General features: G+C 68.1%; 89 protein-coding genes, 2 tRNA genes and 2 pseudogenes. 39 read left to right on the top strand and 54 right to left on the bottom strand.

Annotated elements, in window-relative coordinates; all coding sequences use genetic code 11:
• Positions 1-104 precede the first annotated feature (104 nt).
• From murC to ftsW, 3 genes are read right to left on the bottom strand one after another with little or no spacing between them, the layout of a single operon-like run.
• Positions 105-1,514 carry a UDP-N-acetylmuramate--L-alanine ligase gene (gene murC / locus J3P31_RS05290; RefSeq protein WP_210527367.1) on the bottom strand — a complete coding sequence of 470 codons (1,410 nt, stop codon included), beginning with the start codon at positions 1,512-1,514 and terminating at the stop codon, positions 105-107.
• A gap of 17 nt (positions 1,515-1,531) precedes the next feature.
• Positions 1,532-2,635 carry a UDP-N-acetylglucosamine--N-acetylmuramyl-(pentapeptide) pyrophosphoryl-undecaprenol N-acetylglucosamine transferase gene (locus J3P31_RS05285; protein ID WP_368373022.1) on the bottom strand — a complete coding sequence of 368 codons (1,104 nt, stop codon included), beginning with the start codon at positions 2,633-2,635 and terminating at the stop codon, positions 1,532-1,534.
• Entirely contained in the window at positions 2,632-3,795 is a 1,164-nt protein-coding gene (ftsW, locus tag J3P31_RS05280; protein WP_210527366.1) for a putative lipid II flippase FtsW, read from the bottom strand. Before ftsW ends, J3P31_RS05285 begins: the two co-directional genes overlap by 4 nt.
• Positions 3,796-3,934: 139 nt before the next feature.
• Here ftsW and J3P31_RS05275 point away from each other — a divergent pair, with 139 nt between their 5' ends.
• Both J3P31_RS05275 and J3P31_RS05270 read left to right on the top strand, forming a co-directional pair.
• Entirely contained in the window at positions 3,935-5,167 is a 1,233-nt protein-coding gene (locus J3P31_RS05275) for a BaiN/RdsA family NAD(P)/FAD-dependent oxidoreductase (protein ID WP_246849313.1), read from the top strand.
• A gap of 145 nt (positions 5,168-5,312) precedes the next feature.
• On the top strand, positions 5,313-6,458 hold the full coding sequence (locus tag J3P31_RS05270) for an NADH:flavin oxidoreductase/NADH oxidase (protein WP_368373021.1): 1,146 nt from the start codon (positions 5,313-5,315) through the stop codon (positions 6,456-6,458).
• Between the two features lie 6 nt (positions 6,459-6,464).
• Here the strand turns inward: J3P31_RS05270 and J3P31_RS05265 are convergent, their stop codons facing one another.
• From J3P31_RS05265 to J3P31_RS05210, 12 genes are all read right to left on the bottom strand, one after another.
• Positions 6,465-7,691: an Hsp70 family protein gene (locus J3P31_RS05265; RefSeq protein WP_210527364.1), complete on the bottom strand. Its 1,227-nt coding sequence runs from the start codon at positions 7,689-7,691 to the stop codon at positions 6,465-6,467.
• Positions 7,692-7,786: 95 nt separating this feature from the next.
• Positions 7,787-9,187, bottom strand: a complete 1,401-nt coding sequence (gene murD / locus J3P31_RS05260; RefSeq protein WP_210527363.1) for a UDP-N-acetylmuramoyl-L-alanine--D-glutamate ligase — start codon at positions 9,185-9,187, stop codon at positions 7,787-7,789.
• 75 nt (positions 9,188-9,262) lie between these two features.
• Positions 9,263-9,715, bottom strand: coding sequence for a GNAT family N-acetyltransferase (locus J3P31_RS05255; RefSeq protein ID WP_210527362.1), 453 nt, complete (start codon positions 9,713-9,715; stop codon positions 9,263-9,265).
• Between the two features lie 31 nt (positions 9,716-9,746).
• On the bottom strand, positions 9,747-10,331 hold the full coding sequence (locus J3P31_RS05250; protein WP_210527361.1) for a DedA family protein: 585 nt from the start codon (positions 10,329-10,331) through the stop codon (positions 9,747-9,749).
• Positions 10,332-10,334: 3 nt separating this feature from the next.
• Positions 10,335-11,417: a phospho-N-acetylmuramoyl-pentapeptide-transferase gene (mraY, locus tag J3P31_RS05245; RefSeq protein ID WP_210527360.1), complete on the bottom strand. Its 1,083-nt coding sequence runs from the start codon at positions 11,415-11,417 to the stop codon at positions 10,335-10,337.
• Positions 11,418-11,420: 3 nt separating this feature from the next.
• Positions 11,421-12,848 (bottom strand): UDP-N-acetylmuramoyl-tripeptide--D-alanyl-D-alanine ligase, encoded by a 1,428-nt coding sequence (locus J3P31_RS05240; RefSeq protein ID WP_210527359.1) that lies wholly within the window; start codon positions 12,846-12,848, stop codon positions 11,421-11,423.
• Positions 12,845-14,329, bottom strand: coding sequence for a UDP-N-acetylmuramoyl-L-alanyl-D-glutamate--2,6-diaminopimelate ligase (locus J3P31_RS05235; RefSeq protein ID WP_210527358.1), 1,485 nt, complete (start codon positions 14,327-14,329; stop codon positions 12,845-12,847). The genes J3P31_RS05240 and J3P31_RS05235 overlap by 4 nt, the downstream gene beginning before the upstream one ends.
• A gap of 14 nt (positions 14,330-14,343) precedes the next feature.
• A complete protein-coding gene (locus J3P31_RS05230; RefSeq protein WP_438270285.1) occupies positions 14,344-16,137 on the bottom strand; it encodes a peptidoglycan D,D-transpeptidase FtsI family protein in 1,794 nt (597 codons plus the stop codon).
• Entirely contained in the window at positions 16,134-16,493 is a 360-nt protein-coding gene (gene ftsL / locus J3P31_RS05225) for a cell division protein FtsL (protein WP_210527357.1), read from the bottom strand. The genes J3P31_RS05230 and ftsL overlap by 4 nt, the downstream gene beginning before the upstream one ends.
• Before the next feature lie 13 nt (positions 16,494-16,506).
• Entirely contained in the window at positions 16,507-17,511 is a 1,005-nt protein-coding gene (rsmH, locus tag J3P31_RS05220; RefSeq protein WP_210527356.1) for a 16S rRNA (cytosine(1402)-N(4))-methyltransferase RsmH, read from the bottom strand.
• Positions 17,511-18,023: a division/cell wall cluster transcriptional repressor MraZ gene (locus J3P31_RS05215; RefSeq protein WP_368373020.1), complete on the bottom strand. Its 513-nt coding sequence runs from the start codon at positions 18,021-18,023 to the stop codon at positions 17,511-17,513. The genes rsmH and J3P31_RS05215 overlap by 1 nt, the downstream gene beginning before the upstream one ends.
• A gap of 710 nt (positions 18,024-18,733) precedes the next feature.
• Positions 18,734-19,822, bottom strand: coding sequence for an Mrp/NBP35 family ATP-binding protein (locus J3P31_RS05210; protein WP_210527355.1), 1,089 nt, complete (start codon positions 19,820-19,822; stop codon positions 18,734-18,736).
• 355 nt (positions 19,823-20,177) lie between these two features.
• Between J3P31_RS05210 and J3P31_RS05205 the strand changes: the two genes are divergently transcribed.
• The 3 genes from J3P31_RS05205 (at position 20,178) to J3P31_RS05195 (ending at position 22,713) form a co-directional block, all read left to right on the top strand.
• On the top strand, positions 20,178-20,405 hold the full coding sequence (locus tag J3P31_RS05205; RefSeq protein WP_368373019.1) for a DUF1127 domain-containing protein: 228 nt from the start codon (positions 20,178-20,180) through the stop codon (positions 20,403-20,405).
• A 508-nt stretch (positions 20,406-20,913) separates the two neighbouring features.
• Positions 20,914-22,068: a benzoate/H(+) symporter BenE family transporter gene (locus tag J3P31_RS05200; RefSeq protein WP_210527354.1), complete on the top strand. Its 1,155-nt coding sequence runs from the start codon at positions 20,914-20,916 to the stop codon at positions 22,066-22,068.
• Between the two features lie 42 nt (positions 22,069-22,110).
• Entirely contained in the window at positions 22,111-22,713 is a 603-nt protein-coding gene (locus J3P31_RS05195; RefSeq protein ID WP_210527353.1) for a LysE family translocator, read from the top strand.
• Between the two features lie 121 nt (positions 22,714-22,834).
• On the opposite strand, the gene J3P31_RS05190 is transcribed toward J3P31_RS05195, so the two are convergent.
• Positions 22,835-25,219 (bottom strand): ATP-dependent helicase, encoded by a 2,385-nt coding sequence (locus J3P31_RS05190; RefSeq protein ID WP_210527352.1) that lies wholly within the window; start codon positions 25,217-25,219, stop codon positions 22,835-22,837.
• Positions 25,220-25,474: 255 nt separating this feature from the next.
• Here J3P31_RS05190 and J3P31_RS05185 point away from each other — a divergent pair, with 255 nt between their 5' ends.
• The 5 genes from J3P31_RS05185 (at position 25,475) to J3P31_RS05165 (ending at position 31,743) form a co-directional block, all read left to right on the top strand.
• Positions 25,475-26,581 (top strand): glycosyltransferase family 2 protein, encoded by a 1,107-nt coding sequence (locus J3P31_RS05185; RefSeq protein ID WP_210527351.1) that lies wholly within the window; start codon positions 25,475-25,477, stop codon positions 26,579-26,581.
• 104 nt (positions 26,582-26,685) lie between these two features.
• Positions 26,686-30,129 (top strand): pyruvate carboxylase, encoded by a 3,444-nt coding sequence (locus J3P31_RS05180; RefSeq protein WP_210527350.1) that lies wholly within the window; start codon positions 26,686-26,688, stop codon positions 30,127-30,129.
• Between the two features lie 494 nt (positions 30,130-30,623).
• Positions 30,624-31,376 (top strand): TerC family protein, encoded by a 753-nt coding sequence (locus tag J3P31_RS05175; RefSeq protein ID WP_210527349.1) that lies wholly within the window; start codon positions 30,624-30,626, stop codon positions 31,374-31,376.
• Positions 31,377-31,450: 74 nt separating this feature from the next.
• Positions 31,451-31,525, top strand: a tRNA-Gly gene (locus J3P31_RS05170).
• A 143-nt stretch (positions 31,526-31,668) separates the two neighbouring features.
• Positions 31,669-31,743, top strand: a tRNA-Gly gene (locus tag J3P31_RS05165).
• A 51-nt stretch (positions 31,744-31,794) separates the two neighbouring features.
• On the opposite strand, the gene J3P31_RS05160 is transcribed toward J3P31_RS05165, so the two are convergent.
• Positions 31,795-32,691, bottom strand: a complete 897-nt coding sequence (locus J3P31_RS05160; protein WP_210527348.1) for an SMP-30/gluconolactonase/LRE family protein — start codon at positions 32,689-32,691, stop codon at positions 31,795-31,797.
• 57 nt (positions 32,692-32,748) lie between these two features.
• Positions 32,749-33,690 carry a manganese catalase family protein gene (locus tag J3P31_RS05155; protein ID WP_210527347.1) on the bottom strand — a complete coding sequence of 314 codons (942 nt, stop codon included), beginning with the start codon at positions 33,688-33,690 and terminating at the stop codon, positions 32,749-32,751.
• A gap of 173 nt (positions 33,691-33,863) precedes the next feature.
• On the opposite strand from J3P31_RS05155, the gene J3P31_RS05150 reads away from it, so the two are divergent.
• The 5 genes from J3P31_RS05150 (at position 33,864) to J3P31_RS05130 (ending at position 37,700) form a co-directional block, all read left to right on the top strand.
• Positions 33,864-34,367: a YciE/YciF ferroxidase family protein gene (locus J3P31_RS05150; RefSeq protein WP_438270284.1), complete on the top strand. Its 504-nt coding sequence runs from the start codon at positions 33,864-33,866 to the stop codon at positions 34,365-34,367.
• A gap of 66 nt (positions 34,368-34,433) precedes the next feature.
• Positions 34,434-35,312, top strand: a complete 879-nt coding sequence (locus tag J3P31_RS05145) for a LysR family transcriptional regulator (protein ID WP_210527345.1) — start codon at positions 34,434-34,436, stop codon at positions 35,310-35,312.
• A gap of 120 nt (positions 35,313-35,432) precedes the next feature.
• Complete coding sequence (locus J3P31_RS05140) at positions 35,433-35,864, top strand: DoxX family protein (RefSeq protein ID WP_210527344.1); 432 nt, start codon at positions 35,433-35,435, stop codon at positions 35,862-35,864.
• 30 nt (positions 35,865-35,894) lie between these two features.
• Complete coding sequence (locus J3P31_RS05135; protein ID WP_210527343.1) at positions 35,895-36,710, top strand: VOC family protein; 816 nt, start codon at positions 35,895-35,897, stop codon at positions 36,708-36,710.
• On the top strand, positions 36,711-37,700 hold the full coding sequence (locus tag J3P31_RS05130; protein WP_210527342.1) for a glutathione S-transferase family protein: 990 nt from the start codon (positions 36,711-36,713) through the stop codon (positions 37,698-37,700).
• Here J3P31_RS05130 and J3P31_RS21590 read toward each other — a convergent pair.
• From J3P31_RS21590 to J3P31_RS05085, 10 genes are all read right to left on the bottom strand, one after another.
• Positions 37,687-37,812, bottom strand: a complete 126-nt coding sequence (locus J3P31_RS21590; RefSeq protein ID WP_256439129.1) for a hypothetical protein — start codon at positions 37,810-37,812, stop codon at positions 37,687-37,689. The two genes, J3P31_RS05130 and J3P31_RS21590, sit on opposite strands and share 14 nt — an antisense overlap.
• Positions 37,809-38,066, bottom strand: a complete 258-nt coding sequence (locus tag J3P31_RS05125; protein ID WP_210527341.1) for a spike base protein, RCAP_Rcc01079 family — start codon at positions 38,064-38,066, stop codon at positions 37,809-37,811. The genes J3P31_RS21590 and J3P31_RS05125 overlap by 4 nt, the downstream gene beginning before the upstream one ends.
• A gap of 102 nt (positions 38,067-38,168) precedes the next feature.
• Positions 38,169-39,242, bottom strand: a complete 1,074-nt coding sequence (locus J3P31_RS05120) for an aldose epimerase family protein (protein WP_210527340.1) — start codon at positions 39,240-39,242, stop codon at positions 38,169-38,171.
• 96 nt (positions 39,243-39,338) lie between these two features.
• Positions 39,339-39,635 (bottom strand): antibiotic biosynthesis monooxygenase family protein, encoded by a 297-nt coding sequence (locus tag J3P31_RS05115; RefSeq protein ID WP_210527339.1) that lies wholly within the window; start codon positions 39,633-39,635, stop codon positions 39,339-39,341.
• Between the two features lie 78 nt (positions 39,636-39,713).
• On the bottom strand, positions 39,714-40,502 hold the full coding sequence (locus J3P31_RS05110; RefSeq protein ID WP_210527338.1) for a crotonase/enoyl-CoA hydratase family protein: 789 nt from the start codon (positions 40,500-40,502) through the stop codon (positions 39,714-39,716).
• Positions 40,503-40,507: 5 nt separating this feature from the next.
• The gene (locus J3P31_RS05105; RefSeq protein WP_210527337.1) at positions 40,508-41,362 is read right to left on the bottom strand and encodes a hydroxymethylglutaryl-CoA lyase; all 855 of its coding nucleotides are present in this window, start codon (positions 41,360-41,362) and stop codon (positions 40,508-40,510) included.
• Positions 41,355-43,292, bottom strand: coding sequence for an acetyl-CoA carboxylase biotin carboxylase subunit (locus J3P31_RS05100; RefSeq protein ID WP_210527336.1), 1,938 nt, complete (start codon positions 43,290-43,292; stop codon positions 41,355-41,357). The genes J3P31_RS05105 and J3P31_RS05100 overlap by 8 nt, the downstream gene beginning before the upstream one ends.
• A gap of 8 nt (positions 43,293-43,300) precedes the next feature.
• Positions 43,301-44,896 carry a carboxyl transferase domain-containing protein gene (locus J3P31_RS05095; protein ID WP_210527335.1) on the bottom strand — a complete coding sequence of 532 codons (1,596 nt, stop codon included), beginning with the start codon at positions 44,894-44,896 and terminating at the stop codon, positions 43,301-43,303.
• The gene (locus tag J3P31_RS05090) at positions 44,897-46,054 is read right to left on the bottom strand and encodes an acyl-CoA dehydrogenase family protein (RefSeq protein WP_210527334.1); all 1,158 of its coding nucleotides are present in this window, start codon (positions 46,052-46,054) and stop codon (positions 44,897-44,899) included.
• 4 nt (positions 46,055-46,058) lie between these two features.
• The gene (locus J3P31_RS05085) at positions 46,059-49,577 is read right to left on the bottom strand and encodes an indolepyruvate ferredoxin oxidoreductase family protein (RefSeq protein ID WP_246849315.1); all 3,519 of its coding nucleotides are present in this window, start codon (positions 49,575-49,577) and stop codon (positions 46,059-46,061) included.
• Between the two features lie 151 nt (positions 49,578-49,728).
• Here J3P31_RS05085 and J3P31_RS05080 point away from each other — a divergent pair, with 151 nt between their 5' ends.
• The 4 genes from J3P31_RS05080 (at position 49,729) to J3P31_RS05065 (ending at position 53,084) form a co-directional block, all read left to right on the top strand.
• Entirely contained in the window at positions 49,729-50,772 is a 1,044-nt protein-coding gene (locus J3P31_RS05080) for a LacI family DNA-binding transcriptional regulator (protein WP_368373018.1), read from the top strand.
• A 71-nt stretch (positions 50,773-50,843) separates the two neighbouring features.
• Entirely contained in the window at positions 50,844-51,635 is a 792-nt protein-coding gene (locus J3P31_RS05075; protein ID WP_210527333.1) for a 3-methyl-2-oxobutanoate hydroxymethyltransferase, read from the top strand.
• Positions 51,636-51,646: 11 nt separating this feature from the next.
• Entirely contained in the window at positions 51,647-52,672 is a 1,026-nt protein-coding gene (locus J3P31_RS05070) for a sterol desaturase family protein (RefSeq protein WP_210527332.1), read from the top strand.
• Between the two features lie 97 nt (positions 52,673-52,769).
• A complete protein-coding gene (locus J3P31_RS05065) occupies positions 52,770-53,084 on the top strand; it encodes a MocE family 2Fe-2S type ferredoxin (protein ID WP_210527331.1) in 315 nt (104 codons plus the stop codon).
• A 70-nt stretch (positions 53,085-53,154) separates the two neighbouring features.
• On the opposite strand, the gene J3P31_RS05060 is transcribed toward J3P31_RS05065, so the two are convergent.
• The 5 genes from J3P31_RS05060 to J3P31_RS05040 all read right to left on the bottom strand — a co-directional run bounded on the left by J3P31_RS05060 (position 53,155) and on the right by J3P31_RS05040 (position 66,143).
• Positions 53,155-56,541 carry a PAS domain-containing protein gene (locus J3P31_RS05060; protein WP_210527330.1) on the bottom strand — a complete coding sequence of 1,129 codons (3,387 nt, stop codon included), beginning with the start codon at positions 56,539-56,541 and terminating at the stop codon, positions 53,155-53,157.
• Between the two features lie 151 nt (positions 56,542-56,692).
• Positions 56,693-59,731, bottom strand: a complete 3,039-nt coding sequence (locus J3P31_RS05055) for a PAS domain S-box protein (protein WP_210527329.1) — start codon at positions 59,729-59,731, stop codon at positions 56,693-56,695.
• A 572-nt stretch (positions 59,732-60,303) separates the two neighbouring features.
• Positions 60,304-61,332 (bottom strand): hypothetical protein, encoded by a 1,029-nt coding sequence (locus J3P31_RS05050; RefSeq protein WP_210527328.1) that lies wholly within the window; start codon positions 61,330-61,332, stop codon positions 60,304-60,306.
• Between the two features lie 973 nt (positions 61,333-62,305).
• On the bottom strand, positions 62,306-62,707 hold the full coding sequence (locus J3P31_RS05045) for a hypothetical protein (RefSeq protein ID WP_246849317.1): 402 nt from the start codon (positions 62,705-62,707) through the stop codon (positions 62,306-62,308).
• Between the two features lie 97 nt (positions 62,708-62,804).
• Positions 62,805-66,143, bottom strand: a complete 3,339-nt coding sequence (locus J3P31_RS05040) for a M10 family metallopeptidase C-terminal domain-containing protein (protein ID WP_246849318.1) — start codon at positions 66,141-66,143, stop codon at positions 62,805-62,807.
• A 770-nt stretch (positions 66,144-66,913) separates the two neighbouring features.
• Here J3P31_RS05040 and J3P31_RS05035 point away from each other — a divergent pair.
• Positions 66,914-68,995 carry a TonB-dependent receptor domain-containing protein gene (locus J3P31_RS05035; RefSeq protein WP_210527327.1) on the top strand — a complete coding sequence of 694 codons (2,082 nt, stop codon included), beginning with the start codon at positions 66,914-66,916 and terminating at the stop codon, positions 68,993-68,995.
• A 41-nt stretch (positions 68,996-69,036) separates the two neighbouring features.
• Here the strand turns inward: J3P31_RS05035 and J3P31_RS05030 are convergent, their stop codons facing one another.
• Positions 69,037-70,035: an aldo/keto reductase gene (locus J3P31_RS05030; protein WP_210527326.1), complete on the bottom strand. Its 999-nt coding sequence runs from the start codon at positions 70,033-70,035 to the stop codon at positions 69,037-69,039.
• Between the two features lie 109 nt (positions 70,036-70,144).
• Here J3P31_RS05030 and J3P31_RS05025 point away from each other — a divergent pair, with 109 nt between their 5' ends.
• Positions 70,145-71,050: a LysR family transcriptional regulator gene (locus J3P31_RS05025; RefSeq protein ID WP_210527325.1), complete on the top strand. Its 906-nt coding sequence runs from the start codon at positions 70,145-70,147 to the stop codon at positions 71,048-71,050.
• A 966-nt stretch (positions 71,051-72,016) separates the two neighbouring features.
• Positions 72,017-73,072 (top strand): choice-of-anchor A family protein, encoded by a 1,056-nt coding sequence (locus J3P31_RS05020; RefSeq protein ID WP_210527324.1) that lies wholly within the window; start codon positions 72,017-72,019, stop codon positions 73,070-73,072.
• A 348-nt stretch (positions 73,073-73,420) separates the two neighbouring features.
• Here the strand turns inward: J3P31_RS05020 and J3P31_RS05015 are convergent, their stop codons facing one another.
• The 3 genes from J3P31_RS05015 to J3P31_RS05005 are packed head-to-tail and all read right to left on the bottom strand — an operon-like array spanning position 73,421 to position 76,180.
• The gene (locus tag J3P31_RS05015) at positions 73,421-74,560 is read right to left on the bottom strand and encodes a mandelate racemase/muconate lactonizing enzyme family protein (protein ID WP_210527323.1); all 1,140 of its coding nucleotides are present in this window, start codon (positions 74,558-74,560) and stop codon (positions 73,421-73,423) included.
• Complete coding sequence (locus J3P31_RS05010) at positions 74,557-75,477, bottom strand: dihydrodipicolinate synthase family protein (RefSeq protein WP_210527322.1); 921 nt, start codon at positions 75,475-75,477, stop codon at positions 74,557-74,559. The genes J3P31_RS05015 and J3P31_RS05010 overlap by 4 nt, the downstream gene beginning before the upstream one ends.
• 10 nt (positions 75,478-75,487) lie before the next feature.
• Positions 75,488-76,180 (bottom strand): GntR family transcriptional regulator, encoded by a 693-nt coding sequence (locus J3P31_RS05005; RefSeq protein ID WP_210527321.1) that lies wholly within the window; start codon positions 76,178-76,180, stop codon positions 75,488-75,490.
• Positions 76,181-76,283: 103 nt separating this feature from the next.
• Here J3P31_RS05005 and J3P31_RS05000 point away from each other — a divergent pair, with 103 nt between their 5' ends.
• From J3P31_RS05000 to J3P31_RS04980, 5 genes are read left to right on the top strand one after another with little or no spacing between them, the layout of a single operon-like run.
• Positions 76,284-77,879, top strand: coding sequence for an ABC transporter substrate-binding protein (locus tag J3P31_RS05000; protein ID WP_210527320.1), 1,596 nt, complete (start codon positions 76,284-76,286; stop codon positions 77,877-77,879).
• A 6-nt stretch (positions 77,880-77,885) separates the two neighbouring features.
• Positions 77,886-78,941 carry an ABC transporter permease gene (locus tag J3P31_RS04995; protein ID WP_210527319.1) on the top strand — a complete coding sequence of 352 codons (1,056 nt, stop codon included), beginning with the start codon at positions 77,886-77,888 and terminating at the stop codon, positions 78,939-78,941.
• Positions 78,938-79,861 carry a nickel transporter permease gene (gene nikC / locus J3P31_RS04990; protein WP_210527318.1) on the top strand — a complete coding sequence of 308 codons (924 nt, stop codon included), beginning with the start codon at positions 78,938-78,940 and terminating at the stop codon, positions 79,859-79,861. The genes J3P31_RS04995 and nikC overlap by 4 nt, the downstream gene beginning before the upstream one ends.
• A 10-nt stretch (positions 79,862-79,871) precedes the next feature.
• Complete coding sequence (locus tag J3P31_RS04985) at positions 79,872-80,720, top strand: ABC transporter ATP-binding protein (protein WP_210527317.1); 849 nt, start codon at positions 79,872-79,874, stop codon at positions 80,718-80,720.
• Positions 80,717-81,463 (top strand): ABC transporter ATP-binding protein, encoded by a 747-nt coding sequence (locus tag J3P31_RS04980; RefSeq protein ID WP_210527316.1) that lies wholly within the window; start codon positions 80,717-80,719, stop codon positions 81,461-81,463. The genes J3P31_RS04985 and J3P31_RS04980 overlap by 4 nt, the downstream gene beginning before the upstream one ends.
• Positions 81,464-82,476: 1,013 nt before the next feature.
• Here the strand turns inward: J3P31_RS04980 and opgC (J3P31_RS21585) are convergent.
• The 5 genes from opgC (J3P31_RS21585) to J3P31_RS04955 form a co-directional block, all read right to left on the bottom strand.
• A complete protein-coding gene (opgC, locus tag J3P31_RS21585) occupies positions 82,477-83,004 on the bottom strand; it encodes an OpgC domain-containing protein (protein WP_368373029.1) in 528 nt (175 codons plus the stop codon).
• A 46-nt stretch (positions 83,005-83,050) separates the two neighbouring features.
• Complete coding sequence (opgC, locus tag J3P31_RS21580; protein ID WP_210527315.1) at positions 83,051-83,662, bottom strand: OpgC domain-containing protein; 612 nt, start codon at positions 83,660-83,662, stop codon at positions 83,051-83,053.
• Positions 83,663-83,946: 284 nt separating this feature from the next.
• The gene (locus J3P31_RS04965) at positions 83,947-85,179 is read right to left on the bottom strand and encodes a hypothetical protein (protein WP_210527314.1); all 1,233 of its coding nucleotides are present in this window, start codon (positions 85,177-85,179) and stop codon (positions 83,947-83,949) included.
• 75 nt (positions 85,180-85,254) lie between these two features.
• On the bottom strand, positions 85,255-85,626 hold the full coding sequence (locus J3P31_RS04960) for a DMT family transporter (protein WP_210527313.1): 372 nt from the start codon (positions 85,624-85,626) through the stop codon (positions 85,255-85,257).
• Positions 85,623-87,122: a UbiA family prenyltransferase gene (locus tag J3P31_RS04955; protein ID WP_210527312.1), complete on the bottom strand. Its 1,500-nt coding sequence runs from the start codon at positions 87,120-87,122 to the stop codon at positions 85,623-85,625. The genes J3P31_RS04960 and J3P31_RS04955 overlap by 4 nt, the downstream gene beginning before the upstream one ends.
• A 126-nt stretch (positions 87,123-87,248) precedes the next feature.
• Between J3P31_RS04955 and J3P31_RS04950 the strand changes: the two genes are divergently transcribed.
• The 4 genes from J3P31_RS04950 to J3P31_RS04935 all read left to right on the top strand — a co-directional run bounded on the left by J3P31_RS04950 (position 87,249) and on the right by J3P31_RS04935 (position 93,681).
• Entirely contained in the window at positions 87,249-88,613 is a 1,365-nt protein-coding gene (locus J3P31_RS04950; RefSeq protein WP_210527311.1) for an IS5 family transposase, read from the top strand.
• A gap of 1,480 nt (positions 88,614-90,093) precedes the next feature.
• Complete coding sequence (locus tag J3P31_RS04945; RefSeq protein ID WP_210527310.1) at positions 90,094-91,119, top strand: ABC transporter permease; 1,026 nt, start codon at positions 90,094-90,096, stop codon at positions 91,117-91,119.
• A gap of 31 nt (positions 91,120-91,150) precedes the next feature.
• Positions 91,151-92,128: a sugar ABC transporter substrate-binding protein gene (locus J3P31_RS04940; RefSeq protein WP_210527309.1), complete on the top strand. Its 978-nt coding sequence runs from the start codon at positions 91,151-91,153 to the stop codon at positions 92,126-92,128.
• A gap of 53 nt (positions 92,129-92,181) precedes the next feature.
• Positions 92,182-93,681: a sugar ABC transporter ATP-binding protein gene (locus tag J3P31_RS04935; protein WP_210527308.1), complete on the top strand. Its 1,500-nt coding sequence runs from the start codon at positions 92,182-92,184 to the stop codon at positions 93,679-93,681.
• 345 nt (positions 93,682-94,026) lie between these two features.
• On the opposite strand, the gene J3P31_RS04930 is transcribed toward J3P31_RS04935, so the two are convergent.
• From J3P31_RS04930 to J3P31_RS04915, 4 genes are all read right to left on the bottom strand, one after another.
• Positions 94,027-95,001, bottom strand: a complete 975-nt coding sequence (locus J3P31_RS04930) for an SGNH/GDSL hydrolase family protein (protein WP_210527307.1) — start codon at positions 94,999-95,001, stop codon at positions 94,027-94,029.
• Between the two features lie 229 nt (positions 95,002-95,230).
• Positions 95,231-95,830, bottom strand: coding sequence for a helix-turn-helix transcriptional regulator (locus tag J3P31_RS04925; protein ID WP_210527306.1), 600 nt, complete (start codon positions 95,828-95,830; stop codon positions 95,231-95,233).
• 1,073 nt (positions 95,831-96,903) lie between these two features.
• The gene (locus J3P31_RS04920) at positions 96,904-97,500 is read right to left on the bottom strand and encodes a DUF1190 domain-containing protein (RefSeq protein ID WP_210527305.1); all 597 of its coding nucleotides are present in this window, start codon (positions 97,498-97,500) and stop codon (positions 96,904-96,906) included.
• A gap of 10 nt (positions 97,501-97,510) precedes the next feature.
• Positions 97,511-98,704, bottom strand: coding sequence for a glutathionylspermidine synthase family protein (locus J3P31_RS04915; protein ID WP_210527304.1), 1,194 nt, complete (start codon positions 98,702-98,704; stop codon positions 97,511-97,513).
• 1,027 nt (positions 98,705-99,731) lie between these two features.
• Here J3P31_RS04915 and J3P31_RS04910 point away from each other — a divergent pair.
• From J3P31_RS04910 to J3P31_RS04900, 3 genes are all read left to right on the top strand, one after another.
• Positions 99,732-100,757: a hypothetical protein gene (locus J3P31_RS04910; RefSeq protein WP_210527303.1), complete on the top strand. Its 1,026-nt coding sequence runs from the start codon at positions 99,732-99,734 to the stop codon at positions 100,755-100,757.
• Entirely contained in the window at positions 100,754-101,446 is a 693-nt protein-coding gene (locus J3P31_RS04905; protein ID WP_210527302.1) for an endonuclease/exonuclease/phosphatase family protein, read from the top strand. Before J3P31_RS04910 ends, J3P31_RS04905 begins: the two co-directional genes overlap by 4 nt.
• 562 nt (positions 101,447-102,008) lie before the next feature.
• Positions 102,009-102,188 (top strand): hypothetical protein, encoded by a 180-nt coding sequence (locus J3P31_RS04900; protein ID WP_210527301.1) that lies wholly within the window; start codon positions 102,009-102,011, stop codon positions 102,186-102,188.
• A gap of 30 nt (positions 102,189-102,218) precedes the next feature.
• Here the strand turns inward: J3P31_RS04900 and J3P31_RS04895 are convergent, their stop codons facing one another.
• Entirely contained in the window at positions 102,219-103,658 is a 1,440-nt protein-coding gene (locus J3P31_RS04895; protein ID WP_210527300.1) for an exopolysaccharide biosynthesis polyprenyl glycosylphosphotransferase, read from the bottom strand.
• 210 nt (positions 103,659-103,868) lie between these two features.
• On the opposite strand from J3P31_RS04895, the gene J3P31_RS04890 reads away from it, so the two are divergent.
• The 3 genes from J3P31_RS04890 to J3P31_RS21750 all read left to right on the top strand — a co-directional run bounded on the left by J3P31_RS04890 (position 103,869) and on the right by J3P31_RS21750 (position 106,413).
• Positions 103,869-104,096, top strand: a complete 228-nt coding sequence (locus tag J3P31_RS04890) for a CsbD family protein (RefSeq protein ID WP_210527299.1) — start codon at positions 103,869-103,871, stop codon at positions 104,094-104,096.
• A gap of 400 nt (positions 104,097-104,496) precedes the next feature.
• On the top strand, positions 104,497-105,903 hold the full coding sequence (locus J3P31_RS04885) for a calcium-binding protein (protein WP_210527298.1): 1,407 nt from the start codon (positions 104,497-104,499) through the stop codon (positions 105,901-105,903).
• Positions 105,904-106,179: 276 nt separating this feature from the next.
• Positions 106,180-106,413, top strand: a complete 234-nt coding sequence (locus J3P31_RS21750; protein WP_210527297.1) for a DUF1153 domain-containing protein — start codon at positions 106,180-106,182, stop codon at positions 106,411-106,413.
• 81 nt (positions 106,414-106,494) lie between these two features.
• Here J3P31_RS21750 and J3P31_RS21915 read toward each other — a convergent pair.
• The 4 genes and pseudogenes from J3P31_RS21915 to J3P31_RS21310 all read right to left on the bottom strand — a co-directional run.
• Positions 106,495-106,731, bottom strand: a pseudogene (locus tag J3P31_RS21915) (IS6 family transposase); the annotation flags it as partial.
• Between the two features lie 67 nt (positions 106,732-106,798).
• Entirely contained in the window at positions 106,799-107,590 is a 792-nt protein-coding gene (istB, locus tag J3P31_RS04875) for an IS21-like element helper ATPase IstB (protein ID WP_210527296.1), read from the bottom strand.
• The gene (gene istA / locus J3P31_RS04870) at positions 107,590-108,867 is read right to left on the bottom strand and encodes an IS21 family transposase (RefSeq protein WP_438270282.1); all 1,278 of its coding nucleotides are present in this window, start codon (positions 108,865-108,867) and stop codon (positions 107,590-107,592) included. The genes istB and istA overlap by 1 nt, the downstream gene beginning before the upstream one ends.
• A gap of 80 nt (positions 108,868-108,947) precedes the next feature.
• Positions 108,948-109,406, bottom strand: a pseudogene (locus tag J3P31_RS21310) (IS6 family transposase); the annotation flags it as partial.
• A gap of 300 nt (positions 109,407-109,706) precedes the next feature.
• Between J3P31_RS21310 and J3P31_RS04855 the strand changes: the two are divergent.
• Positions 109,707-110,807, top strand: coding sequence for an ABC transporter ATP-binding protein (locus J3P31_RS04855; protein ID WP_210527293.1), 1,101 nt, complete (start codon positions 109,707-109,709; stop codon positions 110,805-110,807).
• Positions 110,808-110,843: 36 nt separating this feature from the next.
• Here J3P31_RS04855 and J3P31_RS04850 read toward each other — a convergent pair whose 3' ends face one another.
• The 3 genes from J3P31_RS04850 to J3P31_RS04840 form a co-directional block, all read right to left on the bottom strand.
• Positions 110,844-111,713: a carbohydrate ABC transporter permease gene (locus J3P31_RS04850; RefSeq protein ID WP_210527292.1), complete on the bottom strand. Its 870-nt coding sequence runs from the start codon at positions 111,711-111,713 to the stop codon at positions 110,844-110,846.
• Positions 111,710-112,594 carry a carbohydrate ABC transporter permease gene (locus J3P31_RS04845; protein WP_210527291.1) on the bottom strand — a complete coding sequence of 295 codons (885 nt, stop codon included), beginning with the start codon at positions 112,592-112,594 and terminating at the stop codon, positions 111,710-111,712. The genes J3P31_RS04850 and J3P31_RS04845 overlap by 4 nt, the downstream gene beginning before the upstream one ends.
• A gap of 63 nt (positions 112,595-112,657) precedes the next feature.
• A complete protein-coding gene (locus J3P31_RS04840) occupies positions 112,658-113,929 on the bottom strand; it encodes an extracellular solute-binding protein (RefSeq protein ID WP_210527290.1) in 1,272 nt (423 codons plus the stop codon).
• Between the two features lie 246 nt (positions 113,930-114,175).
• Between J3P31_RS04840 and J3P31_RS04835 the strand changes: the two genes are divergently transcribed.
• A complete protein-coding gene (locus tag J3P31_RS04835; protein ID WP_210527289.1) occupies positions 114,176-115,102 on the top strand; it encodes an ArsR/SmtB family transcription factor in 927 nt (308 codons plus the stop codon).
• The last annotated feature ends 241 nt before the right edge of the window (positions 115,103-115,343 follow it).

The raw sequence follows: 115,343 nt of genomic DNA, 5'->3' as shown, positions 1-115,343 counted from the left end.
TGGCTGCAGGCCGCAGGCACGGATCATCGGCTGTGGGATTCCCGAAGCGTCGCATCGCCCTGGACGGCTCGCACCCACCGACATCATGCCACCTCCCTTGCGTTTCAGGCCGAGGCACTCTCGCGCAGGCGCGCGGGAAGGCCATGCGCCCAGGCGCTGATATTGCCGGCCCCCAGGCACACCACGATGTCGCCGGGACGTGCCTGTTCCCGCACCAGCCGCGCGAGATCCTCCTCGCCGGTGACGGCGCGGGCGTGGCGGTGGCCGTGGCGGATCAGGCCCGACACGAGGTCATCGCGCGACACGCCGGGGATGGGCTGTTCGCCCGCCGCATAGACCTCGGCGATGCCCACGACGTCGGCCTCGTTGAAGCAGGTGCAGAACTCCTCGAAGAGGTGATGGAGCCGTGAATAGCGGTGCGGCTGGTGCACGGCGATGACCCGCCCCTTGGAGGCCTGCCGCGCGGCCTTGAGAACGGCGGCGATCTCCACGGGGTGGTGGCCGTAGTCGTCGATGATGGTGACGCCATCGACCTCGTCCACCTTGGTGAAGCGCCGGTTCACGCCGCCGAAGCCCGCGAGGGCCGTGCGGATCTCGTCCTTGCTCATGCCGAGGTGGCGGGCGACGGCGATGGCGGCCAGCGCGTTCGACACGTTGTGGTCGCCCGGCATCGGCAGGGTCATGCCGTCGATGCGGTCGTCCTCGCTTTGCAGGATGACGTCGAAATGCGCGACGCCGTTCTCGTAGGTCGGGCGGGTGGCGCGCACGTCGGCCTGCGCGTTGAAGCCGAAGGTGCGCACGCGGCGGTCGGTGACGCGGCCCACCAGCGCCTGCACCTCGGGGTGGTCGGTGCAGCAGACCGCGAGGCCGTAGAAGGGGATGTTCGACACGAAGTCGTAGAAGCCCTTCCGCAGCGCCTCGATGGTGCCCCAGTGCTCCATGTGCTCGGGGTCGATGTTGGTCACGATGGCGATGGTGGCGGGCAGGCGGTTGAAGGTGCCGTCGCTTTCGTCGGCCTCGACCACCATCCACTCCCCCTGCCCGATGCGGGCGTTGGAGTTGTAGCGGTGGATGATGCCGCCGTTCACGACCGTCGGATCGAAGTTCCCGGCATCGAGCAGCGTGGCCACCATGGTCGTCGTGGTCGTCTTGCCGTGCGTCCCGGCGATGGCGACGTTGGACCTGAGCCGCATGAGTTCGGCCAGCATCTCGGCGCGGCGCACCACGGGCAGGCCCTTGCGGCGCGCCTCGTCGAGTTCCGGGTTGCCCGGCTTGATGGCGGAGGAGATGACGACGACCTCGGCGCCCTCCAGGTTCTCGGCCCGCTGGCCGATCTGGATCGTCGCGCCAAGCTTGGCGAGACGGCCGGTGATGTCGCTGTCCCGCGAATCCGAGCCCTGGACGGTGTAGCCCATGGTCAGCAGCACCTCGGCGATGCCGGACATGCCGATCCCGCCGATGCCGACGAAGTGGATCGGACCCACGTCCTGGGGCAGCTTGGTCGGCCGCTGCATGGAAAATCCTCCGTCCATCATTTGCGGCCCCCCTTGTTGCCGTCCACGAGTCCCTCGACAAGCTCTGCAAGGCGTTCCGCCGCGTCAGGCTTCGCATAGGCCAGCGCGGCGCGGGACATGGCGAGCGCGCGGCCGGGGTTGGTCAGAATCGCGAGGATGCGCTGCGACAGCGCCTCCGGCGTCAGCCGGACCTCGGGAACCGTTTCGGCGGCCCCCACGGCCTCGAGACCGCGGGCGTTGGCGGTCTGGTGGTCCTCGGTCGCGGCGGCATAGGGGATCAGAATGGCAGGACGGCCGATCACCGACAGGTCCGCGATGGTCGAGGCCCCTGCCCGGGCGACCACGAGCTGGGCCAGCGACATCCGCACCGGCACGTCGTCGAAGAAGGGGCGGATGTCGGCCTCGATGGCCTCGTCGCGGTAGAACCTGGCCACCCGCTCCAGGTCCTCGTCGCGGGCCTGCTGGCTCACCCTGAGCCGGGCGCGAAGTTCCATGGGAAGGGCGGCGATCGCCGGCGGCACGACATCCGACAGGATGCGCGCGCCCTGGCTGCCGCCGATGACGAGGATCTCCATAGGGTAGTCGCCCGGGGCGATGTAGCTGGCGCCGGCCTTGTCCAGCACGGCCCGACGGACCGGGTTGCCGACATGGATCCCCTGAACCCCCTTCGGCAGCGCCGCGGGCCATGTGCCGCAGGCCACGAGGTTCACCCGCGGCGCGAACAGGCGGTTCACCCGCCCCAGCACGCCGTTCTGCTCATGGATCATGCGCGGGATCCGCAGGGCCGTCGCTGCCGCCAGCGCCGGGATCGAAGGATAGCCGCCAAAGCCCACCACGGCGGCGGGCCGCGCTGCCGCCATCCGCAGCACCGAGCCTGCGATGCCGCCGCCGACCCTCAGGGGCACGAGCGCCTTCGCCGCCGCGCCGCCCCGCGCGGTCGTCGCGCTCGAGACGACCTCGCGCGCGACCTCGGGCGGGAAGCCCTTGGCGTAGCGGGCGCCGCGCGCGTCCGTGGACAGCGTGACCCGCCATCCGCGCGACAGCATCGTCTCGGCCAAGGCCTGGGCGGGGAACATGTGCCCCCCCGTTCCACCCGCCGCGATGACGAGATGACGGCTCACCGACGGCTCCTCAGGATGTCGCCCATGGTGCCCTGGGGCCGCGACCGCGTCATGGCCAGGAGCATCCCGACCGCGATCCCGCCCGCGATGAGCGAGGAGCCCCCGTAGCTCACGAAAGGCAGCGTCATGCCCTTGGCGGGCAGCAGGCGCACGGCCACGCCCATGTTGATCATCGCCTGCACCCCGAAGGAGCACGCGAGCCCCGTTCCGGCGAGGCGGATGAACATGTCCCGTTCGCGCGTCAGCCGCACGAGCGAGCCCACGACGATGAAGGTGTAAAGCGTGATGATCGCGAGCACGAGGATCAGCCCGTACTCCTCGGCGGCGACGGCGATGATGAAGTCGGTGTGCGCGTCGGGGAGCGACCATTTCACCTCGCCCTCGCCCACGCCCACGCCGAAGAAGCCGCCTTCACGGATCGCGTTCGTCGCATAGCCCAGCTGGGTTCTCGGATCGACCTCGGGGCTGAGGAAGCCGTTGATCCGGCGGGCGAAGTGCTCCGAATGCTCATAGGCCACGGTGCCGGAGAAGGTCACGAGCCCCGCCAGCACGAGGAGCAGCGTCATCGGCGCGCCGGCGACGAAATACATGACCCCCCAGGAGAAGAGGATGAGCGCCGCCTGCCCGAAGTCGGGCTGCAGCGCGAGCATGGTCACGATCAGCACCATCAGCCCGAAGGACCAGAGCCGTCCGGGCGGCCCGTCGCGGTCCTGCGCGGCGGCCATGAACCAGGCCGCCAGAACCACGAAGCCGGGCTTGAGGAACTCGGACGGCTGAAAGCTGATGAAGCCCAGCGAATACCAGCGGATCGCGCCCTTGCCGAAGTCCGTTCCGGCAAAGGGCAGCGCGGCGAGGGCGACGAAGCTCAGCGCGAAGCCGATGACGGCGATCCGCCGCACCTGCACCGGGGACAGCATCGACACGAGCAGCATGACGACCATCGCCATGCCGCCGAACATCGCCTGACGCTCGACATAGTGGAAGGGCGGCAGCCCGTTCCGCGCGGCCAGCGGCGGCGAGGCGGCAAGGCCCAGCAGCAGCCCGATCCCGAACAGGGCCAGGATGCAGGACATCGTCCATTTATCGATCGTCCGCCACCAACGCGGGAGGAGCGGGTCCCCGGATCGTACCGGGACCAGCCCATGGACCATTTCCGTCATGGATCACCGCCAACTGCCTCGTGTGGCCCGGTTCGCCCAGGTCTAGGGGTCAGGATAGCCGAGACGCCGCTTTGACGCTAGGCGGAAAACGGCGCGGGGGCGTTTCGCCCTGAAACATGGTCCCTCGCCACGCGCCGCGATGCCGCATCCGCTTGCGCCGGACAAAGGGCTCGCGCATCTCCCTGGCATGGAGATCGAGACGCTCATCCTTGGGGCCGGCGCCGCCGGGCTGTTCTGCGCCGCCCAAACGGGCCAGGGCGCGGTCGTGCTGGACCATGCCGCGCGTCCGGCCGAAAAGGTCCGCATCTCCGGCGGCGGGCGCTGCAACTTCACGAACCTGGGCACCCGGCCCGAGGCCTTCCTGTCGAGGAACCCGCACTTTGCCAAGTCGGCGCTGGCCTCCTACACGGCGCAGGACTTCCTGGCCCTTGTCGAGGCGCACCGGATCCCGTGGCACGAGAAGACGCTCGGGCAGCTCTTCTGCGACCGGAGCTCGAAGGACATCGTGAACCTGCTTCTGGCCGAGGCGGAGCGCGCCGACGCCCGGGTCCGGCTGGACACCAGCCTGGGCGAGATCGGCCATGACGGCGACCGCTTCACCGTCGAATCCGACCATGGGGGCCGGCGCGAGACCTGGCGCGCCCGAAACCTGGTGGTCGCGACCGGCGGCAAGTCCATCCCCAAGATGGGCGCGACCGGGATCGCGTACCGCGTCGCGGAACACTTCGGCCTCGCCGTGACCGAAACCCGCCCGGCGCTCGTCCCGTTCACCTTCGGCGAGGGGCGCTTTGCCGAGCTGGCCGGAGTGTCGGTGCCCGTACGCGCCCGCGCTAAGGGCCCGGCCTTCGAGGAAGCCATGCTCTTCACCCACCGGGGGTTGTCCGGTCCCGCGATGCTGCAGGCCTCGAGCACATGGCGCGAGGGCGAGGAGGTCACCATCGGCCTGATGCCCGGGACGGACTGGGCCGCCGCTCTCCGGCAGGGGCGCAGGGCCTCGCCGCGGCAGGCGCTCAGGACCTTCCTGGCCCAGCACCTTCCGGCCCGCCTGACCGACCACCTCGCCAACGAGATGGAGTTGCACGGCAACCTGGCCGGCCTGTCGGAGGCCCGGATCGAGTCGCTGGCGCGCGCGCTGGCCGACTGGCGGCTGAAGCCGACCGGCACCGAGGGCTATCGGACGGCCGAAGTCACCTTGGGCGGGGTGGACACGGCGGACCTGAATTCGCGGACCATGGAAGCCACGTCCGTCCCCGGCCTGTTCTTCGTCGGCGAATGCGTGGACGTCACCGGCTGGCTCGGGGGCTACAACTTCCAATGGGCCTGGGCGTCTGCAGCGGCGGCCGGGCGCGCCATCCGGTCCCGCAGGGCCTGACCCATGCCGGACTGCGGCTGTCTTGGCCGCCATGTCCCGAACGCATGGCTCATCGCCTGAAGAGGCCTTGACCTCCCCGCACGGTTGCATACCTCCCCAAGCCCGATCGTCCCGGACCATCCGGGACCAGCAAGGAATCTGCTCCGTGAGCCTTCTCTTCTCTCCTGCGTCGTTCCGCAGCCTGACGCTCAAGAACCGGCTCGTCGTCGCGCCGATGTGCCAGTATTCGGCCAAGGGCGGCATCGCGAACGACTACCATTTCGCCCACCTCGCCCGTTTCGCGCTTGGCGGCTTCGGTGCGGTCATCGTCGAGGCCACCGCCGTCACCCCCGAGGGGCGGATTTCCTACGGCGACCTTGGCCTTTGGAGCGACGAGCAGGTCGCCCCGCTCGCCCGGATCGCGGCCGTCCTGAGGTCGCAGGGCACCGCGTCGGGGATCCAGCTGGCCCATGCGGGGCGCAAGGGGTCCTCGCCCATCTGGTGGCGCGGTCATTTCAACGAGAGCGACGAGGAGAAGCGCGAAGTGGGCTTCGAGGACTGGCAGGTCGTCGGGCCGAGCGCGATCCCGCAGGTCCCCAACTCCCCCGAATACAAGGTGCCGCACGCCCTGACGGTCGCAGAGATGGACGCGATCCGCGACGCCTTCGTCGCCGCCGCACGGCGGTCGCAGGCGGCCGGGTTCGATTTCGTCGAGGTCCACTCGGCCCACGGCTACCTGCTGCATCAGTTCCTGTCGCCGGTCGCCAACAAGCGCGAGGATGAGTTCGGCGGCTCGCGCGAGAACCGGATGCGGTTCCCCCTGTCGGTGGCCCGCGCCGTGCGCGAGGCCTGGCCCGCGGACAAGCCGATGTTCGTCCGCATCTCGGCCCAGGACGGGATCGATGGCGGCTGGACGGTCGAGGACAGCGTCGTCTACGCCCAGGCGCTCAGGGATCTCGGCGCCGACCTCATCGACGTGTCCTCTGGGGGCTTTGCGGGCGGCCGCATTCCGGTCGGGCCCGGCTACCAGGTGCCCCTCGCCCGGCGCGTGAAGCACGAAGCCGGCATCCCCACCATGGCCGTGGGCCTGATCACCCGGGCCCGGGAGGCCGAGGAGGTGATCGAGGACGGCGATGCCGATCTCGTGGCGCTGGGCCGCATGGCTCTGGATGACCCGAACTGGCCGGTCCACGCCCGGCACGAGCTCGACCGGACCGAACAGGCCTATGCCGCTTGGCCCAAGCAGTCGGGCTTCGTCGTTCGTCACAAGGATCAGGCCCTGCGCGAACGCGGTTACGCCGACGCGGAGTGACCAGGCCTAGTGCCGCTCGCCTGCGGCGATGGCGAGCCCCTCGGCGACGGCGGTGAAGGCCGCCGTCTCGACCGGACGGGCTTGGGGGAACAGGGCGGCCATGGCCCGGCGCACCGGGCCGAGGAGGCTCGATCCGCCGACATGCACGACATGGGTGATCGCCTCGGGACCGAGGCCGGCCCGCTCCACCGCGCGCCGCGCCCCCTGGGCCACGGCCTCGGCAAGAGGGCCAAGGTCCATCTCGAGCCGATCCGCGGACAGGGGGGCGGCCAGACGCGGCTCGATCACGCCCAGGTCGATGCGTCCCGACCCGCTGTTCGCCTCAATCTTCCCGGCCTCCACGGCAAAGGCCACGTCGAAGCCCAGGCCCGACTCCAGCACCGAATGAAGCCGCTTCAGCCGCTCGGGCCGTTCGGCCAGCTTGCGCATGCGCGCCGCCTCCCGGGCCATCTCGGGCGTCTGGAGAAAGCCGATCCGTTCCCAGGTGGCGAGGTCGTGGTAGGGCGCGACCGGCACCTCGTGGAGGGCCGTCCCGATCTCGGCCTTGATGCGGCTTCCCAGGCCCAGGAGCGGCATGGCATGGGCCAGGCTCAGCGCCTTGTCCGCGTCCGTGCCGCCCACGCGGACGCCTTCATTGGCCAGCACGGCCAAGCGGCCGCCTTCGGCGCGAAACACGGTGAAGTCCGAGGTGCCGCCGCCGATATCCACGACGATGCCCAGTCCGTCCCTCACGCCGCAGGCCCGCGCGGCGGCCTCGGGCTCGGTGAGCCAGGCGACCTCCTCAAAGCCGGCAAGGCGGTAGGCCTCCTCCAGGTCCACCGCGGCCTGCGCGTCGCGTTCGACTTCGGCATGGAAGATGACGGGTCGCCCGGCGACCACATGGGTCAGCGGCTCGCCCACCTCGGCCTCGGCCCGGCTCCGCAGGCGGGCCAGGACCTCGGCCACCAGCTCGACCAGAGTCATGCGGCGGTTCAGGAGTTGGCGCTGCTCGCGCATGAGCGGCGTTCCCAGGACGCGCTTGATGGCGCGCAGGAACCGCCCATCGCGCCCCGCCACGAGCGCCTCGACCGCCTCGGTCCCGAACAGCATGCGCTTGGTCCCGAAATCCAGGAAGATCGCCGTGGGGACCGAGCTGCGCCCCGGCTCCAGCTCGATCAGGTGGGGGCGGCCCTCATCCAGGACCGCGGCCGAAGTGTTCGACGTGCCGAAGTCCACGCCCAGCCAGCGCGCCATGGTCCTGCCCTCCGCTTGGAAAGACGGCGCGCGTAACCTGCCCGGGGGGGCGGGGTCAAGCCGGGCTTGTCCGTCCGGGGCGGCCCGACCTCGGGTCAGGCCAGCCGGGCCCGCACCTGGGCCACGAAGTCGTCGCCGCGCTTTTCGAAGTTGTCGTACTGGTCGAAGCTGGCCGCGGCGGGGGCCAGCAGCACCGTTTCGCCGGGTTGCGCTTCGTCCATCGCCCGCGCCACGGCACGATCCATGGTCGTGCAGATCTCGCTCTCGATTCCCGGCAGCTGGCGCGCAAAAGCCGCCGCCTCGCGCCCGATGACATAGGCTTTCAGCACGGAGCCCAGGTAGGGCACCAGCGGCCCGAGCCCCCCCTCCTTCTCCAGGCCGCCGCAGATCCAGCGGATCTTCTGGAAGGCCTGCAGCGCCTTGGCCGCCGAATCCACATTCGTTGCCTTGGAGTCGTTGACGAAGGCCACGCCGTTCGCCTCGGCGATGCGTTGGCTGCGGTGCGGCAGGCCCGGATAGGACCGCATCGCGGCCTCGATGGCGCGGGGGCCCAGGCCCAGGGACCGTGCCACCGCCCAGGCGGCGCAGGCGTTCTGGTGGTTGTGCGCGCCGGGCAGGCCCTTGATCTCCCGCAGGTCCACGGAGGCCACCTGCCGCCCCTTGCGCCATTCGGCTAGGAACCCCTTGCGGGCAAAGACCGCCCAGGCGGCGCCCTCGAGCCTGGTGCCCGACGACACCTGGATCACCCGGTCGTCCCCTGCCCCCTCGGACAGTTGGTTTGCGAGGTAGCGTCCCTCGTTCTCGTCGACCCCGATCACGGCGCGGTCGGGACCGCCTTCCGCGAACAGCCGCCGCTTGGCCGCGAAGTAGCCTCCGAGGCCCGCGTGCCGGTCGAGGTGGTCAGGGCTGAGGTTCGTGAAAACCGCGATGTCGGGCGTCAGCGCGCGGGCGAGGTCGGTCTGGTAGCTCGACAGTTCCAGCACCACCACCTCGCCGTCACGGGCGGGCTCGATGTCGAGGACGCCGCGCCCGATGTTTCCGGCGAGCTGCGCGGGCCGGCCGGACTCGGCCAGGATGTGGTGAATCAGCGCCGAGGTCGTGCTCTTGCCGTTGGAGCCGGTGACCGTCACCACCTTGGGCCGGGTGTCGAAGTTGTCCCATTCGGGGGTCGCAAAGGATCGGAAGAACAGGCCGATGTCGTTGTCGACGGGCACGCCGGCCGCCCAGGCCGCGGCGATGGCGGGATGCGGCTGCGGATAAAGGTGCGGGATGCCTGGCGAGGTGATCAGCATCGACACCCCCTCCCACGACCTGGAGCGGGTCAGGTCGCGGACCTCGAAGCCGTCGGCTTCGGCCTGAGCGCGCGCGGGGGCGCCGTCGTCCCAGACCACCACCGTCGCCCCGCCCTGCTCCAGCGCCCGCGCCGTCGCGCGTCCGGATCGCCCGAGCCCCAGCACCGCCACCTTGGTTCCCGCGACGTTCTGAACCGCGATCATGTTGTCCTGCCCCTTGCCGTTCCCGCGCCTTATCCCCGGGCCGGGGCCGGCCCGCAAGCCGACTGCAGTGTCAGGTCAGGGCCTGAGGTCGTAGGTCACCCAGCGCGTCGCCTGGGCGGTCCGGTCGTAAAGCCTGCGCGCCCGATCATTGTCCTGGGCCGTGATCCAGCGGATGACCGACCAACCCCGCGCGCGCCCCTCGCCGGCAATGGCCTGGATCAGGGCCTCGGCCGCTCCCGAGCCTCGCGCCTCCGGGGCCACGAAGAGGTCATCGAGATACCCACCCGTCGTTGCCGACAGCGGACGGGCGAAGGCCCGGAAATGCGCCAGTCCGACAAGGCCGTCGTTCCCCTCGGCCACGAACGCTTCGGTCTCATGGGACGGATCGTGGATCCAGGACCAGACCCGGTCCCGCATCTCGGGCGTTTGCGCCACGCCGTAGAACTCGGCGTAGCCCTGGTAGAGGCGATCCCAGGCCGGGCGGTCGGCCTCCCCGGGCCGGCGGATGCGGATGGTGGTCTGGTTCATGTCGGCTGATCCCTCGCCCGGTCGTTCCGCGTCAGGACGGGCGCGCGGCCCGTCGCCGGGCGCGGCGGTGCAGGAGCCAAAGCAGGATGCTGAGCACGCCCACGCCGACCGCCACCAGACCCAGGTGGTCGAGGAGATGGAGGCTGCCGACCGCACGCTCGATCGTGGCGCCCACGCCGTAGCCCATGCCGGTCAGGAGCGTGGCCCAGACGATCGTCGCCGGGAGGTCGAGCGCAAGGAACCGCCAGGGGGATACCCCGGCGGCCCCGATGGCGGTTGGTCCGGCGATGCGGATGCCCCAGACGAATCGGACGCCGATGATGGCCAGGTTCGGCCGCCGCCGCAGCCAGTCGCCCAGCCGGGCCAGCACCGGCCTGTCGAGATGGTGCCGCACCATCCCGGTCGCGCCGATCCGGCGTCCCACATGGAACCAGAACTGGTCCGAAAGGAACGCCCCGAGGGCGGCCGCGAAGACCGCTTCGCCAAAGCCGAACGTGCCCCGGTGCGCGAGCGCTCCGCCCACCATGGCCGCGGCATCGCCTTCGATGAAGCAGGACGCCGTGACGAGCGGCAGGCCCCAGGCCGTGAGCAGCGCTTCGAGGCCGTGCAGGGCCACCGTTCAGCGCACCTTGAGCGTGGCGAGCCCGATCATCGCCAGGATGAGCGAGATGATCCAGAACCGGATCACGATCTGCGGCTCGGCCCAGCCCATCTTCTCGAAATGGTGGTGGATGGGCGCCATCAGGAAGACCCGCTTGCCGGTGCGCTTGTAGACGAAGACCTGGATGATGACCGACAGCGCCTCGACCACGAAAAGTCCCCCCACGATGGCGAGGACGATCTCGTGCTTGGTGGCGACGGCGATCGCGCCCAGCGCACCGCCCAGGGCAAGGCTTCCGGTGTCGCCCATGAAGACGGCCGCCGGGGGCGCGTTGTACCACAGGAAGCCCAGGCCCCCGCCGATCAGGCCGGCGCAGAAGATCGCGATCTCGCCCGATCCGGGAACGAAGTGGACGCCCAGGTATTCGGAAAAGTCGGTCCGGCCGACGGCGTAGGCGATGGTCCCGAAGGTCGCGGCCGCGATCATCACCGGCATGATGGCCAGGCCGTCGAGCCCGTCCGTCAGGTTCACCGCATTGGCCGCGCCCACGATCACCAGCATGGCGAAGGGCACGAAGAACAGGCCCAGGTGGACCAACGCGTTCTTGAAGAAGGGCAAGGCGAGCTCGTTCGACAGCCCGGCGGGGTGATAGGCGGCGGCCCAGATCCCCGCGATCGCCGCCACGAGAAAGCCGATGGCCAGCCGCACGCGCCCCGACACGCCGTCCGAGGTCTGCTTGGTCACCTTGGCGTAATCGTCGGCAAAGCCCAGAAGGGCGAAGCTCAGCGTGACGAAAAGGACCATCCAGATGAACGGATTGTCCCACCGCGCCCAGAGCAGGGTCGAGGTGAGGAGCGCCCCCACGATCAGGAGGCCCCCCATCGTCGGAGTGCCCGCCTTGACGAAATGCCCCTGCGGCCCGTCCACCCGGATGGGCTGCCCCTTGCCCTGCTTGACGCGCAGCCAGCCGATCAGCCTGGGCCCGAAGGCGAATCCGAAGACCAGCGCCGTCAGGAACGCCCCGCCGGCGCGGAACGTGATGTAGCGGAAGAGGTTGAACGCATCGCCCCCGTCCGACAACGCTGCCAGCCAGTAGAGCATTCCTCAGCCTCCCTCGATGGACGGCGCGCCTTGCCCCATCCGGCGAATGGCGTCAACGACCAGGGACACCCGGCTTCCCTTGGACCCCTTGACCAGCACGATGTCCCCGGCGTCAACGAGCCGGCGAAGCTGCGGGACCAGGGCCTCGGGCGCCTCGACCCACTGTCCCCTGCGATCCACCGGCAGGGCGTCGTGCAGGGCGCGCATCCTGGGCCCCACGCAATGAACGACCTGCACCGCCTCCATGGCCGGGTCCTGGGCGAGACTGGCGTGAAGCGCGATCTCGTCGCCGCCCAGTTCCAGCATGTCGCCCAGCACCGCGATGCGGCGCCCCTTCTGGACCCGCCCTGCCCCGTCTTCCGGAAAGAGCCCGGCCAGGACCGCCAGGCCCGCCGCCATGGAGGTCGGGTTCGCATTGAACGCGTCGTCGATCAGGGTGATCCGGCCATCGCCCCAATCGAGTTCCTCGCGGCCGCCGCGGCCCTTGGGCGCCGTCCAGGCCGCGAGCCCGTTGAGCGCCAGCCCCCGGTCGGCCCCGAGCGCCTCGGCGGCGGCCAGCGCGCCCAGAGCGTTGAGCGCGAAGTGGCGGCCTTCGGTCCCGACCTTGAGATGGATCGGCGTGGCCCCGGCCTGCGCCCGGGCGACGGTCGCCCCGCCGGAAACCCGGACGTCGATCAGGCGATACTGGCTGTCCTCCGGGGCGCCGAAGATCACGATTGCCGCTCCGGCCCGTTGGGCGGCGGCGACCAGGATCGGAAGCTGCGGGACGTCGCCGGGCAGCACCGCGACGCCTCCGGGCTCAAGCCCTTCGCAGATGGTGGCCTTCTCCTCGGCGATGCCGTCCAGGCTCCCGAAGGCTTCCAGATGGGCGGCCCCGACGGTCGTCACGAGCGCCACATGGGGCCGCGCCTGCCGCGCCAGGGGGGCGATCTCGCCCGGATGGTTCATCCCGATCTCGATCACGGCGTAATCGGTATCGGCGGGCAGCCTGGCCAGAGTCAGCGGCACGCCCCAGTGATTGTTGTAGGACGCCTCGGCCGCATGGACGGAGCCCTGCGGGGTCAGGGCGGCGCGCAGCATCTCCTTGGTGGAGGTCTTGCCCACAGATCCCGTCACGGCGACCACGCGCGCCCGGCTTCGGGCGCGGGCCGCACGGCCCAGATCCTCCAGCCCCCTCAGCACGTCCGGCACCACAAGGAGCGGCGCATCCTCGGCGACGCCGTCGGGCCGATGGGTGACCAAGGCCGCCGAGGCGCCCTTTGCCAAGGCCTGAGCGACGAAGTCATGGCCGTCCCGCTGGGCGGTCAGCGCCACGAACAGGTCGCCGGGCCGGAGCGTTCGCGTGTCGATGGACACGCCGCCCGCGACCCAGTCCAGCGTCGTGGTGCCACCCGTCGCGGCCACGGCGTCGCCTGACGTCCAAAGGCTCATGCCCGGCCCTCCAGGACGGCCACGGACACGCTGGCCTGCTCCACGTCGTCGAAGGGAAAGATGTCGGTGCCGACGATCTGACCCGTCTCATGGCCCTTGCCGCAGATGAGCAGCGCGTCGCCCGGTCCCAGAGCATCGACGCCGCGCAGGATGGCCTCGGCCCGGTCCCCCACCTCGCAGACCTCGCCCCCGGCTTCGCGCACCCCGTCCAGCACGGCGGCGCGGATGCTCGACGGGTCCTCGCTGCGCGGGTTGTCGTCGGTCACGATCACCTGGTCCGCGTGCAGCGCCGCGGCGGCGCCCATCAGGGGCCGCTTGGTCCGGTCGCGATCTCCGCCGGCCCCGACGATGGCCACGATCCGTCCCATCACATGGGGCCGCAGCGCCCGCAGCGCGGTTTCGACCGCATCGGGCGTGTGGGCATAATCCACGAAGACCGATGCCCCGTTGCCGCGCCGCGCGGCCAGCTGCATCCGGCCCCGCACGGTCCGAAGCTCGGGCAGGACGCGGAACACCGCCTCGGGGTCCTCCCCGGCCCCGATGACGAGGCCCGCGGCCACCATCACGTTCGAGGCCTGAAAGCCCCCGATCAGGTCCAGCCGCGCCTGACGCGGCTCGCCCTGCCAGGCAAAGCGGATGTCCTGCCCCGTCGCGTCGAACCGCTGCGCCAGAAGGCGCAGGCGCGCCCTCTCGGAGTGGCCGGTCCCGATGACCTCCTGGCCGCGCGATGTCGCGATGGTGGCGACGGCTGGCCCCTTGGGGTCGTCGAGATTGACCACCGCCACGCCGTCCTCGGTCATGACGGCCCGGAAGAGGCGCATCTTGGCCTCGAAGTAGGCCTCGAAGGTCTTGTGATAGTCGAGATGGTCCTGCGTGAAGTTCGTGAAGCCGGCCGCCGCCAGCGAGACCCCGTCCAGCCGCCGCTGATCGAGCCCATGGGACGAGGCCTCCATGGCCACATGGGTCACGCCCTGCCGCCGGGCCTCGGCCAGCACGCGATGGAGCGTCAGCGGGTCCGGGGTGGTGTGGCGCAGCGGGTGGCTCCAGGCGCCCTCGACGCCCACCGTCCCGAGGTTCACCGCCTTGTGCCCCAGCGCCATCCAGATCTGGCGCGCAAAGCTCGCCACGCTGGTCTTGCCGTTGGTGCCGGTGACGGCGACCACAGTCTCGGGATGGGGTCCGAACCAGAGCGCGGCCGTACGGGCCAAGGTCTGCCGGGGATCCTCGGCCAAGACCAGGACGGCATCGCCCAGCTTGCCCTGGGCGATCCGCGCCCCTTCGGCATCGGTCAGGATCGCGGCGGCGCCGCGCTGGACGGCCGCTTCGACATAGGCCGCGCCGTGGATGGCCGACCCGGGCAGGGCCGCGAACAGATGGCCGGGGACCACGGTCCGGCTGTCCACCGACAGGCCCGTCACCTTCAGATCGCGTCCGGCGGGAACGGTCAGGCCAAGTTCGGCCAAGGTCATGGTCTCGGCCATCCTGGCCCTCCGCGTCAGTTCGCGGCAGGCGTTACACCGTCCGCCGTCGCGACTTCAACCGTGGGGCGGAGACCCAGGAGCGGGGCCGCCCGGCGGATCATCTCGGCCGCGACCGGCACGGCGGTCCAGCCGGCCGTGCGGCGCGGCTCGGTGCCCGACGTTTCCACCGGCTCGTCAAGGCTGACCACAAGGACGTACTTGGGATCGCTGGCCGGAAACAGGCCCGAGAACGTGGCGATCACCTTGTCGTCGTAGTAGCCGCCGCTGGGACGCGGCTTGTCCGCGGTGCCGGTCTTGCCGGCCACCTCGTAGCCCGGGACGTTCGCCAGCGAGGCTGTCCCCCGCGCCACCACCTGCCGGAGCATCGACACGGCGGCCCGGGACGTCTGCTCGCTCAGGACCCGGGGGCCCTGGACCGGATGATCCTGGCGCAGAAGCGTCGGCGTCACTGCAAGGCCGCCGTTGGCCAGCGTCGAATAGGCCGCCGCGAGGTGCAACGGCGAGGTCGAGACCCCGTGGCCGTACGAGATCGTCATGAGGCTGATCTCGGACCACTGGCGCGGCAGGAGCGGGCGCCCGGTCCGGGCCTCGGTCATCTCGACATGCGTCGGCTCGAGAAGGCCGAGGCTGCGCAGGAACGCCTGCTGCCGCTCCGCCCCGATCATCAGGGCGATATGCGCCGTGCCGACGTTCGACGACTTCACGATGACGTCCGTGACCGTGTTCTGGTCGCCGTAGTTGTGGAAGTCGTTGATCCGGAACCGGCCCCAGGTCAGGGGCCCCTTGGTGTCGATGATGGTGTCCGGGTTCACCAGGCCAAGCTCCATGGCCTGGCTCACCGCAAAGATCTTGAACACCGAGCCGAGCTCGTAGACGCCCTGGATCGCCCGGTTGAAGAGCGGGCTGTCCGACTGATCGCCGCTTGTCGCGACCGGAGGCCGCGTGTTCGGGTCGAAGTCCGGCAGAGAGGCCATGGCGATGATCTCGCCCGTATGGACGTCCATGAGGATGCCGCAGGCCCCCTTGGCGTTCATCAGCGTCATCCCGCCCTGGAGAACCTCTTCCATGGCGGCCTGCACGGTAAGGTCGAGCGACAGGGCAAGCGGCTGATCCTGCTGGGCGGGGTCGCGCAGCCGGTCGTCGAAGTAGCGTTCCACGCCGGCGACGCCGATCACCTCGGCCGAGTCGACGCCTTCGCGGCCGTAGCCGGCCCCCCCGAGGATATGGGCGGCAATGGGACCGTTGGGATAGAGCCGCATCTCGCGCGGGCCGAAGAGCAGTCCGGGCTCCCCGATGTCATGGACGGCCTGGGCCTGCTCGGGGCTGATCTGACGGCGGATCCAGAGGAACCGGCGCGCCCCGGTGAAATCGCTCAGGAGCTTCTGCTCGTCGAGGTCGGGAAAGATCTTCGCGAGCTCGTGGGCGGCATGGGCCGGGTCCACCATCTCGCGCGGCTGCGCGTAAAGGGCGTCGGTCGCCAGATTGGTCGCCAGGATCCGGCCTTCGCGGTCGGTGATGTCGGCGCGCGTGCTCAGGATCGGGGCGTCCAGAACCGCCGTCGGTTGCGGCTCCTCGGCGTCCGAGGACGCCAGGACGGCCATGCGGCCGCCCACGGTGAGGTAGGCCGCCGCGAAGGCCGCCCCAAGGACCCAGAGCCGCTTTTCCGCACGGCTCCTTGCGCGCTCGGCGTTCTCGCGGGCGTCGCCCCGGCGGCGCAGAAGGATCTTCGGCACCTTCACGCGTGAGATTCCGTCCGCCGCGCGTCGCCCCAGATCGAGGGCGAGGGCCTCCCAGTCCTGTCGGGTCACAGCGGCTCCTCCGTTTCGATGGTCCCGCCCGAGGACACGATCATCGGTGAGTTGGCGACCGACCCGGCCGCGGGCGGCATGGCGACCTGGTTCACGTCGGCAAAGGCGCCAGGCGTCAGCGGCAGCAGTTCCAGGCGCTGGAAGTTCAGCTCGGCCAGGTCCCGCAGGCGGTCGGGCCGGTTCAGGTAGGCCCATTCGGCCGCAAGCCGATCGAGCCGGGCCTGCGTCGTCGCGATCTCGTGCCGCAGCTGGCCCACTTCCCTCAGGCTCGCCTGGGTGGCGTAGTTCTCGCGGTAGGCCCAGAAGCCCAGGCCCATGACCACCAGGGCCATGCCTGCGTAGATCAGTCCCTTCATTGCCGCTGCCCCCTCATCGCCTCGGTCGCTTGCCGCCGGTGGTCCGGCTTGTGTCCAGGATCGGCATGCCGATCTCGTGCCCGCCGACGCGCCCCGCCGGGGCCGCGGTCCGACGCGCCACCCGCAGCCGCGCCGACCGGGCGCGAGGGTTGGCGGCCAGTTCATCCTCGTCAGGGTCGATGGCCTTGCGGGTCACCATCTCGAAGGCGGGCGCCTCGGCCTCGGCCTCCGGCGCATAGCGGCTGCCCTGCCCCATGCGTCCGGCGCGAAGCTGCAGGAAGCGCTTCACCATCCGATCCTCGACGGAGTGGAAGCTGACAACCGCCAGAAGGCCGCCGGGCGCGAGCGCGCGCTCGGCCGCCTCCAGGCCGCGGGCCAGTTCCCCGTATTCGTCGTTCACGGCGATCCGCAGGGCCTGGAAGGTGCGCGTCGCGGGATGCTTCTCGCCGGGCTTGGGGCGCGGCAGGCAACGGGCGACGATCTCGGCCAGCGCGAGGGTCGTCTCCACGGGCCGGGCCGCCACGATGGCGCGGGCGATCCGGCGCGAGGCCCTTTCCTCGCCGTAGAGATAAAGAATGTCGGCCAGCGTGCCTTCGTCCGCGCCATTGACGATGTCCCGGGCGCTCTCGCCGCTCTGGGACATCCGCATGTCGAGGGGGGCGTCCTTCTGGAAGGAGAACCCGCGCTCGGCCGTGTCGATCTGCATGGACGAGATGCCGAGGTCGAGCACGACGCCGTCCACGCGCGCATCGCCCTCCTCGGCGGCGATGAGGTCGAGCTCCGAGAAGGTGCCCTCCCGCAGGACGATGGTTCCATGAAATCCCGGAAGCCAGTCCCGGGCCATCTCGTGCGCCAGGGGATCCCGGTCGATGCCGATGACCTTGGCGGCTCCGGCCCCGATCAGCCCGCGGGCATAGCCGCCCGCCCCGAAGGTTCCATCCACCCAGACGCCCTGCACGGGGGCGCAGGCGGCCAGGAGCGGCCGGAGCAGGACCGGGATGTGCGGCTCGGCCGACATCAGGCGCTCCAGACCAGGGTCATGGGATCGAAGCCCTCGGGCTGGGCCTCCAGGAAGGCGCGCATCTCGGCCCCGACCTTCTCGTCGTAGGTGGCGGCGGCCCAGATCTCGAAATGGTCGCCCGCGCCCGAGAAGACGACCTCGCCCTCGGTCAGGCCCAGCTTCTGGCGCTGCCGGATCGGCATCACGACGCGGCCGTCCTTATCCACCTCGAGCCGCACCGACTGACCCAGGATCAACCGCTGGGACATGGTCTTGCGGAGGTTCTCCTCGGGGGTGCGGGGTTTGATGGCCATGATCCCCTGGGCGACCTCGTTGAAGGCCGCGACCGTGTAGGCCTGCAGGTGATCCTTCAGATGCTCGCCATAGAGAAGGTAGAGGGACGGGTTCAGGCCCTCGGTCCAATCGGGGTCGTTCGCCTCGAGCACGCGGCGGAAATCCGACGGGATCGACATCCGGCCCTTGCCGTCGATCCTCTGGGGATACTCGCCTGTGAAGCTCGCCGTGATCACGGATCCCGCTTTGTCCCTACCCCCGATGGTGCCCACGTGCCCGCAAACGAAAACGGCGGATCAAGGGCTGCCACACCTGATCCGCCGTGTCCGTCCCTTGCGGGAAGTCCGACTGCGCGCGCACCTGGGGGGATGCTGCTCGCTCGCGCGCCGGATTTTGTTGCCTTTGGCGTTCGCTGTCCTGCTCTCTCGATATCGGAAGCAACCGGAATGGGTTTGCCTGTATGACTGCGTCTCTTTTGGGGTTCTTTGTCGCCCCTGGTATCCCGCATCGCTTCCGACGGGTTCAGGGATGCCATGGGAATTCATGGCACTCAAGGGGAATGTTACCGACCGGGACCCCCTGGGCCGGAAAGCCACAGCCCGCGGAAGATCTGCTTGTGGATAGTCCTGGGGAAAACCCTGATTTCTTCTTAAGTTCGCGTCCGGGCGCTTGAACAGGACCCGCTTGGCACGAAAAAAAGTAACCGGCAGAGAGTCGCCGGTAACCAGTTCTTAAGAAGAAACGGTGTTCCAAGGCTGACTGGACTGTTCCCGCGGAATTTCTGGGTGTTCCAGTCCCATCAGCTACTTAGCCGCAGAACCTCTGCCGTGAGGCGAGAACGAATCGGACGCGCGGCCCAAGGGGCCCAGGCTCATGATTCCCGCGGGGCACGGCAGCCACCCGATCCGTCAGGGCGGCTGCCTCGAGATTTCCTGGAATCCGGTCCTCAGGCCATCCCGCCCGCGACGAGGCGGCGGGCGATTCCACGCCAGGCCTCGGCCATCTCTCCCTCCCCGGCGGCCACCGGCACACCCTCATCGCCCGAGATGCGGGTCTGGAGGTCGATGGGCAGGCGCCCCAAGAACGGGATGCCGTCCTTGCGCGCCTCGGCCTCCACCCCGCCATGGCCGAAGACATGGCTCTCGTGGCCGCAGTTGGGGCAGACGAAGGTGCTCATGTTCTCGATCAGGCCCAGGATCGGGGTCTTGAGCGTGCGGAACATGTCGATGGCCTTGCGCGCGTCGATCAGCGCCACGTCCTGCGGCGTGGACACGACGATGGCCCCCGTCAGGTGCGTCCGCTGGCAGAGCGTCAACTGCACGTCGCCCGTCCCGGGTGGCAGGTCCACGATCAGCACGTCGAGCTGGCCCCAGTTCACCTGCGTGAGCAGCTGCTGAAGCGCCCCCATCAGCATCGGCCCGCGCCAGACGATGGCCTTGTCCGGATCGACCATGAGTCCAATCGACATCATGGTGACGCCATGGGCGTGCAGCGGCTCGATGGTCTTGCCGTCCGGAGAGGACGGCCGCCGGGACACGCCCATCATGCGCGGCTGCGACGGCCCGTAGATGTCGGCGTCCAGCAGGCCGACGCGCCGCCCCTCGCGGGCGAGCGCGACGGCAAGGTTGGCGCTGACGGTCGACTTGCCGACCCCGCCCTTGCCCGAGCCGACCGCCAGGATACGGTCCACGCCGCTCACGGACTGAGGACCGGCCTGCGGCGTCGGATGACGGCCGATCGTGAGCGACGGAGCCTGGGGCGGGGCCGCAGGCCGGGACGGCGCCGAGGGGCCGTGCGCAGTGACGACGATGGACACGCCGGTCACGCCCGGAATGGCGCGGACGGCCCGCTCGGCCGCGGCCCGAACGGGCTCGAGATCGCGCGCCTGCTCGACGCTCGACGCCTCGAGCACGAAGCGCACCGTTCCCTCGGCCACCGCAAGGGCCTGGACCAGGCCGCTCTGGGCCAGGTGACCACCCCCCGGCACCGCCACCCGGGCAAGCGCCGCCATCACCTCATCCTTGGTCGGGGCCATCTGTCATACTCCTGTCGCGCATCCACCCTATCCTGGAGCGTCGGTCTGAGGCCGGGGTCTTGACAGGTCAAGGGCTCGGGGGTTCACGATCCGCCCGACTCCTGGGCATTGCCTCCCGAATGGCGCCCAATCGGCTAGCCCTTCCCATGGGGGACCTTTGGACCGGTTCCGGGCATGCCTCCCAACCGGGCAGAAACGCCCGAAATACGTCAGCCTTGCTTATGCAGTTGCTGCATAGCAGCATTGCGACTTTCCGACATTGTGCAGGCGCAGCAAAGGGTTATTTCTGCTCGTGACAGCGCTAACGGCGCGGATGCACGGCCCGGTGGCCTGCGGATCGACTGAAGAAAGAGACATGACGATGGCCTTCGCAAACGACATCCACAACGCGGTTTCGGGCGTGACGCTGGCCCACCGGTTCGCGGGTCTGCGCGCGCAGATGGCCGATCGCGTGGCTCGGTACCGCCTTTACCGTGAGACGCTGAACGAGCTTTCGCTCCTCAGCGACCGCGAGCTGAGCGACCTGGGCATGGGCCGCTGCGACATCCGGAACATCGCCCGGCAGGCGGCCGACCGGGCCTAAGAGAATTTCGGTCCGACCCTTCCTCCTCTTGGGGTCGGATCACCTTCGCGGACGCGCCCCAACGCCCCGGGGCGCCCCGCGCAGGACGCGGCGGGACCCCTCCTCCTCCCTGGTCCCGCCGCACAGGTTACGCTGGTGCCCTCTCCTCCTCCCTGGGTGCCGGTGTCTCGCGGCGGGGCCACCTCCTCCCGGCTCCGCCGCACGGGTTTGACGAGTTCGCTGGCGCCCTCTCCTCCTCCCTGGGCGTCTCGCGGAAACGCGGCGGGACCTTTCCTCCTCCCTGGTCCCGCCGCAACATGATCGGAACGGCTGCCCTCTCCTCCTCCCTGGGCCGCCCCTACCGAAGTGGCGGCGCCCTTTCTCCTCCCTGGGCTGCCGCCCTTTTTTTGCCCGCGCACCCGAAGTGACAGCGCTGGGGAGCCGCACCTTCCCACGGAGCGTCGCCAAGGCCCCTTCCGTTCAACGCCCCGCATCGTCATCCTGACCGCCGCAACGACGGGACAGGTTCATGCGGGCATCCCTCTTCTCAGCGGCGCTGGTGGCGGCGCTCGTCGGCTTCGGCTCGACCATCGCGCTCGTGCTCGCGGCGGCGGCGGCGGTCGGGGCGACTCCGGCGCAGACCGCCTCCTGGGTGCTGGCCATCGCCTTGGCCAAGGCCCTGGGCAGCGCGGCGCTCAGCAGCTGGGCGCGGGTTCCCATGGTGCTGGCCTGGTCGACGCCGGGCGCGGCCCTCGTGGCCGCCACCCATGGCCTGACCATGGAACAGGCTGCCGGAGCCTTTGTCCTGTCCGGCCTGATGATCGCGGCCCTGGGGCTCATCCGGCCCCTTGGCCGTCTCGTGGCCCGCATCCCGGACGCGATCGCGGCGGGCATGCTGGCCGGGGTGCTGCTCCCCTTCTGCCTGAAGCTCGCGCCCGCGGCGGCCGAGGCCCCGGCGCTCCTTGGTCCGATGATCCTGGCCTTCGCGCTGGTGCGGCTTCGGAATCCTGCGTGGGCGGTGCTGGCCGCCTTGGCCGTCGGACTGGGCCTCGCCGTCCTCACGGGGGCCGCCCATCTTCCGGGCGGCGCCTCCCTCCCGCAACTCGTCTTCGTCCGCCCCCAGTTCGATCCCGGCGTGGCGGTGGGACTGGCCCTGCCCCTCGCCCTGGTGACCATGGCCTCCCAGAACCTTCCGGGCTTTGCCACGGTGCGGGCGGCGGGCTACGAGCCGCCGGTCGGACCGGCGCTCGCCTCGACGGGGTTGCTCTCGGCCGTGGCCGGACTCTTCGGGGCGCATCCGATCAGCATGGCCGCGATCACCGCGGCGATCTGCCTGGGGGATGACGTTCATCCCGACCGAGCGCAAAGGTGGAAGGTCGGGCTCGCCTATGCGGGGATGTGGGTGGCTCTCGGCCTGGCCTCGCCCGTGGTGATCGCCGCCATCGCCGCCCTCCCGCCTTCGCTGGTGGCCGGCATCGTCGGCATCGCCCTGCTGGGCCCCCTGACCGGAGCCCTGACCGGAGCCGTGTCCCACTCGGCCACGCGGCTTCCGGCGGTCGTCACCCTGGCTGTCACCGCGTCGGGCGTGGCGGCCTTCGGGATCGGCGCGGCCTTCTGGGGGCTGGTGGCGGGCCTGGCCCTGCACGGGCTAGACCAAGCCGCTGGAAAGCTGCGTGCGGCCTGAACCCGCGCCTTCCATGTTTCCGTCCGAACAGGGACCGTCGCCATGACGTCGATCGACCTCCTTCCCTCTCTCCTTGGCTTCGCCTTCGTGTCCTCGATCACCCCGGGCCCGAACAACCTGATGCTGATGGCGTCGGGCGCGAATTTCGGCCTGCGCCGGTCGTTGCCGCACATGCTGGGCGTGGGAATCGGGTTCACGGCCATGATCGTCGCCGTGGGGCTGGGGCTGAACGGCATCTTCGAGGCCGTCCCCTGGACCCATACCGCGCTGGAGGTCTTTGCCGTCCTTTATCTCCTCTGGCTCGCCTGGAAGATCGCGACCGCGGCTCCGGTGACCCCCGATGCGCCCGAGGCCGCCCGTCCCATCACCTTCCTGCAGGCGGCCGCCTTTCAATGGGTGAACCCCAAGGCCTGGATGATGGTGATCTCTGCGCTGACCTTCTATGCGGCGGACGAGTCGCTGGGCACGGTGCTGGTCGTGGCGGCGGTCTTCGGCGCGGTGAACCTGCCCTGCATCTCGGTCTGGACGGTGCTGGGCCAGGAGATGCGGCGGATCCTGACCTCGCGCGCCCGGCTCAGGGCGTTCAATCTCGTCATGGCGGTGCTTCTGATCGCGACCCTTTGGCCAATCGTCCAGGCGCTCTGATCCGATAAGGGCCGACGATCGGAGATCCCGCGGGGGCTCCGGCCATCAGGACGCCCGTCAGCACCCCGACAGGGGACCGGCCCGATCCCTGAGATCGAGGGCCGGACCCTCGCAGCCCGGATCAGAAGGGAACGTCGTCCCTGCCCCCCGGAGCGGGCACCACGAACTTGGCGACGACCTTCTTCTCCCCCGCCTTCTCGAAGTCGATGTCGAGCTTGTCCCCCTCGGCGCCGATGATCCGGCCATAGCCGAACTTCTGGTGGAAGACCCGGTCCCCCACCACGAACGAGGAATCGGCGGTCGCGTCGATGGTGATGGTCCGGGACTCCTGCGGCTCGCGCAGGGGGCGCACCTGGGAACGGGCCTGAAGCCGGCGCCAGCCCGGCGAGGCATAGACATCCGCCCGCGCGGCCCGGTCGGCGAGTTGCGATTCCGCCCCCGCCTGGAGCACGGGGCTCGCGCCCATCGCCATGCCGGCGGCTCCGTAACCGCCACCATAAAGGCCGGGCGGGGTCAGCACCTCGACATGGTCCGCCGGAAGCTCGTCGATGAAGCGGGAGGGCAGCGAACTCTGCCACTGCCCATGCACCCGGCGATTGCCGGCAAAGGAGATGATCGCGACCTGCTCGGCCCGCGTGATGCCGACATAAGCGAGCCGCCGCTCCTCCTCGAGGCCCTTGAGCCCGCCCTCGTCCAGGCTGCGCTGCGACGGGAACAGCCCATCCTCCCAGCCGGGCAGGAACACGGCCGGAAACTCCAGCCCCTTGGCGGCGTGGAGCGTCATGATCGAGACCTTTTCCTCCCCGTCCTCGGACGCGTTGTCCATGACCAGCGCCACATGTTCGAGGAAGCCCTGCAGCGAGTCGAACTGCTCCAGCGCCTTGACGAGCTCCTTGAGGTTCTCGAGCCGCCCGGCCGCCTCGGGCGACTTGTCGTTCTGCCACATCGCCGTGTAGCCCGACTCGTCCAGGATCATCTGGGCGAGCTCGACATGCGTGTCGCCCTCGCGGACCACCTGGTCGTGCCACCGCTCCATGGCCTGGACGAAGATGCGCAGCTCGTTGCCGCCCTTGCCCGCGATGAGCTTGGAGTCCGCCGCGATCCGCGCGCCATCGAGCAGGGACACGCGGTTCTGCCGCGCCACCACCTGGATCGTCTGGATCGCCTTGTCGCCCAGGCCCCGCTTGGGCGTGTTCACGATCCGCTCGAAGGCGAGGTCGTCGTCGGGGGACACGGCCAGCCGGAAATAGGCCATGGCGTCCCGGATTTCCTGACGTTCGTAGAATCGGGGGCCGCCGACCACGCGGTAGGGCAGGCCGATCGTCAGGAAACGGTCCTCGAAGCTCCGCATCTGATGCGAGGCCCGCACGAGGATGGCGATCCCATCGAGGCCGATCGGGTCCATGCCGCGCGTCCCGCGCTGCATCGCCTCGATCTCCTCGCCGATCCAGCGGGCCTCCTCCTCGCCGTCCCAATGGCCGATCAGGCGGACCTTTTCCCCTTCGCCCAGCGCGGTCCAGAGCGTCTTGCCGAGCCGCCCCTTGTTCCCCGCGATCACGGCGGAGGCGGCGGCCAGGATATGCGGCGTGGAGCGGTAGTTCTGCTCCAGCCGGACGACCACCGCTCCGGGGAAGTCGGTCTCGAACCGCAGGATGTTGCCCACCTCGGCCCCGCGCCAGCCGTAGATCGACTGGTCGTCGTCGCCCACGCAGCAGATGTTCCGGTGTCCCTGCGCCAGAAGCCGCAGCCAGAGGTACTGCGCGATGTTGGTGTCTTGGTATTCGTCCACGAGGATGTAGCGGAACCAGCGCTGATACTGCGACAGCACGTCCTCATGGGTCTTGAAGATCGTGATCATGTGCAGGAGCAGGTCGCCGAAATCGACGGCGTTCAGGTCCCGCAGGCGCTGCTGGTAGGCCGCGTAAAGGTCGACGCCCTTGTGGTCGAAGGCCGAGACGTCCGCGCCGGGGATGTTGCCCGGCCCCACCGCCCGGTTCTTCCAGCCGTCGATGATATGCGCGAGCTGGCGCGCCGGCCAACGCTTCTCGTCGATGTCGGCCGCAAGGATGAGCTGCTTGAGGAGGCGCACCTGGTCGTCGGTGTCGAGGATCGTGAAGTTCGACCTGAGCCCCACCAGTTCGGCGTGCCGGCGCAGGAGCTTCACGCAGATGGCGTGGAAGGTGCCGAGCCAGGGCATGCCTTCCACCGCGTCGCCGACCATGCGGCCGACGCGGTCCCGCATCTCACGGGCGGCCTTGTTGGTGAAGGTCACCGAGAGGATCTCGTTCGGGCGGGCCCGGCCCGTGGTCAGGAGATGGGCGATCCGCGCCGTCAGCGCCTTGGTCTTGCCGGTCCCGGCCCCGGCCAGCATCAGCACCGGTCCGTCCAGCGCCTCGACCGCGGCCCGCTGGGCCGGGTTGAGGTCGTCCAGATAGGGCGCGCGGGGGACGGGGCCGGCCATGGCACGGCGCGAGAGGGGCAGGTCGGGATCGGGGCTCAGGCTCATGACGCGGCAACATAGTGCCGCCTGCGATTCGATGGAAGCTCTCGTTCGCTTTATGTTCCGTGATCGCCGCGTGATCCGCCGTTACACGGAAAGGCGTTCATCGACTCCCGAACGCACAACGGCAGGGCGATCGAACATGAAGCTTTGTACCTCAGCCCCTCGCAGCGGTGTCGATTTGCCAGCCTCAACACAGAGGCGCCAACAAATGGACGCAATCCAAAGCGATGAGAAGGTTAACGAAATTTGGGGGCCGCCGTGTCGAGAACCGAGTACACTGTTGTCATTGCCACGCGGAACCGGACGGCGGCGCTCGCGCTGTCGCTGCCGCTGCTCCTTGCCCAGAGCCCCGCCCCGCGCGAGATCCTCGTGGTGGACAGCTCCGAGGAGCCGGGCCCGACCCGCCGCCTGATCGACGACCTGTCCCGAAGGACCCGCATCCCGATCCATCACATCCTCAGCGAACGCGGATCGGCCTACCAGCGCAACGTCGGCCTGGCCCGGGTCCGGACGGAGGTGGTCTTCTTCCCGGACGACGACAGCCTCGTGTATCCCGGCGCCTTGGATGCGATGATGCGCATCTACGATCTGGACCGTGACGGCATCGTCGGAGGCGTCTGCACCGCCGAGGCCAAGACCGCGCCGCAGGTCGGCGGGACCTCGACCGTCGGCCAGTACCGGATGACCCTGGGGGATCGGCTCAAGGCGAAGTTCGCGGTGCAGCGAGCCCGGCTGGAGCAGCGGCTGGCCCGCGACCCCTTCGAGACCGCGGCCGAGCGCCGGCAGGCCCGCCTGCCGCCCCTGCCCGAATGGCTGGAAGCCGAGAACGCCAAGCCCGTGTACTGGATGACCGGGTTCCGCATGTCGTTCCGCACCCATGTCATCCGGCGGATCGGCTTCAACGAGAACCTGGGACATTATGCGCTGGGCGAGGATATCGAAGCCTCTCTCACGACACAGGGGACACATTACCTGATCGGTGCGCGAAACGCGAAGATCCACCATTACAAGGTGCCCCAGCGCCGCGGCAACGGACGCGCCCTGGGCGGGATGCAGATCCTGAACCGGGCTTACATCCTGGCCCGGCTGGGGCAGACGGACGCGCGGATCCGCTCCGAGATGACGCGCCTGGCCCTGTTCAGGATGGCCCAATACCTGCTCGGCACCCGGAGCGCATTCGGGCGCGAGCGGTTGGCCGGGGCCTGGGCGGCGTTCCGGATGGTCCCTGCCCTGTTCGACGCCCTGCCCGCGGAGCTGGACGGGACCTATGCCGACCTTCGGAGAAAGGTCTTCTCGGACAACGAAAGCCTGACGCCGCTCAAGCCTGTGATCCACGAGGCGATCGAGGAAAAGCAGGCCGCGTGAACCGGACCGCGGCGGATCGGCATCGGCTCCACGATCCGCCGCTTGGGGCCTTGCGCCGCAGCGCGGCACCCCTAAAGTTCGCACGCCTGTAGCGGAGCCCGTCCATGCCCGAATTCAAGAAGATCCTGATCGCCAACCGGGGCGAGATCGCCATCCGCGTCATGCGCGCGGCCAACGAGATGGGCAAGCGCACCGTCGCGGTCTACGCGGAGGAGGACAAGCTGGGCCTCCACCGCTTCAAGGCGGACGAGGCCTACCGCATCGGCGAGGGTCTGGGCCCCGTGCAGGCCTACCTGTCGATCCCCGAGATCATCCGCGTGGCCAAGATGTCGGGCGCGGACGCGATCCATCCGGGCTATGGGCTTTTGTCCGAAAACCCCGACCTCGTGGACGCCTGCGAGGCCGAGGGCATCATCTTCATCGGCCCGACCGCCGCCACCATGCGGGCGCTGGGCGACAAGGCCTCGGCCCGCAAGGTCGCCATCCAGGCGGGCGTTCCCGTCATCCCGGCGACCGAGGTGCTGGGCGACGACATGGCCGCCATCAAGCGCGAGGCGGCCGAGATCGGCTATCCGCTGATGCTCAAGGCCTCCTGGGGCGGCGGCGGTCGCGGCATGCGCCCGATCCTCTCCGAGGACGAGCTGGAGTCCAAGGTCCTGGAGGGCCGCCGCGAGGCCGAGGCCGCCTTCGGCAACGGCGAGGGCTACCTCGAAAAGATGATCCTGCGCGCCCGCCACGTGGAGGTGCAGATCCTCGGCGACAAGCAGGGCAACATCTACCACCTCTGGGAGCGGGACTGCTCCGTGCAGCGGCGCAACCAGAAGGTCGTGGAGCGGGCCCCTGCCCCCTACCTCACGCAGGAGCAGCGCGAGGAGGTCTGCGAAATGGCCGTCCGCCTGACCAAGGCGGTCGACTACGAATGCGCCGGCACCGTCGAGTTCCTGATGGATATGGACTCGGGAAAGTTCTACTTCATCGAGGTGAACCCCCGCGTGCAGGTCGAGCACACCGTGACCGAAGAGGTCACCGGCATCGACATCGTGCGCGCCCAGATCCTGATCGAGGAAGGCAAGTCGCTGGCCGAGGCCACGGGCGTCGCGCGGCAGGAGGACGTGAAGCTCGACGGCCACGCGCTCCAGTGCCGGGTGACCACCGAGGACCCGCTCAACAACTTCATCCCCGACTACGGCCGCATCCAGATGTACCGGAGCGCCACCGGCCCGGGCATCCGGCTGGACGGCGGCACGGCCTATTCCGGCGCGGTGATCACGCGCTACTACGATTCCCTGCTGACCAAGGTGACGGCACGGGCCCCCACGCCCGAGATGGCGATCGCCCGCATGGACCGTGCGCTGCGCGAGTTCCGCATCCGGGGGGTGTCGACGAACATCGACTTCGTCATCAACCTCCTCAAGCACCCGACCTTCCTGTCGAACCAGTACACCACCAAGTTCATCGACACGACGCCGGACCTCTTCGAGTTCGCCAAGCGGCAGGATCGCGCGACCAAGATCCTGACCTACATCGCCGACATCACGGTGAACGGCCACCCGGAGACGGCAGGCCGCGCCAAGCCCCAGGCCGACGCCCGCAAGGCCCGCCCGCCGGTGCAGGCGCTGGGCACCTGGCAGGCCGGGACGCGGCAGCTTCTGGACGAGAAAGGCCCGCAGGCCGTCGCGGACTGGATGAAGGCGCAGACGCGGCTCCTCGTCACCGACACGACGATGCGGGACGGGCACCAGTCCCTGCTGGCGACCCGGATGCGGTCGATCGACATGATCAACGCCGCGCCCGCTTATGCCCAGATGATGCCGGGGCTGTTCAGCGTCGAATGCTGGGGCGGGGCCACCTTCGACGTGGCCTACCGCTTCCTGCAGGAATGCCCCTGGCAGCGGCTCCGCGACATCCGCGCCCGGATGCCCAACATCATGACGCAGATGCTGCTGCGGGCGTCGAACGGCGTGGGCTACACCAACTATCCCGATAACGTCGTGCAGGCCTTCGTCGCGCAGGCGGCCAAATCGGGCGTGGACGTGTTCCGGGTCTTCGACTCGCTCAACTGGGTCGAGAACATGCGCGTCGCGATGGACGCCGTGGTCGAGGCGAACAAGGTCTGCGAAGCGGCGATCTGCTACACGGGCGACATCCTCGACCCGGACCGCGCGAAGTACGACCTGAAGTACTACGTCGCGATGGCCAAGGAGCTGGAGGCCGCAGGCGCGCACGTCCTGGGCCTCAAGGACATGGCGGGGCTCCTCAAGGCCCCGGCGGCGCGGGTGCTGATCAAGGCCCTCAAGGAGGAGGTCGGCCTGCCGATCCATTTCCACACGCACGACACCTCGGGCGCGGCGGCGGCGACGATCCTCGCCGCCTCGGACGCCGGGGTGGACGCGGTGGACGCCGCCATGGACGCCTTCTCGGGCGGCACCTCGCAGGCCTGCCTGGGCAGCATCGTCGAGGCGCTGCGCCACACCGACCGCGACACCGGCCTCGATGTCGGCGCGATCCGCACGATCAGCAACTACTGGGAGGCCGTGCGCCAGCAGTACTGCGCCTTCGAGGCCGGGTTGCAGGCCCCCGCCTCCGAGGTCTATCTTCACGAGATGCCGGGCGGGCAGTTCACCAACCTCAAGGCGCAGGCCCGCAGCCTGGGGCTGGAGGAGCGCTGGCACGAGGTGGCCCAAGCCTATGCCGACGCCAACATGATGTTCGGCGACATCGTCAAGGTCACGCCCTCGTCCAAGGTCGTGGGCGACATGGCCCTGATGATGGTGGCGCAGGGGCTGACGCGGAGCCAAGTCGAGGACCCGGCCGTCGAGGTGGCCTTCCCCGAGTCGGTCGTCGACATGCTCAAGGGCAACCTCGGCCAGCCCCCGGGCGGCTGGCCCGAAGGCATCCAGGCCAAGGTCCTCAAGGGCGAGCCCGCCACCACCGACCGTCCCGGCGCGCACATGGCGCCGGTGGACATCGAGGCCGTGCGCGAGAAAGCCTCCAAGGACCTCGCCGTGCCGCCGCTGGATGACGAGGACCTCAACGGCTACCTCATGTATCCCAAGGTGTTCTCGGACTACCTGGGCCGCCACAAGACCTATGGCCCCGTGCGCGTGCTGCCGACGCGGACCTTCTTCTACGGGATGGAGCCCGGCGAGGAGATCAGCGCCGAGATCGACCCCGGCAAGACCCTTGAGATCCGCCTGCAGGCCGTGGGCGACACCACGGACGAAGGCGACGTCCGCGTCTTCTTCGAGCTGAACGGCCAGCCGCGCACGATCCGGGTGCCGAACCGCTCCGCCGCCGCGACCGCGAGCCGCCGGCCCAAGGCCGAGGCGGGCAACCCCCTCCACATCGGCGCGCCGATGCCGGGCGTGGTGGCCACGGTCGCCGCGCAGGCGGGCAAGCCGGTGCATGCCGGGGACCTTCTCCTCACCATCGAGGCGATGAAGATGGAGACGGGTATCCACGCCGACCGCGACGGCACCATCAAGGCCGTCCACGTCCAGCCAGGCGCGCAGATCGACGCCAAGGACCTGCTGGTGGAGCTGTCCTGAGAGGGACGCGCTGCCTGTCAACTTGGGGCAGGCAGCGATCCTCACCAGAGTGCGGCCCCGCGCCGTGTCGAGGCGGATGATCCGCGACCGGCAAGCGCGTGGAGACCGGGAGATGAAACATCCGCCGGGCCGGCAGGTCCGCGCACCCTGCCAGACCCGCATCCCGGTTGTAGCACCGCTTGCTTCTCCGCGGTCGGCGATGGTCCACTGCCCGGCCGCATGTGCCGGGCGTGACGCACCCCACGGGGCGGCAGGTTGACGCCGTCGATCCATCCCCGAAGGCGGTGCGCCTTGCCCCCCAAGCCTTCAGGATTGCGCCGACGGGCGTCGGCGCGCGGCGATGCCGACCTGACCAGCGGATCTCCAGTGATGCCATCCGGCAAGGTCCCGGGCGACTTCGGGCTTGCACCACCTGTTCTCCGGCTCTGCTCACTAGGAAACATAGGGTCGCACCCCCATTGTAAACCAAGCGAGCGACCAACAGGGACAGCCTCATGATCGAACTCCTCTCGGACCCCGCCATATGGGCGTCGTTCCTCACCCTCACGATTCTCGAGATCGTGCTGGGCGTGGACAACGTGATCTTCATCTCCATCGTCACATCCCGCCTGCCGCACGCCCAGCGGCCACGGGCGCGCTTCATCGGCCTTGCGCTCGCTCTCATCATGCGGGTGTTCCTGCTTCTCACGATCGCCTGGATCATCGGACTGACCGAGCCCTTCGTGACCATCGGCGGCTTCGGACTGTCCTGGCGCGACCTGATCCTCATCGGGGGCGGCCTGTTCCTGATCTACAAGGGCGCCAACGAGATCTTCCAGGACGTGGAAGGCACCGGGCACCACGGGGCCGAGGCCACCATGTACGCGGGCTTCGGCGCCGTCATCGTGCAGATCGTGATCCTGGACCTCGTGTTCTCGCTGGACAGCGTGATCACCGCCGTGGGCATCGCCGACCACATCCCGGTCATGGTTGCAGCCATCATGGTCGCCATCCTCGTCATGATGGTGGCCGCGAATCCCATCGCGAACTTCGTCGAAGCGCATCCCTCGACCAAGATGCTGGCGCTGGCGTTCCTCGTGATGGTGGGGATGGCGCTCGTCGCGGACGGCTTCCACTACCATGTCGAGCGGGGCTTCATCTACGCGGCCATGGTCTTTGCCGGTGCGGTCGAGATGCTGAACCTCTGGAAGCAGCAGCGGCACAGGCGTCAGGTCGAGCGGGCCGACAAGGGCCAGCCGACCTCATGAGGACGCTGCGGAAGCCTGCGTTTTCCCTCTTGCAGGACCCGGCGGCGCTGGGTAGATAGCCCTCCACGGAGCGGGCGGGCGTAGCTCAGGGGTAGAGCATAACCTTGCCAAGGTTAGGGTCGTGAGTTCGAATCTCATCGCCCGCTCCAATTTCCAGGATGACGACGATCTGGGGCTGCTGCTGCGGCCCCTTTTTGTCGTTCGCTCATGCGCCACCTCGGCCCGCTACAAAGCTTGCGCGTCCCCCCTTGCGGCGCCTGACGGGGGCATGTAGGTACCCGGCACGGAGCGGGCGGGCGTAGCTCAGGGGTAGAGCATAACCTTGCCAAGGTTAGGGTCGTGAGTTCGAATCTCATCGCCCGCTCCAGTTTCCAGCGTGACAAGGGCGGCCTCGGCCGCCCTTCTCGTTTTCAGGGTCTCAGGCCGCCGCGCGGGCGTTGACGTGGATGGCGTAGATCGACGTCGTGGCCGCCATGAACAGGCGATTGCCCCGCGGACCGCCAAAGCACAGGTTCGCCACCCGTTCCGGCACGCGGATCTTGCCGATCAGCGTCCCATCGGGATCGAAGACCTGCACTCCGTCCTCGGCCGAGCACCAGACGTTCCCGCGGGCGTCCACGCGCAGCCCGTCGGGCGGCCCCGGCTCGACATGGGCGAAGACGCGGCCCTCCCCCACCTGGCTGCCCTGGATCTCGAAGACCTTCAGCATGGACGGCACGTCGGGGTCATGGCTCGATCCGCTCTCGGCGACATAAAGCCTTTGTTCATCAGGCGAGAAGGCAAGCCCGTTGGGCTGGACGAATCCGGTGATCATGCGCTCGGGGTCCCCGCCCCCGGGTGGAAGGCGGTAGACGGCGTTCGTGTCCTGCTCGGGCACGGATTCGTAGCCCTCATAGTCGGACAGGATGCCGTAGGTGGGATCGCTAAACCAGACCGCGCCGTCCCGCGCCACGACCACGTCGTTGGGCGAATTCAGCCATCGGCCGCCGTAGCTTTCGGCCAGCGTGGTGATCGTGCCGTCGTGCTCGGTCCGGATCACCGACCGGGTCCCGTGCGAGCAGCTGACCAGCCGCCCCTCCCGGTCGCGCGTGTGGCCGTTGGTGTGGCCGGCGGGCGAGCGGAAGACCGACAGGCCCGTGCCTTCGGTCCAGCGCATGATGCGGTCGTTGGGGATATCGCTCACATAGAGCGCCTGATGCGCCGGAAACCAGACCGGCCCTTCGGCCCATCGGAAGCCGCTGCCTAGGTGGTCGAGATGCGCCGAGGGCTGGATCAGGGGCCGGAAGCGCGGGTCGTGGATTTCGTAGATCGACATGGTCCCTCCGTCGTGACGGAGGGACCTTAGCACCGCGCCGTGGCGCTGCGAGGGGGCCTAGAGCGAGCCGGCGCCCTGATGCGCCGCCTTGGTCAGCCGTTGCGCGATCTCGTAGAACTCCTCGGGCGCGTAATCGGGGGTGAAGGCCGAGGGCTGCCCCACGAGGTCGTGGATCCGCCCGCCATCCGGCATGCCTTCCACCACCGCCAGCTCTCCGGGGGGGTCGGTCGGGAGCGCCATCTCCCCTTCCCAGATCCCCCGGATGGATCCGTAGTCCGATGGGGAGAAGGTATAAAGCCGCCGGTGCGATCCTTCGGCCAGGTACTTCTGGCATTCCGGGATCTTGTCGAGCGGGATGTTCGGCGTGGGCAGCATCTGCTCGATGGCGACGCCGGTCAGCTTCTTGAGGGCCAGCGCATAGGCGTGGGCGTGGACGCTGCCTCGCACGAGCAGGTAGCCGCAGACCTCGCGCCCCGTCGGGTCCGACAGGGTTTCGTAGACCCGCAGCTTGTGGAGCCGCGCCCCGCATTCCAGGTGGAAGTTGTGCAGGAGGTCGAACACCACGTTCCCGGTGGTGGTCACCATGTCCACGTTCCAGGACATCGAGTTCGAGTTCACCGGCACCGCGCCGCCGCCATGCGAGAAGAAGCTGGCGGCCGAGCGGATCTCCTGCATGGCCTCGAAGGGCGACATCGAGATGTCGCCGCCGTTGCCGGAATCGTCCGCCGCCGAATCGGGGCCGTTGTTCAGCATCGCCACGCCGTTCGAGACGAGCTCCACATGCCCCAGTTCCTCGGCCGTGATGGCCGCGACCAGCTCGTAGAAGGGCTTGAGCTTGGATTTGGATCGGAAGTTGAAGCTCTGGAACATGTAGTTCCCGAGGGTGGACATCTCACCGTACTTGCCACCCAGGAGTTCCTGGAGAGCCGCGCCGGCGTTCGGGTCCTGTTTCTTGGGGGGTGGCAACTCGACCTGGAGCTTGTCGACGCGAAGAAACATTCGGGGGCCCTCCTAGCTGATGGCGCGGATGCAACGGGGCGAACGGTGCGGGGTTCCGGCGAAACTTGCCGCGGGTGCGCGGGTCGGCGGCAAACCGACCGGGCGCGGAAAAACGGGAACAGGCGGCAGGTCGCCGCGTTCGACAGGCTCACGATACACGGATGGAGACACCGATGCCCGCCGCGAACCTGGAAAAGCTGTTCCACGACGGCCTGCGCGACGCCCTTTACGCCGAACGCAAGGCGCTGCAGGCTCTCAAGAAGCACGCCCGCGCCGCCAAGAACCCCGAGCTGAAGCAGTCGTTCGAGCTGCACCGCGAAGAGACCGAAGGCCAGGTCGAACGCCTCCAGCGCGTCTTCGAGATCATCGGCAAGCGTGCCTCGGGCAAGACCTGCGCCGCGATGGACGGCCTTGTCGAGGAAGGCGAGGAGATCATGGAGGAGTACAAGGACTCCCCCGCCTCGGACGCCGGCCTTCTGGCCGCCGCGCAGGCCATCGAGCATTACGAGATCTGCCGCTACGGCACGCTGGCCTCCTGGGCCAAGCAGCTGGGCCAGGGCGAGGCGGAGCAGCTCCTGCGCGAGACGCTCGCCGAGGAGGAGAAGACCGACAAGCTCCTGACCGACCTGGCCGAGTCGGTGATCAACGCCGCCGCCGAACAGGCCGAGGCCGCCTGACCGGGGCCTTTTGGCCCCCCACGACTCGTCGTAGGCTCCGGGCGCTGCAGCCCCGGAGCCTTTCTCATGGACCGTCTCGCCTCGGACCGGATGTTCCTCGCCGTGGTCGAGGGCGGCTCCTTCGCGGCGGCGGCGCAGCGGCTGGGAACCAGCTCGGGCCAGGCCAGCAAGCTGGTGGCCCGTCTCGAAGCCGAGCTCGGCGTGCGCCTTCTCCACCGCACGACGCGGGCGCTCCAGCCGACCGAGGCCGGCCAGACCTATTACGACCGGCTCAGGACCCTTCTCGAAGAGCTCGACGCCCTCGATGCCGAGGTGAAGAGCGTGGGCACGACCCCGCGCGGCAAGGTGCGTGTCACCGTGCCGCTGACCCTGGGCACGCTGCGCCTGGCTCCGATCTTCGCCGATTTCGCCCGGACCTATCCCGACGTCGCGCTGGAGGTGCATTCCAGCGATCGGGTGGTCCGCCTGGTCGATGAAGGATTCGACCTCGCCGTCCGGGTCGGGCGCCCGGGCGATTCCTCGCTGGTGGCCCGCAAGCTGGCTCAGGCCAAGATCGTGGCCGTGGCCGCGCCAGGCTATCTCGCGGTCCATGGGGCGCCGCTGGTGCCGGCGGACCTGAGCCATCACGACTGCATCCTCGACACGAACTTCCGCGATCCGCACCGCTGGACCTTTGCCGGGGGGGTGCAGGTCGCGGTGAACGGACGCCTCACCTTCTCGGACGCCGCCGTCTGCCTGGCCGCCGCCGAAGCGGGCCTGGGGATCGCCAACCTGCCCGACTTCGTGGCGGCCCAATCCCTGCGTGCAGGCCGGGTCGTCCCGGTTCTGGCCGGTCACGAGGACAGCCCGATGGGCATCTTCGCCATGACCCCGTCGGGACGCCACCCGGCGGCCAAGGTGCGCGTGCTGGTCGAGGCGCTTGCCCGCGGGCTGCGGCAGGGCTGACCCGTTTCCTTCCGCCATGGATGGAATGTTCTTCCGAACGCCCGGATTATCGCCGGACAGGATGTGCCGCATATGGGTGGAGCCGGCCCGCCAGGGCCATATCCAACGGATTGTGCCACCATGACCTATGCCACCGCCTCCTCCGCCCGCACCCAGGCCTCGCAGGCCGAGCTCGCCGCCGCCCTGCTGCGGATCACCATGGGCGTCCTGTTCGTCCTGCACGCCTGGATGAAGATCGCCATCTTCACGCCCTCCGGCACCGCCGGGTACTTTGTCTCGATCGGGCTGCCGGCCTTCCTGGCCTATGTCACCATCATCGTGGAGCTGCTGGGCGGCCTTGCGCTGATCGCCGGGATCGCGACGCGCTGGGTGTCGCTGGCCCTGGTGCCCGTCATGATCGGCGCGGGCTGGTTCGGTCACGGCGCGAACGGGTTCTTCTTCTCGAACGCCAACGGCGGCTGGGAATACCCCGCCTTCTGGACCGTCGCGCTCCTCGTCCAGGCCCTTCTGGGCGACGGCGCCTACGCTTACGGCAACCGCGTGGCCCGCTGAGGGACCGCCCACCGCAGGAAAGTCAGGATCATGTCCACTGCCTCTGCCCCCCTCGAGATCGGCCGGGTCGCGCTTACGGTCAACGACCTCGCCGGAACGGGGTCCTTCTACCAGCGCGCCCTTGGGCTCGAGCGGTTGGGCGGAGACGGTGGCGTCGCGCTCTACGGCGCGGGCGACCGGCGCCTCCTCGAACTGCGCGAGGACCGCTCGGCCCGCCGCCGGTCCCCGCGCGAGGCCGGCCTGTTCCACACGGCCTTCCTGCTCCCCTCCCGCAAGGCGCTGGGCCGCTGGCTGCTCCATGCGGCGGGGACGAAGGTTCCGGTGCAGGGCGCCTCGGACCACCTAGTGAGCGAGGCGATCTACCTGTCCGACCCGGAAGGGAACGGCATCGAGATCTACGCCGACCGCCCCCGCGACGCCTGGCCGCGCGAGGGGAACAGCATCCGCATGTCCACCGACCCCCTGGATCTGCAGAACCTGGCCGAGGCCGCGGACGGCCCCTGGACCGGCGCGCCCGAGGGGACGGTCGTCGGCCATGTGCATCTCCAGGTCGGGGCCGTGCCCGAGGCCGAGGCCTTCTACCACGACACCCTGGGCTTCGACATCGTGACCCACTACCCGGGGGCGAGCTTCCTGGGCTCGGGCGGGTACCACCATCACCTGGGGGCCAACACCTGGAACAGCCGGGGCGCGGCCCGCCGGACCTACCCGTCCACCGGTCTTGCCGATCTCGAGATCCTGGCCGAGGGGCCTGCCCTCGAGGCCATCCTGCTCCGCACCGGGGGGACGCGGCATGTGGCCGACCCTTGGGGAACCTCCATCACCCTCACGCGGAAGGAGGCCTGAATGCTCGTCAACGGCAGGTGGACCGAGGACTGGCAGCCCGTGCAGGCCAAGGACGAGACGGGGGGCTTCGTCCGCCAGATCTCCTCGTTCCGCAACTGGGTGACGCCGGACGGCCGCCCCGGCCCGACCGGCGACGACGGCTTCCGGGCCGAGGCCGGGCGCTACCACCTCCATGTCGCCCTGATCTGCCCCTGGGCCTCGCGGACCCTGATCGGGCGGGCCCTGAAGGGGCTGGACGACGCGATCTCGGTGTCGGTAGTCGAGCCGGAGCTCAGCCCGCAGGGCTGGCGCTTTGCCGCCCCCGACCCGGTGACCGGCGCCACCTACATGCACGAGATCTACAGCGCGGCCGACCCGGCCTTCACCGGCCGCGCCACCGTGCCCATCCTTTACGATAAGGCGACGGACCGGATCGTGTCGAACGAATCGGCGGACATCCTCCGGATGCTGAACTCGGGCTTCGGGACGATCGCCCATGGCCCGGACCTTTATCCCGAGGATCTGCGCGCCGGGATCGACGCGCTCAACGACCGGATCTATCCGCGGCTGAACAATGGCGTCTACCGCGCCGGGTTCGCCACGACGCAGGTCGCCTACGAGGCGGCGTTCGACGACGTGTTCGCGGAGCTCGACGCGCTGGAGGCGCGGCTGTCGGACGGACGGGCGTGGCTGTTCGGCGACCGCCTGACCGAAACGGATGTGCGGCTGTTCGTGACGCTGGTGCGGTTCGATGCGGCCTATCACGGGCTGTTCAAGTGCAACCTGCGCCGGATCGCGGACTATCCGGCGCTGCAGGCCCACATGCTCCGGGTCCTGGCGCTGCCGGGCGTGCGGGGCACGGTCAGCCTCGACCATATCAAGCGCGGCTATTATTCGGTAAAGGCGCTGAACCCCCTCGGCCTGGTGCCGAAGGGGCCCGAGCTGGCCTGGGCCCGCCGGGACCAGGACCAGGACGGCGCGGACGAGGCGCGGCATCTCAGCCCGTCTTGATGACGGAGGCCGGGCGGATCAGCGTGGACGGCGCGATGACGGCCACCATCCGCGCCGGAGGCGACTGGGCGATCCCGACGGGCGCGGCCCCGAGCCCGAGCGAGATCATCATTCCCACCCGTAGACGGTGGCGGTGGTGCCGGTGGCCAGGATCCGGGCCGCGCGGAACGGCAGGATCTGCCCCGCCGTGACGGCATAGCTGAGCTGGGTGCCGTCGCAGTCCTCGATCACGAGATCCCCCGAGGTCTGGCACCAGAGCGCCCGGGGCCGCGGCGACACGGCCAGCGTGTCGGACGGCGTGATCGGCTGATGACGGTCGCCCGGGCTTTCGAGCCCGCGCTGGTGGTGCGAGAAGTTGTCGGACATGGTTACCCTCCTGTGAATGCACACAGGCTAGGGGCAAGTCATGGCCAGTCCCTTACAGCACCGAACGGTCCCTGCCGCGCGGACGCAACGCCCCGGGGGCCGTCACGCGTCCGCGGAGAAGCCGAACTCCATCCGGTGGCTGTAGGATTCGCCGGGCCGCAGCACCGCGTTCGGGAAATGCGGGTGGTTCGGGGACCCGGGGAACTTCTGCGTCTCGAGGGTGAAGCCCGCGAACTGGCACAGGCGTCGCCCGCCCTTGCCGACGATGGAGTCGTCCAGGTAGCCGCCGGTGTAGACCTGGACGCCCGGCTCGTTGGTCCGCAGGGTCATGCGGCGGCCCGAGGCGGGGTCCCGGATCTCGGCGCAGTCGTGGAGCCCGGAGCCGACGTCGCTGCCGCCGCCGTCGCCGCCCAGGACCCAGTTGTGGTCATAGCCGCCGCCTGCCTGGAACACGCCCGCGCCGACCGAGCCCAGCGCGGCGAAGTCGCGGCCGATGGGCTTGGGCGTCGTGAAGTCGAAGGCGGTGCCGGCGACCGACCGGATCTCGCCGGTGGCGAGGAGCTCTCCGTCGACCGGGGTGTAGAAGGGCGCGGCAAGGCGCATCTCCTGCCGCAGGACATCGCCCGAGCCCTGCCCCGCCAGGTTGAAGTAGGAATGGTGGACGACGTTGATCGGGGTGGCCCGGGTCGTCGTGGCGGCCATGGTGATGAGGAGGCGGCCGTCCCCGGCCAGATCGTAGGTGGTCACGAGGTCGCATTCGCCGGGATACCCCATGTCCCCGTCCGGCGAGGTCAGGCGGAACACGACGCGGCGGTCGTCGGCCTCGGCCAGCGTCCAGTTGCGCCGGTCGAAGCCGTCGCGCCCACCGTGGAGGTGGTTCGCGCCTTCGTTGACGTCGAGCTGGAAGGCCTCGCCGTCGAGGGCGAAGCGTCCCCGGGCGATGCGGTTGGCATAGCGCCCGCAGGTCGCGCCGAAGTAGGTCGTGGTGGACAGGTAGTCGTCGAGCCGGTCGAAGCCGAGCACGATGTCGTCCTGCCGTCCCTCGCGGTCGGGGACGTGAAGCTCGGTCAGGCGCGCGCCGTAGGTGATGACCCTGGCGCGAAGGCCGTTCCCGTCATCCAGCGTCACCGCCTGCACGGGATCGCTGCCGATCCGCCCGAACTCCTCCACCGCCATGCCATGGCCCCCCTGTTCCCTGCCTGTCCGGGCGACCTTCCGGCGGGGGCGGGGCCGTGTCAACCGCCCGGCCCGGCCCGGTCCGGTTCGGCCCTCTCAGGCGGACATCGCTTCTTCGGAATGGGTCACGGCGGGCGCGGCGGCGAAGTGCGGCGACACCAGCGCGCGCCACTGGGCAAAGGCCTCCGACCCGCGGAAATGGACGGTGTGGTCCTCCAGCGTGTCCCAGTCGACCAGCAGGCGATAAAGGCCGGGGGTTTCCACGACGCGGTGGAGGCGGACGCCCTTGCAGCCGCGCGACCCCAGGAACAGCGGCACCGCCTGCCGCACGGCGGCCTCGAAGGCCCCCTCCTGGCCGGGCGCGATGGTCAGTTCGGCGGTTTCGAGGATCATGCGTGTCACTCCCTGCTTTGGGCGGCGCGGCCCGGTTCGGGGACTTGGGTCGCATGACGGGCGCCGACGGTCCAGGGGTCAGTCCGGCGCCTTGCGCCAGGGCGGATCGCAACGGTCGAGGAAGGCCCGGACGCCCGCGCGGGCTTCGTCGCTGTCCCATCGCGTCACGAGCGCCTGGATCGAGAGCTCGATCGCCTCGGGCGCGGGGCTGCGAAGCGCGCGGAGGAGCGCCTTGGCCTCGGCCACCGCGCCGGGCGCGCAGTCCAGCAGGAGGGCGACCTCCTGGTCGATGGACGCCCCCAACCGATCCGCCGGGACGGCACGGGCCAGCAGCCCGAGCGCGACGGCCTCGGCCGCGTCGAAGCGGCGGGCGGAGAGCATGAGGCGGCGGGCGGCGGGCTCGCCGATCCGGGCCAGCACATAGGGGCCGATGGTTGCGGGGATCAGGCCGAGCCGCGTCTCGGTCATGGCAAAGACGGCGGTGTCCACGGCGACGGCGATGTCGCAGACCGACAGGAGCCCGACCCCGCCCCCGTAGGCCGCGCCCTGCACCTCGGCCAGGAGCGGCTTGGGCAGGAGGTCGAGCGCCCGCAGCATCATGGCGAGACGCCGGGCCTGGTCGGCGCGGGCCGGCCGGTCGGCCTCGATCTGCTCGCGCATCCAGCCCAGGTCGGCGCCGGCGCAGAAGGTCCGGCCCCGGGCGGCAAGCACCACCACCCGCACGGCGGGGTCCCGGGCCAGCCGATCGGCGGCCTCGGTGAGCTCCGCGATCATGGCGGCGTCGAGCGCGTTGTGGCGGTCGGGCCGGTCCAGCGTCAGGCGCGCCACGCCGCGCGGGTCGATGGACAGGGCGATGGTCTGGAACATCGGGATCACCCTTCGCGCATCGCCCGGGCCAGGTCGGCCGCCTGCGCCAGGGCCACCGGGTCCAGCCCGGTGTCGAAGCCCAGCGCGGACAGGCGGCGGGCCAGCGCCTCGGTCGCGACGTTGCCCGCGGCGCCCGGCGCGAAGGGACAGCCGCCCAGCCCCGCGACCGAGGCATCGAAGACGCGCAGCCCGAGCCCGAGCGCCACCTCCACGTTCTCCACCGCGCGGCCCGCCGTATCGTGGAAGTGCCCGGCCAGCCGGTCGGGCGGAAGCTCGTCGAGGACGGCGCGGAGCATGGCCTCCACCTGTTCGGGAGTGGCGCGGCCCAGCGTCTCGCCCAGGCTCACCTCCGCGCAGCCGAGGTCGCGGAGCGCCGCCGCGACCCGGGCGACCCGCGACGGCGGCACGGGGCCGTCATAGGGGCAGTCGGTCACCACCGAGACATAGCCGCGGACGGGGATTCCGTCCCGCCCGGCCTCGCGCAGGATCGGCTCGATCCGGGCAAGGCTGTCGGCCACCGATGCGTTGAGGTTGGCGCGGGCGAAGCCGTCGGTGGCCGCCGTGACCACGGCGATCTGGTCCGCGCGGGCGGCGCGCGCCGCCTCCTGACCCTTGAGGTTGGGAACGAGCGCCATGTAGCGGACCCCGGGCGCGCGGCGGATCGCGGCCATGACCCCGGCGCTATCGGCCATCTGGGGGACGCGCGCGGGGCTGACGAAGCTCGCGGCCTCGATGCGGCGGAACCCGACGGACGAGAGCGCGTCCACGAGCGCGACCTTGCGGGCCGTCGGGATCGGGCGCGCCTCGTTCTGGAGGCCGTCGCGCGGGCCGACCTCGACGATCTCGACCCGCTCAGCCATCGGAGGGCTCCAGCCGGATCAGGGGGGTTCCCGCCTCGACCTGCTGGCCCTCGGCGGCCAGGACCTCGGCCACGCGGCCATCGCGAGGGGCAGTCAGAACGTGCTCCATCTTCATGGCCTCGACGATGGCGAGGGTCGCGCCACGGAGGACCGCCTGCCCGGGCGTGACGAGGACGGCGCGGACGAGGCCCGGCATGGGGGACAAGGTGGCGTCGGTGCCGGTGTCCGCCGCCTCGCGGTCGAGGGGGTCCGGGACGCCGAAGGCGAAGGTGCCAAGCGGGCTGGCGAAGACGGTGATGCGGTCCGACTCCGGCAGGACATCATGGGCGGGGGCGCCGTCGATGCGCCACGAGCCGCCGCACCGGCTGGCCCGGATGGTCGGCCCCTCGACGGCGACCCGGGCCCGGTCCGGGCCGTCCAGCGCCAGGGTGACAACCAGGGGCCTGCCGTCCCAGACCAGGTCGATGCGCCGCGACAGGGGCTGCCAAAGGTGGAACCCGGCCAGAGGGTGCGCGGACGGGTTCGCCGCCGCGAGCGCCGCGAGGGCCACGACCTCGGGGGGAGGTGTCGCAGCCTCGGTCAGACGGTGGAGGTCGCGCTCGATCAGGCCGGTATCGGGATGACCCGCACGGAAGCCCTCATGCGCGACGAGGGCGGACAGGAAGGCGAGGTTCGTCGTGCAGCCGGCGACCTGGGTCCGGGCGAGCGCCTGGGCCAGACGGTCGAGCGCCAACTCGCGCGTCGGGCCATGGGCGACCAGCTTGGCGATCATCGGATCGTACCAGGGGGTGATCGCGTCACCCTCGCGCACGCCGGTCTCGACGCGGACTCCATCCGAGAACCGCCGCCGGGACAGGCGGCCGGTGGCGGGCAGGAATCCTGCGGGCACGTCCTCGGCGTAAAGGCGCGCCTCCACGGCGTGGCCTTGGATGCGGAGATCCTCCTGCCGGAGAGGCAACGGCTCGCCCGAGGCGACGCGGAGTTGCCATTCCACGAGGTCGAGGCCGGTGATCGCCTCGGTCACCGGATGCTCGACCTGGAGGCGGGTGTTCATCTCCATGAACCAGAAGCGGTCGGGGCGCAGGCCGTCCGAGGCGTCGACGATGAACTCCACGGTCCCCGCGCCGGAATAGCCGATGGCCTCGGCCGCGCGGACGGCGGCCTGCCCCATGGCCTGTCGCATCGCGTCGGGCATGCCGGGCGCCGGGGCCTCCTCGACGACCTTCTGGTGGCGGCGCTGGAGCGAGCAGTCCCTCTCGAACAGATGGACGGCGCGGGTGCCGTCGCCGAAGACCTGCACCTCGATGTGGCGGGGGGTGGCGACGTAGTTCTCGATCAGGACGGCGTCGTTGCCGAAGGCGTTCCGCGCCTCGCGACGGGCGCTCGTCAGGGCGTCGGCGAACTGCGACGGGTCCTCGACGCGGCGCATGCCCTTGCCGCCGCCGCCCGCGACGGCTTTGATGAGGACCGGGTAGCCGATGCGCGCGGCCTCTCTGGCGAGGTGCTGCGCGTCCTGATCCGCGCCGTGGTAGCCGGGGACGACGGGGACGCCCGCCCGCTCCATCAGCGCCTTGGCCGCGTCCTTGAGGCCCATGGCGCGGATCGCGGAGGCTGAGGGCCCGATGAAGGTCAGGCCCGCCTGCGCCACCGCCTCGGCAAAGTCGGGGTTCTCGGACAGGAAGCCGTAGCCGGGATGGATCGCCTCCGCGCCCGTCGTCCGCGCGGCGTCGAGGATCGCGGCGGCGTTCAGGTAGCTGTCGGACGCAGGCGGCGGGCCGATGCGGACGGTGTGGTCGGCCATCGCGACGTGGCGGGCCCCGGCGTCGGCATCCGAGAAGACGGCGACCGTCTCCACGCCCAGCCGCCGGGCCGTGTCGATGATCCGGCAGGCGATCTCCCCCCGGTTGGCGATCAGGATGCGGCGGAACATGCGGCCCCTCACATCCGGAACACGCCGAAGCGCGTGGGCCCGGGCGGCGCGTTCAGCGCGGCGTGGAGCGACAGCGCCAGCACCTCGCGCGTCCGGCGCGGATCGATGATGCCATCGTCCCACAGGCGGGCCGAGGCGTAGAGCGGGTGGCTCTGGCGGTCGAACATCTCCTGCGTGGGGCGCTTGAAGGCGGCCTCCTCCTCGGCGGACCACTGGGCCCCGGTCCGTTCGATGCCGTCGCGGCGGACGGTGGCCAGCACGTTGGCAGCCTGCTCTCCGCCCATGACGCCGATGCGGCTGTTGGGCCAGGTCCAGAGGAAGCGCGGCGAATAGGCCCGCCCCGCCATCCCGTAGTTGCCCGCCCCGAAGGAGCCGCCGACGATCACCGTCACCTTGGGAACGCCGGTGGTGGCGACGGCGGTGACCATCTTGGCGCCATGGCGGGCGATGCCCTCGTTCTCGTAGCGGCGGCCGACCATGAAGCCGGTGATGTTCTGCAGGAACACGAGCGGGATGGCCCGCTGGCTGCACAGTTCGATGAAATGCGCCCCCTTCTGCGCGGATTCCGAGAAGAGGACGCCGTTGTTGGCGACGATGCCCAGGGGCTGGCCCATGACCTGCGCGAAGCCCGTCACCAGCGTCTCGCCGAAGCGGGCCTTGAACTCGTCGAACTCCGAGCCGTCCACCACGCGGGCGATGACCTCGCGGATGTCGTAGGGGGTGCGCAGGTCGGCGGGCACGACACCAAGCAGGTCCTCCGGGTCCAGGGCCGGGGCCTCGCCCAGCGGCAGCGGGCGGGCGGGCCGGTTCAGGCTCAGGACCGCGCGGCGGGTCAGCGCGAGGGCGTGCGCGTCGTCCTCGGCCAAGGTGTCGGCGACGCCGGACAGGCGGGTGTGGACATCGGCGCCGCCCAGGTCCTCGGCGCTGACGACCTCGCCGGTGGCGGCCTTCACCAGCGGCGGCCCGGCCAGGAAGATGGTGCCCTGGTTGCGCACGATGATCGACACGTCGGCCATCGCCGGGACATAGGCGCCCCCGGCGGTGCAGGAGCCCATGACGACGGCGATCTGCGCGATGCCCTTGGCGCTCATCCGGGCCTGGTTGAAGAAGATGCGGCCGAAGTGGTCGCGGTCGGGGAACACCTCGTCCTGGTTGGGCAGGTTCGCGCCGCCCGAATCCACGAGGTAGACGCACGGCAGGTGGCACTCCTCCGCGATCTCCTGCGCGCGGAGGTGCTTCTTGACCGTCATCGGATAGTAGGTGCCGCCCTTCACGGTGGCGTCGTTGGCGACCACCATGACGTCCTGCCCGTGGACCCGCCCCACCCCGGCGATCAGCCCGGCGCCGGGGGCCGCGTCACCGTACATCCCGTGCGCGGCGGTCGCGCCCACCTCAAGGAACGGGCTCCCGGGGTCGAGGAGGTTCGCCACCCGGTCGCGGGGGAGGAGCTTGCCGCGCGCGGCGTGGCGGTCGCGGGCGGCAGGGCCACCCCCCTGCGCGGCCGCTTCGGCGGCCTCGCGGGCCTGGGCCAGAAGGGCGAGATGGGCGGCGCGGTTGGCCTTGAACGTCTCGGATTGCGGCTGGGCGTGGGTCTTGAGGCGCATTCAGGTCCCGATCAGCTCGCGTCCGATCAGCATGCGCCGGATCTCGCTGGTGCCGGCGCCGATCTCCATCAGCTTGGCGTCGCGAAAGAGGCGGCTGACGACCGAGTCGTTCAGGAACCCCGCCCCGCCCAGCGCCTGCACGGCCTGATGCGCCTGCACCATGGCCTGCTCGCTCGCGTAGAGGACGCAGGCGGCGGCGTCGGCGCGGGTGACGGTGCCCCGGTCGCAGGCGCGGGCGACCTCGTAGGCGTAGGCCCGCGCGGTGCCCAGCGCCACGTGCATGTCCGCGACCTTGGCCTGCATCAGTTGGAACGACCCGACGGGCTGTCCGAACTGGCGGCGTTCGCGGACGTAGGGGATCACCTCGTCCAGGCAGGCCTGCATGATCCCAAGGCCGATCCCGGCCAGAACGACGCGCTCGTAGTCGAGCCCGGACATGAGGACGCGAACGCCACGGTTCACCTCGCCCAGCACGTTCGCGGCGGAGACGGCGCAGTCGGTGAAGACCAGCTCCCCGGTGTTGGAGCCGCGCATGCCGAGCTTGTCGAGATGGGGCGACTGAACGAGGCCCGGGGTGCCCCGCTCCACCAGGAAGGCGGTGATGCCCTTGGACCCCGCCTCGGGGTCGGTCTTGGCGTAGACCACCACGAGGTCGGCATCGGGGCCGTTGGTGATCCAGTACTTGGCGCCGTTCAGGACGAAGGCGTCGCCCCGCCGCTCGGCCCGGGTCGTCATCCCGACCACGTCCGAGCCCGCGCCGGTTTCCGACATGGCCAACGCGCCGACCTTGCGGCCGGCCACGAGGTCGGGAAGGAACCGCGCCTTCTGAGGCCCGGTGCCGTTCAGGACGATCTGGTTCACGCACAGGTTGGAATGCGCGCCGTAGGACAGCGACACGGAGGCGCTGGCCCGCGCGATCTCCTCCACCGCGACCACGTGCGCGAGGTAGCCCAGGTCCGTGCCGCCGAACTCCTCGGGGACCGTCAGGCCCAGGAGACCCAGGTCCCCCATCTCGGGCCAAAGCTCGGGCGGAAAGGCGTTGCGGCGGTCGATCTCGGCGGCCATGGGCCGAAGACGGTCCTGCGCCCAGCGATGCACCAGGTCGCGCAGGGCGGCGAGGTCGGAGCCCGGATCGAACTGGAGCGCGGGTGCGTTCATCGGGTCATTCCGCCGCCATGGCCTGGGTGGTGGTGGTCGGGGGCTCCTGCGGGCGGTCGAGGTCGGCCAGCAGCCGGGTGCGGCGCCGCGCGGCCTCGGCCATGGCGGCGGCCTTGACCGGACCAAAGCCCCGGATGTCGTTCGCCAGGTCCAGCAGCGCCAGCACCGTCGGGGCGGTGCGGTCGTCCAAGGCGGTCAGGATCCGGTCCAGGTCGCGTTCGTAGTCGCGCAGGAGCGCCCGTTCCGCCTTGCGTTCCGGGTTCCGGGCGAAGGGGTCGAGCGGCGTGCCGCGCAGGCGCCGCATCCGGGCCAGGATCCGAAGCGCCGGAAAGATCCGTGGCCCGAACTCGCGCTTGGGCGGGCGGGTCCCGGTTTCCTGCCGGCCCAGGACGGGCGGCGCGAGGTTGAGGGCGATCCGGTAGTCGCCCTCGAATGCCTCGGCCAGCCCCTTGCGGAACTCGGGCGAGGTGAGCAGGCGGGCGACCTCGTATTCGTCCTTCGGGGACAGGAGGCGCGCATGGCCGGTGACGGCGGCGCGCAGGATCCTGTCAGCCATGGCGCGGTCGGCCAGTCGGCGCGCCGCCGCCTCGACCCGGGCCATCAAGGCCGCGTGGCGATCGGCAAGCGCCCGGCCCCCATAGGCCGTCAGGTGCGCCCGGCGGTGCGCGATGAGCTCCGGCAGGCTCATCTCCTCCATCGACCGCCCGGACGGCTCGGGGCGGGGCAGCCGCGCGGGATCGACCGCCATCACGCGGCCCCAGGCGAAGGCATCGAGGTTCGCCTGCACCGCCACGCCGTTCAGCCGGATCGCCGTTTCGATGCAAGCATGGGAGACCGGCAGGAACCCCATCTGCGCGGCATAGCCCAGCATCAGGATGTTCGACGCGATCTCGTCGCCCGCGACGCCGAGGCCTGCCGCCGTGAAGTCGTGGAAATGCTCGGGGGTCCGCAGATGGCTGGCCAGCATCTCGTTGACCTCGCGGGTGCGGAAATCGAAGTCCCGGTGCTGGACGAAGTCGGATACGGGGGTTTGATGCGTGTTCACGACGCCGGCGGTCCGATCCGGGTCGCACAGGACGGCGGCCTCCCTGGAAACGGCGACCACGGCGTCGGCGGCCAGCAGCAGGTCCGCGCCGCCGGTCACGATGCGCGGCTCGGTCGGCGGGTCGGCGGCGGGCCCGATGCGGATATGGCTCAGCACGGCGCCGCCCTTCTGCGCGAGACCGGCCATGTCGAGCACCATCGGGCTCAGGCCCTCCAGGTGGGCGGCCATGCCAAGGATCGCGCCGATGGTCAGGACCCCGGTGCCGCCCACCCCCGCGACGGCGATATTCCAGGGCCGGTCGAGCACCGGACGCGCGGGATCGGGCAGGTACGCGGTGTCGGGGCGCCGCGCGGCGGCGAGCTTGCGGGGCGCCCCGCCACGGACGGTCACGAAGGACGGGCAGAAGCCCTTGAGGCAGGAATAATCCTTGTTGCACGAGGACTGGTTGATGCGCCGCTTGCGGCCCATCTCGGTGTCCAGGGGCTCGACCGCGACGCAGTTGGACTGGACCGAGCAGTCACCGCAGCCTTCGCAGACCGAGGGCGCGATCCAGAGCCGCATGTCGGGATCGTCGAGCGTCCCGCGCTTGCGGCGGCGGCGCTTTTCGGCGGCGCAGGTCTGGACATAGACGATGGCGGTAACGCCGGGGGTGTCCCGCAGCTCGCGCATGGTGTCGTCCATGGCGTCCCGGTGCCGCACCAGCGTGCCGGGGGCGAGATCCTGGGTTTCGTAGGCCTCGGGCAGATCCGACAGGAGGCGGATGCCGCGGATGCCCTCGTCGAAGAGCATCCAGGTGATGAGCTCGGGCGTGAGGCGGCCATCGACCTTCTGCCCGCCCGTCATGGCGACGGCGTCGTTGTAGAGCAGCTTGTAGGTCATGTTCGCGCCTGTCGCGACCGACTGGCGGATGGCGAGGTGCCCGGAATGGAAGAAGGTGCCGTCGCCCAGGTTGACGAAGCGGTGCGGCTCGTCGGTGTAGCGGGACAGCGCGGTCCAGGGGACGCCCTCGCCCCCCATCTGGGTGAAGGTCTCGGTGCTGCGGTCCATCCACTGGACCATGTAGTGGCATCCGATCCCCGCCATCGCGACCGACCCTTCGGGCACGCGGGTCGAGGTGTTGTGCGGGCAGCCCGCGCAGTACCAGGGCCGCCGGATCACCGGGGGCTGGTGCGAGGTCATGGCGCGCTCCAGCCGCTCCATGCGCTCGACCCGTTCCGAGATGCGCGACCTCAGGTCGTCGGGGAGGCCGTTGGCCACCAGCCGGTCCACGATGGCGCGGGCGACCTCGCCCACCGTCAGCCCGGCGGACAGGTGCAGGAAGGGCCGGTCCATGTGGTCGAACTTGCCCACGATGCGGGGGCGCACGTCGGCGCGCCAATTGAAGAGCTGCTGCTTGATCTGGTGCTCGATGATCTCGCGCCGCTCCTCGACGACCAGCACCTCCTCGAGGCCCATGGAGAAGTCGCGGATGCCCTCGGGCTCGAGCGGCCAGGGCATCCGCACCTTGTAGATGCGGACGCCGATCCGGTGCAGCTCGGGGTCGCCCAGGCCCAGCTCGCGCAGGGCCTGGTGGACATCCTCGTAGGCCTTGCCGGACGCCACGATGCCGAACCGCGCGCCGGGCGTGTCGAAGGTCACCTCGTCCACCCGGTTGGCGCGGGCGAAGGCGCGGGCGGCGTAGCCCTTGTGCTCCTGGAGCCGCTCGTCCTGCACGAGGGGCGGGTCGGGCCAGCGGATGTTGAGCCCGCCGGGCGGGAGGTCGACGTCGGGGATGACGAAGTCGCGCCGCTCCTGCGCGAGGTCCACGACGGCGGTGGTCTCCACGGTCTCGGAGATGACCTTGAAGCCCACCCAGCAGCCCGAATAGCGCGACATGGCGATGCCGAGGAGGCCCAGGCCCAGGAACTCGTGGACCGAGGACGGGTAGAGCACCGGCATGATCGCCGAGATGAAGGCGTGGTCGGACTGGTGCGGGATCGAGGACGACTTGGCCGTGTGGTCGTCCCCCGCGATGGCGAGGACGCCGCCGAGCGCCGAGGTCCCGGCGGCGTTGGCGTGCTTGAACACGTCGCCCGACCGGTCCACGCCCGGCCCCTTGCCGTACCAGAGGCCGACCACGCCCTGCTTGCGGGCCCCCCGCGAGAGCGGAACCTGCTGGCTGCCCCAGACGGCGGTGGCGGCGAGGTCCTCGTTGAGGCCGGGCTGGAAGGCGATGTCCAGGGGATCGAGAAAGCGTCGCGCCGCCAGGAGCTGCTGGTCGTAGCCGCCCAAAGGCGAGCCACGGTAGCCCGAGATGAAGGCCGCCGTGTTCAGCCCCGCGGCGCGGTCGCGGCGCATCTGGGTCATGGGAAGCCGGACCAGAGCCTGGGTGCCCGTCAGGAACACCCGTCCCGCCTCGGCCACGTACTTGTCATCCAGCGATACCGCGACGGTCATGCGCGCCACCGGGGCGCCGCGACCCGCGTCGGGCGGCAGCATCGTGCCATGTCGTCGTCATCCTCCCCCCGGACGACACGGTCGACCGGGTCCCTGATGCTCCGAACGCACAAGGGACCGCGCGGTTCCTCGGGGCCACGGCGGGGTTCCGGACTTGTGATCGGCCCGCTTGCGTTGCGCCCCGCAGCGCACCGTGGTTTCGTGCGTCGCGCCAGCCGGGAGCCCCGCCATCGCCAAGCCCACCTTCCTCGACATCGCCCGACTTGCCGGAGTGGGCACCGCCACCGTGGAACGGGTGCTCAACGGGCGCGGCGGGGTCCGCCCTCCTACCGTCGAGAAGGTGCTCGCGGCGGCGCGGGCGCTCGATTACCCGCGGCGCCTGCCCGAAACGCACCGGGGGCTGCTACGGGTGGAGGTCATCCTCGTTCGGCCCGAGACGACCTTCTTCGCGCGGCTCTCGCAGGCCTTCGAGCGGGTCGCGGCTGCGCTCGATGCCTCGCTCTCGGTGCACCGGACCTTCCTGCCCGAGCTCGATCCCGTCGCCATCGCCGACCACATCGCCCGGCCGGGGCTGCGGCGCGCCGGGTTGATCCTGGCGGTGCCGGACCACCCGCTGATCCGAACGGCGCTGGCCCGGCAGCAGGCCGAAGGATTGCCCGTCGTCCAGGTCGTGACGCGCGCCACGGGCCTCGATGCGCCTTATGTCGGGATCGACAACCATTCGGCCGGACGCACGGCGGGGCTCCTCCTGTCCCGGATGCAGGGGCGGGGCGGGTCGGTCGTGGCCCTGTGCCACAGCGGGCTTTACCAGGTGCAGCGCGACCGCATCCGCGGCTTCGGCGACTACCTGCGGGAGCACGGGCGCGACGACCTCCGCTTCGTCCGGGTCCTGTTCGGCCATGACGAGGGGCAGCGCAGCGGCGACCTCCTCCTGGAGGCCCTGCGGACCTGGCCGGACCTTGCGGGCCTCTACAACGCCGGGGGGGCGAACGCCTCGCTCTGCGCGGTGCTCCGCGCCCATCCCCGGGGGCGCGACGTCTTCTTCGTCGGCCATGAGTTGACCGAGCGGAGCGGCGCGGCGCTGAGGGACGGCGTGATGTCCGTCGTCCTCGACCAGGCGCCCGAGGCGCAGGCCCGCCGGGCGATGGACCTGATGCTGGCCCGGCTGGGCTTCATCGAGGGCGGGATCGAGAATCCCCCGATCCGCTTCGTCACCGTCACCCCCGAGAACATCTGATCTGATCCGATCAAGATAGATCGGGCGCGATCCCGCCCTTGGCCGTATCGAACGGTCCAAGGGGGAGCGAGATGACACGACGCACGACCGTCTATGACCTGCAACGCCAGAAGGGCCACACCAGGTGGCTCCAGCTGCACGTGGACAACGCCGAGGAGGCCGCCGCCGCTATAGAGGCCGGGATCATCATCCTGTCCTGCGAGCCCGACCACCACCTGGAGGGCATCCGCGCCGCCGCCCCCACGGGTTTCCTGTCCGTCGGGATGCCGCACGGGGCCGTCGCCTCGCCCGAGGAGGCGGTGCGGCTGGGGTTCCAGATGCTCGGGCGCGGGGCGGATTCGGTCTACTGCTCGCATTCCCCGGTCTTCATCGAGGCCATGGCGCGGGAGGGCATCCCGGTCACCGGGCATGTCGGCCTCGTGCCCAACCGCGCGACCTGGACGAACTTCCGCGCCGTGGGCAAGACGCCCGACGAAGCGTTGCGCGTGCTGCGGCAGGTGCGGGACCTGGAGAACGCCGGCGCGGCCTGCGTGGAGGTCGAGGTCGTCCCCGTCCGGCTCGCCGAGCACATCACCCGCAGCACGCCGCTGATCACGATGGGCATGGGGTGCGGGTCGGCCTGCGACACGCAGTACCTGTTCTCGTCGGACGTGCTGGGGACCCACACCGGCCACTACCCGCGCCACGCCAAGCGCTACGACGACTTCGTCGGCCTCATGGCCGAGGTGCAGGCCCGGCGCGTGACGGCCTTCCGGGCCTTCGCCCAGGACGTGGCGACCGGCGCCTACCCCGAACCCCGGCACCAGGTGGACATGGACGATGCCACCTACGACCGTTTCCTTTCCCTCGCCCAAACCATCTGACGGAGATCCCGATGGATGATCTGAAGTTCGGCAAGCGCAACAAGCGGGGCGACTGGGCGCCCTTCCAAAGGCTCGAGATCGCCCCCTTCTACCGGCTGCCGCCCAGGCCGATGGCCATCCTCAGGTGGCTGCCCGGCTACTTCCTGCCCTGGAACCTGGTCTGGGCGGCCTCGGCCGTGGCCTATTGGCACCTCGTGGTTCCCGCCCCCGAGGCGATGCAGAGCTTCCACTGGGGCTGGATCCTGCGGCTGTTCGCGGTCAACTGCGCCCTGGTCTTCCTGTTCTACGGCGCCATCGAGCTCCGGCTGTACATGCAGCGGGCCCAGGGCAACCGGTTCAAGTACAACGGCAAGTTCCCCTCGGACCAGAAGAACGATGCGTTCCTGTTCTCGAGCCAGAACGCGGACGGGATCATCCGGGGCTTCGGCACCGGCGTTCCGATCTGGACCGCCTTCGAGGTGCTGATCCTTTGGGCCTATGCCAACGGCTATGTGCCGTGGATGAGCTTCGCGGAGCATCCGCTCTATCTGTTCGCGCTCTTCCTGGTCCTGCCGATCTGGCACGAGGCGCATTTCTTCTGCATCCACCGGCTGATCCACTGGGGGCCGCTCTACAAGTGGATCCACTCGGTCCACCATAATTCGGTCAACCCGAGCCCCTGGTCGTCGCTGTCGATGCACCCGATCGAGCATCTGCTCTACTTCTCGTCCTCGCTGATCCATCTCGTGATCCCGTCGAACCCGATTCTGGCGATCTACCAGCTGCACTATTCGGGCTTTGGCGCGGTCGTGGGCCATATCGGCTTCGACAAGATCGAAGTGTCCGAAGGTTCCGGCTTCGACAGCCACGCCTATGCCCACTATCTCCACCACAAGTTCTTCGAGGTGAACTACGGCGACGGCCTCGTGCCCTTGGACAAGCTCTTCGGCACATGGCACGACGGCTCGGCCGAAGCCGAGGCCCGGATGGAGGAGCGGTTCCGCCGCAAGGTCGAGCGCATGAACCGCAAGCGGGGCGCGCAGACCCCGGCCGAGTGACGCCGTCCCGCCGGGGACCAGGACTTCGACATCAGCCCGGCCGGGCCCCGCCAAGGGTCCGGCCGAACCACGAGAGAGACAAGGGAAGGATCGAGACATGCCCCAATGGGTGGACGCCTGCGCGGTGGACGAGATCGACGAGGAGGACGTGATGCGCTGGGACCACGGCGGGCGGACCTACGCCATCTACCACAGCCCGGACGGCGAGTTCTTCTGCACCGACGGCATGTGCACCCACGAGAACGTCCACCTCGCGGGCGGGCTCGTGATGGACTACGTGATCGAGTGCCCCAAGCACAACGGCCAGTTCGACTACCGCACCGGCCAGGCCAAGCGCGCCCCCGTTTGCGTGAACCTCGCCACCTACCCCGCCAAGGCCGAAGGCGGCCGCGTCCTCGTGCAGGTGGGCTGAGCCTGCTCCCGCCGTCCGGCCCGGGAGGTCCCGGCGTCGGACGGCACGCAGGCGGCCCTGCCCGGGGGCATCAGCCCGGGGCCGCCTGCACCACCGACGCGCATGGCGGACGCGCCCGTTCGGCCTGTTGCAGCAGTTCGGCGACCAGTCGCGCCAGCTCGGCGGGCCGGAAGGGCTTGGCCAGGACGGCCAGGTCGCGGGTCCGGTCCGGAGACAGGTGGGCGTAGCCCGTGATCATCAGCACGGGAAGGCCGGGCGACCGGTCCCGCAGCGCCGCGGCGAGCTGCGCACCGGTCATGCCCGGCATCATGTGGTCGGTCACGACGATGTCGGGCGTCCGGCCGGTCCGGAGCGTCTCGAGCGCCTCGGTGGCCGTTCCCGCCTCCTCCACCTCGTAGCCCAGCTCGCGCAGCGCCTCGGCGGTCGATCCGCGGACCAGCGGCTCGTCGTCGACCAGGAGAACGGTGGCCGGCCGGGCCGCCCTGGGCGCGGCCACCTCGGCCGGGGCGTCCATCGCCGGCGCCTGGTCCGTCACCGGGAGCCAGAGGACGGCGCTCGTGCCCTGCCCCACCTTGCTGGCCAGCTTGAACAGCCCGCCGGACTGGGCGGCCAGCCCATGCACCATCGAAAGGCCGAGGCCTGTCCCCTTGCCCAGCCCCTTGGTCGAGAAGAAGGGCTCGACCGCACGGGCGAGCGTCGCCTCGTCCATGCCCGCGCCGGTGTCCGCGACCTCGAGCCGAAGGTAGCGCCCGGGAGAGAGCCCCGGCACCGGGCATTCCGTCCAGTCCCGCGCCTCGGCGGTCATGGTGAGCCGCCCGCCGTCGGGCATGGCATCGCGGGCGTTCACGCTGAGATTCAGCAGCGCCAGCTCCAACTGGTTCGGGTCCACGTGGATCGAGGGCAGATCCTCCGCCACGTTCAGCGCGACCTCGATGTTCGGCCCGAGGCTGCGGACGATCAGGTCCCGCATCCCCTCGATGAGCTTGGCCGGACTGACCGCCTGCGGCTGGAGCGTCTGGCGGCGGGCGAAGGCCAACAGCCTCTGGGTCAGGGTCTTGGCCCGTTCGGCGGCCTGGAGCGCCCCGGCCACGAGCTGCTCGGACCGCTCGTCCGCCACGCGGCGCTGGAGGATGTCGAGCCCGCCCAGGATCGGGGTCAGCAGGTTGTTGAAGTCATGCGCGATGCCGCCGGTGAGCTGCCCCACCGCTTCCATCTTCTGCGACTGGCGCAGGGCCTCGTCGGACTGGACCTGGGCGGTCATGTCGCGGCCGGAGCCGACGATCCGCGTGATCCGCCCCATCTCGTCGCGCACCGGCACGAGCACCGTCTCGGCATGGATGACCCGGCCCTCGAACTCGGCCGTCTCGCGGTAGCGCTGAACCTGCCCGGTCTCGACCACGCGGCGGTAGTTCGCCGCCACGGCCCGGGCGATCTCGGGCGGGAGCTGCTCCTCGAGCCGCCGGCCTCGGACCGCCGCGATATCGATGCCCAGGGCGGCCCGGTGCGCCGGATTGACCTCTTCGATGGAAAAGCCGCCGTCCGGCAGGACCGCCACCACGAAGAGCCCTTCGGCCGAGTTCTGGAAGTAGGCGCGGTAGAGCGCGTCCGCCTCGCGCTGGGCGGATTCGGCCTGGGCGATCCGGAGCTGGTCGCGCAGGCGTTCGGTCACGTCGATGGCATACTGATAGGCGCCGACCCGATGGCCGTCGCGATCGTAAAGCGGCTCGAAGCGCCGCTCGTAGCACCTGCGGTACCGTTCGGGGTCGCCCAGCGTCTGGGTGACCGAATAGACCTCCCCCGCGACGGCGCGGGTCCAGTTGCCGTCGGCGGCCGCGGCCATCTCGGGGTAGTCGGCATAGACGTCCGTGATGCGGTCGCCGACGCGGGGCCTGCGTCCGCACAGCCGCTCCACCTCGTCGGCATAGGCCCGGTTGACGGCCAGCAGCCTGAGGTCGGCGTCGGCCACCGCCATCATCGCATCCGTATTCTCGAAGACATCGGCGAGCAGCTTGCGCTCGGCCAGGGCGGCGGCGACCCGCTGTTCCAGCGTTTCGTTGAACTCGCGCAGCGCGGCCTCGACCTGCCGCTGCTCGGTGAGGTCCACGGTGACGCAGAGAACGTCGCTGACCGGCCCGTCGCCGCGGCGGATCGCCGTGACGTTGTTGTGGACCCAGACCGAGGAGCCGTCGGGGCGCACGTAGCGCTTGACGATCTCGAAGGGCTGCCCCGTCTCGGTCACCTGACGGAACATCGGGGCGTTGCCAGCCAGATCCTCGGGATGCGTGATCTCGTGCATCCGCATCCCGAGCAACTCCTCGCGCGGGCGGCCCACGATCTCGCAGAAGCGGGCGTTGACGCGCCGGAAACGGCCGGTGGCATCGGTTTCCGAGATGCCGACCGTGGCCTGGTCGAAGATGGCGGCCAGATGCGCCTCGCTCTCGCGCCGGGCGGCTTCCATCTCGCCCTGGGCGGAGACGTCCTGCACGAGCCCGTAGAACCCCTCGACCTTGCCGTCCGGCCCCCGGTGCGGCACGTACTCCACCTGGATGCGCCGCGCCGTCGCGGTCGAATAAGGCATGACCTGCTCGAACCGGACGCGTTCGCCGCGCAGCGCGGCCTCGATGCGGGGCCTGACCCCGGCATAGGCCGCCTCGCCCAGGATCTCGCGGACGTGGCGGCCGAGGAAGTCCTCTCTCTTGCGGGGAAACCAGTCCTCGTAGGCCTTGTTGACGAACCTGTACCGGTGGCCGGCATCGACATAGGCGATCAGGGCCGGCAAGGCATCGGCGAGCGCCTGGAGGTCGTGCTCCCCGGTGGTCTCGTCGGTCCAGGCCGCCCGGCCCGTTGGACGGCCGTCGGAGCCGGGGGGCCAGCCCAGGCCGGTGCCCCTCCCGTCGGGAAGCGGAACCGACCGCGATCCCGTCCACCCGATGGCGCCGTCCACCCGCTGGGCCTCCGGATCGAACCCGAAGGCCGGACGCGCGGCGGCCGATTCGGTCAGGATGGCCTGCACCCCGGCGATCCGACCGGATTCGTCGCGCAGGGGCGTGCAGGCGACGTCGAACCAGGCCTCCCGGCCGGCGGGGCCGGGAGCCAGCCGCAGGTTGCGTGCGATGCTGGCCTGCCCGGACCAGGCCGGCCCGAAGAGTTCGGCGAAGGGGAGGAGCGCCCCGTCCCGCATCTCGGCCAGCGGCAGGCCCATGGCGGCGGACGCCGGCCAGCCAAGGGCCTCGGCAAAGGCGTCGTTGCACAGGAGGAGGCCGGAGCGCCCCCACATCAGCCCCATCATCATCCTCGAGCCGAGCATGAGGCCCACCAGCGTCCGGAGGCTTGCCGGCCAGCCGTCGATCGGGCCGAAGCCCGTCGCCGACCAGTCGCGTTCGGCCACGACACGGGCCGCCGGGCTGTCCAGACCCAGCAGGGCGTGGCGAAAGGCGTCAGTTTCGACGATGGTCACGACGGCTTCCCTCGACGATCCGGCGGCTGGACGGCCCTGCGATGCAGATGCGCGTCCCGATGACCGAAGTCAGACATAAACCTGTGACCAGACACAAGCCGAAGCTTCGCGCCGGGGCGCGACCGGGGCCGATCCGCACCAAGGCCGGGCTTCAGCCGCCTTCGACGATCCTGAGGGGCCGGCTTCGGCTCCGATCCGGGCCGCCCTGGCCGCGCAGCACCTGGTCCACCCGGGCGCCGAGCTGGGCCTGGCTGAAGGGCTTGGCGATCCGGGCGACCCCCTTGGCCACGCGGGAGATGGCCTCCGCGTCCGCATAGCCGGTGATCAGCAGCGCCGGGAGGTCCGGCCTTTCCCGCCGCAGGCCCGCCACGAGGTCCGTGCCGGTGATCCCCGGCATGAGGTAATCGGTCACGACCATGTCCACCCGGAGCCCGTCGGCGAGCAGGTCCAGGGCGTGCCGTCCGCTGGTGGCCTCGTGCACCTCGTAGCCGAGGTCGCGCAGCATCTCGGCCACGCTGGTCCGCACGACCTCCTCGTCGTCGACAAGGAGGACCCGCGCCGCCCAGGGCGCACGGACGACCTCGGCGGTCGGTGTCAGGACGGGCGTCGCGGCCTCCCGTTCGGCCTCGGGCAGCCAGATCTCGGCCCGGGTGCCCTGGCCGGGCTCGGACTGGATGACGAGCTGGCCGCCCGACTGCGCCGCCAGCCCATGCACCATCGACAGGCCCAGCCCTGTCCCCTTTCCCACCCCCTTGGTCGAGAAGAAGGGCTCGATGCAGCGCTGGAGCGTTTCGGCGTCCATGCCCGTCCCGGTGTCGATCACGGCCAGCCGGACGTAGCGGCCCGGCGCGAGGCCGGAGCCCTGTCCGGCCTCCACCTCGCCCAGGGACACGGTGATCCTGAGCTGCCCGCCCCCCGGCATCGCGTCCCGCGCATTGACGGACAGGTTGAGGAGCGCGAGCTCGAGCTGGTTCGGGTCGACGCGGGCGGGCGGGAGATCCTGCTCCGCGTTCACCATGACGGCGATCTGGGGCCCGATCGTGCGGCGGATCAGGTCGGCCATGCCGTCGAGCAGGACCGCGACATCCACGGGCCGGGCCTCGAGATGCGTGCGCCGGGCAAAGGCCAGGAGCCGGCTGACCAGGAGCCGCGCCCGCTCTGCCGCTTCCAGTCCCCCGGCCACCAGCCGCTGCGCCCGCTCGTCGCCGACGAGCTTGCGATGCGCCCGTTCCAGCGATCCGACGATGGGGGTGAGGAGGTTGTTGAAGTCATGAGCCACGCCGCCCGTGAGATGACCGATGGTGTCGAGCTTCTGCATCTCGTGGAGCTGGGCGGCGGCCCTGGCCCGTTCCGCGACCGCGCGGGTCACCTGCTCCTCCAGGGTCTCGTTGAGATGGCGCAGCTCTTCCTCGACCCTCTTGCGCTCGGTGACGTCCTCCGCGACCCCGACCACGCGGCTTGCGCCGGTCGAGGGCTCCCGGGTCACGAAGGCCCGGTCCACGATGTGGCGCAGTTCGCCGTCGGGGCGCAGGATGCGGTATTCGGTGACCGTGTTCTCGCCCTGCCGCTGCCGCGCCAGCGCGTCCTGCGTTTTTGCGCGGTCGTCGGGGTGGATGACCGACCGGTAGGTGAGCGGATCGGCGAGAACGTCCTCGCGCGGACGGCCATGGACCGTCTCGAAGGCGGGACTGATGTAGCTGAGGCGCAGCTCGTCGATCTCCAGGACGTAGAACACGTCATGGATCGTCTCGGCCAGTTGCCGAAACCGCATCTCGCTGGCCTGGAGCCGGCGCTCCGCCTCCTGGCGGGCCGAGACGTCGCGCATGATGCCCGTGAAGAAGCGCTGCCCGTCGACGTCCCGCCATTCGGCGATGGACAGGTCGAGCGGGAAGGTGCTCCCATCGCGACGTCGCCCTTCCACGGTGCGCCCGATGCCGATGATCTTGCGATCCCCGGTCCGGAGATAGGCCTGGAGGAAGCCGTCATGCTGCGCCGCCTGGCTGGGCGGCATGAGAAGGCGGACGTTCTGGCCGATGGCCTCGTGCGCCCGATAGCCGAAGATCCGTTCCGCGGCCGGGTTGATGGACTGGATGCAGCCCCGGTCGTCGATGACGACGATCGCGTCCACGGCGGTGTCGAGGATGGCCCGCATCCGGGTTTCCACGACCTGCCGCTGCAGGTCGCCCTGGACCTGGGCGGTGATGTCGCGCGCGACGGACAGGATCTTCTCGGGCCGACCATCGGGCCCGGGGACGGCATTCAGAGTGACGTCCAGCCAGCGCCCGGGGCTGCCGCTCCGGCCCGGCGCAGCCATCACGAACCGGCCGACCCGGCCCGCCTGGGCGTCCGCCATGGCCTGATGCGCCCTGGAACGATCCTCTTCGCTCAGGAAGGACTGCCAGTCCGCGCCGTGCAGCGGGTTCGCGTGATCGCCCCGGGCCAGCCGGATCCGACCGCTGTCGGACAGGAACTCGAGCCGCCCATCGAGAGCCATGACCCCGATCGCATCGGGCGACGCGGCCAGGATCCGGCGGCTGAACTCCTCGCTCTGCTTCAGCGCCTCGGCCTGATCGTCATTCCGTCGCCGCGCACGTCCGCGCGTCATGGCCAGAGCGACGGCGACGCCCAGAAGCGCGAGCCCGGTCGGAACGCTGGCCTGGAGCAGCGGCTGCCAGCGCCCGTCCGCTCCGGCCGGCCGCAAGCTCCGCTCCTCGATCAGGCGCTCCTCGTCCTGGACGAGCCGGTCCACGGTGGCCCGCACCCCGTCCATGGCGCGCCGGCTCTCGTCGGTGCGGCGCAGGGCAAGCGCCTCCTCGTGCCGACCCTGCTGATCCAGGACATCGGCCTGGCTCAACGGCCCGAGGCCGCGGGCGACGGTGACCCGCAGGTCCGCGATGCTGGCGCGCCGGACGGGATCCCCCCGCGTGAGCGACCACATCCGCCCCAGGTGGCTGTCGACCCTGGCCCGGCCCTGCCGATAGTTCCTCAGGTCCTCCGCGCTCCCGGTCAGGAGGTAACCTCGCTGGCCTGCGTCAGCATCCTGGTAGGCCGACAGCATCCGTTGCGCTTCGATCAGGACCGCGACGCCGCGCAGGCGATCGCGCTCCGCGTCGAGGCGGGACGATCCGCCGTTCAGGACGGCAAAGAGCAGGGCGGCGACCAGCAGCATGATCCCGACAAGGGCGGGCAAGCCAGTCCAGGACAAGGAACGCATAAGCAAACAGGAGATGAGGAAGCGACGGAGAAGAAAACGAAGGCGACACAACCCTGACTTGTGGAGCGTTAACCTGCCTCCGCCAGCAAATCAACAGTTCGCCTGCTTCATCCCGCATCGATCACGGAAAAGGCACAAAGGTATCACGCAGAGTTCAGCTTCTCCGGCCAACTGGCCGCCCCAGCATGGGCGGAGCCACGAAGGCAACGTCGTCGGTGCAGAACCGGCGGGGCGATGGCGGGCAGCCTGTGGTCGTCCGCAGTGAATCGAGATCGCGACCCGTCCCTGCCGCCAAGGTCGACGTCCCAGAGACGGGGGCAGCCACCGTCTCGAGGTGAACGAGCCAGCCAGACGTGTGGCTGGGCGATGCGTGGCTCGACCTGTCCCGAAGGGACCGGCCTGCAGGCGGACCGCTCCAACCGCGCCCCTGCTCAGGCCCGGACCGACGTGCGGCCCGGCCCGTTCCGCGTCGCGCCCGTGGCGCACCGCCCCCATCCAGAGTCGACGTGACCCCGGGTGCGCCGCCCCTGACCCATGAGGGGACGAGGTCAGGTCACCTGCAACTGGGCCTTGTCGTGCTGCTCGATCGTTCTCCGGACGAGGTCGAACATGAAGTCGGCCGAAGGCTGGTCGCCAAAGGCGTCCACGGCGGCGAAGGTGGTCGGCAGGACACGCTCGTCGGGGGCGAACACATGAGGCATGAAGCGCCGCAGTTGCTCGTTCGATTGCGTGAAGCTGTCCTGGAACGCGCCGCGGGCCGCTTCGCTGGCGAAGAAGCTCCGCTTTTCCTTTCCGCTCGACTTGCCCTTGCCCATGATCTCGCCGAGTTCCACGATCATCTTGAGCAGGGCTTCCTTGTCCGCGGACGCCGTTCCATTCACCAGACGCTTGAGAGCCAGAAGGTCATGGGGCATGCGTTCATTGAAGCGTTCGGCCGGCGGAAATCCCTCGATGGGGATCGACAGGAGCCGGCAGAATTCCTTCACGGCATCGCCGCTCTCCACGAGCTTGTGGTAGCTTAGCGCCACCAGCCCGGGGAAGGTCTCGTTCCAGGCGTCCGCCTGTTCGGCAAAGGCGAAATGCGGCCAATGGGTGGTCAGGAAGCGATCGAAGCCCTCCTTGAGCTTTGTCGCCTTGACGGTCTCCTGGTAAAGGGATTCCGCGTATTCGGCCTGGGCGCGGAAGACCACGACGACCTCGGCGTCTCCGAAGAGATCCTGGATGCGGCTGATATAGTCCTTCCGGGCGCGCCAGTACTTTTCGGGCGTCCTCGCACTCTTCGGCCAGCCATGCCGGTAGAAGGACTCGGCGCTGATGATGGTCTTGTCGTAATCCCGGGAGGCGTTCACGACCTCCTTGAAGAACGCCATGGCATCGTCGGGCGAAAGCTTCGGGTGCCCCCCCGAGAGAGCGTTGACGATGCCGAAATGCGCGTAATGGCCCGGCTTGCCGATGAGAGTGTAGTCCGGGTAGAAATATCCCCGCTTCCGCAGTTCCCAGTCATGCCGCCTCAGGAACCGCTGGATCGAAGTGGTGGCCGTCTTGTGCGTGCCGATGTGCAGAATGATCTTGCTCATTGAGGAAATCCGTTCAGGCGGGAAGACAAGCGGAAGCAGGCATTCCGCCTGTCTTCCGGTCGGATCGGCCGATCCCTGACCACGATCGCGACGTCACGGGCAATTGGTCATCCTTTGTTCGTGGCGTCGGGTCTGCGGTCGTTCGAGTGAGGATCGACGTGAGGGCACGGAAACGTTCCGGGGCGGCGGGGTGGCAGGACAGCTAGCGACTAGTCCGTGCCGTCAGTGCTGGCAAGTTTCGTCTCGCCCCGTGGAGCACGGGCCGAGCCCTTCCCGGCCGTGACCTGGCGATGCGGGGTGGAGGGCGCGCGGCGCGCAGGCCGTGGGAACTTGGAGGGCGGACTCCCAGGTCACGACGGCCAGGCGGTCTGATGGACCCACCTCGGGTCCGGCGCAGTGATGACGTGGGCAGTCAGAGAAGCTGGCACCTCCGGCAAGAACACCAAGGCCGCCTAGCAGCCGGACGGACCTGCGTCGAGAACGGCCGATCCAGTGATTCCGGGACCGTCACCGAACGCCCACCTCGGGTCAAGCCGACTCCGATGCCGAGCCTTGGCGGTCCGCCGAACGGGCGCATGGCGAGCCAGCGGCCACGCTGGCGGGAAGGAGCAAATCGCGACCCAGGGCATAAGGCACACTCCGGCAGGAGTCGGGGGGGTCAGAGGAGACCGCTCTCCAGCGCCCTGACGTCCTGCGGCATCGGCCATGCCGCACCAGCAGCGAGGCCCCCCGGGGCGGTGGCCCGGGCTGCCCCCCTGGATCTTGGCCGGACCTGGGTCCGGAGCCCGGTCCGCGTCGCCAGGCCGTCGCGTGCCCCGCATCGCGGCCATGACTTCCATCCACCGGCGATGGCCGTCGGCGGGGACGTGCTCGACCGTTGCCACGGAGCGTTCCAGGCTAGGGGTGACGCCCCTCCCCGTCCCAAGCCGGCTTGCGCGGCCTGCTCCTTCGACCCCAGGGGCAGCGGAGCCCGTCAGTGGATCGCCGGGTGGAGTGTGATGGACACGGGGGCGTTGGCCGTCAGTTCTGCGCTGCCCCGCGCCAGCAGCCAGCCGTCGGCACGTTCCAGGCGCGCCACGATCCGCGTGCCCGGCAAAGCGGTCGAGCCTGTCGGTGGCGGGAGGGCGAAGGCGATCGCCCTGGATCCGCCGTCGCTCCCGACCTCCGTTTCCACGGTGCGATCCTGGGCTGATCCCTGATCGGCGGGTTGATCGATGTAGATCCTGATCTCACCCTTCGGAATGGCGGTCCCATCCTCGAAAGCGACCGTTCCACGGATCTCGGCGGATTGCGCGGACACCTGACTCGAGATCGAGATCATGACGGCCGCTCCGGCGGCCAAGGCGGTGATGCCAAGCCTGGCCAGACAGCTCATCGGAGTTCCCCCTGCCCTTGCACCGCCCGACCCTTCCATGACCGGGCGATCCCATCGGTGAAACGGGAGGGCGCCTGATCGAACCCCCCGGATTGCGTCAGATGATGTAGAAGTCGTCGGCCGACAGGGCCAAGCCGGCATTCAGCCGAGCGAACCGGATCGCGTCCGCCTCGCCGGATCCGTCGGAGTCGTAGGACAGGAACCCGTCGTCCGTATCGTAGATGATGCGGTCGTTCGCGTCCTGGGCCATGCCCATCGAGCTCTTGTGGAAGGCACCGAAGGCAAGGGTGCCCTCGTCGCCCACTTCCCCGAAGATCCGGCTGTCCAGAAGGATCAGGTCATCGGCGACATTGAAATCGCTGATCCGGTCGATGTTGCCGTCTCCCAGCGCCGTGGAGAAGCGGAACGAGTCGTCGCCCCGTCCGCCGCTGAGCGTGTCGGCCGCCAGACCGCCGTCCAGAAGGTCGCTGCCGCGCCCTCCGAACAGGTGATCGGCCCCCGCGTCGCCCGGCTGGGCGGGCGCAGGCGGCAACTCGACGGAGACGTTCAGCTCGTAGGTCGAGCCTTCCGGCACGGATTCGGACCAGCCATCGCCCGGCGCCGTCTCGGACCAGCTGCCTTCCACGATGAAGTAGGTCCCGGTTTCCTGAACCACGAACACCGTGCTCGAGTCCCGGGTGGTCGTCGAGCCGGGGTCGCCCCCGCCATCGTCGTTCTGGGTGACGATGTTGCCGTCGCTGTCCAGCAGCCTGACCCAGCTGTCATGGACGTCGGGATCGGCGATCCCGTCGATGTCGATCGTGATGACCGTGCCAGCGGCCAGATCGATGCGATAGAACCCACCCTCCCCCGTGCCGGTGGCGTTGACGGTCGTATGGAGCATCGTCGTCGAGTCGAAGATGTCCGGGTCCTCGGCCAGCGAGAAGTTGTCCGAGATGTCCAGGGCGGTCGACATCGAGTTGTTCGTCGCATCCGGGCCAAGGGTGGTGTAGCCGCTGCCCATGCCTGGGCGCGGCGGGGCGTCACCCGCATAGGCGAAATCCCCGAGCAGGGTGTCATCCCCGCGATTGCCCACGAGCGTATCGGCCCCGCCCTGTCCCGTCAGGACGTTCGCGGCATCGTTGCCTTGCAGCTGGTCGTCGAAACCTGAGCCGGCGAGGTTCTCGATCGAGACATAGGTGTCGCCCGCAAGCTGGCCCCGGGCCATGTCGAGGCTGACCCCGCTGGCCGCGTCGGAGTAATCCGCCGTGTCGGAGCCTGCCCCGCCATTCAGGGTGTCGGCCCCGTTCCCGCCGGTCAGCGTGTCGTCGCCCCGGCCTCCGGAGAGCCAGTTGGCCCCCGCGGTCCCGATCAGATGGTCGCCGTGGGACGACCCGACCGCGTTCTCGAAGCCGACAAGGATGTCGTGCCGGATGACCGTGCCGCGTCCCACGATCTGCGCCGGGCCGTCGGCATCGCCGCCCCTCGCGGTTCCCTCGCCGATGTCGATGGTCACGCCGGCCGAGCTGCCCGCATACACGACCGTATCGGTTCCGGTGCCGCCGTTCAGGTAATCCTGTCCCGCGCCGCCGATGAGGGTGTCGTTGCCGCCCTCGCCGTACAGGATGTCACCATCGTTGCCGCCGTCCAGGATGTCGCTCCCGCCTTGGCCGCTGAAGTAGTCTCCGCCGCCCTGGCCCCAGAAGTGGTTTGCGGCCGAGGTGCCGATGAAGCGGTCGGTGCGGTCATCGGACCCGATGAGGTTCTCGATGCTGTAGAAGGTGTCCCCCGATCCCGTGCCGCCGCTGGCGACGTTCGTCTGCAGGTTGACGAGCAACTGGAACGGGCTTTCGAGGCTGTAGTCGACCGTGTCGCGGCCGGTGCCGCCCCGGAAGACGTCGACGCCGTCCTGGCCCCTCAGGAGATCGTCGCCCTGCCCGCCGTCCAGGGTGTCGTTCCCGGCGCCGCCAAGGAGGGTGTCGTTGCCCCGACCGCCGTAGAGCGCATCGTGGCCGTCATCGCTTTCCGTCTGATCCTCGAGATCCTCGACGTCGATCGTGTTGTTGATGTCGCGGCTGGCCAGGGAGTCGCGGCCGCCGACGATGAGGTCGTCGCCGTCCAGGCCGAAGATCGTGTTGCCGCCGGCACCGCCGTCGAGCCGATCGCTCCCGTCCTCGCCGATGATGATGCTCGCGGGCGGGGCTGCGACGCTGAGCGGGGCCTGGGCGCCACTGTCCGACGGCTGGGCGGGCGATCCGCCAGCGTAGATGATCCGCTCGACATTCGCGATCTCGCCGATGTCCAGCCCTTCGGCGACCACGATGACGGTGTCCGTTCCGCCTTCCGCCTCCTCGCGGACGATGTCGTCGAGGGAGTCGACGAGGTAGGTATCGTCGCCGCCGTAGCCCGCCATCCGGTCGCCGCCGCCACGGCCGTCCAGGACGTTGTTCCCGTCGTTGCCGATCAGGATGTCGCTGTAGCTGCTGCCGATGCCATGCTCGATGTAATACGCGGTCTGGTCGGCATTGTGCCCGGCGAAGATCGCGACGTTGTTGCTGTGGCCGTTGACGCTCGAGAACTGCCCGGCGCGCAGATCGAGGATCGTGCCGGCCGTCGACCCGGAGAAGTCGACCGTGTCGGTCCCGCCGGTGTCATGGATGACGAAGCCGATGTCGTGCTGCATGCCCGAGGCGCTGAGCCCGTAGCCGTAAACGGTGCTGTTGAACCCGTAGACATCGTCGCCCGTGTTCAGGTCGATCGTCTGGTAGGTCCGCACGCCCTCCTCGTCGACGGTCGAGAAGAAGCGCCGGATGACCGCCTCGATGTCCGCCATGAGCGGGGTCGAGGCCGACCAGCGGCTGGTTTCGCCGACATCGATTCCGTCGAAATAGGACATGACGGTGTATTGCTGACGGTCGTAGATCCAGGTCGCGTTGTTCAGGTAGTTGATCTGGACGCCACCGGGGCCGCTGTAATTGTACAGGCCGGGGTGGTTCAGGCCGAACTCATGCCCGAATTCGTGGATGTACGAGTCGAAGACATACCCGCCGATATCCGTCTTGTTGGGCTCGGTGTCGTGGAATCGCTGGCCGATGCTGACGTAACGGTCGCTGGAATAGGCGCTCCCGTCGTCATCTTCGCCCAGCTCGGGGCTGACCACCTCCATCCAGTCCATTTCCTCATCGAACGCGGCATCGTCGACGATCTCGAACTGGAGGGGGGTCACGGTCGACCAGATCTGCAAGGCGCCGACCGCCGCCGCCTTGTACTCCGGATGGTCGTTCAGCTCCTGGACATTGATCCTGAGCGGCTCCGCCGCGATCTCCGGCGTGAGGCTGCGGTTCAGCGCGCCGAGGTAGTCGAGGAAGGCGTCGTAGTCCTCGCTCTTGCCAAAGGGGTTGTCCGGGGTCTGGTCGTTCACCCACCACTGGTCGCTGGCTTGCATTGGAATCGGCATCTCTGGCACCCCCTGCGCGACGACTTGGACGGTCAGGGCAGCGTGCTCTCAGCGCCGCGGCCCATCCACTCGCATCGCGTGTTTTGCTTCAGGAACTTTCAACCTCTGCCGAGATCTAGGCGGTGCTCCGGACGTGTCTACATTCGTTTCCGCCGTTTTCTCGCGCTGTGGGCGATCAGATGATCAGCCGGCGGAACTCGGCTTACCTCCCGGAGCGGTGCCGTCGGATGCAGGCCGATCCGTCGCAGGGCAGGCATCCGGGGCAAGGTTCGGCGGGCATTGCGGGGCCGCGCCCCGTGCCGACCAGCGCGGCGCGTTTGGACCAAGGAGAGGTTGCCAAAGCTTTTTGCCCTTCTTGTTCGCCTGCTGCGTCGCTGTCCGGCTTCGGGGCCAAAGTCCCAGGTCTCACCGTCCACCTCCGCAGCCAAAGCCCAGTGCGCCCTTGCCGGTCCGGCCCTGCGATACCCGGGCCTGCGGCCTCCGGGCGCGCCCTCACAGATAGTTGACTGTTTTAGTCATCCGATTTAGCCCGCTAACCACGCTCGGGGTCGTCTCCGAGCCAAACGCGCGCCAGCCCGCCGCTCTGCCAGTCATCGCGCCGCATCCTCAACCGTCCGGCCGCCCTGCGGGCCGGAACCCTGGACCGTCGCCGCTGGACCGCCTTTCGAATGCGCTGCCTTGCCGATCCTTCTCCGGATCCGCTGGCCCGTTCTTGTGCAGCCCACGACGGCGTCGACTCCGTCCAGGCGCGACACCGAAAGGCACGAACGATGACACGATCCGGCTTGCCCTGCTTCCACCACGCCGCCGCGCTGGCAGCCTTGCTGGCGCCCAGCCTCGCCTTGGCCCAGGAAGTTCCTGTGGTGGACCTCTCGGGAGAGTCTCCGACCTTCCTTGGCTCCATCGTCGTGACCGCCTCGGGCTTCGAGCAGAACGTGGCCGAAGCGCCGGCCAGCGTGTCGGTGGTGCCGAACGAGGCGATCGCCAACGAGCAGTTCAATGACCTGACGGATGCGCTTCGTGGCGTACAGGGGGTCGTGACGACAGGCGTCGCCAACGAGGACGACATCTACATCCGTGGCCTGCCGGGCGAATACACGCTGATCCTGGTCGATGGCCGCCGGCAAGGCACGCGCGAGAGCAGGACCAACGGGTCCTCGGGCTACGAGCAAAGCTTCATCCCGCCCGCCGGGGCCATCGAGCGGATCGAGGTCGTGCGCGGGCCCATGTCATCCCTCTATGGCTCGGATGCCATCGGTGGCGTCATCAACATCATCACCAAGCCGGTGCCGGAAACCTGGGGTGGAGAGGTGTCGGCCTCGGTCGACCTGCCCGAGGCCGACGAGTTCGGCGACGAGCAGCAGTTGGGCTTCTATGCCGGCGGTCCGCTCCTGGCCGACCGCCTCGGTCTCCAGGTCTGGGGGCGCAGGCTGGACCGCGACGGCAGCTCGGTCACCGGCGCCGAGAACGAGGCGGACGAGGCCGACCTCACCGGCCGCCTCACGTGGCGCGCCGCGCCGGACCATACGCTCTACGCCGAAGCCGGCCGCACCTCGGTCGAGGACCAGTCGCCCGACGCCCTGAGCCGGCGCGAGAACGACCGCGACCACGTCGCCCTGGGCTATGACGGGACCCTGGGCGGCTGGACCTTCGACGCCGATCTTCAGCGCGAGAGAGGCGAGCGCACCAGCTTCGACCGCCTGTCCTCGGACCTGGCCTACACCGAAAGCCTGCGTTCGCCCGAGATCGAGAATACCGTCCTCGATGTCAGGGCCACGCGCAGCCTCGGCTTTGGCGGCCTGCATAGGATGACGGTCGGCGCGCAACGCATCGACTCCGTCCTGACCGACCAGAATCCCGGGACCGGGATCGAGGACGACCAGGAGTTCTCGATCAGCCAGGACGCGCTTTTCGTCGAGGACGAATGGCAGATCGCGCCGAGCTTCTCGCTCACGGCCGGGGTGCGGCTGAACCGGCACGAGGAGTACGACGACAACCTGACCCCACGGCTTTACGGGGTCTGGAGCGCCACGCCCAACCTGACGATCAAGGGCGGCGTCTCGACGGGCTTCAAGGCGCCCGACATCCGCGAGATCGCGCCCGGCTACCTTTACACGACCGGCGGGCAGGGTTGCGTTCTCGACCCGACCGCCCCGCAGCCCTGCGGCGTCATCGTCGGCGACCCGGACCTCGTCGCCGAGACATCCACCAACTACGAGCTGGGGGTGCTTTATGGCACGGGCCGGCTGTCCCTTGGCGCGACCTGGTTCCAGAACGAGATCCGGGACAAGATCGCCAACGCCCGCGTCTACAACCCCGACGGCAGCTTTGCCGTGTACCCGGACGACCCGCGCTACACACTCTTCTACCACTACAACATCGGTGAGGCGCGCATCCGCGGCGCGGAGATGACCGCCGACTGGCAGGCCACCGACCGGCTGAGCCTGCGCGCGACCTACACCTACACCAACAGCGAGCAGCTCAACGGCGACTATGCGGGCTTTCCCCTCGCGCGGACTCCGGAGCATCTGGCCAGCTTGCGGCTCGATTACAGGACGCCGGTCGAGGGGCTCGATCTCTGGGGCTTGGCCTCCTATCACGGCGAGGAGATCAATGCCGGTCTGCGGGTGGGCGAGAACGGCGACCCCGTGACCGATGCGGATGGCCGGATCGTCGGACGGAAGTACGGCGCCTACACCACCGTCGACCTCGGCGCGACCTACGCCGTCAGCGAGGCCGTGACCTTGAACGCCGCCGTTTACAACGTCCTCGATGAAACCATCGAGGAGACGGAGTTCGGCACGACCCGCGAAGGCCGGAGCCTCTGGCTGGGTGCCACCGCCCGGTTCTAGGCCCGGTCAAGGGGGCGGGCCCTGGCCACGCCCCCGTGCCGTCACATGCGTCGCCGTTCGCTGTCGAGCATGGCCATCTGGGCCGCCGGGTAGCGTTCGCCGCGTGCCGCGTCCTTCGGGATGGCCGCCTCGACCGCCGCGACCAGCCCTGCGGCGGGATCGACCTGGAGTGCGCCCAGCGCCTCGCCCAGGCGCGCCCGGGTCCTTGCCCCGACCAGGGGCACGATGTCCTCCCCCTTGCCCAGTGCCCAGGCGATCGCCGCCTGCGCGGGGCTGAGGCCAAAGGCTTGCGCAACCTCGCCCAGCCGCTCCGCGAGGCCGAGGTTCGCCTCGAGGTTCTCGCCCTGGAACCGCGGGCTGTGGGCCCGGAAGTCCCCCTTTGTCGCGATCCGGGGCGCATGACCGCTCATCAGGCCCCGTGACAGGACGCCATAGGCGGTGATGCCGATCCCCAGCTCCCGCGTCACATCCAGGATCTCGTCCTCGATCCCACGCGAGATCAGCGAATACTCGATCTGCAGGTCCGCGATCGGATGGACGTCCGCCGCTCGCCGGATCGTCGCGGCCCCGACCTCCGAAAGACCGACATGGCGCACGTACCCGGCCTGCACCATCTCGGCGACGGCGCCGATCGTGTCCTCGATGGGCACGTTGGGATCGAGACGGGAGGGGCGATAGATGTCCACGTGATCCACGCCCAGGCGCCGCAGCGTGTAGGCCAGCGCCGTCTTCACGGCCGAGGGCCGCGCGTCGTAGCCGAGCCAGCCGCCATCGGGCCCGCGCTGGGCGCCGAACTTGACGCTGAGGACCACCTCGTCACGGGGACGACCCCGCAGCGCCTCGCCGATCAGCATCTCGTTGTGGCCCATGCCGTAGAAGTCGCCCGTGTCGATCAGGGTGATCCCCGCCTCGAGAGCCGCATGGATCGTGGCCAGACTCTCCGAGCGATCCGCCGGGCCATACATGTCCGACATGCCCATGCAGCCGAGGCCAAGAGCCGAAACCTGGGGGCCGGTAGTTCCAAGTGTGCGCATCTGCATCGTTCAACTCCCATGACCGGCCTCGCGCCGGGGCTGGGATGGATTTACGCGCACAACAGCCCTCGGATAAGCTGGGCAATGAAGAATGGGGTGTACGGCAGAGCGAACAATGGAACGATTGCACCTGGACGCCCTGGACGCCTTTGCCGCCATCGTTCGTCATGGAAGCTTTCGGGGCGCGGCGACGGCCCGCGGGGTTTCCGCGTCCACCCTCAGCGACAGCCTGCGGGACTTGGAGGCACGGCTTGGCGTGCGCCTGCTGCACCGGACCACGCGCAGCGTCGCCCTGACCGAGGCCGGCGCGGCGCTCCTCGCGCGGCTGCAGCCAGCCCTGGGCGAGATCGCGGCCGCCCTGGACGACACCCGTTCCGCCCAGGCCGAGCCCGCAGGCGCCCTGCGGATCAACGCACCCACGCCCGCCATCGAGCTCGTGCTCGCGCCGATGGTGGCGGACTTCCTGGCGCTGCACCCGGCCGTGCGCCTCGAGGTGGCGGCGGAGACCTCGCTCATCGACATCGTCGCCAAAGGCTTCGACGCCGGCGTGCGGTGGGGCGAGCACCTGGCGCAGGACATGGTCGCGGTGCCGCTCGGACCGCCGCAGCGATATGTCGTGGCCGCCGCGCCGGCGCTGGTCGACCGCGTTGGCGAGCCGCAGGATCCGGCGGACCTCCTGAACCTTCCCTGCCTCCAGATCCGCTTTGCGAGCGGCGCCGAACCCGCGTGGGAGTTTGAGCGGGAGGGCAAGGTGGTACGCATCTCACCGCCAGCGCGGCTGGTCTCCACCAACGTCGCCCTTCTGACGCAGGCGGCCCTGGACGGGGTCGGGTTCGTGGCAGCGTTCGACGGGTACGTCGACGAACATCTCGCGTCGGGGCGGCTTGTCAGCGTGCTCGACGACTGGTGCGAGACCTTTCCGGGACCGTTCCTCTACTACCCGAGCCGCCGACAACCCCCCTCGGCCCTGCGGGCTTTCGTGGATTTCGTGAAGGTAAAGCGGCGCAAGGAAGGGTGGTGACGCACGGCCGAACCCTGAACCGGATGCCGTCGTCAGCGCGAATTCGGAACCCCGGCCCTGTCCTGATCTCCGGTCCCATGCCCCGGCCTGACATCGGTGAATCGCCCCCAGTCCTCGCCGGCTGGGCGGGCGCTCAAGGAGCGACGCACGAGGGCCAGCCTGCGGGGATCGGGCTGATAGAGCTTCACTGACCCTGCAGTCACGGTCGAATTGGGCCAGCAACATCCGGCCACAAACACGAAAAATGGGCTAGGCCGGGGCTTCCGGCACCGCGGTGGCCCTGCCCGCGTCACACCCCTTCGTCCTTGCCCTCCGATGACGTCGCGTTCGGGACCAGCCAAGCAAAGGAATGCTGGCCGGGTCGCCGCGACGCGGGAGGCCCAGGCCAGCTGGGACGCTTGGCATATGCGCAAGGTGCCGCCGACCTCATGCGGCGCGACCACCAGGCGTTGGCCAGAGCCGAAGCCGGCCTCCCGATGGCAGGACGGATCGATCCCCGATGGCTTGGCTCGCTGGCGTCACGGGTCCGGAGGGGGCGCCCTGGGCCGAACCCGAAACATCGGATGACCTCAGTCCTTCTGCAGGACTGCTCCGCAGGCTCGCCGTGGCAGGCCACCCAGACCGATCCGGTTGGTGAAACGTCACCCGAGTGCGAATCACCCTTCGCGTTTATTTTCAACCTAAAGCAGACCCGCAACAACCAGCGGGACAGCCAGCGCCAATTAAGTCACAACTAAGGCCGAATTGAGAACCTGGCGAATGCCAGCCCGATTTCGTTCAACGTAGCTGACGACCCAATAAGGCCTTCATTCCCCCGTAAATCCGCTCCGGCTGCAACAATTCACTCTCTTGCAATCTATTGTTCACCTAAACGCGCCATTAATATGGCGATCTTGCGGCACAGAAATAGCACTGTTATGGCATGTCTGTCGGGTTCGAGAATCCGCGCCACATTTCGGAGATCAAATGAAACACCTGTTTTTCGTCGCGGGCGCCGCGGCGACCGGCTTTGCATTTCCAAGTTTCGCCGGGACATTGAGCGCGACCGAGCTGCTCAACCAATTCAGCATCATCACGACCGGCAATCTCGATACGAACCAGGACAACTACGGGCGGGCCTATGTCGGAGGCGACCTGAACGTAACGCAGGGCAAGGCCGATTTCGCCAATCGCCCCCTGCCGCCGTCGCACCATCCCGATCTGATCGTGGAGGGCAACATGACCGGTGGGGCGGTCCGGGTCGGCAATGGCGGCACCGCAATGGCCGTCCGTGGCAACGTGACCTCGTCCGAGCTCCAGTTCGGCAATGTCCAGAACGGCGACGTCCTGATCGGCGGGTCCCTTTCGGCCAGCACCCTGATCAACAACCGCGAACGCGCGGATTTCGACGGCATCCGGGTGCAGCAGCACCTGACCGGCATGGCGGACTTCGATGCGCTTTTTCCCGACGACGTCGGGGGCGTGCTGGAGGCCGCGTCGCGGCAGCTGAGCGGCATGGGCGGGACCACGACCGCCCAGGTGACCGGAGGCGGCAACACCCTGACGATCTCCGCCACGGGTGGCGGGATCACGGTGGCCAATCTCGACATCGCGGACCTGGGCGGCAACGTGGGCCAGATCAGCATCGCGCTTGGCGCAGCGGATACGCTGGTCGTCAACGTGGCGGGAACCGATGTCACGATCCTGGACAATATCCTGGGGCTCCAGGACAGCGACGGGCAGCGGATCATCTGGAATTTCTATGAAGCCAGCCGGCTGGATCTTCAACGGAAGATCATCGGCTCGATCCTGGCTCCGAAGGCGCACCTCACCAACAGCACGGCGATCGAAGGTTCCATCTTCGCGCAGTCTGCGACCCTCCGGGGTCAGGTGCATCTGCAGCCATTCGCCGGAGAGGCTCCGCCGGCCGCGGTTCCGCTGCCTGCCGGCCTGCCGCTCCTTGCCGCAGCCCTCACCCTCCTGACCCTGGTGGCCCGCAGCCATCGCGCCGAGCGACGGCCGGTCGCTGTCAGCCGGATGTGAACCACCTCCGTCCGGGCCATCGGCCCAGGCCGGGGGTCCGCGGGCGGGGGCGAAGCTCCAGCCGCAGGCCCAGGCGAGCCGACCCGCGTGAAGCGGCCGCAAGGCCCGGACGTCATCGACCCGGTTGCCACCGGACCCGCGTGTGATGCTGTTACGAGTGCATGGCGTGTTGATGCCCCAGACAAGGCCGACACCAGTTGTCGGCCTTGTCGCTCATTCCGCTCCCGGCCTGCCGGGATGCCGGTCAGGAGGCCACGCGCACCTCCACCTTGCGACCCACCCGGCCCACAGCAGTTCGGGACGCCACAGATCTTCAGACCGCCACGGCCGAGACCGAGCCTTCCTGCTCTAGGGATAGGCCGTGGACCCGTCGGGCCTCAGCTCGATGCGTCGTTCCCAGTGCACGTAGTCATCGACCTTGAGGGCCCCCTCGTTGATCGTCACCCCCCAGCCGGGCCGGTCCGGGCGCAGTTCCAGGAACCCACCGACCGGCCTGTAGGGATCCCGCACCCAGGGCGCGTGGATGGGCGGCTTGTACTCGAGCATCCGGAAGTTGGGCTGCGCGGCCGCGAAGTGGACGTTATGCGCCGTGGCCAGCGGACCCATGGGATTGTGGGGCATCACGGTGACGAAGTGTGCATCCGCGATGTCGGCGATCCGGCGCATCTCTGTCAGCCCCCCCACCACCGCGATGTCGGGCTGGATGATGTCCGCCCCGCCCGCAGCCAGCAGCGCCAGGAACTCGAAGCGGTTGTAGAGCGACTCCCCGGTGGCCAGCGGGACCGACATGCGCGACTTCAGCCTGCCCCAGGCCGGGATGTGCTCGGGGCGCAGGGGCTCCTCGAGGAAGAGCGGGTCGTGGGGGGCGAGGGCCTCGGCCAGTTGCAACGCCCGGATCGGCTCGGTGATCTTGGCATGGGCGTCGAAGGCCAGTTCGAAATGTGACGGCAGGCGCCGCCGCATCTCGCCGAACCAGGCGCCTGCCGTCGCGCAAAGCTCGCCCCAGCGGCCCTGGAACGGACTGGACCGATAGGGCGAGAGCTTGAAGGCGGTGTATCCGCCCTCCGCGTGATGCCGCATGATCTCGGCCACGGCGGCGTCCACGTCGGGCGCGCTGTAGACGCCGCAGTAGACCTGCACGCGGTCGCGGACGTTGCCGCCCAGGAGCATGTACACGGGCAGCTGTGCCGCCTGGCCCGCGACATCCCAAAGCGCGTGGTCGATCGCCGCGATGGCGGCCAGACCCAGAGCCCCGGGCGGGAAACGGGACTGCTGGATCAGCTTCTGGTTCAGGAAGGTCACGCGCCGCGGATCCTCCCCCTGGATCTGGAGGAACAGCCAGTCGAGCAGCGGGGCCAAGGCCCGGTCCGGACCGTGGTTGTAGGCCTCGCCCCATCCGGTGATGCCTGCGTCCGTGTCGATGGCGACCAGGAGCCGGGGCCGCTCGTCGACCCTCGTCATGAAGGTCCGAAGGCCGGTGATCCTCATGAGGCGAGCGCCTTGGCCGAGACGTTCCCCACGATCTGCGCCAGCCGCGCCCGTTCGTCGGTGGTCAGGCGCGGCACCCCGGGCAGGCGGACCGGACCCGTCGCCTCGCCCAGGAGGGCCAGGGCTTCCTTCACGACGGTGACGTTCGCGCCGTTGTTGTAAAGGGTCCGCATCTGCTCGAAGCCCACGATGCGGTCGATCTCCGCGCGCGCCTTGGGATAGTCGCCTGCCTCGAGCGCCGCATAGACGGCCAGCGAGATCTCGGGGAACACATTGACGAGCCCGGAGGTGAAGCCACGGGCGCCCAGCGCATAGAAGGGCGGCGCCCAGCCCTCGGCCAGCCCGCAGACCCAGATGGCGTCGCAGTGGCGCGTGGCGCGGATCGCTTCGGCGAACTGCATCATGTTGGTGGTGGCGTACTTGATCGCGACGAGGTTGGGATGGCCTGCCAGCCGGACCAGATCCGCGACCGCGGCCTCGTCCGAACGCAGGTAGGCCACCACCGGGATCTGCGCATGGTCCGCGATCCGCAGGAAATAGTCGATCTTCTGGGCAGGCCCGGCAAAGGGATCGGCGGGCCAGTGCACCATCACCGCGCCCGCGCCGTCGGCGGTCGCCGCCGAGGTCAGGGCCTTGGCCTCGGTCAGCGACCGCCCGACCGCCGCCGTCACCAGGGCGCTGCCGCCCACTCCCTCGATCACGGCCGCCTGGAGCCGCCGGACCTCGTCGAAGGCCAACGAAAAGAACTCGCCCGTGTTTCCGGCCGCGATGACGTTGCGCACCCCGGCGGACGCGATGCGGGCCGCGATCCCGGCCGAGCGCGCGGCATCCACGGCCCCCTCCGAGTCGTAGACGGTGATGGGGACGCCGGAGATCTGGCTGAGGGCGGCGGTGACCTGGGGGCTGATGCTGGGCAAGGTTGTGTCCTTATCTGCCAAAAACTGCTGTGAGGTAGAGACGGCCCGACCGGAGGACATGGGCGCTCATCCGAGCGCTGGCCTCCTGCGGCTGTCCCGCGATGATGGCTTCGGCGATGCCCTTGTGTTCCTCGAAGGCGAGGCGGCTCTCGCCGGCATCCCGGTGGATGACCCGTCGGGCGCTGCCGTCGTAGAACTGCTGCTGCGCCACCATGCGCGTCAGGTGGCGGCTGCCCGACGCGGCGTGGATCGCGCCGTGGAAGGTTTCGTTGAGAAGGATCAGGCGCGCGATGTCCGCGGCCTCGGTCGCCTCGCGCATCAGCTGGACCGTCGCCCCGAGGCGCGCGCGGCCATCGTCGTCCACCCGCTCCGCGGCGAGGGCCGCGATCGGGCTCTCGAGGGCGGCACGGGCCAGGATCATCTCTTCGGCAAAGCTCGCGTCGAAGCGGACCACGACGCCGCGCCGTGGCAGCACTTCCACGAGGCCCTCCGCCTCGAGCTGGCGCAGCGCCTCCTTCAGGGGCGTCGTCGAGATCTCCATCTCCTCGGCCAGCAGCCGTTCGTTCAGGCGCTGTCCCGACGGGAGCCGCCCCGAGATGATCGCCATCCGGAGCTGCTGATGAACATGCCCGCGCAGCGACTGCCGCGCCTCCGGAGCGATCGCGAGGGACGATCGCGGCTCTTGGCCAGTTGCCTCTTCCATCCCATCGACCTCGGCTGTTGCGGCGTTTTGAAATCTGATATATCAAGTTTCAGGGAGCGTCGAGTCCTTCTGGACGGTCGGCGAGGAAAACCGGGAGGATACCATGATTCGAACGACGACGCTGATCGGGGCGGCAATGGCCGCCCTCATGGCCGCTCAGGCCCTGCCCGCCTTGGCCAAGACTCCCTCGGATCAGCTCGTCATCGGCATGGACATGTCCTCCATGCGGGGCCTCGATCCGCAGGAGCTGAACCAGTTCGAGGCGGCCGAGATCGTCGCCAACCTTTATGACAGGCTCGTCACCCTCCCGGCCGACGACATCACCAGGGTCGAGCCGATGCTGGCGACGTCCTGGACGGTGTCGGAGGACGGCAAGAGCTTCACCTTCACGCTGCGCGACGACGTGGTCTTCCATTCGGGCAACCCGCTCACCGCGCGCGACGCCGAGTACAGCCTGCGCCGTCTCGTGAAGCTGGGCCTCGCTCCGGCGCGCGACCTCACGCAGTGGGGGCTGACGGCCGAGAACGTCGACCAGATGATCCGCGCCACGGACGACCATACGCTCGTGGTGGAATTGCCCGAGGTCTGGAACAGCGACCTCGTCCTGTATTCGTTGGCGTCGTTCTCGACCTCGGTGGTCGACAGCGCGCTGGTCGAGGAGAACATCCAGGACGGCGATTCCGGTCGCGCGTTCCTGCAGACGGCGGACGCCGGATCGGGCCCCTACACGCTGCGCACCTGGCGCGCGAACGACCTGCTGATCGCGGAAGCCTTCGAGGATTACTGGGGCGGCGCGCCGGCGATGACCCGGGTCCTTCTCCGCCACATGCCCGAAAGCACCGCGCAGCGGCTGCAGCTCGAGGCCGGCGACATCGACATCGCGACGCGCCTGTCCTCCTCCGATCTCGACGCCCTGTCCGGCAACCCCGAGATCGAGATCCAGACCACGCCCGGGGTCGGCTTCTACTACATCGCGCTGAACCAGGAGAACGAGATCCTGGCCAACCCCAAGGTGCGCGAAGCCTTCCGCTACCTCATCGATTACGACGGCCTGGCGAACTCGGTGATGCGCTACTACGGCCGGATGCAGCAGACCATCGTGCCGGCCGGGATGCCCGGGGCGCTGGAGGAGAACCCCTACAGCTTCGATCCCGCGCGAGCCAAGGAACTGATCGCCGAGGCGGGCTACCCGGACGGCTTCACCCTGACCTACTACGCCACGCCGGTGACGCCGGAGTACGAGATCGCGCAGTCCATCCAGGCCAACGCGGCCGATGCGGGCATCACCCTCGACCTCCAGGCCGGCGATCACATCGGCGACTTCCGCGAACGGAACTACGAGGTCTTCTCGGCCCGGACCGGCGAGCGCCTGCCGGACCCGCACGCTGTGCTCCAGTCCTATGCCCAGAACCCGGACAACAGCCGCGAGGCGAACCTTGCCGGCCTGATGGCCTGGCGCGCAGCCTGGGACGTTCCGGCCGAGCTTCAGGATCTGGTGACCCAGGCCGCGCACGAGACCGACCCCGCCCGGCGGACCGAGCTCTACACAACGATCAACCGGATGTACCTCGAAAGCTCGTCGCCGCTCATCACCTCGTTCCAGCGTTTGGACGCCCGGGCCCTTCGTGGCGCCGTGGACGGCTACCAGGGCCACACGACCTGGATCACGAGCTGGCACGACGTGACCAAGGCCGAGTAATCCCGCATGACCGCCACCCTTTCCCGTGCCGGTCCCGTCCGGCGTGCCTGGCTTCCAGTCCTCCGGAAGCTGGGCACGTCCCTGGCGGTGATCTCGACCACGCTCCTCGGCCTTCTGGTCATCACCTTCGTGGTCGGGCGGATGGTCCCGGCCGACCCGGTTCTGGCCATCGTCGGCGACCAGGCCGATCAGGCGGCCTACGACCGCGTCTACGAGGAGCTCGGTCTCGACCAGCCGTTGCCCGTGCAGTTCGCGCGCTACCTGGGCGACGTCCTGCGCTTGGACTTCGGCGTCTCGCACATCACCAAGAACCCGGTCGCGCTCGACCTTGCCCGGGTCTTTCCGGCCACCCTGGAGCTCGCCACGGCCGCGCTGATCATCGGCACGCTCCTGGGGGTTCCGCTGGGCGTCCTGGCCGCCGTGCATCGCGGACGCTGGATCGACCACATCGCCCGCGTGGTCGGGCTCCTGGGCTACTCGACGCCGGTGTTCTGGTTCGGGATGATGGCGATCCTCATCTTCTACGCCCGCCTCGACTGGGTTCCGGCGGGCGGACGGGTCGAGCTCTACTACGAGGGGATCGTCGAAGGGCCGACGGGCTTTCTCGTCCTCGACGCCATCCTCGCCGGAGAGTGGGAGGTGATGCGCAGCGCGCTCATGCACATGCTGATGCCGGCGCTCATCCTCGGCTATGCGACGACCGCCTATATCAGCCGGATGAGCCGCAGCTTCATGCTGGAGCAGCTCCATCAGGAGTACATCCTGACCGCGCAGGCCAAGGGCGCGAGCCGCCACGCCGTGATCTGGAAGCACGCCTTCGGCAACATGCGCGTCCAGCTTCTCACCGTGATCGCCTTGGCCTATTGCGGCCTGCTGGACGGCACGGTGCTGGTCGAGACGGTCTTCGGCTGGCCGGGCTTGGGCCAGTATCTCACGACCGCCCTGTTCTTTGCCGACATGAATGCCGTGCTCGGGGCGGTTCTCCTGATCGGCCTGATCTCCATCGGGGTGAACCTTCTGTGCGACATCGTCTACCGCATGCTGGATCCGAGGACGCGATGACCGACATGGCCGTTCCATCCCGCCGCCATCGCCTCCACGCCTGGCTGGTCGACGAAGAAGTCACCTCCGGCCGCCAGGCGCGGGCGCAGCAATGGTACCGGGGCTTCCGATCGCTCACGTCCAGTCCCGTCGCGGTCCTGGGGCTGCTGATCGTGGCGGCGCTGATCCTCGCGGCCCTGTTCGCGCCGTGGCTCGCCACGCATGACCCCTATCGCCAGGATCTGACCCTGACGCTGCTCCGGCCCTCGGCCGAGCACTGGATGGGCACGGACGAGCTTGGCCGCGATGTCTGGTCGCGTCTCGTCTACGGCGCCCGGACCACGCTCTACATCACCATCCTGGTCACGGTGATCGTCGGCCCGATCGGCTTCCTGATCGGGGCGGTCGCGGGCTACGCGGGGGGCTGGGTCGACGTGATCCTGATGCGCGTGACCGACATCCTGCTCGCCTTTCCCAGCCTCGTTCTGGCGCTGGCGTTCTCGGCCTCGCTGGGGCCGGGCATCGGCAATGCGGTCCTTGCCATCGCGCTGACCATCTGGCCCCCCGTGGCGCGGCTCGCCCGGGCCGAGACCCTGACGGTGCGCAACTCCGACTATGTGGCCGCGGCCCGCCTCCAGGGAGCGTCGATGGGACGGATCATCCGCCGGCACATCCTGCCGATCTGCCTGCCCTCGATCATCGTGCGGCTCACGCTGAACATGGCGAGCGTCATCCTGACGGCAGCAGGGCTTGGCTTCCTTGGCCTCGGCGCCCAGCCGCCGATCGCGGAATGGGGCGCCATGGCGGCGTCGGGGCGCGAATACCTGATCGACGCCTGGTGGCTCACGACCTTCCCGGGGCTCGCCATCCTCACCGTCTCGATGGCCTTCAACCTGCTGGGCGACGGGCTGCGCGACGTGCTCGATCCCCGCAACGGCTGAGAGTGACATCATGAACGAACCCATCCTGTCGGTCCGGAACCTCAATGTCACCTTCCCGGGCCTGGGCCGCGTCACGCACGCGGTCCGCGGCGTGTCCTTCGACATCGGGAACGAGAAGGTGGGGCTGATCGGCGAAAGCGGCTCGGGCAAGTCCCTGACCGGCCGGTCGATCATGCGGCTCCTGCCCAAGGCGGCGATCCCGCGGGCGGACCGCCTGCGCTTCGACGGCCGGGAAATCCTGGATCTGCCCGAGGCCGAGATGCGTCACCTCCGGGGGCACCGGATCGCGATGATCCTCCAGGACCCGAAGTTCTCGTTGAACCCGGTGATGTGCGTGGGCGACCAGATCGCCGAGACCTGCCGCATCCACCTGAAGCTCGGGCGCCAGGACGCGCGCCTGCGGGCCATGGAGCTGCTCGAGAAGGTGCATATCCGCGACCCCGAACGCGTCTATCCCCTTTACCCGCACGAGGTGTCGGGCGGGATGGGCCAGCGCATCATGATCGCGATGATGGTGGTCGCCCGGCCATCCCTCATCATCGCGGACGAGCCGACGTCGGCCCTCGATGTCAGCGTGCGCGCCCAGGTCCTGCGGCTCCTGGACGAGTTGCGGTCCGAGACGGCGACCGGGCTGCTCTTCATCTCGCACGACCTCAATCTGGTGCGGCGCTTCTGCGACCGGGTCATCATCATGTACGCTGGGCGGATCGTGGAAACTCTCCCCGCAGCACGCCTCCACGAGGCCGAGCATCCCTACACCCAGGGCCTTCTCGCGGCCCTGCCCCGGCTCGACCGCCCGGTCGACCGGCTCGCCGTGCTCCGGCGGGATCCAACTTGGACCGAGGAGGTCGCCCCATGATCGACGTGGAGAACCTCAACGTCTTCTACGGGCGCGGCGCCCAACGATTCCATGCCGTGCGCGGGGTCAGCTTCCGCGTCGCCCGGGGCGAGACCTACGGCCTCGTGGGCGAGAGCGGGTCGGGCAAGTCGTCGGTGCTGAACGCCATCGCGGGACGGCACACCGACTGGACGGGGTCCGTCCGGCTGGATGGGACCTCCGTCGATCCCATGCGACGGACAACCGTTGACCGCCGCAAGATCCAGATCGTGTTCCAGGACCCCTACGGAGCCATCCACCCCCGGCACACCGTAGGCTCCACCATAGCGGAGCCGCTCGAGATCCATGGGCTCCCCGATCCGGGGGCGACAGTCGAGCGGCTGCTCGCGCAGGTCTGTCTTCCGCCGCGCTTCCGCTGGCGCTATCCCCACCAGATCTCGGGAGGCCAGCGGCAGCGCGTTTCCATCGCCCGGGCCCTTGCCCTCGACTCCCCCATCCTGCTCCTCGACGAGCCGACATCGGCGCTGGATGTCAGCGTGCAGGCGGAGGTGTTGAACCTTCTTCAGGATCTGCGTTCCGAACGCGGGCTGACCTACCTGATGGTCACGCATGACATGGGTGTGGTGGGTCACATGTGCGACCGCATCGGCGTCATGCGCGACGGCCAGATTATCGAAGAACTCACGCGCGAGGCGCTGATCGCCGGCCGCGTCGCCCACCCCTACACGAAGGAGCTCCGGGAGACGGCCCTGCTGGTGGGCTGAAGGCCATCGCTGGCCATCCCTCCTGGGATCTGGTCCGGCAGGACCTGCGTGAGTGAGCTTGGCGCTGAGACCGGCAAGGTCGCGATCACCCGACGACTTGCGAACCGCCTTGCGGTGGCAGGCATTCCGGGCCGGTTAAGCACTCCGGACTCTCGAGGCCACCTCATGGGACTACAGCGTGAAGGATACCTTGGGCCTGCCGGGCTGACCCGTGAGTCCTGGGGCCAAGCGCCTGGTGCGCCTGTGGTCCTTATTGCAGCGCATCGCTCCGTGCGCTTGATGGATTCGACGCCGGCGCGTCATGCTGACGTCCTCGCACAACTCGACCTGACTTCGGACCGCGCCCGCTTCAGGACCTGCCGGCGCTGAGAGCGGGCGCACTCAGGCTTGGGCCCAACGTCAGGCAAGTCCGCTCGCCCAAGCAAAAGCCGAGCGATCGGCCCCCTGTCTCAAAGCCCGCCCCGCCTTGGGCGACCGGGCATCAAGGTGATGCCCGGCCCGTGCCTCGCCCAAGCTGAGCCCCCGGATGCGCAGCTTGAGAAGCGAGGTGGGCGCGCGACACTGGTTCCAGTCGCGGGAGCCTTAACGTAGTCGGCAGCGAACATGTCGACCGGCCTTCCTGCGCAGAGTGGCCGACCGCCCCGGCGCATCTGCGCGTCGACCCTCCGGCCTCAAGTCCTTGCGCTGCGCAGGCGCGCGCTGGACCGGGACCGACCCACGCACGGTCCCGAGCCTTGGCCCACGCACCACGTTGGCCCTTCCTCATCAAACCGACTCGGCGCCCGCGCGCCGCGACTGGAAGTCAGGTCGACCTTTCTCCCGTCGGCGTCTGATCGGTCAGAGCCGATCCAGATGCCGCCTGCCTATTCCAAGTGCACGACGAGGGGCGCACTTCCGTGCCCCCATCCTCCCGCCTACTGCGCGACTTCCATCGACCACATCGGGCCATATCGTCCGACGGCGCACTCCCTCCAGCTTCGCCACGACCACCGAGCGACAGGCCCGGAGGCGAACTAAGTTCTCAACCCACTCGAAGCCGAGCCAAGATTGCGGTTCTTCCACCTGCCGTCCAGCCAAGCCCCCAAGAACATTGGCACCGGACTACTGAGCAGAAACGCCGCCAAGTATCCTTCACTGACGTTACCTTTCCCGATCATCAGCGCCACGATATAGATGTAAAATATGTGAACCGAGAAGACCTGCAGCGAATGCTGTCCCAAGAAAACGAAAGGTTTCCAAGTGACTACTGCCGCAAAGCCATGCGAAACAATTCGCAGGACTCCACTTTTAGACGACGGGCCAGCGACCAGCAACCAAGTCAGGAGAAAGGCATCCACCAGGAAGGACGCAAGATAGATCGGACCGACATCATTTTTGCTCATCAGACCAAATCGCGAGCCATGGAGATCTCCACCATAAATGATATCAATGACACGCAGAAACACCGGGGCCAAAAAGATAAAGAGAGCCATAGCCAGGTAGACGATGATTTCCCAACCCGATCTTGCAACGGATCGGACCGGATTCCTACCAGTCGCTATAAGTATCCGATCAAGAGGCCAACAGAAAACAGCAGTTGCCAGCCCATCAGGTCGAAGTAGATGCCAAAGACCACCTCACTTTTTTGAGCCCAAGGAAGCGCTCTGCTCGACTGGTCAGGAACTCAGAGAGACCCGTCTGAGCCAGCAGCCATAGCAGTATGCTTGCTACCATGACCTGAACCACGTAGCCGCGACGGAACAGCCGTAACACGAGTGGCGTCCCCGCAAGGAACATCATGTACATCGGAAGGATGTCCATATAGCTCAGATCGGCTGAAAGGCTTAGCGCAACCAACTTGCTCCGCAATGGATCGCTCATGAATGGATGAAGCTGGCGGACCTCCAAACTCAGCCCAAGCGCTATCCCTGACATCAGAAGGAGAACAAAGATCAGAGTTGCGTGATAAAGATACAGAGTCCTGACACGGGTGAGGACGATGCGCGTCATCCCGTCAGTACCTACCCGGATCATCCGGCCAGTGTAAATGAACCCGGCCATCAAGCCCGACAGAAAGACGAATCCGTTTGAAGCATCAGCCAAGCTAATATCGTGGTGGCTTATTTTGCCGAGCCAAGAATTAACCACTGCCTGCATGTGCGAGTGCATCATCAGAATCAGAAAGATTCCACGCAGCCCATCTAGGGAGTGAAAGCGCATCAGCTTATTGGAACTCCATGTATACGCCGGTCAGGCTTGGTCGATTTTCGCAGAAACAATCAAGGCAGTTGACAAAACCGCAAGGCCGCCACCGCTTTGGTGCATTTCCTGTCTCCATGGACCTCCAAGATCTGCTGGACGGAAATGCTCACTGAGTGCAGCAGGTTTCGTTGAAACCTGCTGCCGTAATGTCTGGATCTTGCCCGCCAACTGATGTCGTGCGGCGGGCTGGCCCTTGGATTTATGACATGAGAACTTTGGATATGTTCGCCAGCTGAACCACTCTAGGCCTCAGGGCCAAGTGGCGGATCCGCTGGCATGGGATCGAGTTTCTCCGGGATCGGGTGCGGACGCCGGAATATTTCGTAAGCAGCCGCGGGATCGCTTTGGACAGCAATATCGGAGCGGACCTTCGAGTAGTCATGGAGGTTGGCGGCTCCCAGAAGAACTCCGACGGCGGCCATGACAAGAAGCGGCCAGCGCGCTCTCATCTGCGAAAGGCCTAAGGCGATGAATGTCGCAGCAATCGGCACGTAGTTGGGCGCAAACAGAAATGCATGACGGCGATCATAGAACGTATGCAGGATGAAACCTGCCAGCGGGAAGAGAGCAAGCGCAAGAGGCACGGGACCCAGCGATCTCAGGCAGAAACCGAGCACCGCCAACATTCCCAGGCCAGCCGCGATGGCGACTGGGCTTTCGGGCGAGAGCGGGGATACCGCGTAGGCTCCACCCAGGATCGGGGCCGGAAAGGCGCCGACGTATCTGGTTTCAGAAAGGATCTGCAACAGCTGAGGGATCGAATCGTTGCGCAATGCGTAATATTGAACAAGCCAAGCCAAGGCCAGCAGACCGATTCCAGCGAGCGTATCGCTCGCCAGTTGAGGACCGACGGTCACCAGATGCCGGATCGGCCGCGATCTGACGCTCCAGCCCGCGAGCGCAAGCATTCCAAGACCCCAGGACAGCACGTTCGTCAGCACCATCGAGATGGCAACCACAAAGGCACCGGCGACGGCCAGGCGCCGCCATGCCGGATCATCGGGCAGAGCGCGGAGCAGGATGGTCAGGAGGAGCACCGAAGCTCCGCCGAGAACATGCGTCTCGGGCACCGCGATCCAGAAAACGAAACTGCCCGATCCGAGCGTCAGCACTGTGGCCGCCGTCGCTGCCAACCTTCCACCGCCCCATACTCGGGTTGCGATATAGGTCAGCGAAGCAATGGTGACTGCGATCAGGCTATAATACGCCAGGACGGCGACGTCCAAGCTCGTATCGCGTCCGGCAACAGCACGAACCAGGACACCCAATGCGCCGAACAGGGGGTGCACCGACAGGCGATCGAACCTCGAGTTCGGGTCGAAGAGATTGGTCAGCACACGATCGGTGTCCGAACCATAATAGACGTTGTGCCTTGGGATCAGGCCGCCGCCCGCCCCATGAATGACATAGGTCGCCGCAACAGCAATGGCAGCCAGCCCCAGGATTGCCGCCCCATCGAAAGCCAGTTCCCGCATCTGGAAAACTCGGGGGCTACGTTGCACGCGAACGGGATTCCCCGCGCTGTAAACTGTCATGATCGGAAACCCGTTCTATCCTTTGGTGACAAACAAAATGCCAAGAACAATAAGCGCGCAGCCCGCCAATTGGGACAAGGACACGGTCTCGCCCAGAACGGTCACACTCAACATGAGGACCACGGCGAAGCCCAAGCCTACCATGGGGTAAGCTACGGAAAGTTCGATGCGCGACAGCACATAGACCCAGATTATGGCAGACGCCGCGTAGAGACCGAAGCCGAGCAGGAGCGGCCAATTCCATAACAGGTTCCCGACCTGCCCCATAAATCCAGTGCTCTGCCCAGCACCTGATAGGCGGGTTGCACCCATCTTGAGCAAGAGCTGCCCGAACGCCCCTAGAACTATGCTGAGCGTCGCCGCGAAGTAGCCTGCAAACTGTGTCATGATGCTGTGGACGCGGCAAAGGCAAGGAACATGAGGCCCAGGGCATAGTGGCTCTTGCGATCCCGAAGGGCGAATACGATGGGATCGTGATGCATCTCGCCTCGCCTCACCTTGAGCCAGACCCGGTTCAGCCAGTAGAGGAGCACGATCCCGGAAATCATCAGGAAGTCCGGATGAGGGTACATCTGCCGGATCAGCGGATCCTGAGTGTAGATCATCAGCACGATCACGGCGGAATAGGCCGAGATGACGCCGATCATCGTCATCACCTCAAGGTCACCGATCTGGTAGCCTCTCCGGCCACTCACGCTGCGGCCTTTCTCGGCATACATCACGAGTTCAGAGCATCGCTTTGCGGCGGCGAGCGATAGAAAGAAGAACACGCAGAAGGACAGGAGCCAACTCGAGATCTCGATTCCCGTCGCCGCCGCGCCGCCGACCACCCTGAGAGCGTAGAGGCTGGCCAGCCAAAGGATATCGATCCCAGGCTTGGTCTTGACGTAGAAGGAATAGATCGACGTCGCAGCGATATAAATCGCGACCACAAGCGCCAAGCTGGGTGCGACGGCCAAGGCGATCAGGATGGATGCCAGATTCAGGACGACCGTCGCAGCGAGGGCGGTCTGAGGGCGAATGAGCCCTGCCGCAATCGGGCGGTGCTGCTTCTTGGGATGATGCCGGTCATCCTCGATATCGGCCAGGTCGTTGACCAGATAGATGCCAGAGGCGGACATGGAGAAGCAGACGAAGGACAGCAGCGAGAGCGCCAATAGCCCCATATTCCCCCAGCTGTGTGCCGCGAGGACCGGGAGGAAGACGAGCAGGTTCTTCACCCACTGGTGCGGCCGCATCGCGGCGAGCAGGTTCCGGTAGCTGTCCTGCGTGAAATCGAAGGTCTGGCGCGGCTTCCTGAGTTCATTGACGGCCGAAATGACCGAGGGTCGAAGGTTGACCGTTCCGATCTCGGAGGCTGCCGACCAGATGGCCAGGTCACTCCTGTCGTCGCCGATATAGGCAAAGGACTGCTGGCCGATCTCTCCTTCGATCGCCTTCAGCTTCGTTGCGCCCTTGAGGTTGCGTTGCGCATCGCTCGCCATGACGCCCTGGAACAATCCCAGGTGATCTGCGACCGGCTCGGCAATGGAACGGTGGGAGGCAGTCGCAAGATAAAGGGGATGCCCGTCCACGGCGCGCTCACCTAGCCATGTCACCAGCTTTTCATTGTACGGAAGCGTTGCCGCGTCGATCGTGACGTGCTTGCTGACCTCGTCCTTGAGTCTCTCGGGCCTTTTCGCATGTGCCATGAGGAGCCTCAGTGCCCGAGGCAGAGACCGGGAGCCCAACTGGCAGAGGCTCTCAACCAGCAGGTCGCCTTTGATGAGGGTGCCATCCAGGTCGACGATGATCGGGTGCTGCTTGGGGCCGTGCGTCAGAACTGTGTTATTTTTGTCTTCTTGTTCGATGGCGTGTCGTTGCGACGCCGAGTCGTCGAGCACCTAATTAGTTCGACCTGAACAACGACGAAGCCTTTGGTAGAGTGGTGGAAAGCTGAGGTTTCGGTCGATTTGGCTTGCAGGATTCCATAGGATTCCGGCCAGAACCCTGCAATTTCGGTCTGCCGCATGAAGCACCGCCCGTGTCCTCCCGAGCAGGATGATCTTCTCCGTCCGCGGCTCGTCGACCTGATCGACATGCGCCATGAGCTGGTGAAGCTCGCAGCCCTCATCGACTGGGAGTTCTTCGAGCGGGAGTGGGCGGGGTTCTTCCCGTCCACCACCGGCCGGCCGGCGACCTCGCCGCGGCTGGTGGCGGGCCTGCTCTACCTCCAGCACGCCTTCCGGCTCTCGGACGAGGCCGTGGTCGCACGATGGGTGGAGAACCCGTACTATCAGCACTTCACCGGGGAGGTGTTCTTTCAGCACCACCCGCCCATCGATCCCACCTCGCTCACCCGCTGGCGCAAGCGCATCGGCGAAGAGGGTGTCGAGTGGCTGCTGACGAAGACCATCGAGGCCGGCCGCGCCTCGGGCGCGGTGGCGGAGCGGAGCCTGGAACAGGTCGCGGTCGACACCACGGTGATGGAGAAGGCCATTGCCCACCCCACGGACTCCCGGCTGCTGGAGCGGGCCCGGGCGCAGCTGGTCGATCTCGCGCGGGAGGCAAGGATCGAGCTGCGGCAGAGCTATGCGCGCCTGGCCCCGCGGTTGGCCGTGCAAATCGGCCGTTACGCCCACGCGAAGCAGTTCAAGCGCATGCGCAAGGCTCTGCGCAAACTCAAGGGCTACACCGGGCGTGTCCTGCGGGACCTGCGCCGCCAACTCGATGAGATCCCCGCAGGGCCGTTGCGGGAGCGGGTGCTCGACAAGCTGGTCCTCGTCTCGAGGCTGCTGAACCAGGGCGCGAAGAGCACCGGCAAGATCTACGCCCTGCACGAGCCGGAGGTGGACTGCATCTCCAAAGGCAAGGCCCGGGTGCGGTACGAGTTCGGCTGCAAGGTCAGCGTGGCCACCACGTTGGCCGAGGGCTTCGTGGTCGGCATGCGGTCGCTGCCGGGCAACCTCTATGACGGCCACACCCTGACCGAGGCGCTGGAGCAGGTCGAGATCCTCACCGACCAAAGACCGCGCCTAGCCGTCGTCGACCGCGGATACCGCGGCCACAGCGTTGAGGGCACGCAGGTCCTGATCAGCGGATCGCGGGGCGGCCTGACGCCAACCTTGGCGAAGGCGCTCCGGCGCCGCAGCAGCATCGAGCCGGAGATCGGCCACATGAAGACCGACGGCCGCCTTGCCCGCTGCGGCCTAAAGGGCACCCTCGGCGATGCCCTCTTCGCCGTCCTCTGCGGCTGCGGCCACAACCTCCGCAAGATCCTCGCCCACCTCCGGGCTTGGCTTGCCCAGATCATGGCCGCGATCCTCGCCCTCATCCGGGCCGTGCAGGATCGCCCATACGGCTACGCCATCGCCCAATCGGGTTATTCAGGGTGAACTAATTATCTCCAAATTAAGAAACAACCGTCATAATGAGGCGGTTGCCGCCGGGACGGACGAGCAATAAGGCTGATCTTTAGGAAGTGCGGTTTTTGCGTGGCGACCTGGTGGTATCGTCATGACGCCACCTGCCGTGCGCCTCCCGGATCGGGGCAGCGGCCCAGGGCTGCCGGCTCCAAGGTCGCGCGGGCAAGCAGCCGGTCACGAACAGCCGCCTGTCGGTCGTTTGGGGATCATCGCCCGGCCGTTCGGTCAAGCGAGCCTTGGAAAGCGTTCCGTGAAGCTGACGAGGTCGGACACCGGATGCGAGGGAGCCGGACCTCTTGGCTTGTCCCGCACCCATCTCGGGGTCCGCGAGGCAGGCCGGAGCACCATGGATCTCGCCTGCGCCCACGTTGAGTGGTCGGCAGGGTCCCGTCGGACCAAGGCGGCCTCGTCCTGGTTTCGCTGGCGCAACCCGATCCCGAGCCGGGCCTGGCTTCCGCCAACTGGCGAGGGTGGCGGTTCAGACCTTTCTATCGGCATCCCGTTTGGTCGGGGACCAGCTCGGCATCGTGGTGGCGATCCTCTGGCGGCGGACGTCCGCAGACGTCACCTTCGCCAGAGCCCGAGCATGATCGGCTGCTGCCGTCGGAGCCGCTGGCACGAGTTCCGGCTCGGTTGCTGGCCCATCGCTCGGTGATCTGCTTTTCCTGTGGACACCGAGGTCGGTCAGGGCCGCGCCGCAGGAGCGGTGGTCGATCACGGATTCTCCAGGTCACCCCTGCCGCATTGTCAACGTCCTCAGGAACGTCAGGGCTACGGTCCTGTCGGGGCCGCAAGCACGAACGGCTCAAGCGCCGCGCCCACAAGCCCGGTCTTCGTTGGAGGCGACCGCCCAGGCCAAGACGGCGGGCCAAGCCGCCCGGCCACCAGCGACAAGAGCGCCCTATGTGATGCGACATGATGTTTTTTGATTGCCTGCGTTCTGGCGGATCAGGGCCTGGCATATCACGACCGCGCAACCCTTGATGTCCACACATCCTGCAGTCGGCGACCAGATTGGCGGTCCGCTCCCATTGCTGTCCTTAAGGGATGATGTCACGGTGGCCCCTCATGAATTGATTGACAACGCCAATAACTCATCAGAAAACCTCATCGGAGGTGAGGAGGCATCTCGACGGTCGGCTGCGGGACGTGGCTGCAGGATCGCACGGTCCTGTTCGCAAGGGTCCCCCGTCGCCGCGCACGGCCAAGGATCATCGACGGAGGCATGGACGGCCAAGTACCGCGGCCTTCGGCAGAACGGAACTAGCGGCCGTTCACGAACGGGAGGGGGGGACAGGCATGACATACGAGAGGGGTTCGGCTCCGGATCGAAGGGGCCGGACAAGCGGCCTTGGCGGCGGCGCCATGATCCTGGCGGAACAGCCGACAGCCTGTCGCGAGGGTAGGCACCACGTGCGGGCACCACAGGGCGAGCTGGGGATCTTCATGAATGGACTTGAGGAACGAACTGCCCATGCAGATGCCGCACGCTAAGCCGACCCCAGGGACTCGACCCTCGGCCACCTCCGCGGGATCATCAGCCCTGCGTCGCCTCGCAGGCCAGCGCGAGACCTCGGTCGCGCTGCTCCTGCTTGTGGTGGTCGTGTTCATGACCTTCGCCAACGAGAACTTCCTGACGAGCCGCAACCTCCTGAACGTCGGACGCCAGGCCTCGGTGGTGGCGATCGTCGCGCTCGGGCAGGCATTGGTCATCATCGCGCGCGGAATCGACCTGTCGGTGGGGTCGGTGATCGGCCTTTCGGCGGTGGCCGCGGCAGCCACCGCCCAAGCCACCGGCCTGCAAGCCTTCGGCATCGGCGCGGCCATAGGGACCGGCTTGGCCGTAGGGCTCGTCAACGGACTCCTTTACACCCGGCTCCACATCAATCCGTTCATCGTCACCCTGGGCACCCTTTCGGTCGCACGGGGCATCGCGCTCCTCATCACGGGTGGCATCCCCATCAGCTTCACCGGATGGGCGTCGTGGTTCGGGGCAGCGCGCGTCGGATCGGTTCCGGTGCAGCTGATCCTGATGTTGCTCCTGGCGGTGGTGTTCTTCGTTTTCGCCACGCGCACCCGTTGGGGCCGGAACATCTTCGCCACCGGAGACAACCCGACCGCGGCCCGCTTGGCCGGCATCGACGTGGACGGGACGCGGCTTCTCGTGTTCGTCCTGTCCGGGGTCGTCGCCGGCCTTGGCGGCCTGATCCTGGCGGGAACGCTGGGCAGCGCCGGGCCGGACCTGGGGCGCGGCTACGAGCTTGACGTGATCGCCGCCGTGATCCTGGGGGGCACAGCCCTCTCGGGCGGGCGCGGCTCGATCCCCGGCGTCCTGCTTGGGGCGCTTCTCATGGCGCTCCTCGGGAATGCCTTCGTGCTTCTGGGTGTTTCCTCCCACTGGCAGGTGGTGACCAAGGGGCTCGTCATAATTCTCGCCGTCGGCATCGACGGCGTCAGACGCGGACGCGAGGATTGAACCTCGCCTCCAATCAGGGAGGAGAACGACCATGATGAACTGGACTCGGCGCAACGTGGCCTCGGGGCTGGCGGTGCTGGCCGCGCTCGGGGCCGCGGCTCCGGCGGCCTTTGCGCAGGACCTGCCCGAAGGTGCGACCGTGCAGGCGGTGGAGAACACCAAGGGCCCCCTTCGCATCGCCTTCATGGCCTTCCAGAACAACCCCTTCTGGATCCCGGTGACCGAAGGCGCGAACGCCGCCAAGGACTACCTTGGCGGTCGCGACGTGACGGTCGACTACATCGACCTCGGCGACGCGCTGACGCCGGAAGCCGTCGTGGCCGGCATCGAGAGCGCGGTGGCCCAGGGCTACAACGGGATCGTCACGGTCCCGATCTTCGACGGCACCGAGCGCGCGATCAACGAAGCGGTCGCGGCGGGCGTCCCCGTCCTCAACATCATCGCCGAAGGCAACGTCGAATCCGACCGGATCCAGTTCATCGGCCAGAACGCCAAGGCCGCTGGCCGCCAGATCGGCGAGTTCATCGGCGAGAGGATGGGCTGCGAGGGCAAGCTGGGCGTCATCACCGGCTATTTCGGCGCGGTTCAGCACAACGACCGGATGACCGGCGCGACCGAATACCTGGCCGAGGCCTGCCCGAACATCGAGATCGTCGGCCCCTTCGAGAACCAGGACAAGGCCGAGCTGGCCTATTCCCAGGTGCAGGACATGATGACCGCCAACCCGGACCTGAAGATGGTCTACGTGACCGCAGGCGGACCCTTCGGCGCAGCGCGCGCGGTGCAGGACCTCGGACTGACCGGCAAGGTCGGCGTGGTGGGCTTCGACCACACCCCTGACAACATGGCCTACCTGGAATCCGGCGAGATGGTGGGCCTCCTCGACCAGGCGCCCTTCACGCAGGCCTTCGACGGGACCGTGACGCTCTACAATTATCTCGTGACCGGCGAAGCTCCGTCCGAGAAGGTCCGCCCCGTCGAGGGCAACCTCCTCACCTCCACGAACTGAGGACGCAGCGCCCGGCCTAGGCCCTCGAGGGCACAGGCCGGGCCATCCCACCCATGACCCCACTCATCGCGCTGTCCGGCATCAGCAAGTCCTTCGGACCCGTTCAGGTTCTGACGGGCATCGACCTCGTCATCGAGCCCGGTCAGGTCGTCGGCCTGCTGGGCGAGAACGGGGCCGGGAAATCGACCCTCATGAACGTCGTTTCGGGCCGCCACCGGCCCGACGGCGGCCGGATGGAGCTCGACGGGGCGGCCTTCGCTCCGGGGAGTGTCGCCCAGGGCATCGCCTCCGGGATCCGCTTCGTTCATCAGGAGCTTTCGCTGGCGCCTTCGCTCAGCGTTGCCGAGAACCTGTTCCTGGGGAACTACCTGTCCCGGCGCTCGGGCTTCGTGGACCGCAAGGCCATGCGGAGCCGCGCCCGCACCCTCCTCGAGGCCGTTGGCCTGGGCGACGTGGACCCCGGCCTCGCGGTCAGTCATCTTCGAGCCGGGGAGCAGCAACTCGTCGAGATCGCCAAGGCCATGGTCACCCGGCCGCGCCTCCTCATCCTCGACGAGCCCACCTCCTCCCTCACCCCGGCCGAGGCGGGACGCCTCTTCGCGCTGGTGCGCGACCTCGCGCGCGCGGGGACCTCCGTCATCTTCATCACGCACCGCATCGAAGAAGCGCTGGCGAACTGCGACCGCATCGTCGTCCTGCGCGACGGCCGTCTCGTGAGCGATCAATCGGCCCGGGAGACCTCGCGGGACGAACTGATCCGGCACATGGTCGGGCGGGAGGCCCTGTTCGCCTATCGCGGCGGCGGACGACCGGGCGCCGGGGCACAGCCACGCGCTCGCATCCAGGGCCTCACGGATGGAACGCATCTGGCTCCGATCAGCCTCGATGTCGCCCCTGGCGAGGTCGTGGGTCTCTTCGGTCTCCTCGGCTCGGGCCGGACCGAGTTCCTGGAGACCCTTTACGGCTTTAGGCCCCACAAGGGCGGCTCGGTCGAGATCGACGGAACCCCCATCGTTCTGGGATCGGTCGCGGCGGCCGTGGCGGCGGGCATCACGCTGGTCCCGGAAGGCCGCAAGACCCGAGGCATCTTCCCGACCCACTCGGTTCGCCGCAACATCAGCGCATCATCCCTGGCGCGGCTTTCGCCGATGGGCTTCGTGCGTGCGGGTCAGGAGCGCGAGGAGACGGACCGCCTTTCTTCAGATCTAGGCATCCGGATGCATTCCGCTCAGCAGGCGATCACCACGCTTTCGGGGGGCAACCAGCAGAAGGCCATCTTCGCGCGGGCGATGGAGGCCAAGCCGAGGCTGCTCCTGCTCGACGAGCCGACCCATGGCGTCGATGTCGGCGCCAAGGCGGACATCTACGACATCATCCACCAGCTTGCCCGAGAGGGCCTCTCGCTGATCGTGGCCTCATCCGAACTGACCGAGATCCTGGCCATCGCCGACCGATGCCTTGTCATGTCGGCCGGCGAGCAGGTGGCGATCCTGGATCGCGACGAGATGAGCGAGGAGACGATCCTGCGACACGCCTTTACGCGCCACGCGTAGGGCGTCGTGCCGGACAACGGAAGGCCAGCCCCATCCCGGATCGATGCGGCTGGCCATCTTCGATGGACACAAGCCCGTAGGGCCAAGCGGGACATGCTCACCGTGTTGTGCGTGGCTCTCACCTTGCTGCCCGCTCGCCCAGGAGGTCGTCCAGGTTCCGGAGCAAGAACGGGACGCGCTCGTATGACGTCACGGCACAATGGATCATCTGGGGCGAGACCCCGGCACCGCCAAGCAGGTTGTGCCGGGAAAGGGCCTGGAACGTAGCGGGGCCAAGGGCGGGCTCAAAATGAAAGCGGCCCTGCCTTCGCAGTTCAGGATCCGAGCCGCTGCCGCGGCCCGCAGTCACTCAGCGTCCCCTGGAGAGCGGCAGGCGCCCTCCCCCTCTGTGGGAAGCTGCAGGTCATAGCGCCCTTGCCGTTTCGCCTTGGCCCGCCGCACTCCTCCCAGCGCCAGCACCCCCATGCCAAGCAGGGACAGGGATGCAGGAAGGGGTATCGGTGACGGCTCGATCGCCAGCGTGTCCCGGTAAAGCTGCTCGCCCACGATCCGGTGCGCCGCGTCCGAGGGATGCACGATCCAGTAGTAGAAGTACTCTTCCGGGTTCTCGCAGACGACTCCGTCGGGGTCCATCCAAGGCAGGCAAGGATCGGTGGTGTTCGTGATGCCGTACCTGTCCGGGTTCAGAAGAATGTCGTCGTAATAGGTGCCCCAATCGCTCAGACCGATGTTCACGTCGGGATACAGGGCGGCGAGCTTGGGGACGAGGTCGCGGTAGGCGGGGTTCAGGAAGTCCGCGCTGTCGGTGAAGGCTGGCACCTCGCGCGGCAGGAGCGCGATCTGGATGTACTTCGCCCCGACGGCGACGAGGTCCTGCACCTGGGCGGCATAGGCCGCCACAACGTCCTCGGCCGGCGAAAGCTCGTGATCGTTGAGACCGCCGGACAGGAAGAACAGGGTATCGGAGGGGTCGAAGCTTGCTGCTCCCTCCGACACCAGTTGGACAAGGTTCCTGACCTGGTTCGTCAGGCTCTTGGGACCGCCTGCGGTTTCCACTCCCACGCGCGCTCCGCTTTCGGCGAAGTTGATCGAGTTGGTGCCCGGATTGGGATCATCGGGCAGCGACAGTTCACTGCCGATCCGCTCTGCCAGATACGACGCCGCCGTGTCTCCGTTCGTCAGTGGAAATCCGGCGCCCGTGTCGGAGAAGCTGTCCCCGAAGATATAGACCGTGTCGAATGTCGCAGCCGAGGCTTGCGGCGCCGCCAGGGGCGCCAGCGCGACGGCCAATATGGCAGGTGAGAGAGCCCGTCTGGTCATGGATGATCCTCCCGTTGCAGCTTGGCGTGGTCCGTGACCCCATCCTGTTGAAGCGCGTCAGGCCCGGACGAGCGGCGCGACGGAGGTGGCCAGCCACACCAGCGATTAGAGAGCGGTGATTGCGAGCCTGTATTGGCGTTTCTTGCACGATCGCTTGGCGAAATTTGCCCAGGCCCGCGCGGAGCTCCCCTTTGGCAACTTGCCGCTTCTTCGAGATGACTGGCGGGCCTCAGCCGTCCCGGAACTTCGAGGGCGTCGTTCCGGCGATCTTGAGGAACGTTTTCGAGAACTGACTCTGGTCGCTGAACCCGGACGCATAACCCACCTCCGAGAGGGGCCGGCGCGAGTGCCGGAGCAGCCATTTCGCGCGCTCGATCCGTTGGCGGACGATATAGTGATGAAGCGAGCAGCCCTCAGACTGCTTGAAGGTCCGGCACAGGTAAGGAACGCTGACACCAAGTTCCTTGGCAATGTCGCCCAGCAGCAGCTTGGTTTCCAGCTTCGAAGCGATCAGGGATGCGGCTCGGTGCGCCAGGACCTGACCGGACGAACCCCGCCGCGAGGAACTCCCGTAGATCGTGGGACGGGGTCCACGCACATGCGCGACCAAGGCGCCGACGATGTGCTCGATGAAGGTGTAACCTGTCGGCGAGCCTTCACTCAGGTCTTGCGAGATCAGATGCAGGAGATGCTCGACCACGGCATCGCTTTGGCCGGTCTCCCGCTCCCGCGTGAATTCATGGATGGCGAACGCGCCGAAGTTGTCGATCGGCTCATCCAGGAGACATGCGACATCATCGATCGACACGAAGAGATGACGGCCGACCATCCGCCCCTCCCAGCCTCCCCGAAGCTCCTAGCCGGGCCTGGCGACTGCCGTGCTGGGAACGACCTTGACCAGGTCGGCGCGTCGAGGACCGTGCCTGTGACGTGCCGGTGTGAGGAGAGCGGCGAAATGAAGGCAGCGGGTCTCGACATCCCATGACCCTTCGGGCCCGTACTCGACCTCCTGGAAAAGCCCTACGGCCAGTGGCTGGTGCGACGTCCCGAGCCGAATCCGAGGCTCCAGGGAGTAGGCGTCCCACTGTCGTACATCGCCAGCCCGCGTGGCCATGGTTCCTCCTCGTGCCTTTCTGAGGACCAGTAGACTAGTGCGTAGTCCGGATAGGGGCAGGCCAGGTCCGCCGTCGATCCGCCCCGTCTGCTCCTCGTGCAGGGGCGCGACGATGTCGGGGGCCCCGCAAAGGGGCACTGCCATGGAGGCGTCGCGGCCTCCCCTTCTCACCCTGCCCTGCTTCGACCTGGGCACAGGATCGGTGGTTGCCGCCTTAAAGGGTACGTGTTGGCCCGAAGGCATAGCCACCAAGGGCTTTTCGACAGATGCTGCGGCTTGGCTGGGCCTGCAGTCCTGAATGCAGGGAGATCTCGCTTCCGCAACCATCGCCGATCTGACTGGCCTGGACCACGAAGACCTGGCCCAGGTTGTCCGCCGGGTGCCGGGCGCCCTCCATGGCCGCGCCCCAGGGTCAAATCATGGCCCCGTTCTCACCCGACTCGGTAGTCGGCTCGACGCTCCCGCACAGAGGCAGGTCGAAGCGGCAGGAGTTGGAGGGAGGGCAAGAAGGCCGCCGGTCAGAGGCCTGGGAGCGCAACTGCTCCGATATGTGCCCCAAAGAACTGATCCATGCCGCGGTGGGGCTTCCAAGCCGTTCCGATCAGGGTGGTCAATAAAGGCGTGTCGTTGGAACGGTGGACCTCTGGGTGATCGGCTCTCCTCTCGCGGTGCCAGTGTTCCTGAACCCGGCGGTAGGAAAGGAGGTCAGTTCTGGACACCGCCAGGCACGGCCTGAGCCATTGATCGTGGCCTGACGCTCCGAGGGTCGTCCGGCCCGAAGTGGCGCCTCAGCCACCCACGCTGCGGCCGCCGATGGCGGTGCGGGTCTGTCCGAAGCCTCCTGTCCGCGCCACCGTCGCCCGCGACATGGGAGGAGCAAGCCGGGTCGAAGGGGCCGCGCGGAACGCGGACGCCCGCATCTCGGCCCCTCCGGCGTTCGAGCTGAGCCGTGTGTCGCCCGAGACCGTCGCAAAGCCGCCCGGGCGGCTCACCAAAGGTTGGGACAGGAGACCACTGCCGCCCGAGAGCGCGCGACCCAGCAGGTAGCCCGTCAGGATCGGCATGAAGACCGATCCACCCGGACGGGCCTCGACAATGCACTCGCCCCCATGCTGCTCCTCGCAGAGCGCCTCATCCTCATAGCGCGGCGCGCTCTCCAGATGAGCCGCCTGAGCGGCCAGGAAGGCGGTCTCGCAGTCTTGGGCCGTGAAGGCCGCATCGGCCTCGTCAGCCTCGTCGATGCAGGAGGCCAGGTCGGGGAAGGCCTGCGCCTGGACGACGGGATCCTCCTCGCATGCCGCGAGCGTCAGAGCTGCCATGCCCATCAGTACAGTGGGAACCGTGCGCGAGCGAAGTCGCCGGCGGCGGAGAGGTGTGTCGGGCATAAAGCGTCCTTCAGCTGGCGATGTAATGCGGCTTGAACCGGCTCATATCGGAGGAAATGCGCGTGGTGTCCTCTCGGATGCAGAGACCTTCGCAGGTCTCCCCGACCATCCAGGCCCCGAGAACCGGTCTGTTGCCCTCGAAGACAGGGAGCGGGTGGTAGGCCTGCACGATCACTGGGTTCTCGTCATATCGCCTGTCCTGGGCAGCCTCCGTGACCTTTCCATCCTCGACGATACGCACGCTGGAGCCCTCGCGCGAAAAGAGGGGCTTTCGGACATGGGCGCGGGCCAGCAGTTCGGACGAACGGGCGACAAGAGCATCGCCCGACTCGACTTCGTCCTCGAAGAAGGCGGGCAAGAGGTTCGGGTGGCCCTCGAACAGTCGCCAGAGCACAGGGAGCAGCCCCTTGTTGGACACGACGGCCTTCCAGGCTGGTTCGATCATGCGGCATCCCGAAGACGCGATGGCATCCCCGAAGTCGTCGCGCAGCATGTCCTCCCAAGGATAGAGCAGGAAGAGCGTGCCGATGATCCGGCCCTCCTCGTCGACGAACTGGCCTCGGTCGCTGAGCCCGATCTTGCCCGTATGGACCGGCCAGGCGACGTGGCCCGCCTCGCGCGCGGCGTAGGCCAGTTGCTCCACGGTGGCATGGTCCTCGACGTGCTCCATCCAGGCGCCGAAATGGATGTCCGTGCCTGGCGGCAGGATCTGCTGGAACCGTTCGACGAGTGCTTCATGGACGCGGTTGAACTGGTCGGCGTCGGGTGGAAGCACGCCACGGGCGATCTGGTCCTCGAACCACTCCCACTGGAACGCAGCCGTCTCATAAAGCGCCGTCGGCGTGTCGGCGTTGTATTCGAGCATCTTCGCCGGGCTCCGGCCGTCATAGGCAAGGTCGAAGCGGCCGTAGAGCTCCGGCTCGCGCCCATGCCAGGAACCTGCGACCAGATCCCAATGCTCGCGCGGGATGGCCAGGCGCGTCATCAGCTCCTCGGAGCGGACGATCCGGTCGACGGCCTCGCGGCACATCGCGTGGAGCTCGGTCGCGGGGGCCAGAATATCGCCGTCGATCTGCTGGAGTGAGAACTCGTAGGCCTCCGCCTCCTCCCAGTAGATCTCGCCGTACATCTCGGCGAAGCCGAAACCGGCGGCCTTGGCCTTCTCCCGCCAGCCGGGACGGGCCCCGAGCACGATACGCTGCATTCGGTGGATCCTCAGGCTGAGGCGAAGGGATGCGAGAACCTATGGCGGAGAATGGGCAACGCAAGATGCCAGCTGACCCGGTGGGCAGCCTCCAGCACCTCGCCCTCTTGGTCCATCTCCCGCCAAACGACGTGCGTGCCCCTGTACAGGGTGGCCGGTCCTCTGCCCGGCTGAAGCAGCATCGCCCCGTTTCTGCTGACCGAACGGCTCCGGTTCTGCCCGACCTGAGCCGGCCTCGAGCCCGGCCCCGGGCGCTCCACACCGGACTCGAGCAGCACGACAACGGCAGCATCGTCTTGAGCCACCAGGAGCCGGCCGACGCCTTGGACACGAACCGCAACACGGTGGGGCCATGCTTGGTCGCCTCGGAACGATATGAATTCAGTCGAACGGTGCAGGACCAAGCCTCGGTGCCTCATGCGCGGGACGGTCCGCGCTCTGGGACCCGGGCGAGGCGCCGGTCGCCAACGGGCACAAGGCGCGCACGAACTTCCTGCGGGGAAACGCGCCTGCGGGACTGACCGCGCAAAGCCCCCCAAGAACCAAGCAAGCGCGTCGCCTACGGCGGATGCCTGAGGCCGCGGTGTTCAGGTTCGGCCGCCCGCTATCCTAAATTGCGGGATGCGAACGGCTGAAAAGCGCCCTCCTGCGCCCCAAGAACCGCAACATATCCAGACTCCTGCTAAAGGCAGATGCTCGCGGCCTGGCTGTTCAGCGCCGGCGACGGGCAGACGAACAGCGCTTACGAGGCTGCGCGCCGTGCTATCCTGCGCTGCCAGGGCGAGGGCTTCCCTCTCCCGGCCGAGAAGTACGAACAGTGGCGGATGCAAGAGCTGACCTTTGATCCCGCTCAGATGTCGATCTGTTAGGCTCGCGGCCCGCAAAGACATTGTCACAACAATCTTCGGAATACGGCTGGCCCTTCAGCGCTACCTTCCATGCGAACTCACGGATGACCATGACCGCTATCACCTTTGGCCGCCTTTAGGACCTGTCCCCGCGGGAGGCCTAGTCGCACGAGGAGCATGTGTTCACCCCCTGGCTGGCCGATAATCTGGACCACCTTTCGGCCGCGATCGGCATCCCCTTGGAATTCACCGGGCGCGAGGTGCCGGTCGAGGGCTTCTGGGCCGACATTCTGGCAAGGAACCCGCAGGACGACAGCGTCGTGCTGATCGAGAACCAGTTGGAAGTCACCGATCACACCCACTTGGGCCAGATCATGACCTATCTGGCCGGCCTCAAGGCACAGACGGTGATCTGGGTGGCGCCGCAGTTCCGCGAGCCGCACCTGTCCGCCATCCGGTGGCTCAACGAGCACACGGCCGAGGACTTCTCGTTCTTTGCCGTGCGCCTGCGGGTGGTGCGCATCGGCGACAGCCCGTTTGCACCCATCTTCGAAGTGGTGGAAAAGCCCAATGGCTGGGAGCGGCGCGTGGCGGCGGCTCAAAGTCAGGCCAAGACCACTGGCGATCGTACCCTAGGCGACCAGCGGGTGGCCTATTGGACCACCTACAAAGCGCGGCACCCAGACACGCCAGACCTCGTGTCCCGCCTGAGCTACTTCGGCACCGCGCCCGAGCGCATGCCGGAGATCACGGTCTGCACCTGGATTGGCCAAAAGGACAGCGGTGTGTTCGTGCGCGGGCGTTACGGCGAGGACCGCAAGATCGCCTTGGACTTCCTGTCGCGACACGCCGCATGGCTGGAAAGGCGCTTGGGCGTCACTCTTGGCCCCAAGGGCCAGCTCGAGCGAAACCAGCTCGGCGGCCTCATTGATCCGAGCGCTTGGCCCTCACTGATCGACTGGCAGGAGGATGAGCGCCGGCGCATCGTCGCGGACCTCGATGATCTGGCGACGAGCTCGCTTGCGGCTTGGAGGACAACGGCGCGTCCCCACAGGGGCGAGCTGCTGTGCCCGGCCGAGCTTGCGCAAAGTCCGCCCCGCACGCCCCAATCCCGCCCGACTGAAAAGCTAAACCCCACAAGCCTGAACCTAGTCTCGACGGGCAGGGGCAAGCCCTCTCACATCTCACCTCCGGAGGCGCCATGAAGATCACGACCCTCAATCTCAGACACGGTGGGGCAAGCCGGATCAGCGCATTGGGCGATTGGCTGGAGGGCACGCAGAGCGACGCGATCGTCTGCACGGAATTCCGCAACGGAGCTTCGGGAGACCAGCTGGCCAAGCGCCTGGGCCGGGCGGGCTATGTTCACCAGTTCTCGGCCAGCCGAGCCCGGGCCTTGAACACCGTTTGCATCTTCTCCCGTCAACCAGCACAGATCCTCCCGACCACCCTACCTCCCGAGGAGCAACACCGGCTTGTCGTGGTCCGGCTGGACGGGCTGACCTTGGCTGGCACCTACTTCTCGCAACTGAAAGCCAAGCTGCCCCTGTTCCGCTACCTTCTCTCGCGTCCCAAGGAACTGGAAGGCACGGCCACTCTGATGGGCGACTTCAACACCGGCCTGCACCATGTGGACGAGGCGGGGGCGACGTTTCATTGCGCAGCCGAGTTCGGCCGCCTTTCCGATCAAGGCTGGGTGGATGCCTGGCGGCTGCGACACGGCGACGAGCGGGCCTTCTCGTGGCACTCGAACATGGGCAACGGCTTCCGCATCGATCATGCCTTTGTCTCGTCCGACCTCGCCGGGCGCGTTGTGGCAGCAGAGTACGATCAGGCGCCACGTCACGGACTCACCAGTCATGCCGCCCTGACGCTTGATCTCGGGTCAGAGTGAGGCCAGCGTCATAGCGCATCTGAAATCCACCCTGGATCCACAGTTGACTCGTCGTACTTGGCCTCTGCCCTTGGGCTGCGGTGTCGACTGGCTGGTCGGCTTGATACGGCACGGGGGGCAGGGAAGGCTCGAGTGCGGGCGAAGCCGTCAGCCGCGGCGGAAGGGGCCGGCTGCAGGCCTCGGTGGGCAGACCCGTGCCTTGCAGGACATCCGTACAGTCCTCCACTGAAGGAGAGATCAGGCGTTCCAGGCCGGGCATTCTGGCCTGGCCCGGGAAATCTGAATCTGCCCGGCTCAAGCGAAGTTCTTCCGACAGCATCCTTCAGCGAGACGCTGCGCCGCGGTCGCGAGGATTTCGTGCAGATCGTCGCCACCAACATGGCCTACAGCGAGCAGAACAACAAAAGCTCAAGAAGCGCGGAGACGTGTTCTCGAAGAGCGGCGTGTAAGCCGGCGCTATCCCAAGTGCTGGCATCGGACGCTGTCGGGCGCGCCCGAGGCCCTCGACGAGGAAACGTGTTTCCTGCGGCAGGAGATCTAAGGTCAAGACCGGGTCGTTCCGATGGTCCACATCGACCCGCGCGAACGTTACTCCGAGCGTCGCCCGAGCCGGACGTATACGTTCCGCACGGCCGAGGTGCGCACGATCCAGGAGGTCCTCGAGCAGGACGGCGCGCGCAACGATCCCGCCCAGCCCTCCTTTTTCCTTCTGGAGACTCAGAAATTTGACGCGTCGGCATGATCGGAGGGGCAGAGCCCGGAAACTCCTCCCTCAGTAGGCTTTGCTTGTATTCATGATCCGGATCGGCGTCATCAGGAGCACATAGAAATCCATCCGAAGCGACCAGTTCTCGATGTAGTAAAGGTCATGCTCCACACGGCGCCGCAGCGCCTCAGGATCGTCGATCTCTCCCCGCCAGCCGCTGATCTGCGCCCAGCCCGTGATCCCCGGTCGCACCCGATGCCGGGCGGCATACCCCTCGACGATGGCCTCGAACGGCTCCTGCCGGCTCGAATGCGCCTTCAACGCATGGGGCCGAGGTCCCACCAGCGACAGATCGCCCCGCAGGACGTTGAAAAGTTGAGGCAACTCGTCAATGGATGTCTTTCGGATGAACCGGCCGACCCGGGTGACGCGCGGATCTCCTTGGGTCACGATCGTCCGAGCCTCCGGATCGCAATCGGCCACATACATCGACCGGAACTTCCAGATGGTGATCGGACGGTTGTTGTAGCCGTGCCGGACCTGTCGGAACAGGATCGGGCCGGGGCTGTCGCAAAGGATGGCAACGGCGGTCATCGCCATGACCGGGGCCAACAGGACGATGGCCAAGAGCGCGCCCACAAGGTCGAAGGTTCGCTTCACAAGCAGCTTGCCCCCCACGATCGGTCGTGACTTCAGGGCGATCAGGCCCTGGCCCGAGGACATGCGCGCGTGCCGCCGGAAGGTGGGGTCGGCGCTCACGTCAGCGATCCGAACATCGACCGGCAGAACCTCGATCACCTTCATGATCGAGCGGATGCGCTCCTCGGCCGAGAGGGGGATCGTGATGATCAGCATGTCGACCTCGGTCGCCCGCACGAAGCTCACGAGAGCCTCGATGCCCCCGAGCTTTGGAACCCCAGCCACAGCGATGGGAGACCGGACATCGTCCCGGTCATCGAAGATCCCCACCACGCGGATGTCACTGTCCTTGGCCTCAGTGAGGGCCGTCATGACGCGCAGCGCAGGCTCGCCACCGCCAAAGAGGACGGCACGACGCTCCGTCAGGCCATAATCCAGAACTGCGGCCGCGATGGCCGAGCCGAGCAGGCGGGCGGGGATCACAAAGACGGCGGCGATCGGGACCGACCAGAGCGTCCCGGTGCCGGCCAGGCTGATGAGGGCGCCCATGGACCAGGCCACCGCCGTTCCCCGGACCGTTCGCCTGAGCGTCTTCAGGCGATAGAAGCCCAGACGTTTCAGGATCAGGACTGCCGCTGTCGCGGAGGCCATGGCCGCAACGAGGGCCTGGGCCGGATCAAACCCCGGATCGGCGTTCACGAACGCCGCGAACCACGAGCTGAGGCTGAGGGCTGCAGCGTCCAGACATGCGGCGACGAAGGCCACGGAGGAGGGCGACAGGACCGGGCTGCGCAGACTGCGGGCGACGGATCTTGCGCCGGGAGACAGGCGATCCTCTTCCGTCAGGTCGGTGGCTTCAATCGGCATTCCCAATTCGCTCGGTCGTGACCTCTGACCGTTTCTAATCCCCAGCTCGTTAATCCTGTCTTAGGAGCAGCGGCGAATCTTGGTTCAGGCAACGACCGTGCCGGCAGCCCATGGAAGGTCCCGTGGAACCTCACATGGCTCGTCTCGGTTGGGACCTTTGAAGGCCCGACGCGTCCGCAAGTCGGAAGCCGGATCATGAAAGGAAACGTTATGGACTCAGACCGCATCAAGGGGGCCGCCCAGCAGGTCAAAGGCACTCTGAAGGAAGCCGCGGGGAAGATCACCGGCGACACCAAGCTTCAGGCCGAAGGGCAGGCCGAGCAACTGACGGGCAAGGCGCAGAATGCCTTCGGAGGGCTGAAGGACGCCGCTCGCGATGTGGCCGCCGATGCCGATCGCGCAGAGTCGCGTGACCGGCGCGGCGACCTGGACCGCTGAGACCAAGGGGCGGCCCAGTGCCGCCCCGACCTGCAGGTCCGGTCGGATCCGGCGCGCTCCTTCGGAGTGCACCGGACTCCGTTTCCTGAAAAGATTGGAAGCGAAGAGGCCAGCCGAAACCTGGGCGGGACTTGGTGGTTCTTGCGCAACAAAGCCTTCGGGGGTGGGCGGGGCCATGGCCGGATCCAGGCCGAGCGACCCTACGGATGCAGGCCATGATCTGGGTGTGGCCGCGACAAACGCGTGACTTCGAGCTCTTGTCGTCAGCGACAAGCCCAAGTCTGGTCCACCTCGGGCCCGAACCGGGTCCAGCCGGACCAAGATCCCCCTCCCATCGGTCAGGATGACGCAAGGGCGGGATGCCTTGTAAGCTCCCCGGCAACACAACGGGGGAACCTCCATGACCAACAACAGGTATAGGATCGAAGCCCTGGCTCCTCCCCTTGGGCCAACGGTGGTCGTGATCGATGACGGCAGCGGCCTCGACTGGCTGATCCTGACCGCCGAGCACGACAGGGCCTCGGACATCAACCTGGCCTATTCCACCTCGGGGACGGAGGGCACTCCGGTCCAGGCCGCGGGCTTCTACCTCGATGTCGTCAGCAGCGAACCGGAGGTGACGCGGGGCAACCGGCTGATCGTGACCGGGGCCATCGAGAATGCGCAAGGCTCGGTCGGGGCGGACACCATCGCGGGCAATATCCTGGCGAACATCCTTTATGGCGACCCGACGGAGGACGGTCCGGGCGGGGCCGACAGCCTCTTCGGCGGGGCGGGCAACGACCTGATCTTCGGGGGCGCGGGCGCGGACCAGGTCGGAGGCGCCGGCGACGACGACCGGATCTTCGGGGGGCTCGGCGCGGACACGCTCGACGGCGATGGAGGTCGCGACACCCTGGAAGGCGGCGCCGGCGCGGACGACCTGACGGGCGGCTCGGACGACGGGGACACGTTGAGCTATCTGGGCTCCGCCGCCGGCGTGAGGGTGAAGCTGACCTACGGGGACACCACCTTGGGGCGCGGCGGCGATGCGGAGGGCGACCGCATCCGGGGCTTCGACAACATCCTGGGCTCGGCCAGCGGCGATGTCCTGGAGGACACCGTCAAGGGCACGATCGCCTTCGGATACAACGCGAACCTTTTCGAGGGCCGGGGAGGCAACGACGCGCTCTGGCTGGGTGGCGGGAACGACCGGGGTTACGGCGGCGACGGCAGCGACAGCCTGTATGGTGAGGCCGGCCGCGACCGACTCTACGGCGGCGACGGCAGCGATACGATGTTGGGCGGCGCGGGGCCTGACCGGATCTGGGGCGGGCACGGCTTCAACTACATGTCGGGCGAGGGCGGAGCCGACACCATCACCGGTGGAGATCAACGCGACCTCGTCTACGGGGGCGATGGCGGCGACACCCTTCACGGCGAAGCCGGCAACGACCTGATCTTTGCCAACGACGGCTCCGACAGTGTCTCGGGCGGGTCTGGCGACGACGATATCGCGGGCCAGACAGGCGCCGACATTCTCCGAGGGGGCGCGGGACAGGACGAATTCCTGTACTTTGGCCTCAAGGATGGGGGCGACCGCATCCTCGACATGACGGCCGAGGACCGCGTGGAGTTTCAGCTGCCCTTCGGCGGCCCCGATTTATCCTGGGACAACAGCGGACCTCTGGGCGCGAACCAGGCGCGGCTGGTGGACACCGGCCCGGACGTCGAGTTGAGGGTGAACCTCGACACCGATGCCGCCATCGAGTTCCGCATCACCTTCGTGGGCGCCGCTTCGGTCGCGCAGGCCCAGATCGAACTCTGACCGGGGAACCATGGCGTCGCTCGCTCCACGGACGCCCCCCTCGGGGCGGGTGGCGCTGAAGCCGCGATCGACCATTCCCGGACGTTCCGCTCCGATCGGGTTCACCTCCGCCTTCGTATGTCCTCTGGGAACCACGGGCCAGAGCAGGGGCGGGTTGGACAAGGAGGGACAGGGACGTGGGACAGGCCCTGGTGAACGAGGACTGCCTCGGGAGCCGTCCGAGAAGAGCCGCGCCCGACGCCGGATGATCTGCCTCCAGCCGACGCGAAGTGCTAGGTGGCATCCCGGAAGGCCCGCGTCCTGCGGGCCGTTCAGGAGGGCCTCATGTCGCGCGTGACAGCCCTCACGACCAATGGGCTGATCGAGGAAGAGTTCACGAGCTGGGAGAAGGCCGTGAATGCCTTCAGGACGGCAGCCCTGCCGACAACTTGGCTTAGTCTTAGCGGAGGTCGGGCCTCGGGCCCGAGCCATGACGCGTGCCGACCGAACGGTCCGTCCCGGTGCCCTTAAAGGCCTGTTGCAAGAGATCACCACCAAGGGTGCTGTCAGACGGATGCGAGCTCGTCCCAGTTCTGGCGGGCGCTTCGGATGTCAGTCGGCACAAAGTGCCCGCCACTCAGCGAGAGGAGCGGCCCAGTTCAGTTTGTAGGTGTCCCGGCTGGTGAGGCTCCGTTCGGTGTCGAAGAGGTTGTGCACTGAAGAGTGGACGGCGGCGAAGGTCTACAAACTTCGCAGGCGCCGGAACCGCAGCATGGCCCGCTCCTGCCTTCGAAACGGCTGGCGCGAGTTCTCCGCCCAGCTGTTGGTCCAGCGCTCGGTGACCCTCTTCCCCTGTCAAACGACATCGGGAACTGACCCCCTGGCGTCATGGTGAACTGACCCCCGTCGTTGTTGGTCACGGGGTGGGTGCGTCGAGCGTCGGAGCGGCCTTTTGCAAAAGGCCGCTCCGACGCTTTTCGCGCAGGCGGTAGCTCTCGCCGCGGATGGTCACGACGTGACTGTGGTGGAGCATGCGGTCGAGGATGGCCGTGGCGACCACCGGGTCACCGAACACCGTGCCCCACTCCCCGACGGTCCGGTTCGAGGTTACCAGCATCGCGCCGCGCTCGTAGCGGCGGCTGACAAGCTGGAAGAAGAGATGGGCGGCATCGGGCTCGAAGGGCAAGTAGCCCAGCTCGTCGACGATCAGGAGCTTGGGCTTGGCGAAGTGGGCCAGCTTCTCCTCGAGCCGCCCCTCGGCGTGAGCCTTGACCAGCGTGGCCACCAGCGTGGTCGCCGGCACGAACAGGACCGTGTAGCCGGCGACGATCGCCTCCCGGCCGATGGCGACGGCCAGATGCGTCTTGCCGACCCCCGGCGGCCCCAGGAGCAGGACGGCTTCGCCGTTGGCGATGAAGCGGCCCGTCGCCAGGTCACGGATCTGGCCACGGTCGATCGAGGGCTGCGCGGCGAAGTCGAAGCCCGCGAGATCCCGGGTGAAGGGGAAGCGCGCCAGGCCAAAGCTCATCTCGATCCGCCGCTGGTCCTTGCGGGCGATCTCGCGCTCGCAGAACAGCGTCAGCGCCTCGCGGATGGTGAGCTCCCGCCGCCCGGCCTCGTCGATGAGGCTGTCGAGCTGGTCGCGGATGGCCGTCAGCTTGAGCCGGCTCAGCATGCGCTCCAGGTGGTCAGGCAGGTCCAGCGGCATCACCAGGCTCCTCCCGCTACGGCGTCATACTCGCTCAGCGGACGCAGGAGCGGCGGCGGCTCCTCGGCAATCGGCTGGCGCGGCCGTCGGCCGATCCCGGCGAAGTGGGCCGGATCGGTCACGCGCCCCTTCCGCCCCGCCCGCAACGCATGACGCGCCACCTCCCGCCCGGCATGCAGCACCCGCAGCTCCGGCCCCGTGACCGTCACCGTGACCCGCTCGCCGATGAGGCGCCAGGGGACCGAGTAGGCGTTGCCGTCCACCTCCACGGAGCAGTCGGAGGTGACCCTCCGCAGCAGGTCGCGGCCGCTCAGGAACGGCGGGATGCCCGCAGCAGGCCGCAGCCGGGCCGCCTCGTCCCGCTCGAAGCGCCGCCGCGGCGCCTCGCCGGTCGTGCCATGCACCCGCACATCCGCCACATCGCGCGTCCAAGCCTCAAGATGCGCCTCGAGTGCTGCGAAGCTCTCGAAGCTGCGTCCGGCGATGGCGTTCGCCTTCACGTAGCCAACCCCGCGCTCGTCCTTGCCCTTGGTCCGGGCCCGGTAGGGGGCGCAGGCCTTCACCTGGAAGCCCCAGTGCCGGGCGAAGGCGTGCAGCTTGGGGTTCACCACCACCTCGCGCGACACCGGGTCGTGGTGCTGGATCAGCGCCCGAGCGTTGTCGAGCAGCACCTCCTCGGGCACGCCGCCGAAGGTGCGGAACGTGCTCTCCAGGCCCTCAAACCAGTGCTCCTGCCGCTCGGCGGCAAAGGCCCTGACGTGGAGCCGCCGCGAGTAGCCCAAGGTCGCCACGAAGAAGAACACCTTCTCCATCTGCTCGCCGATCCGGACCCGGCGCTCGCCGAAGTCAATTTGGAGCTGCTGGCCGGGACGCGTCTCGAACCGCACCGTCGCCCGCGCCTCGGCCCGCAGCTCCCGCCGCAGATGCGCCACCGCCCGCTCCACCGTGCGCAGGCTCACCTCGATGCCGTGCTCGGCCGCCAGCTCCTGGCGCACCACGTCGGCGTTCCCGGCATGGCGGCGGAACCGCTCCGCAAGCCAGCTCTCCAGCCCGTCCAGTGCCTTGTTTCGGGCCGCCGGACGGGCCGACCGCCATCCGCCCTCGGCCAGCCAACGGCGCACCGTGTTCCGCGAACAGCCCAGCTCGGCCGCGATCCGCTTCGTGCCCCAGCCGCAGGACCTCAACGCCAGCATCGCCGACACCTCATCCGGCGTCCGCATCTCGACCCTCCCCGACATCCCCGTCGGCAGAAGAGCCTCGTCCATCGCTCTCGTCATGAAACCTCCTCTCAGCAGGAGGGGTCAGTTCCTCGTGTCGTCAAGGGGTCAGTTTGCCGTGTCGCCTGACATCCCCCGGCCCCGAGCTCCTTCAGTGCCGCCCCGTGCGAGCGCAGCTTACCGGTCACGAGTGCCTCAGATCTTCCGTGCCGCTTCATCAGCTTGCGCAGGAACGTCAGAGCCACCTGCTTGTCCCCTGTGTTGGACAGGAACGCCTCCAGCACCTCGCCTTCATGGCCCACCACACGCCAGAGGGAGCGCTGCACCCCGCTGACCCGCACGAACACCTCGTCCAGGTGTTATCGCCACCGAGAGCCTCGCATGCCGTTTACCCGCGTCCGCCTGATCTCGGCCGCAAACCTCGGCCCAAACCGCTGCCACCAGAACTGCACCGTCTCGTGGCTGACCTCGATGCCGCGTTCGTGCAGCGGATCCTCCACGTTTCGCAAAGAGAGGGGGAAGCGCTCATACATCATCACGGCAAGACGGATGATCTCGGGGCTGGTGCGGAAGGAGCCAAACGGGCTGCGTTGACTCATGCCGGCCAGGGTAGCTGGCCCCCTGCCCCGCGCAAGTCTCATCTCTCTGACAGGGCCGCTGCGGAGCACGACCCGCCCCTCTGCATCCGCCACGCGAACCAGAAACAGACGCTTTGCCAAATCCAGCCCTATCGTGCCGACGTCGCCCATGGACGCCCCCCAGCTGGGTTCAGGAGCCCGTCTTGGCCGATCGAAGCCGTAGCGAACCTAGGGCGCATCAACCCCGACCAGGCAACTATTTGATCCTTGACTAGTGGTCTATATCCACAAGGATGGATGAAAAGCGGGGAGGATCAAGACATGGCCGAGATCGTGCTGTCCAATGTTTCGAAAAGCTATGGCGCCGTGCCTGTGATCGACAACGTATCGCTGGCCATTCCGTCGGGCGAGCTTGTGGTGTTCCTCGGGCCGTCGGGATCGGGCAAGTCCACCCTCTTGCGCATGATCGCCGGGCTCGAGACCATCGATTCCGGCACCCTGACCATCGGCGGAGCCCGCTGCGAGCACCTGCCGCCGGGCCAGCGGGGCGTCGCCATGGTCTTCCAGAACTACGCGCTCTATCCCCATATGACGGTGCGTGAGAACCTTGCCTTCGGGTTGCGCAATGTCGGGATGACCTCGGACGTGATCACCCGGCGAGTGGCCGAGGCGGCGCGGATCCTGGAGATCGGGATGCTCTTGGATCGCCGTCCAGCCCAGCTTTCAGGCGGCCAAAGGCAGCGGGTGGCGATCGGGCGCGCCATCGTCAAGGAGCCCAGGGCTTTCCTCTTCGATGAGCCTTTGTCGAACTTGGATGCGGCGCTGCGCGTTCGAACGCGAGTGGAGTTGGCGGAACTGCACCAGCGGATCAGGTCCACCATGATCTACGTGACTCATGACCAGACCGAGGCCATGACGCTCGCCGACCGGATCGTCGTGCTCAACGACCGCCGGATCGAACAGATCGGCACCCCGATGGAGGTCTACTCGCGCCCCGCCTCGCGCTTCGTCGCGGGCTTCGTGGGGAGCCCTGCCATGAACTTTCTTGACGTGGTGCTGGAAGGCCGCGGGGCGGAGCGTGCGGCCGTTCTCGCCTCCGGCATGCGGTTGCCCCTCGCAATCGGAGGTGCGGAGGCGGGACGATACCAGCTCGGCATCCGCCCCGAGAACCTGCGCGTTCTTCCTTCAGGCGGCGATCTCCACGGCGAGGCCACGGTGATCGAGCGTCTTGGCGACCGCACCCTGGTCCATGTGCGCCTGCCGGACGGCGCTACCGTGACTGCCCAGGATACGGGCCGCTCGGCCTTGGTGCCGGGTGCCCAGGTGAGCTTGGGGATTGAGCGGAGGGAAATCCATCTCTTCGACGAGGACGGCCGCGCCTCGCACGCGGAGCCTGCAGCGGTGGCCCTGGCTACGGCTTGAATCGGGGGGGACGCAGCGTCAGTGTCCCCTCTCTCCCTAGCCCTTGATCCCAGCCGACAGGGTGATCGCCTGAGTGACGCGGCGCTGGAAGAGCAGATAAGCAAGAGCGACGGGCAGGCCGGCCAGCACGGCCGCCGATAGCTGGCGGGCGTAATAGACGCCGAAGGCGTCGTTGACCTGCGTGATGCCCACCGTGATCGTCATTTCCTCGGTCCGGGTCACCGCGAGGAAAGGCCACAGGAATGCATTCCACGACCAGATGAACGTCACGATGCACAAAGCTGTCGTGACCCCCCAGTTCATGGGAATGTAGACGCGAGTCAGGATCCGCCACTCCGAAGCGTTGTCCATGACGGCAGCCTCGCGGAACTCCCGCGGGACGCCATCGAAGAACTGCTTGTAGACGATGATCACCACGGGATGGATCAGCTGCGGAAGGATGATCCCTGCCCAGGTGTTGAGAAGGCCGAGGTTCGCGACCAGCTCGAAATGGTTGATGATGAGAACCTGGGTTGGAACCATGAAGCTCGCCAGGATGAGCCACCACAGGGGTTGGCGCAGCGGGAAGCGGAGCTGGGAAATGGCATAGCCGCACAGCAGCGAGGCGCTCACCGTAAGCACCATCGTTCCAAGCGCGGTGCCCACCGAGTTCAGATACCAGCTCCCGATCTGGGTCTCGAACAGGGCGAACCGGTAATGCTCGAAGGTGAAGGTATCGGGCCATATCTCCACGGTTGCGCGCACCGTCTCGTTCTCGGGCTTCAGCGAGGTCACGACAGCCCAGTAGATCGGGAAGGCCCAGATGACCGCAACCACGACCGTGACGATGGAAAGGATGGCACCGGCGACGTTGATCCGCTGGAGCCGTTGCACGGGCGCCAGGCCCTGGGCCGGCAGTGCCGTCATTGCGCCCTCCCACGGCTCATCCGCACGAGCTGGAAATTGAACACGGACACGATCACCACGACCGCAAACAGGACCACCGCGATAGCGGCCGCACGACCGCCCTGGTCGCTTTGGAAGGCCCTCTGGAAGATGTAGTAGACGAGAACGAGGTTGTCGTTCGGACGCCCCCCGGTCGAGAAAAGGTACACCTGGTCGAAGATCTTCAGCTGCAGGATCAGCTGAATGGTCAGGACCAAGGCGGTGATGGGCCAGATCAGCGGCCATGTCACCCGCCGGAAGGTCGTCCACCGCCCCGCGTTGTCGAGGGCGGCGGCCTCGTAGATTTCGGCCGGGATGGCGCGCAGTCCGGCCAGGAAGAGGAGGATCGAGAAGCCGCAGGTCCACCACACGGTGACGAGGGCAACCGCCGGCATGAACCAGGCCGTCGACTTGAAGATCGGCACGCGTTGGATGCCCAAGGCATCGAACAGGTGCATGGCAATCCCAAACTGGAAGTTCAGCGTCCAGTCCCAGATCAGGTAGACCACCGACACCGGAAGGATGTAGGGCAGGAAGAAGAGCGCGAGCACGAGCGACTGGAGGCGACCCTTCAGCCGGTCGACGGCAAGGGCGATCGCCATCGCGACAAGGGTTCCCGGGATGACGCTCAGGACCACGAAGTAGCCCGTGTTCCAGAGAGCCGTCTGGAAGCGGCGATCGTCCGGAAGCCGGGTGTAGTTCTCGACGCCCACGTACTCCCCCTGCCCGATCAGAGGTGCGTCCGTGAAGCTCAGCAGGAACATCTGAACCGTCGGGTAGATGAAGGCCAGCCCGTAGATGGCCACGAAGGGTGCCACCAGGATCAGAGCGACGAGCGTCTCCCTCTTCGTATTCCGAAGCATGTGCAGCCCTCCTGTCGGCGAGTCGGACTCCGGGGCGCCTTGGCCGCGCCCCGGAGCCTCGCTCTACATGTCGTTGAGCTCGGCGCGGATCTCCTCAACCGCCTCGGCCGGGTCCATCTCCCCGTTGAGCGTCGGCACGAAATACGTGGACATGACATCGAAGATCGGGCCCGCAACCCCGGCAAGCGGCGTCTTGGGATCGAAGATCATGTTCGCCGTCAGCGAGGAGTAGGTCGCGTTGGGCTGCATGGCCTTGTACTCCTCAGACTGCGTGACCGGGCCGTAGGCGGGGATGTGGCCTGCGGTCGCCCAGAACAGCGAATTCCTGGCCATCCAGCCAATCACCTCGAGCACGGCCGCCCGCTTCTCGGGCGACATCTCCACGCCTTGGTTGGCCGGGATGGCGAAGCTGTGGCTGTCCGCGTAAGTCGAGGGATGATCGAAGATCACCGGCAGCTCCACGGCGCCCCACTCAAACAGGGTGCCGGCCGCCTGGGCATCCATCATCGTCGGCACTTCCCACACGCCGTTGATCATCATTGCCGCCTCGCCCGAGGTGAAGAGCGCGACCGTGGCGGGATAGTCGGTGTAGGTGGACTGAAGCCCAGCCTCGGTCCATTCGGCGAGCACGGACAGGGCGTTCTGCAGTTTCTCGGCATTGTCCCCGGCGAGGAACTCGCCATCAGTCATCAGCTCGCCGTCCTGCTGCCCCATCAGGGAGTAGATCGTGCGGAACATGAAGTTCCCGTCAGCGGTCACGCTGGCCATGGGGAATTGGACGCCATGGTCCTTGAGCGCCTGCAGCGTCGCCGTGAACCCTTCACGCGAGTCGAGGCCCATGGGCAGGCCATCCTCCGTGAGCAGGCCCGCCTCCGCCAGAATATCCTTGTTGTAATACAGCACGATCGGGTGGGTATCGAAGGGAACGGCGTAGACTTGCCCGTCGACCGTCACGGCCTCAAGGGTCGCAGGATCGTAGTCCGAGGCAGATAGACCCATGGCCTGCCAGTCGGCCTCCGTGATCGGCTGAAGGACGCCCTGCTGCACGGCAAGCGGGATGCGACTTGCGTGGTAGGTCATGATGTCCGGCGCCTCGCCGACGGCCGCAGAGGTCTGGACCTTGGAATAGAACGGCGTGCCCCATTCGAGCGTGGTAGCGTCGATGGCGATCTGGCCCTCGTGCGCGGCGTTGAAGTCCTCGATCAGCTGCTTCATGCGAACGCCGTCGCCGCCGCTCAGGAAGTCCCACCAGACCACCGTCTCTTGAGCAGCGGCCGGTCCAGCCGCCACAAGCGCAGCCATCGCGGCCGCGCCGAGTCTCGACACTGCGTTCATGTTTTCCTCCCGAAGTCGCGGCGCTTCGCCACCTTGTTGGCAGCACTGTAATCTGTCGGGAACCATTCTCAACAGTTTTCTTGCTACGTACCTCTGCAGCTGGTTTTCATTGACCTGAGGCTATACCGCTGTCCCATGAAAGGACGGAAACGCAGTTTGATGGCCATGGATCGGTGTGGCACGTTGATCGTATCGGAAAAGCTGCTAGTGATAACAAGTGAACCACCCAGCGCGAAGGACAAAGGCATGGCCCGCGATTTCCTCATCGTGGACCCGGAAGAGGATCAGCTGGTCCTGAAAGCCTTCGCCTCTCCGACACGCGCGCGTATCCTGAAACTGCTGCGCTCCGGTCCCTTGAACGTCAACGAGATTGCGGCCGCCACAGGCCTCCCGCAGTCGAGCGTTTCGGCCAATGTCCAAATCCTCGAAGAGGCCGGACTAATCCGTTCAGAGAACCAGCGCGCCCGCAAGGGGACGCAGAAGCTCTGCCACACGCTTTTCGACGAGGTTCTGGTCACGTTCAAGGAGGCGGCCCAGCCGACGAATTCCGACACGATCGAAACCGCGATGCCCTTGGGTCTGTACACGAGCTATCAGGTCAGCGCGCCTTGCGGCCTCTGCTCGCCTCATGGCGTGGTTGGGCTGCTGGATGTACCGGACAGCTTCCTTGATCCTGGTCGGATGGGCGCCGCCCTCATCTGGTTCATGCGCGGGCACGTCGATTACCAGTTCCCGAACAACGCCAAGATCCTGGGTGGCGAGGTCGCGGCCCTGGAAGTGTCGATGGAGCTCTCCTCGGAGGTCCCGGGGACCTCGCCGAACTGGCCATCGGACATCACGGTCTCGATCAACGGAGTCGAGATCGGCACCTGGACCTCGCCTGGAGATTTCGGTGACAAACGTGGGGTCTACACGCCCGACTGGTGGAAGCTGAAGGGAAGCCAATACGGCATGCTCAAGAGCTTCCGGGTGACGCCCGAAGGCTCCTACGTCGACGGCGTGAAGATCTCACCGGTCAGCATCAAGGACCTGAGCCTATCGGACCACCGCTCGATCAGGCTCACGGTCGCGGTGAGAGAGGATGCCCAGCATCCCGGCGGCATCAACATCTTCGGCCGGGGCTTCGGAAACTATGATCAGGATATCCTGCTGAGGCTGACCCGCCGCCGTTGAGCAAGACGACGCTTGACCACTGCAACACTCCTGCTGATAAATATCAGTCAATGAGATACGAACAGTGCGCGCTGACGCACGGCGGGAGGAAGCCATGATGGATGGGGAAGTCGGAGCCGGTCGTAGCAGGGGTGCAGGGGAAGGCCAGGCATTGACGGCGCGTGTCACGGCCCATCGCGACTACACGGTCGCGCGGATCGACGACCGCATCTACTCGGGGTTCCTCGAGCATCTGGGGCGT

The sequence above is a fragment of the Rubellimicrobium arenae genome (genome assembly GCF_017916275.1).
GTDB classification, from domain to species: Bacteria; Pseudomonadota; Alphaproteobacteria; order Rhodobacterales; family Rhodobacteraceae; genus Rubellimicrobium; species Rubellimicrobium arenae.
The sequence above is the reverse complement of the archived record's forward strand: the minus strand, read 5'-3'. Positions and strand labels throughout refer to the sequence as shown.

Excerpts from the sequence above, each read along its gene's own strand:
- J3P31_RS05110 (WP_210527338.1), bottom strand. The coding sequence starts at position 40,502 with ATGTTCCAGACCATCGCCCTGTCCATCGACCCGCGCGGCGTGGCGCGC.
- J3P31_RS04940 (WP_210527309.1), top strand. The coding sequence starts at position 91,151 with ATGATGAACTGGACTCGGCGCAACGTGGCCTCGGGGCTGGCGGTGCTG.
- J3P31_RS04905 (WP_210527302.1), top strand. The coding sequence starts at position 100,754 with ATGAAGATCACGACCCTCAATCTCAGACACGGTGGGGCAAGCCGGATC.
- J3P31_RS04850 (WP_210527292.1), bottom strand. The coding sequence starts at position 111,713 with ATGACGGCACTGCCGGCCCAGGGCCTGGCGCCCGTGCAACGGCTCCAG.
- J3P31_RS04855 (WP_210527293.1), top strand. The coding sequence starts at position 109,707 with ATGGCCGAGATCGTGCTGTCCAATGTTTCGAAAAGCTATGGCGCCGTG.
- ftsL (WP_210527357.1), bottom strand. The coding sequence starts at position 16,493 with ATGAAGGGACTGATCTACGCAGGCATGGCCCTGGTGGTCATGGGCCTG.
- istB (WP_210527296.1), bottom strand. The coding sequence starts at position 107,590 with ATGCCGCTGGACCTGCCTGACCACCTGGAGCGCATGCTGAGCCGGCTC.
- rsmH (WP_210527356.1), bottom strand. The coding sequence starts at position 17,511 with ATGTCGGCCGAGCCGCACATCCCGGTCCTGCTCCGGCCGCTCCTGGCC.
- J3P31_RS05200 (WP_210527354.1), top strand. The coding sequence starts at position 20,914 with ATGCGGGCATCCCTCTTCTCAGCGGCGCTGGTGGCGGCGCTCGTCGGC.
- J3P31_RS05240 (WP_210527359.1), bottom strand. The coding sequence starts at position 12,848 with ATGAGCCTTTGGACGTCAGGCGACGCCGTGGCCGCGACGGGTGGCACC.
- J3P31_RS05205 (WP_368373019.1), top strand. The coding sequence starts at position 20,178 with ATGACGATGGCCTTCGCAAACGACATCCACAACGCGGTTTCGGGCGTG.
- opgC (WP_210527315.1), bottom strand. The coding sequence starts at position 83,662 with ATGCGCTTTCACTCCCTAGATGGGCTGCGTGGAATCTTTCTGATTCTG.
- J3P31_RS04845 (WP_210527291.1), bottom strand. The coding sequence starts at position 112,594 with ATGCTTCGGAATACGAAGAGGGAGACGCTCGTCGCTCTGATCCTGGTG.
- J3P31_RS05000 (WP_210527320.1), top strand. The coding sequence starts at position 76,284 with ATGATTCGAACGACGACGCTGATCGGGGCGGCAATGGCCGCCCTCATG.
- J3P31_RS04925 (WP_210527306.1), bottom strand. The coding sequence starts at position 95,830 with ATGGTCGGCCGTCATCTCTTCGTGTCGATCGATGATGTCGCATGTCTC.
- murC (WP_210527367.1), bottom strand. The coding sequence starts at position 1,514 with ATGCAGCGGCCGACCAAGCTGCCCCAGGACGTGGGTCCGATCCACTTC.
- J3P31_RS04945 (WP_210527310.1), top strand. The coding sequence starts at position 90,094 with ATGGACTTGAGGAACGAACTGCCCATGCAGATGCCGCACGCTAAGCCG.
- J3P31_RS05065 (WP_210527331.1), top strand. The coding sequence starts at position 52,770 with ATGCCCCAATGGGTGGACGCCTGCGCGGTGGACGAGATCGACGAGGAG.
- J3P31_RS05070 (WP_210527332.1), top strand. The coding sequence starts at position 51,647 with ATGGATGATCTGAAGTTCGGCAAGCGCAACAAGCGGGGCGACTGGGCG.
- J3P31_RS05175 (WP_210527349.1), top strand. The coding sequence starts at position 30,624 with ATGATCGAACTCCTCTCGGACCCCGCCATATGGGCGTCGTTCCTCACC.
- J3P31_RS05265 (WP_210527364.1), bottom strand. The coding sequence starts at position 7,691 with ATGGCGCGCTGGCTGGGCGTGGACTTCGGCACGTCGAACACTTCGGCC.
- J3P31_RS05160 (WP_210527348.1), bottom strand. The coding sequence starts at position 32,691 with ATGTCGATCTACGAAATCCACGACCCGCGCTTCCGGCCCCTGATCCAG.
- J3P31_RS05275 (WP_246849313.1), top strand. The coding sequence starts at position 3,935 with ATGCCGCATCCGCTTGCGCCGGACAAAGGGCTCGCGCATCTCCCTGGC.
- J3P31_RS05235 (WP_210527358.1), bottom strand. The coding sequence starts at position 14,329 with ATGGCCGAGACCATGACCTTGGCCGAACTTGGCCTGACCGTTCCCGCC.
- J3P31_RS04895 (WP_210527300.1), bottom strand. The coding sequence starts at position 103,658 with ATGCCGATTGAAGCCACCGACCTGACGGAAGAGGATCGCCTGTCTCCC.
- J3P31_RS05255 (WP_210527362.1), bottom strand. The coding sequence starts at position 9,715 with ATGAACCAGACCACCATCCGCATCCGCCGGCCCGGGGAGGCCGACCGC.
- J3P31_RS05145 (WP_210527345.1), top strand. The coding sequence starts at position 34,434 with ATGGACCGTCTCGCCTCGGACCGGATGTTCCTCGCCGTGGTCGAGGGC.
- J3P31_RS05115 (WP_210527339.1), bottom strand. The coding sequence starts at position 39,635 with ATGATCCTCGAAACCGCCGAACTGACCATCGCGCCCGGCCAGGAGGGG.
- J3P31_RS05140 (WP_210527344.1), top strand. The coding sequence starts at position 35,433 with ATGACCTATGCCACCGCCTCCTCCGCCCGCACCCAGGCCTCGCAGGCC.
- J3P31_RS05210 (WP_210527355.1), bottom strand. The coding sequence starts at position 19,822 with ATGGCCCCGACCAAGGATGAGGTGATGGCGGCGCTTGCCCGGGTGGCG.
- J3P31_RS04920 (WP_210527305.1), bottom strand. The coding sequence starts at position 97,500 with ATGCCCGACACACCTCTCCGCCGCCGGCGACTTCGCTCGCGCACGGTT.
- J3P31_RS05105 (WP_210527337.1), bottom strand. The coding sequence starts at position 41,362 with ATGGCTGAGCGGGTCGAGATCGTCGAGGTCGGCCCGCGCGACGGCCTC.
- J3P31_RS05155 (WP_210527347.1), bottom strand. The coding sequence starts at position 33,690 with ATGTTTCTTCGCGTCGACAAGCTCCAGGTCGAGTTGCCACCCCCCAAG.
- J3P31_RS05195 (WP_210527353.1), top strand. The coding sequence starts at position 22,111 with ATGACGTCGATCGACCTCCTTCCCTCTCTCCTTGGCTTCGCCTTCGTG.
- J3P31_RS05045 (WP_246849317.1), bottom strand. The coding sequence starts at position 62,707 with ATGAGCTGTCTGGCCAGGCTTGGCATCACCGCCTTGGCCGCCGGAGCG.
- J3P31_RS05030 (WP_210527326.1), bottom strand. The coding sequence starts at position 70,035 with ATGCAGATGCGCACACTTGGAACTACCGGCCCCCAGGTTTCGGCTCTT.
- J3P31_RS05180 (WP_210527350.1), top strand. The coding sequence starts at position 26,686 with ATGCCCGAATTCAAGAAGATCCTGATCGCCAACCGGGGCGAGATCGCC.
- J3P31_RS04900 (WP_210527301.1), top strand. The coding sequence starts at position 102,009 with ATGGTCCACATCGACCCGCGCGAACGTTACTCCGAGCGTCGCCCGAGC.
- J3P31_RS05035 (WP_210527327.1), top strand. The coding sequence starts at position 66,914 with ATGACACGATCCGGCTTGCCCTGCTTCCACCACGCCGCCGCGCTGGCA.
- J3P31_RS04885 (WP_210527298.1), top strand. The coding sequence starts at position 104,497 with ATGACCAACAACAGGTATAGGATCGAAGCCCTGGCTCCTCCCCTTGGG.
- J3P31_RS04985 (WP_210527317.1), top strand. The coding sequence starts at position 79,872 with ATGAACGAACCCATCCTGTCGGTCCGGAACCTCAATGTCACCTTCCCG.
- J3P31_RS04965 (WP_210527314.1), bottom strand. The coding sequence starts at position 85,179 with ATGCGGGAACTGGCTTTCGATGGGGCGGCAATCCTGGGGCTGGCTGCC.
- mraY (WP_210527360.1), bottom strand. The coding sequence starts at position 11,417 with ATGCTCTACTGGCTGGCAGCGTTGTCGGACGGGGGCGATGCGTTCAAC.
- J3P31_RS05125 (WP_210527341.1), bottom strand. The coding sequence starts at position 38,066 with ATGTCCGACAACTTCTCGCACCACCAGCGCGGGCTCGAAAGCCCGGGC.
- J3P31_RS05040 (WP_246849318.1), bottom strand. The coding sequence starts at position 66,143 with ATGCCGATTCCAATGCAAGCCAGCGACCAGTGGTGGGTGAACGACCAG.
- J3P31_RS05075 (WP_210527333.1), top strand. The coding sequence starts at position 50,844 with ATGACACGACGCACGACCGTCTATGACCTGCAACGCCAGAAGGGCCAC.
- istA (WP_438270282.1), bottom strand. The coding sequence starts at position 108,867 with ATGACGAGAGCGATGGACGAGGCTCTTCTGCCGACGGGGATGTCGGGG.
- J3P31_RS04835 (WP_210527289.1), top strand. The coding sequence starts at position 114,176 with ATGGCCCGCGATTTCCTCATCGTGGACCCGGAAGAGGATCAGCTGGTC.
- J3P31_RS04980 (WP_210527316.1), top strand. The coding sequence starts at position 80,717 with ATGATCGACGTGGAGAACCTCAACGTCTTCTACGGGCGCGGCGCCCAA.
- J3P31_RS05190 (WP_210527352.1), bottom strand. The coding sequence starts at position 25,219 with ATGAGCCTGAGCCCCGATCCCGACCTGCCCCTCTCGCGCCGTGCCATG.
- J3P31_RS04915 (WP_210527304.1), bottom strand. The coding sequence starts at position 98,704 with ATGCAGCGTATCGTGCTCGGGGCCCGTCCCGGCTGGCGGGAGAAGGCC.
- J3P31_RS04950 (WP_210527311.1), top strand. The coding sequence starts at position 87,249 with ATGAAGCACCGCCCGTGTCCTCCCGAGCAGGATGATCTTCTCCGTCCG.
- J3P31_RS05150 (WP_438270284.1), top strand. The coding sequence starts at position 33,864 with ATGCCCGCCGCGAACCTGGAAAAGCTGTTCCACGACGGCCTGCGCGAC.
- J3P31_RS05020 (WP_210527324.1), top strand. The coding sequence starts at position 72,017 with ATGAAACACCTGTTTTTCGTCGCGGGCGCCGCGGCGACCGGCTTTGCA.
- J3P31_RS05025 (WP_210527325.1), top strand. The coding sequence starts at position 70,145 with ATGGAACGATTGCACCTGGACGCCCTGGACGCCTTTGCCGCCATCGTT.
- J3P31_RS05085 (WP_246849315.1), bottom strand. The coding sequence starts at position 49,577 with ATGCTGCCGCCCGACGCGGGTCGCGGCGCCCCGGTGGCGCGCATGACC.
- J3P31_RS04995 (WP_210527319.1), top strand. The coding sequence starts at position 77,886 with ATGACCGCCACCCTTTCCCGTGCCGGTCCCGTCCGGCGTGCCTGGCTT.
- murD (WP_210527363.1), bottom strand. The coding sequence starts at position 9,187 with ATGATCGCGGTTCAGAACGTCGCGGGAACCAAGGTGGCGGTGCTGGGG.
- J3P31_RS05135 (WP_210527343.1), top strand. The coding sequence starts at position 35,895 with ATGTCCACTGCCTCTGCCCCCCTCGAGATCGGCCGGGTCGCGCTTACG.
- J3P31_RS04890 (WP_210527299.1), top strand. The coding sequence starts at position 103,869 with ATGGACTCAGACCGCATCAAGGGGGCCGCCCAGCAGGTCAAAGGCACT.
- J3P31_RS04930 (WP_210527307.1), bottom strand. The coding sequence starts at position 95,001 with ATGACCAGACGGGCTCTCTCACCTGCCATATTGGCCGTCGCGCTGGCG.
- nikC (WP_210527318.1), top strand. The coding sequence starts at position 78,938 with ATGACCGACATGGCCGTTCCATCCCGCCGCCATCGCCTCCACGCCTGG.
- J3P31_RS05005 (WP_210527321.1), bottom strand. The coding sequence starts at position 76,180 with ATGGAAGAGGCAACTGGCCAAGAGCCGCGATCGTCCCTCGCGATCGCT.
- J3P31_RS21590 (WP_256439129.1), bottom strand. The coding sequence starts at position 37,812 with ATGATGATCTCGCTCGGGCTCGGGGCCGCGCCCGTCGGGATCGCCCAG.
- J3P31_RS04840 (WP_210527290.1), bottom strand. The coding sequence starts at position 113,929 with ATGAACGCAGTGTCGAGACTCGGCGCGGCCGCGATGGCTGCGCTTGTG.
- J3P31_RS05120 (WP_210527340.1), bottom strand. The coding sequence starts at position 39,242 with ATGGCGGTGGAGGAGTTCGGGCGGATCGGCAGCGATCCCGTGCAGGCG.
- J3P31_RS05100 (WP_210527336.1), bottom strand. The coding sequence starts at position 43,292 with ATGTTCCGCCGCATCCTGATCGCCAACCGGGGGGAGATCGCCTGCCGG.
- J3P31_RS05095 (WP_210527335.1), bottom strand. The coding sequence starts at position 44,896 with ATGCGCCTCAAGACCCACGCCCAGCCGCAATCCGAGACGTTCAAGGCC.
- J3P31_RS04935 (WP_210527308.1), top strand. The coding sequence starts at position 92,182 with ATGACCCCACTCATCGCGCTGTCCGGCATCAGCAAGTCCTTCGGACCC.
- J3P31_RS05050 (WP_210527328.1), bottom strand. The coding sequence starts at position 61,332 with ATGAGCAAGATCATTCTGCACATCGGCACGCACAAGACGGCCACCACT.
- J3P31_RS05015 (WP_210527323.1), bottom strand. The coding sequence starts at position 74,560 with ATGAGGATCACCGGCCTTCGGACCTTCATGACGAGGGTCGACGAGCGG.
- ftsW (WP_210527366.1), bottom strand. The coding sequence starts at position 3,795 with ATGACGGAAATGGTCCATGGGCTGGTCCCGGTACGATCCGGGGACCCG.
- J3P31_RS04960 (WP_210527313.1), bottom strand. The coding sequence starts at position 85,626 with ATGACACAGTTTGCAGGCTACTTCGCGGCGACGCTCAGCATAGTTCTA.
- J3P31_RS05130 (WP_210527342.1), top strand. The coding sequence starts at position 36,711 with ATGCTCGTCAACGGCAGGTGGACCGAGGACTGGCAGCCCGTGCAGGCC.
- J3P31_RS05090 (WP_210527334.1), bottom strand. The coding sequence starts at position 46,054 with ATGAACGCACCCGCGCTCCAGTTCGATCCGGGCTCCGACCTCGCCGCC.